This is a genomic window from Paracoccus sp. M683 (assembly GCF_007096355.1).
GTDB lineage: Bacteria > Pseudomonadota > Alphaproteobacteria > Rhodobacterales > Rhodobacteraceae > Paracoccus.
Window position 1 is genome coordinate 1 of record NZ_VKDF01000003.1, and the last position, 109,061, is coordinate 109,061.

Annotated in this window: 119 protein-coding genes, 2 tRNA genes and 1 riboswitch (1 of these 122 running past the window's edge); of the genes, 67 read left to right on the forward strand and 54 right to left on the reverse strand. The window is 64.6% G+C overall.

The window, feature by feature from the left end; translation table 11 throughout:
* Positions 1-200 precede the first annotated feature (200 nt).
* Positions 201-482, forward strand: a complete 282-nt coding sequence (locus FNJ84_RS04800; RefSeq protein WP_143791889.1) for a YnfA family protein — start codon at positions 201-203, stop codon at positions 480-482.
* Positions 483-1,287: 805 nt separating this feature from the next.
* Here FNJ84_RS04800 and FNJ84_RS04805 read toward each other — a convergent pair.
* Positions 1,288-1,363 (reverse strand) — tRNA-Ala (locus tag FNJ84_RS04805).
* Positions 1,364-1,987: 624 nt separating this feature from the next.
* Positions 1,988-2,311: a TIGR02300 family protein gene (locus tag FNJ84_RS04810; protein WP_143791890.1), complete on the reverse strand. Its 324-nt coding sequence runs from the start codon at positions 2,309-2,311 to the stop codon at positions 1,988-1,990.
* A 102-nt stretch (positions 2,312-2,413) separates the two neighbouring features.
* On the opposite strand from FNJ84_RS04810, the gene FNJ84_RS04815 reads away from it, so the two are divergent.
* Positions 2,414-3,100, forward strand: a complete 687-nt coding sequence (locus FNJ84_RS04815; RefSeq protein ID WP_370454579.1) for a M48 family metallopeptidase — start codon at positions 2,414-2,416, stop codon at positions 3,098-3,100.
* Between the two features lie 31 nt (positions 3,101-3,131).
* Entirely contained in the window at positions 3,132-3,797 is a 666-nt protein-coding gene (locus FNJ84_RS04820; RefSeq protein WP_143791891.1) for a GntR family transcriptional regulator, read from the forward strand.
* A 118-nt stretch (positions 3,798-3,915) separates the two neighbouring features.
* Here the strand turns inward: FNJ84_RS04820 and FNJ84_RS04825 are convergent, their stop codons facing one another.
* Entirely contained in the window at positions 3,916-4,620 is a 705-nt protein-coding gene (locus FNJ84_RS04825; protein WP_143791892.1) for a B12-binding domain-containing protein, read from the reverse strand.
* Positions 4,621-4,762: 142 nt separating this feature from the next.
* Here FNJ84_RS04825 and FNJ84_RS04830 point away from each other — a divergent pair, with 142 nt between their 5' ends.
* Positions 4,763-5,842: a PA0069 family radical SAM protein gene (locus tag FNJ84_RS04830; protein ID WP_143791893.1), complete on the forward strand. Its 1,080-nt coding sequence runs from the start codon at positions 4,763-4,765 to the stop codon at positions 5,840-5,842.
* 84 nt (positions 5,843-5,926) lie between these two features.
* On the forward strand, positions 5,927-6,289 hold the full coding sequence (locus tag FNJ84_RS04835) for a DUF3461 family protein (RefSeq protein ID WP_143791894.1): 363 nt from the start codon (positions 5,927-5,929) through the stop codon (positions 6,287-6,289).
* A gap of 53 nt (positions 6,290-6,342) precedes the next feature.
* On the opposite strand, the gene bmt is transcribed toward FNJ84_RS04835, so the two are convergent.
* The 4 genes from bmt to rpsF form a co-directional block, all read right to left on the reverse strand.
* Complete coding sequence (gene bmt, locus FNJ84_RS04840; protein ID WP_143791895.1) at positions 6,343-7,353, reverse strand: betaine--homocysteine S-methyltransferase; 1,011 nt, start codon at positions 7,351-7,353, stop codon at positions 6,343-6,345.
* Between the two features lie 173 nt (positions 7,354-7,526).
* Positions 7,527-8,111 carry a 50S ribosomal protein L9 gene (gene rplI, locus FNJ84_RS04845; RefSeq protein ID WP_143791896.1) on the reverse strand — a complete coding sequence of 195 codons (585 nt, stop codon included), beginning with the start codon at positions 8,109-8,111 and terminating at the stop codon, positions 7,527-7,529.
* Positions 8,112-8,123: 12 nt separating this feature from the next.
* Positions 8,124-8,351: a 30S ribosomal protein S18 gene (rpsR, locus tag FNJ84_RS04850; RefSeq protein ID WP_101751034.1), complete on the reverse strand. Its 228-nt coding sequence runs from the start codon at positions 8,349-8,351 to the stop codon at positions 8,124-8,126.
* 14 nt (positions 8,352-8,365) lie between these two features.
* Positions 8,366-8,776 carry a 30S ribosomal protein S6 gene (gene rpsF / locus FNJ84_RS04855; protein WP_143791897.1) on the reverse strand — a complete coding sequence of 137 codons (411 nt, stop codon included), beginning with the start codon at positions 8,774-8,776 and terminating at the stop codon, positions 8,366-8,368.
* A gap of 344 nt (positions 8,777-9,120) precedes the next feature.
* Here rpsF and speB point away from each other — a divergent pair, with 344 nt between their 5' ends.
* From speB to FNJ84_RS04875, 4 genes are all read left to right on the forward strand, one after another.
* Positions 9,121-10,086, forward strand: coding sequence for an agmatinase (gene speB / locus FNJ84_RS04860; protein ID WP_143791898.1), 966 nt, complete (start codon positions 9,121-9,123; stop codon positions 10,084-10,086).
* A 131-nt stretch (positions 10,087-10,217) separates the two neighbouring features.
* Positions 10,218-11,270: a peptide chain release factor 1 gene (gene prfA, locus FNJ84_RS04865; protein ID WP_143791899.1), complete on the forward strand. Its 1,053-nt coding sequence runs from the start codon at positions 10,218-10,220 to the stop codon at positions 11,268-11,270.
* A complete protein-coding gene (gene prmC, locus FNJ84_RS04870) occupies positions 11,267-12,091 on the forward strand; it encodes a peptide chain release factor N(5)-glutamine methyltransferase (RefSeq protein WP_143791900.1) in 825 nt (274 codons plus the stop codon). The genes prfA and prmC overlap by 4 nt, the downstream gene beginning before the upstream one ends.
* A gap of 237 nt (positions 12,092-12,328) precedes the next feature.
* Positions 12,329-13,084: a DUF4167 domain-containing protein gene (locus tag FNJ84_RS04875; RefSeq protein ID WP_143791901.1), complete on the forward strand. Its 756-nt coding sequence runs from the start codon at positions 12,329-12,331 to the stop codon at positions 13,082-13,084.
* Between the two features lie 245 nt (positions 13,085-13,329).
* Here the strand turns inward: FNJ84_RS04875 and rsmA are convergent, their stop codons facing one another.
* From rsmA to lptF, 6 genes are read right to left on the reverse strand one after another with little or no spacing between them, the layout of a single operon-like run.
* Complete coding sequence (gene rsmA / locus FNJ84_RS04880) at positions 13,330-14,181, reverse strand: 16S rRNA (adenine(1518)-N(6)/adenine(1519)-N(6))-dimethyltransferase RsmA (RefSeq protein ID WP_143791902.1); 852 nt, start codon at positions 14,179-14,181, stop codon at positions 13,330-13,332.
* A gap of 40 nt (positions 14,182-14,221) precedes the next feature.
* Positions 14,222-15,190 (reverse strand): 4-hydroxythreonine-4-phosphate dehydrogenase PdxA, encoded by a 969-nt coding sequence (gene pdxA, locus FNJ84_RS04885; RefSeq protein ID WP_143791903.1) that lies wholly within the window; start codon positions 15,188-15,190, stop codon positions 14,222-14,224.
* Positions 15,191-15,196: 6 nt separating this feature from the next.
* On the reverse strand, positions 15,197-16,450 hold the full coding sequence (locus tag FNJ84_RS04890) for a peptidylprolyl isomerase (protein ID WP_143791904.1): 1,254 nt from the start codon (positions 16,448-16,450) through the stop codon (positions 15,197-15,199).
* A gap of 34 nt (positions 16,451-16,484) precedes the next feature.
* Complete coding sequence (locus FNJ84_RS04895) at positions 16,485-18,845, reverse strand: LPS-assembly protein LptD (protein ID WP_143791905.1); 2,361 nt, start codon at positions 18,843-18,845, stop codon at positions 16,485-16,487.
* Positions 18,842-19,951, reverse strand: coding sequence for an LPS export ABC transporter permease LptG (lptG, locus tag FNJ84_RS04900; protein ID WP_143791906.1), 1,110 nt, complete (start codon positions 19,949-19,951; stop codon positions 18,842-18,844). Before lptG ends, FNJ84_RS04895 begins: the two co-directional genes overlap by 4 nt.
* On the reverse strand, positions 19,948-21,099 hold the full coding sequence (gene lptF / locus FNJ84_RS04905) for an LPS export ABC transporter permease LptF (RefSeq protein WP_143791907.1): 1,152 nt from the start codon (positions 21,097-21,099) through the stop codon (positions 19,948-19,950). The genes lptG and lptF overlap by 4 nt, the downstream gene beginning before the upstream one ends.
* Before the next feature lie 109 nt (positions 21,100-21,208).
* Between lptF and FNJ84_RS04910 the strand changes: the two genes are divergently transcribed.
* Together FNJ84_RS04910 and FNJ84_RS04915 are read left to right on the forward strand one after the other, a co-directional pair.
* On the forward strand, positions 21,209-22,702 hold the full coding sequence (locus tag FNJ84_RS04910) for a leucyl aminopeptidase (RefSeq protein ID WP_143791908.1): 1,494 nt from the start codon (positions 21,209-21,211) through the stop codon (positions 22,700-22,702).
* Between the two features lies 1 nt (position 22,703).
* Positions 22,704-23,153, forward strand: a complete 450-nt coding sequence (locus tag FNJ84_RS04915; RefSeq protein ID WP_143791909.1) for a DNA polymerase III subunit chi — start codon at positions 22,704-22,706, stop codon at positions 23,151-23,153.
* Between the two features lie 36 nt (positions 23,154-23,189).
* Here the strand turns inward: FNJ84_RS04915 and FNJ84_RS04920 are convergent, their stop codons facing one another.
* Both FNJ84_RS04920 and FNJ84_RS04925 read right to left on the reverse strand, forming a co-directional pair.
* Positions 23,190-23,771 (reverse strand): TIGR02281 family clan AA aspartic protease, encoded by a 582-nt coding sequence (locus FNJ84_RS04920; protein WP_143791910.1) that lies wholly within the window; start codon positions 23,769-23,771, stop codon positions 23,190-23,192.
* Entirely contained in the window at positions 23,771-24,382 is a 612-nt protein-coding gene (locus FNJ84_RS04925) for a MarC family protein (RefSeq protein WP_143791911.1), read from the reverse strand. The genes FNJ84_RS04920 and FNJ84_RS04925 overlap by 1 nt, the downstream gene beginning before the upstream one ends.
* A 153-nt stretch (positions 24,383-24,535) precedes the next feature.
* Here FNJ84_RS04925 and FNJ84_RS04930 point away from each other — a divergent pair, with 153 nt between their 5' ends.
* From FNJ84_RS04930 to FNJ84_RS04965, 8 genes are all read left to right on the forward strand, one after another.
* Positions 24,536-24,775: a twin-arginine translocase TatA/TatE family subunit gene (locus tag FNJ84_RS04930; RefSeq protein WP_143791912.1), complete on the forward strand. Its 240-nt coding sequence runs from the start codon at positions 24,536-24,538 to the stop codon at positions 24,773-24,775.
* A gap of 22 nt (positions 24,776-24,797) precedes the next feature.
* Complete coding sequence (gene tatB / locus FNJ84_RS04935; protein ID WP_143791913.1) at positions 24,798-25,295, forward strand: Sec-independent protein translocase protein TatB; 498 nt, start codon at positions 24,798-24,800, stop codon at positions 25,293-25,295.
* Between the two features lies 1 nt (position 25,296).
* Positions 25,297-26,169 carry a twin-arginine translocase subunit TatC gene (gene tatC, locus FNJ84_RS04940; protein ID WP_255471052.1) on the forward strand — a complete coding sequence of 291 codons (873 nt, stop codon included), beginning with the start codon at positions 25,297-25,299 and terminating at the stop codon, positions 26,167-26,169.
* Positions 26,166-27,023 carry an ATP-binding protein gene (locus tag FNJ84_RS04945; RefSeq protein WP_143791914.1) on the forward strand — a complete coding sequence of 286 codons (858 nt, stop codon included), beginning with the start codon at positions 26,166-26,168 and terminating at the stop codon, positions 27,021-27,023. The genes tatC and FNJ84_RS04945 overlap by 4 nt, the downstream gene beginning before the upstream one ends.
* Positions 27,024-27,151: 128 nt before the next feature.
* Positions 27,152-28,078 carry an ACP S-malonyltransferase gene (fabD, locus tag FNJ84_RS04950; protein ID WP_143791915.1) on the forward strand — a complete coding sequence of 309 codons (927 nt, stop codon included), beginning with the start codon at positions 27,152-27,154 and terminating at the stop codon, positions 28,076-28,078.
* Between the two features lie 105 nt (positions 28,079-28,183).
* A complete protein-coding gene (gene fabG, locus FNJ84_RS04955; protein WP_363323838.1) occupies positions 28,184-28,921 on the forward strand; it encodes a 3-oxoacyl-[acyl-carrier-protein] reductase in 738 nt (245 codons plus the stop codon).
* Between the two features lie 173 nt (positions 28,922-29,094).
* On the forward strand, positions 29,095-29,328 hold the full coding sequence (locus FNJ84_RS04960) for an acyl carrier protein (protein WP_090522829.1): 234 nt from the start codon (positions 29,095-29,097) through the stop codon (positions 29,326-29,328).
* Between the two features lie 146 nt (positions 29,329-29,474).
* A complete protein-coding gene (locus FNJ84_RS04965) occupies positions 29,475-31,040 on the forward strand; it encodes a matrixin family metalloprotease (RefSeq protein ID WP_221931934.1) in 1,566 nt (521 codons plus the stop codon).
* A gap of 101 nt (positions 31,041-31,141) precedes the next feature.
* On the opposite strand, the gene FNJ84_RS04970 is transcribed toward FNJ84_RS04965, so the two are convergent.
* Positions 31,142-31,960 carry a sulfotransferase family protein gene (locus FNJ84_RS04970; RefSeq protein ID WP_143791918.1) on the reverse strand — a complete coding sequence of 273 codons (819 nt, stop codon included), beginning with the start codon at positions 31,958-31,960 and terminating at the stop codon, positions 31,142-31,144.
* Positions 31,961-32,123: 163 nt separating this feature from the next.
* Here FNJ84_RS04970 and FNJ84_RS04975 point away from each other — a divergent pair, with 163 nt between their 5' ends.
* From FNJ84_RS04975 to FNJ84_RS04985, 3 genes are all read left to right on the forward strand, one after another.
* Positions 32,124-33,701, forward strand: a complete 1,578-nt coding sequence (locus FNJ84_RS04975) for a DUF5928 domain-containing protein (protein WP_143791919.1) — start codon at positions 32,124-32,126, stop codon at positions 33,699-33,701.
* Between the two features lie 19 nt (positions 33,702-33,720).
* A complete protein-coding gene (locus FNJ84_RS04980) occupies positions 33,721-34,101 on the forward strand; it encodes a histidine triad nucleotide-binding protein (protein ID WP_143791920.1) in 381 nt (126 codons plus the stop codon).
* 196 nt (positions 34,102-34,297) lie between these two features.
* Positions 34,298-35,008, forward strand: a complete 711-nt coding sequence (locus tag FNJ84_RS04985) for a metal-binding protein ZinT (RefSeq protein WP_143791921.1) — start codon at positions 34,298-34,300, stop codon at positions 35,006-35,008.
* 13 nt (positions 35,009-35,021) lie between these two features.
* Here FNJ84_RS04985 and FNJ84_RS04990 read toward each other — a convergent pair whose 3' ends face one another.
* On the reverse strand, positions 35,022-35,423 hold the full coding sequence (locus tag FNJ84_RS04990; RefSeq protein ID WP_255471053.1) for a GFA family protein: 402 nt from the start codon (positions 35,421-35,423) through the stop codon (positions 35,022-35,024).
* Between the two features lie 49 nt (positions 35,424-35,472).
* A complete protein-coding gene (locus FNJ84_RS04995; protein ID WP_143791923.1) occupies positions 35,473-36,423 on the reverse strand; it encodes an ABC transporter ATP-binding protein in 951 nt (316 codons plus the stop codon).
* Positions 36,424-36,491: 68 nt separating this feature from the next.
* Here FNJ84_RS04995 and FNJ84_RS05000 point away from each other — a divergent pair, with 68 nt between their 5' ends.
* The 3 genes from FNJ84_RS05000 (at position 36,492) to FNJ84_RS05010 (ending at position 40,636) form a co-directional block, all read left to right on the forward strand.
* A complete protein-coding gene (locus FNJ84_RS05000) occupies positions 36,492-36,692 on the forward strand; it encodes a zinc-finger domain-containing protein (RefSeq protein WP_143791924.1) in 201 nt (66 codons plus the stop codon).
* Between the two features lie 135 nt (positions 36,693-36,827).
* A complete protein-coding gene (gene polA / locus FNJ84_RS05005) occupies positions 36,828-39,644 on the forward strand; it encodes a DNA polymerase I (RefSeq protein WP_143791925.1) in 2,817 nt (938 codons plus the stop codon).
* A gap of 89 nt (positions 39,645-39,733) precedes the next feature.
* Positions 39,734-40,636, forward strand: a complete 903-nt coding sequence (locus tag FNJ84_RS05010) for a cation diffusion facilitator family transporter (RefSeq protein WP_255471074.1) — start codon at positions 39,734-39,736, stop codon at positions 40,634-40,636.
* Between the two features lie 21 nt (positions 40,637-40,657).
* On the opposite strand, the gene hemN is transcribed toward FNJ84_RS05010, so the two are convergent.
* The 3 genes from hemN to miaB form a co-directional block, all read right to left on the reverse strand.
* Positions 40,658-42,013, reverse strand: a complete 1,356-nt coding sequence (hemN, locus tag FNJ84_RS05015; RefSeq protein WP_143791927.1) for an oxygen-independent coproporphyrinogen III oxidase — start codon at positions 42,011-42,013, stop codon at positions 40,658-40,660.
* Between the two features lie 85 nt (positions 42,014-42,098).
* The gene (locus FNJ84_RS05020) at positions 42,099-42,938 is read right to left on the reverse strand and encodes a universal stress protein (RefSeq protein WP_143791928.1); all 840 of its coding nucleotides are present in this window, start codon (positions 42,936-42,938) and stop codon (positions 42,099-42,101) included.
* Positions 42,939-43,158: 220 nt separating this feature from the next.
* Positions 43,159-44,487: a tRNA (N6-isopentenyl adenosine(37)-C2)-methylthiotransferase MiaB gene (gene miaB / locus FNJ84_RS05025; protein WP_143791929.1), complete on the reverse strand. Its 1,329-nt coding sequence runs from the start codon at positions 44,485-44,487 to the stop codon at positions 43,159-43,161.
* 116 nt (positions 44,488-44,603) lie between these two features.
* Between miaB and FNJ84_RS05030 the strand changes: the two genes are divergently transcribed.
* Positions 44,604-44,936, forward strand: a complete 333-nt coding sequence (locus tag FNJ84_RS05030; protein WP_143791930.1) for a TfoX/Sxy family DNA transformation protein — start codon at positions 44,604-44,606, stop codon at positions 44,934-44,936.
* On the opposite strand, the gene FNJ84_RS05035 is transcribed toward FNJ84_RS05030, so the two are convergent.
* A complete protein-coding gene (locus FNJ84_RS05035; RefSeq protein WP_143791931.1) occupies positions 44,933-45,220 on the reverse strand; it encodes a GNAT family N-acetyltransferase in 288 nt (95 codons plus the stop codon). The two genes, FNJ84_RS05030 and FNJ84_RS05035, sit on opposite strands and share 4 nt — an antisense overlap.
* Positions 45,220-45,852 carry a CDGSH iron-sulfur domain-containing protein gene (locus FNJ84_RS05040; RefSeq protein WP_143791932.1) on the reverse strand — a complete coding sequence of 211 codons (633 nt, stop codon included), beginning with the start codon at positions 45,850-45,852 and terminating at the stop codon, positions 45,220-45,222. Before FNJ84_RS05040 ends, FNJ84_RS05035 begins: the two co-directional genes overlap by 1 nt.
* Positions 45,853-46,034: 182 nt before the next feature.
* Between FNJ84_RS05040 and FNJ84_RS05045 the strand changes: the two genes are divergently transcribed.
* From FNJ84_RS05045 to FNJ84_RS05060, 4 genes are read left to right on the forward strand one after another with little or no spacing between them, the layout of a single operon-like run.
* Positions 46,035-47,618, forward strand: coding sequence for a cytochrome ubiquinol oxidase subunit I (locus FNJ84_RS05045; protein ID WP_143791933.1), 1,584 nt, complete (start codon positions 46,035-46,037; stop codon positions 47,616-47,618).
* A gap of 4 nt (positions 47,619-47,622) precedes the next feature.
* Positions 47,623-48,789, forward strand: a complete 1,167-nt coding sequence (gene cydB / locus FNJ84_RS05050; protein ID WP_143791934.1) for a cytochrome d ubiquinol oxidase subunit II — start codon at positions 47,623-47,625, stop codon at positions 48,787-48,789.
* 15 nt (positions 48,790-48,804) lie between these two features.
* Positions 48,805-48,942, forward strand: a complete 138-nt coding sequence (gene cydX / locus FNJ84_RS05055; protein ID WP_143791935.1) for a cytochrome bd-I oxidase subunit CydX — start codon at positions 48,805-48,807, stop codon at positions 48,940-48,942.
* 39 nt (positions 48,943-48,981) lie between these two features.
* Entirely contained in the window at positions 48,982-50,082 is a 1,101-nt protein-coding gene (locus tag FNJ84_RS05060; RefSeq protein ID WP_143791936.1) for a pyridoxal phosphate-dependent aminotransferase, read from the forward strand.
* Between the two features lie 76 nt (positions 50,083-50,158).
* Here the strand turns inward: FNJ84_RS05060 and FNJ84_RS05065 are convergent, their stop codons facing one another.
* Complete coding sequence (locus FNJ84_RS05065) at positions 50,159-53,209, reverse strand: valine--tRNA ligase (protein WP_143791937.1); 3,051 nt, start codon at positions 53,207-53,209, stop codon at positions 50,159-50,161.
* A gap of 229 nt (positions 53,210-53,438) precedes the next feature.
* Here FNJ84_RS05065 and FNJ84_RS05070 point away from each other — a divergent pair, with 229 nt between their 5' ends.
* The 4 genes from FNJ84_RS05070 (at position 53,439) to FNJ84_RS05085 (ending at position 57,272) form a co-directional block, all read left to right on the forward strand.
* The gene (locus FNJ84_RS05070) at positions 53,439-54,443 is read left to right on the forward strand and encodes a DctP family TRAP transporter solute-binding subunit (RefSeq protein ID WP_143791938.1); all 1,005 of its coding nucleotides are present in this window, start codon (positions 53,439-53,441) and stop codon (positions 54,441-54,443) included.
* Between the two features lie 75 nt (positions 54,444-54,518).
* On the forward strand, positions 54,519-55,199 hold the full coding sequence (locus tag FNJ84_RS05075; RefSeq protein WP_143791939.1) for a TRAP transporter small permease: 681 nt from the start codon (positions 54,519-54,521) through the stop codon (positions 55,197-55,199).
* Between the two features lie 4 nt (positions 55,200-55,203).
* The gene (locus FNJ84_RS05080; protein ID WP_143791940.1) at positions 55,204-56,592 is read left to right on the forward strand and encodes a TRAP transporter large permease; all 1,389 of its coding nucleotides are present in this window, start codon (positions 55,204-55,206) and stop codon (positions 56,590-56,592) included.
* A gap of 188 nt (positions 56,593-56,780) precedes the next feature.
* A complete protein-coding gene (locus FNJ84_RS05085) occupies positions 56,781-57,272 on the forward strand; it encodes a DUF2087 domain-containing protein (protein ID WP_143791941.1) in 492 nt (163 codons plus the stop codon).
* Between the two features lie 3 nt (positions 57,273-57,275).
* On the opposite strand, the gene FNJ84_RS05090 is transcribed toward FNJ84_RS05085, so the two are convergent.
* Genes FNJ84_RS05090 through FNJ84_RS05115 form a run of 6 tightly spaced genes read right to left on the reverse strand, consistent with a single transcriptional unit; the run spans position 57,276 to position 61,156 of the window.
* Positions 57,276-57,581 carry a hypothetical protein gene (locus FNJ84_RS05090; protein ID WP_143791942.1) on the reverse strand — a complete coding sequence of 102 codons (306 nt, stop codon included), beginning with the start codon at positions 57,579-57,581 and terminating at the stop codon, positions 57,276-57,278.
* Positions 57,581-58,456: an alpha/beta fold hydrolase gene (locus FNJ84_RS05095; protein WP_143791943.1), complete on the reverse strand. Its 876-nt coding sequence runs from the start codon at positions 58,454-58,456 to the stop codon at positions 57,581-57,583. The genes FNJ84_RS05090 and FNJ84_RS05095 overlap by 1 nt, the downstream gene beginning before the upstream one ends.
* Positions 58,453-58,935: a VOC family protein gene (locus FNJ84_RS05100; protein ID WP_143791944.1), complete on the reverse strand. Its 483-nt coding sequence runs from the start codon at positions 58,933-58,935 to the stop codon at positions 58,453-58,455. Before FNJ84_RS05100 ends, FNJ84_RS05095 begins: the two co-directional genes overlap by 4 nt.
* Positions 58,932-59,615: a glutathione S-transferase family protein gene (locus FNJ84_RS05105; protein ID WP_143791945.1), complete on the reverse strand. Its 684-nt coding sequence runs from the start codon at positions 59,613-59,615 to the stop codon at positions 58,932-58,934. Before FNJ84_RS05105 ends, FNJ84_RS05100 begins: the two co-directional genes overlap by 4 nt.
* Positions 59,615-60,406, reverse strand: a complete 792-nt coding sequence (locus FNJ84_RS05110) for a VOC family protein (RefSeq protein WP_143792221.1) — start codon at positions 60,404-60,406, stop codon at positions 59,615-59,617. The genes FNJ84_RS05105 and FNJ84_RS05110 overlap by 1 nt, the downstream gene beginning before the upstream one ends.
* Before the next feature lie 27 nt (positions 60,407-60,433).
* Positions 60,434-61,156: a DUF1428 domain-containing protein gene (locus FNJ84_RS05115; protein ID WP_143791946.1), complete on the reverse strand. Its 723-nt coding sequence runs from the start codon at positions 61,154-61,156 to the stop codon at positions 60,434-60,436.
* Between the two features lie 89 nt (positions 61,157-61,245).
* Between FNJ84_RS05115 and FNJ84_RS05120 the strand changes: the two genes are divergently transcribed.
* Positions 61,246-61,905, forward strand: a complete 660-nt coding sequence (locus FNJ84_RS05120) for a helix-turn-helix domain-containing protein (protein WP_143791947.1) — start codon at positions 61,246-61,248, stop codon at positions 61,903-61,905.
* Between the two features lie 3 nt (positions 61,906-61,908).
* Here FNJ84_RS05120 and FNJ84_RS05125 read toward each other — a convergent pair whose 3' ends face one another.
* Entirely contained in the window at positions 61,909-62,373 is a 465-nt protein-coding gene (locus FNJ84_RS05125) for an Lrp/AsnC family transcriptional regulator (RefSeq protein WP_143791948.1), read from the reverse strand.
* Between the two features lie 127 nt (positions 62,374-62,500).
* Here FNJ84_RS05125 and hppD point away from each other — a divergent pair, with 127 nt between their 5' ends.
* From hppD to FNJ84_RS05145, 4 genes are all read left to right on the forward strand, one after another.
* Complete coding sequence (gene hppD, locus FNJ84_RS05130) at positions 62,501-63,613, forward strand: 4-hydroxyphenylpyruvate dioxygenase (protein WP_143791949.1); 1,113 nt, start codon at positions 62,501-62,503, stop codon at positions 63,611-63,613.
* Between the two features lie 63 nt (positions 63,614-63,676).
* On the forward strand, positions 63,677-64,036 hold the full coding sequence (locus FNJ84_RS05135) for a Rieske 2Fe-2S domain-containing protein (protein WP_143791950.1): 360 nt from the start codon (positions 63,677-63,679) through the stop codon (positions 64,034-64,036).
* 139 nt (positions 64,037-64,175) lie between these two features.
* Positions 64,176-64,949, forward strand: coding sequence for an SDR family oxidoreductase (locus FNJ84_RS05140; RefSeq protein WP_143791951.1), 774 nt, complete (start codon positions 64,176-64,178; stop codon positions 64,947-64,949).
* On the forward strand, positions 64,946-65,269 hold the full coding sequence (locus FNJ84_RS05145; protein WP_185968424.1) for a putative quinol monooxygenase: 324 nt from the start codon (positions 64,946-64,948) through the stop codon (positions 65,267-65,269). The genes FNJ84_RS05140 and FNJ84_RS05145 overlap by 4 nt, the downstream gene beginning before the upstream one ends.
* Here FNJ84_RS05145 and FNJ84_RS05150 read toward each other — a convergent pair.
* A tRNA-Thr gene (locus FNJ84_RS05150) sits at positions 65,248-65,322 on the reverse strand. The genes FNJ84_RS05145 and FNJ84_RS05150 overlap by 22 nt on opposite strands.
* A 149-nt stretch (positions 65,323-65,471) precedes the next feature.
* Between FNJ84_RS05150 and FNJ84_RS21920 the strand changes: the two genes are divergently transcribed.
* From FNJ84_RS21920 to FNJ84_RS05185, 8 genes are all read left to right on the forward strand, one after another.
* A complete protein-coding gene (locus tag FNJ84_RS21920) occupies positions 65,472-65,648 on the forward strand; it encodes a hypothetical protein (RefSeq protein WP_185968425.1) in 177 nt (58 codons plus the stop codon).
* A gap of 2 nt (positions 65,649-65,650) precedes the next feature.
* Entirely contained in the window at positions 65,651-66,931 is a 1,281-nt protein-coding gene (murA, locus tag FNJ84_RS05155) for a UDP-N-acetylglucosamine 1-carboxyvinyltransferase (protein WP_143791953.1), read from the forward strand.
* Positions 66,924-67,400, forward strand: coding sequence for a DUF2948 family protein (locus FNJ84_RS05160; protein ID WP_143791954.1), 477 nt, complete (start codon positions 66,924-66,926; stop codon positions 67,398-67,400). The genes murA and FNJ84_RS05160 overlap by 8 nt, the downstream gene beginning before the upstream one ends.
* Positions 67,397-67,882: a GNAT family N-acetyltransferase gene (locus tag FNJ84_RS05165; RefSeq protein WP_185968426.1), complete on the forward strand. Its 486-nt coding sequence runs from the start codon at positions 67,397-67,399 to the stop codon at positions 67,880-67,882. Before FNJ84_RS05160 ends, FNJ84_RS05165 begins: the two co-directional genes overlap by 4 nt.
* The gene (locus FNJ84_RS05170; protein WP_143791956.1) at positions 67,879-68,505 is read left to right on the forward strand and encodes an HAD-IA family hydrolase; all 627 of its coding nucleotides are present in this window, start codon (positions 67,879-67,881) and stop codon (positions 68,503-68,505) included. The genes FNJ84_RS05165 and FNJ84_RS05170 overlap by 4 nt, the downstream gene beginning before the upstream one ends.
* A 125-nt stretch (positions 68,506-68,630) precedes the next feature.
* The gene (gene hisD, locus FNJ84_RS05175; protein ID WP_143791957.1) at positions 68,631-69,944 is read left to right on the forward strand and encodes a histidinol dehydrogenase; all 1,314 of its coding nucleotides are present in this window, start codon (positions 68,631-68,633) and stop codon (positions 69,942-69,944) included.
* Positions 69,941-70,423 carry a UPF0262 family protein gene (locus FNJ84_RS05180; protein ID WP_143791958.1) on the forward strand — a complete coding sequence of 161 codons (483 nt, stop codon included), beginning with the start codon at positions 69,941-69,943 and terminating at the stop codon, positions 70,421-70,423. The genes hisD and FNJ84_RS05180 overlap by 4 nt, the downstream gene beginning before the upstream one ends.
* Positions 70,424-70,426: 3 nt before the next feature.
* Positions 70,427-70,885 carry a low molecular weight phosphatase family protein gene (locus FNJ84_RS05185; RefSeq protein ID WP_143791959.1) on the forward strand — a complete coding sequence of 153 codons (459 nt, stop codon included), beginning with the start codon at positions 70,427-70,429 and terminating at the stop codon, positions 70,883-70,885.
* Here FNJ84_RS05185 and FNJ84_RS05190 read toward each other — a convergent pair.
* Entirely contained in the window at positions 70,882-71,784 is a 903-nt protein-coding gene (locus tag FNJ84_RS05190; protein WP_143791960.1) for a DMT family transporter, read from the reverse strand. The two genes, FNJ84_RS05185 and FNJ84_RS05190, sit on opposite strands and share 4 nt — an antisense overlap.
* A 72-nt stretch (positions 71,785-71,856) precedes the next feature.
* A riboswitch (FMN riboswitch) is annotated at positions 71,857-72,009 on the reverse strand.
* 79 nt (positions 72,010-72,088) lie between these two features.
* The gene (locus FNJ84_RS05195; RefSeq protein ID WP_143791961.1) at positions 72,089-72,322 is read right to left on the reverse strand and encodes a DUF1127 domain-containing protein; all 234 of its coding nucleotides are present in this window, start codon (positions 72,320-72,322) and stop codon (positions 72,089-72,091) included.
* A 141-nt stretch (positions 72,323-72,463) separates the two neighbouring features.
* Between FNJ84_RS05195 and FNJ84_RS05200 the strand changes: the two genes are divergently transcribed.
* Positions 72,464-73,342, forward strand: a complete 879-nt coding sequence (locus FNJ84_RS05200) for a LysR family transcriptional regulator (protein ID WP_185968427.1) — start codon at positions 72,464-72,466, stop codon at positions 73,340-73,342.
* A gap of 51 nt (positions 73,343-73,393) precedes the next feature.
* Here the strand turns inward: FNJ84_RS05200 and FNJ84_RS05205 are convergent, their stop codons facing one another.
* From FNJ84_RS05205 to FNJ84_RS05245, 9 genes are all read right to left on the reverse strand, one after another.
* Positions 73,394-73,870 (reverse strand): hypothetical protein, encoded by a 477-nt coding sequence (locus FNJ84_RS05205; protein ID WP_143791963.1) that lies wholly within the window; start codon positions 73,868-73,870, stop codon positions 73,394-73,396.
* Positions 73,871-73,903: 33 nt separating this feature from the next.
* Positions 73,904-74,344, reverse strand: coding sequence for a hypothetical protein (locus FNJ84_RS05210; RefSeq protein WP_185968428.1), 441 nt, complete (start codon positions 74,342-74,344; stop codon positions 73,904-73,906).
* Positions 74,345-74,347: 3 nt separating this feature from the next.
* Positions 74,348-74,593, reverse strand: a complete 246-nt coding sequence (locus FNJ84_RS05215; protein ID WP_221931935.1) for a hypothetical protein — start codon at positions 74,591-74,593, stop codon at positions 74,348-74,350.
* Positions 74,594-74,627: 34 nt separating this feature from the next.
* Positions 74,628-75,083 carry a DUF4123 domain-containing protein gene (locus FNJ84_RS05220; protein WP_143791965.1) on the reverse strand — a complete coding sequence of 152 codons (456 nt, stop codon included), beginning with the start codon at positions 75,081-75,083 and terminating at the stop codon, positions 74,628-74,630.
* A gap of 66 nt (positions 75,084-75,149) precedes the next feature.
* Positions 75,150-75,650 (reverse strand): PAAR domain-containing protein, encoded by a 501-nt coding sequence (locus FNJ84_RS05225; RefSeq protein ID WP_255471054.1) that lies wholly within the window; start codon positions 75,648-75,650, stop codon positions 75,150-75,152.
* 54 nt (positions 75,651-75,704) lie between these two features.
* Positions 75,705-76,145: a D-aminoacyl-tRNA deacylase gene (gene dtd / locus FNJ84_RS05230; protein WP_143791966.1), complete on the reverse strand. Its 441-nt coding sequence runs from the start codon at positions 76,143-76,145 to the stop codon at positions 75,705-75,707.
* On the reverse strand, positions 76,142-76,558 hold the full coding sequence (locus FNJ84_RS05235) for a DUF6691 family protein (protein ID WP_143791967.1): 417 nt from the start codon (positions 76,556-76,558) through the stop codon (positions 76,142-76,144). The genes dtd and FNJ84_RS05235 overlap by 4 nt, the downstream gene beginning before the upstream one ends.
* Complete coding sequence (locus FNJ84_RS05240; protein ID WP_143791968.1) at positions 76,555-76,980, reverse strand: YeeE/YedE family protein; 426 nt, start codon at positions 76,978-76,980, stop codon at positions 76,555-76,557. The genes FNJ84_RS05235 and FNJ84_RS05240 overlap by 4 nt, the downstream gene beginning before the upstream one ends.
* Positions 76,981-77,035: 55 nt before the next feature.
* On the reverse strand, positions 77,036-77,263 hold the full coding sequence (locus FNJ84_RS05245) for a hypothetical protein (protein WP_143791969.1): 228 nt from the start codon (positions 77,261-77,263) through the stop codon (positions 77,036-77,038).
* 107 nt (positions 77,264-77,370) lie between these two features.
* On the opposite strand from FNJ84_RS05245, the gene FNJ84_RS05250 reads away from it, so the two are divergent.
* From FNJ84_RS05250 to FNJ84_RS05270, 5 genes are all read left to right on the forward strand, one after another.
* Positions 77,371-77,616, forward strand: a complete 246-nt coding sequence (locus FNJ84_RS05250) for a DUF2312 domain-containing protein (RefSeq protein ID WP_255471055.1) — start codon at positions 77,371-77,373, stop codon at positions 77,614-77,616.
* Between the two features lie 95 nt (positions 77,617-77,711).
* Entirely contained in the window at positions 77,712-78,989 is a 1,278-nt protein-coding gene (locus tag FNJ84_RS05255; protein WP_143791971.1) for an imelysin family protein, read from the forward strand.
* Between the two features lie 72 nt (positions 78,990-79,061).
* Positions 79,062-80,576: a di-heme oxidoredictase family protein gene (locus FNJ84_RS05260; protein WP_143792223.1), complete on the forward strand. Its 1,515-nt coding sequence runs from the start codon at positions 79,062-79,064 to the stop codon at positions 80,574-80,576.
* Positions 80,576-81,580, forward strand: coding sequence for an imelysin family protein (locus FNJ84_RS05265; RefSeq protein WP_143791972.1), 1,005 nt, complete (start codon positions 80,576-80,578; stop codon positions 81,578-81,580). The genes FNJ84_RS05260 and FNJ84_RS05265 overlap by 1 nt, the downstream gene beginning before the upstream one ends.
* Positions 81,581-81,584: 4 nt before the next feature.
* A complete protein-coding gene (locus tag FNJ84_RS05270) occupies positions 81,585-82,664 on the forward strand; it encodes a DUF1513 domain-containing protein (RefSeq protein ID WP_143791973.1) in 1,080 nt (359 codons plus the stop codon).
* 200 nt (positions 82,665-82,864) lie between these two features.
* Here FNJ84_RS05270 and FNJ84_RS05275 read toward each other — a convergent pair whose 3' ends face one another.
* Positions 82,865-83,395, reverse strand: a complete 531-nt coding sequence (locus tag FNJ84_RS05275; RefSeq protein ID WP_143791974.1) for a CAP domain-containing protein — start codon at positions 83,393-83,395, stop codon at positions 82,865-82,867.
* Positions 83,396-83,532: 137 nt separating this feature from the next.
* On the opposite strand from FNJ84_RS05275, the gene FNJ84_RS05280 reads away from it, so the two are divergent.
* From FNJ84_RS05280 to FNJ84_RS05295, 4 genes are all read left to right on the forward strand, one after another.
* Positions 83,533-84,354 (forward strand): TIGR00282 family metallophosphoesterase, encoded by an 822-nt coding sequence (locus tag FNJ84_RS05280; RefSeq protein WP_143791975.1) that lies wholly within the window; start codon positions 83,533-83,535, stop codon positions 84,352-84,354.
* On the forward strand, positions 84,351-85,283 hold the full coding sequence (locus FNJ84_RS05285; RefSeq protein ID WP_143791976.1) for a DMT family transporter: 933 nt from the start codon (positions 84,351-84,353) through the stop codon (positions 85,281-85,283). Before FNJ84_RS05280 ends, FNJ84_RS05285 begins: the two co-directional genes overlap by 4 nt.
* A gap of 7 nt (positions 85,284-85,290) precedes the next feature.
* Complete coding sequence (locus FNJ84_RS05290) at positions 85,291-87,069, forward strand: SLC13 family permease (protein WP_143791977.1); 1,779 nt, start codon at positions 85,291-85,293, stop codon at positions 87,067-87,069.
* Positions 87,070-87,211: 142 nt separating this feature from the next.
* Positions 87,212-87,442, forward strand: a complete 231-nt coding sequence (locus tag FNJ84_RS05295) for a DUF1127 domain-containing protein (RefSeq protein WP_143791978.1) — start codon at positions 87,212-87,214, stop codon at positions 87,440-87,442.
* A gap of 131 nt (positions 87,443-87,573) precedes the next feature.
* Here the strand turns inward: FNJ84_RS05295 and FNJ84_RS05300 are convergent, their stop codons facing one another.
* The gene (locus FNJ84_RS05300) at positions 87,574-89,358 is read right to left on the reverse strand and encodes an SLC13 family permease (RefSeq protein WP_143791979.1); all 1,785 of its coding nucleotides are present in this window, start codon (positions 89,356-89,358) and stop codon (positions 87,574-87,576) included.
* A 151-nt stretch (positions 89,359-89,509) separates the two neighbouring features.
* On the opposite strand from FNJ84_RS05300, the gene FNJ84_RS05305 reads away from it, so the two are divergent.
* On the forward strand, positions 89,510-90,253 hold the full coding sequence (locus FNJ84_RS05305) for a YebC/PmpR family DNA-binding transcriptional regulator (RefSeq protein WP_143791980.1): 744 nt from the start codon (positions 89,510-89,512) through the stop codon (positions 90,251-90,253).
* Between the two features lie 122 nt (positions 90,254-90,375).
* Positions 90,376-90,837 (forward strand): preQ(1) synthase, encoded by a 462-nt coding sequence (gene queF, locus FNJ84_RS05310; RefSeq protein WP_143791981.1) that lies wholly within the window; start codon positions 90,376-90,378, stop codon positions 90,835-90,837.
* A 66-nt stretch (positions 90,838-90,903) separates the two neighbouring features.
* Here queF and FNJ84_RS05315 read toward each other — a convergent pair whose 3' ends face one another.
* Positions 90,904-92,292 carry a dipeptidase gene (locus FNJ84_RS05315; RefSeq protein WP_143792224.1) on the reverse strand — a complete coding sequence of 463 codons (1,389 nt, stop codon included), beginning with the start codon at positions 92,290-92,292 and terminating at the stop codon, positions 90,904-90,906.
* Between the two features lie 166 nt (positions 92,293-92,458).
* Between FNJ84_RS05315 and hemA the strand changes: the two genes are divergently transcribed.
* On the forward strand, positions 92,459-93,688 hold the full coding sequence (hemA, locus tag FNJ84_RS05320) for a 5-aminolevulinate synthase (protein ID WP_143791982.1): 1,230 nt from the start codon (positions 92,459-92,461) through the stop codon (positions 93,686-93,688).
* A gap of 159 nt (positions 93,689-93,847) precedes the next feature.
* On the forward strand, positions 93,848-95,092 hold the full coding sequence (locus FNJ84_RS05325; protein WP_255471057.1) for a RodZ domain-containing protein: 1,245 nt from the start codon (positions 93,848-93,850) through the stop codon (positions 95,090-95,092).
* Between the two features lie 128 nt (positions 95,093-95,220).
* Here FNJ84_RS05325 and FNJ84_RS05330 read toward each other — a convergent pair whose 3' ends face one another.
* The gene (locus FNJ84_RS05330; protein ID WP_143791983.1) at positions 95,221-96,270 is read right to left on the reverse strand and encodes a dipeptidase; all 1,050 of its coding nucleotides are present in this window, start codon (positions 96,268-96,270) and stop codon (positions 95,221-95,223) included.
* 54 nt (positions 96,271-96,324) lie between these two features.
* Between FNJ84_RS05330 and FNJ84_RS05335 the strand changes: the two genes are divergently transcribed.
* From FNJ84_RS05335 to parA, 4 genes are all read left to right on the forward strand, one after another.
* Complete coding sequence (locus tag FNJ84_RS05335; RefSeq protein ID WP_143791984.1) at positions 96,325-97,035, forward strand: TRAP transporter small permease; 711 nt, start codon at positions 96,325-96,327, stop codon at positions 97,033-97,035.
* Positions 97,032-98,354 carry a TRAP transporter large permease gene (locus tag FNJ84_RS05340; RefSeq protein WP_143791985.1) on the forward strand — a complete coding sequence of 441 codons (1,323 nt, stop codon included), beginning with the start codon at positions 97,032-97,034 and terminating at the stop codon, positions 98,352-98,354. The genes FNJ84_RS05335 and FNJ84_RS05340 overlap by 4 nt, the downstream gene beginning before the upstream one ends.
* A gap of 36 nt (positions 98,355-98,390) precedes the next feature.
* Positions 98,391-98,714 (forward strand): antibiotic biosynthesis monooxygenase, encoded by a 324-nt coding sequence (locus FNJ84_RS05345; RefSeq protein WP_143791986.1) that lies wholly within the window; start codon positions 98,391-98,393, stop codon positions 98,712-98,714.
* A 63-nt stretch (positions 98,715-98,777) separates the two neighbouring features.
* Positions 98,778-99,413: a ParA family partition ATPase gene (gene parA, locus FNJ84_RS05350; RefSeq protein ID WP_143791987.1), complete on the forward strand. Its 636-nt coding sequence runs from the start codon at positions 98,778-98,780 to the stop codon at positions 99,411-99,413.
* 44 nt (positions 99,414-99,457) lie between these two features.
* Here the strand turns inward: parA and glyS are convergent, their stop codons facing one another.
* From glyS to FNJ84_RS05365, 3 genes are read right to left on the reverse strand one after another with little or no spacing between them, the layout of a single operon-like run.
* Positions 99,458-101,677 (reverse strand): glycine--tRNA ligase subunit beta, encoded by a 2,220-nt coding sequence (gene glyS / locus FNJ84_RS05355; protein WP_143791988.1) that lies wholly within the window; start codon positions 101,675-101,677, stop codon positions 99,458-99,460.
* Positions 101,677-102,165 (reverse strand): DUF6446 family protein, encoded by a 489-nt coding sequence (locus FNJ84_RS05360; RefSeq protein WP_143791989.1) that lies wholly within the window; start codon positions 102,163-102,165, stop codon positions 101,677-101,679. The genes glyS and FNJ84_RS05360 overlap by 1 nt, the downstream gene beginning before the upstream one ends.
* Entirely contained in the window at positions 102,162-103,088 is a 927-nt protein-coding gene (locus tag FNJ84_RS05365) for a glycine--tRNA ligase subunit alpha (protein ID WP_143791990.1), read from the reverse strand. The genes FNJ84_RS05360 and FNJ84_RS05365 overlap by 4 nt, the downstream gene beginning before the upstream one ends.
* Before the next feature lie 84 nt (positions 103,089-103,172).
* Here FNJ84_RS05365 and FNJ84_RS05370 point away from each other — a divergent pair, with 84 nt between their 5' ends.
* Complete coding sequence (locus FNJ84_RS05370) at positions 103,173-104,657, forward strand: peptidoglycan-binding protein (protein WP_185968429.1); 1,485 nt, start codon at positions 103,173-103,175, stop codon at positions 104,655-104,657.
* A 60-nt stretch (positions 104,658-104,717) separates the two neighbouring features.
* On the forward strand, positions 104,718-105,701 hold the full coding sequence (locus FNJ84_RS05375) for a quinone oxidoreductase (RefSeq protein ID WP_143791992.1): 984 nt from the start codon (positions 104,718-104,720) through the stop codon (positions 105,699-105,701).
* Here the strand turns inward: FNJ84_RS05375 and FNJ84_RS05380 are convergent.
* From FNJ84_RS05380 to tyrS, 4 genes are all read right to left on the reverse strand, one after another.
* A complete protein-coding gene (locus FNJ84_RS05380; protein WP_143791993.1) occupies positions 105,698-107,149 on the reverse strand; it encodes a TrkH family potassium uptake protein in 1,452 nt (483 codons plus the stop codon). The two genes, FNJ84_RS05375 and FNJ84_RS05380, sit on opposite strands and share 4 nt — an antisense overlap.
* A gap of 72 nt (positions 107,150-107,221) precedes the next feature.
* Positions 107,222-108,073 carry an urea carboxylase-associated family protein gene (locus tag FNJ84_RS05385; protein WP_370454580.1) on the reverse strand — a complete coding sequence of 284 codons (852 nt, stop codon included), beginning with the start codon at positions 108,071-108,073 and terminating at the stop codon, positions 107,222-107,224.
* A 104-nt stretch (positions 108,074-108,177) separates the two neighbouring features.
* On the reverse strand, positions 108,178-108,372 hold the full coding sequence (locus tag FNJ84_RS05390) for a hypothetical protein (protein ID WP_143791995.1): 195 nt from the start codon (positions 108,370-108,372) through the stop codon (positions 108,178-108,180).
* Between the two features lie 127 nt (positions 108,373-108,499).
* Positions 108,500-109,061, reverse strand: partial view of a tyrosine--tRNA ligase gene (gene tyrS, locus FNJ84_RS05395; protein ID WP_143791996.1) — the 3' end only. 686 nt of this gene lie beyond the right edge of the window; only the last 562 of its 1,248 coding nucleotides appear in the window; its start codon lies beyond the right edge, outside the window — the gene reads right to left on this strand; it ends in the stop codon at positions 108,500-108,502.

Consider the following 109,061-nt stretch of genomic DNA (forward strand, 5'->3'; position numbering starts at 1 on the left):
CTCAACTTCATGAAAAGTCTCATCTGATGATCGGTTACATGGCGCCCCGGCACAAAGGTGGGTCTCCCTTCCTGGAAACCACCAGTGTAGCGGGCCGACCGCGATCACAGACCCCGGAACAGGGCGAAGCGGCGGGTGTGTGCCTCCGGTCGGGCTACGCCCTCCCTCCGACACACACCCGCCGCAGAGTCTCATCCTGATTGACGCGGAATCTCATCCTGTTTGTCGCGCCGCAGTTGGGCGCCTCGGCGTTGTGGCTGTTGCCTGGACTTGCCAGTCTGACGGCCTTTGCCTGGTTGCTGACGCTGGCGCCTTCGGACCTCGCGGGGCGGGCCTATGCAGCCTATGGCGGGGTTTATGTCGCGGCCTCGCTGGTCTGGCTCTGGGCGGTCGAGGGCGCCCGGCCGGATCGTTGGGATCTGGGCGGGGCCGTTCTTGTGCTGGCCGGGGCGGGTGTGATCCTGTTCGCCCCGCGCGGCTAGGGTCACGGCGCGATCATCTGGGCATAGGCGCCGCCCGTCCGCAGAAGCAGCAGACCGGCGCATCGGTGCGGTTGTGCCTTCCCTCCATAATTGCCGGATGGGCATGAGGATGAGGCATGGCAGATCCGCGCCGTTCACCCTGTCCCGCGCGCGGCCGAGGTCTTGGTCCCTGGCGGGCCAGCGTCACGCCGGACCATCCTGTCGGGCAATGGTGCCGTCACGCTCTGCCTGTCTCTCGCCGCGTTTGCTGCGCGATCCCGCTTGCTGCATCCCTCTGGGGGGATATTGTTTTCTGAATGAAAGATCATGCCCAACACATGACGCATCCCAGATCGTCAAGCGGCTGAAGCGTGCCGAGGGATATCCGTCCGACGAGGGCCGCCTGATACTGCGGGTTGAAGTCGGCTAAGATGCTGACCTTATGGATAACCTTAAGTTCAGACCACAGGTTGAGTCTCTCTCAGTTGTCGACAAGTGTCGGCGGCGAGCATGGACGGGGGCATCTGTTTAGCCCCTCATGACGCATTTTATTGCCATATTGATTAGACGATGCCTTTTCAGACGTCAGCGGTGCCAGTTCCACATAATCAATCTTGACCTTGGCACGGTTCGCCAATGGGACGCCGGCGCAGGACCCGCCGGCCTCATAATCAGAGGCGATTCCGCTGGTGTTGTCACCGCTCCTATGGCGCGCGGATGCAGCACGTTTTGTAGCAAAAAATGTAGCAAAATGCTACGGCTTCATGGTCGATCAATTGGTAACATATTGAATTTTATATATTTATAAAATACTGTTTGGATAATTTGGTGGAGCCAAGGGGAGTCGAACCCCTGACCTCTTGAATGCCATTCAAGCGCTCTACCAACTGAGCTATGGCCCCACCGGAGGTCTCACGCAGGCATTTCTGCCCGGCGTGTGGAGGGTCGTATAGGGGGGGTGGACCTGGGGTGCAAGCGGAAAATTCGTGATGTGATGCAGAATATGTCAGTCCTCAAATCAAGCCGGGATCGACGCGAAAAAGCGGGCCGCGCTATCCGGGAAATTCCGATGCAAGGGATGGGTCGAAGTCCGGGCCTGCAAGCCGCCGCGCAAGGCGGCAGTGCCCGGTCGGCTAATAGACACGCCGCCATGACCGGGGTGACGAGGACGCAGACTGGCATTGTCGCGAAAGGGTGGGCTTGAGGTGCGACGAACCCTTTTCGCGTCGGGATCAGGCGTTGCGGATATGGGATGGGGCGGTCTGACGGTGCCGGTCTTTAAGGCACGGCCAATGCGGCTGGCCGGCTGATCGGGACGCTGCTGCCCGCCGGGTATCCAAGCCTTCCGATGCCGTGTGGTTCATCGGCTATCGTTGCCGATCCGCCCCTGCGGCGCTGCAAGAAACAAAGCCGCAACAATTTCTTGTTGCGGCTTCATCAGGTCCCGAAATCCGGTATGTGTCACCCTGGGGACCGGCGCTGTCTTTCCTTGGCAGCTTGCCGGCTCGGGCAGCGGACCGCGCGGATCAGTCCTCGTTCTCGTCCGAGACATCGGCGATGTCGTCCAGCGAGACGGCGTCATCGTCGTCGTCCTCATCCAGCAGATCATCATCCAGATCGCCGCTGTCATCGTCATCAAGATCGTCATCCGAATCGATGACATCATCCTGATCGTCAGTGATCTTTGACGACTTTTCAGCCGACAGATTGCGCGAGCGGCCATCTGTCAGGTTTTCGACCGTGAAGGTCGCACCGCAGGCCGGGCAGGTCATCGGGTCGTTCTTCAGATCATAGAAGCGCGTCGCGCAATGCGGACACAGGCGTTTCGTGCCCCATTCCTCTTTGGGCATGGTAATCTCCTTCAGCCGCGATTAGGGAATTCGCATAAATCGGCGTTCCCCTGCCACAGTGCAAGAGGGGTGTCAAAGGCTTTTCTGACAGGATTTTGGACTGTGAGTGCCAGCTTTACCACCAGCGACGGAATACCGGTGATGCTGCGCCGCTCGGCGCGGGCGCGGCGGATGACGTTGCGGGTGGCCCGGCACGGTGGCGAGGTGGTGCTGACGCTTCCCTCGCGCATCCCCGAGGCCGAGGGTCGGGCCTTTGCCGAATCAAAGGCCGACTGGCTGCGGCAGGCGCGGGCGCGAATGCCCGCGGCGCAGCTGGTCGCGCATGGTGCGGTGCTGCCGGTGATGGGGCAGGGGCTGGTGATCACGGCGGCGGCTGTTCGCGCGGTCCGGGTCGAGGACGGTGCCCTGCTGGTGCCGCAGGGCCGCGCTGCGGGGCCGGTTGTGCAAGCCTTTCTGAAGCACCGCGCGCAACAGGCATTGCTGCACAGCTGCACCCGCCATGCCGCCGCGGTCGGCCGGTCGTTCAGTGCGATCGCCCTGCGCGACACCCGCTCGCGGTGGGGCAGCTGCACCAGCGATGGCCGGCTGATGTTTTCCTGGCGGCTGGCCATGGCCCCGCATGAGGTGCTGGATTACGTCGCGGCGCATGAGGTCGCGCATCTGGCCCATATGGACCATTCGCCGCGTTTCTGGGCGGCGGTGGCCCGGCTGATGCCGGATTACGCCCCACGCCGGGCCTGGCTGCGTCAACATGGCGATGGGTTGCTGGCCTGGCGATTCCGCGATTGACCTGACAGGATTTTGTGATCACAAGCGATCCATGGATACGATCACGGATTCCCACCACCGCGCGCCGGGTGCCGAGACGGCCGCGCATGAGCGGCTGTATCGCCAGCTGCGCAGCCAGATCATGCTGGGTGAATTGCCGCCCGGCCAGTCGCTGACCCTGCGCGGTCTTGCGGCGGAACATCACATCTCGATGACCCCCGTGCGCGAGGCGGTGCGGCGTCTGGTGGCGGAAGGTGCGCTGACGCTGTCGGCCTCGGGGCGGATGTCGACCCCCGAGCTGACCGATGAGCGGATCGAGGAACTGGCCGCCCTGCGCGCCCTGATCGAGCCGGAACTGGCGGCCCGCGCCCTTCCGCGCGCGCATTTCGCCCTGATCGACCGGCTGGCGCGGATGAATGGGCAGATCGCCGATGCGGTCGAGCGGCATGACGCGATCGGCTATATCCGCAACAATCTGGATTTCCACCGCACGCTGTATCTGCGCGCGCAGGCGCCGCTGATGCTGGCCATGCTGGAAACCATCTGGTTGCAGCTGGGGCCGACGATGCGGGCGCTGTATGGGCGGGTAAAGCGCAACGAGCCACCGCGCCACCACCGCATGATCCTGGCCGCGCTGCGCGCCGGGGACGAACCGGCGCTGCGTCTGGCTGTCAGGGCCGATGTGACCCATGGGCTGCGACATCTGACCAGCGGCTAGGAAGGGCGGCCGGCTGCCGTTACAGGCGCTATCCGAACGAAAATCGACCGGCCCAACAGCAAACAGGCGGCACGCAGAAACTGCGGCCGCCCGAGCGGTTGCGGAACTGGATCGCTGATCAGGCGCCGCTGGCCAGCAGGTTATGCTTGCGCTTGATGAAATCCTTGGCGGTTTCGACGGCCACGGCAGCATCGCGGCAATAGGCGTCGGCGCCGATGGCGCGGCCGAATTCCTCGTTCAGGGGTGCGCCGCCGACCAGCACGATATAATCGTCGCGGATGCCCTGTTCCTTCATCGTGTCGATCACGACCTTCATATAGGGCATGGTCGTCGTCAGCAGGGCGGACATGCCGATGATGTCGGCCTCTTCCCGCGCGGCGGCTTCAAGGTATTTCTCGACGGCATTGTTGATGCCCAGATCGACGACCTCGAAGCCCGCGCCCTCCATCATCATCGAGACAAGGTTCTTGCCGATGTCGTGGATGTCGCCCTTGACCGTGCCGATCACCATCTTGCCCATGCGCGGCGCGCCGGTTTCAGCCAGAAGCGGCTTCAGGATGGCCATGCCGCCCTTCATCGCATTGGCGGCCAGCAGCACCTCGGGGACGAACAGGATGCCGTCGCGGAAATCGTGGCCAACGATGGTCATGCCGGCGACCAGTGCCTTGGTCAGCACGTCATAGGGCGTCCAGCCGCGTTCCAGCAGGATGTTGACGCCTTCCTCGATCTCTTCTTTCAGACCGTCATACAGGTCGTCCATCATCTGCTGGACGAGATCGTCGTCGTTCAGCTCGGACAGGATGATATCGTCTTCGTCAGCCATGATGCGGACTCCACTTGGTCTTTCCCGCCCTTTGGACGGGTTTTGTCATTTTGAATAGCCAGATTCCGACATTGCCACGCATTCGGGCGACGCATGTGGCAAATCTATGGTCAATGTTCCCTTAATGTTCTAGCATGCACCCATGCTGCCGCCCCGAAACCCCGATGAACGCCTGCGCGCCCGTGGCGCCGATACGCGCCCCGCGCCGCGGTTCGACCGGCTGCGGTCCGAGCGCGAGGCCGATGGCTGGGACATCCCCGAGGACGAGCAGCTGCTGCGCACCCAGATCACCACCGAACAGCCTCGCAGCATCATCACCCGTAACAACAGCCCCGATATTGCCTTTGACCGCTCGATCAATCCCTATCGGGGTTGCGAACATGGCTGCATCTATTGTTTCGCGCGGCCCAGCCACGCCTATCTTGGCCTGTCGCCGGGGCTGGATTTCGAGACGAAGATAACCGCCAAGCCCGATGCCGCCAGCCTGCTGGAACGGGAAATCGGGCGGCGCGGCTATCAGGTCGCGCCGATCGCCATGGGCACCAATACCGATCCCTATCAACCGGCCGAATCCAAGCTGTCGATCATGCCGGGCATCCTGCGGGTGCTGCGTGACTGGAACCACCCGGTCATGCTGGTGACGCGCGGTCAGACAGTGCTGCGGGATCTGGACCTGTGGGCGGAACTGGCGGCGAAATACATGGCGGCCGTTGGTGTGTCGCTGACGACGCTGGACCCTGCGTTGTCGCGCCAGATGGAACCGCGTGCCCCTGCGCCGCAAACCCGCCTGCGGATGATTCGTGAATTGTCGCGTGCGGGCGTTCCGGTCCGGGTCATGGTCGCACCCGTCATCCCGGTGCTGAACGAGCCGGAAATCGAGGCGATTCTGACCGCCGCCCGCGAGGCCGGCGCCACCACCGCCAGCATGATCCCCATCCGCCTGCCGAATGAGGTCGCGCCCCTGTTTCGCGACTGGCTGGACCGGCATCACCCCGGCAAGGCCGCCCATATCATGAACCGCATCCAGGCCATGCGTGGCGGCCGCGACAACGACCCTCGTTTTGGCCAGCGGATGCGCGGGCAGGGGATCGAGGCCGATCTGATGCGCCAGCGCTTTCATCTGGCCCGTGGCAAGCTGGGCTATGCCGACCGGCCGCCGATGCTGGATTGCAGCCGCTTTGCCCCACCGCCCCGGCAGGGCGATCAACTAAGCCTGTTCTGACGTCCTTGTGCCATCTTGATCGGTCTGTCTGCTACCGCTAACGTCAACGGGCGAAATGCGGCAGAATCGACAGGAGGATCGTCCATGTATCCGACTCTGACCCAGATGGGGATCACCAGCCCCGGCGAGATCAGTTCCTACGACTATTTCCAGGATGCCAATGACGAGGATATTCTGCGCATCAAATACCGGCGCAGGCCCGGCTCTTTCCTGCCGGAAACGCGGGTCTATCGTTTTCGCCGGATCGGTGTGGCCGAGGCCGGTGGCGGCACCGAAATCTCGCCCACGCTAAGCGATGCCATTGTCGAGCTGGATGAACTGCTGGCCACCAAGGGCGAGGTCCTGTCGCTGGCCGCGCAGATCGAAGACGCCGTTGCCGCAGCCGAGATGGAGCTGGCCCGCGTTCGCGCGCTGACCCGCAAGATCACCCAGACAACCAGCGGCTGAGGTCAGTCGCGAAGGGGCGCGCAGGCAGATGGCCCGATGCGCCCCGGCGCTGATCAGCCACGCCGGCGGTTGCGCCGCTCGCGGGCGGGACCGGAATCGTCGGTCCCGTCGCTGGCCGAGCTGAAGCCGCCCAGCTTCTCGGCAACCTGTTCCAGCGTCGGACGCTCGCCACGCGGGCGGGTTTCCAAGGCCTCGCGCATGGCGCGCAGGTGATCGGGCATGGTGCCACAGCAGCCGCCGATGATCTTGACGCCCAGGTCCCGCGCCAGCACGGCATATTCGCCCATCAATTCGGGCGTGCCGTCATAATGGATATGACCATGCTCGAACCGGGGGATGCCGGCATTGCCCTTGGCCACGATGGGGCGTTCACTGCCCGAGGCGACAAAGCCCATCACGGTGCGCAACAGATCCGAGGCGCCGACGCCGCAATTGGCGCCATAGGCCACGGGCGCATTGGGCAGCTTCTCGACCATCGCCGACATGGCGGCCGAGGTCAGGCCCATCATCGTTCGCCCGGCGGTGTCAAAGCTCATGGTGCCGACCCAGGGCATGCCGGCCAGATCGGCGGCTTCGGCGGCGGCGCGATATTCCTCAGGCGCACTGATTGTCTCGACCCACAGCACGTCCGCGCCGCCCTCCTTCAGCCCCTCGGCCTGTTCGTGGAACATCTCGACGGCGGCGTTATGGGTCAGGCTGCCCATCGGCGCCATGATCTCGCCGGTGGGGCCCATGCTGCCCGCCACAATGACCGCGCGACCCGAAGCATCGGCAATCTCGCGGCCCAGTTCGGCGGCGACGCGGTTCAGCTCGCGCACGCGATGCTGCGCGTTATGCAGCTTCAGCCGGCTGGCATTGCCGCCGAAACTGTTGGTCAGGAACAGATCCGAACCGGCATCGACTGCGCCCTTGTACAGCGCCCGGATCTTCTCGGGCTGATCCACGTTCCACAGCTCCGGCGGCTCGCCCGCCGACAGACCCATGTTGAACAGGTTGGTGCCCGTGGCCCCGTCGGCCAGCAGCCAATCGCGTTCCGCCAGCATCCGGCTCAGCGCGTCACTCATCATCGGTCCCCTCGATTGGCCTTTCCCATGCTGTTTCATGGGCAAGGCGGCAGGTCAAATTCATTGTCCTCGCCCTGAACATAAGACAGCTTCAAGTCATTTAAAGAAAACGCCGCGCCGATTTCTCGACGCGGCGAAAGATCAGTGGGCCGCCGGAAAGAGGCCCGGCAGAATCAGCGGTCGTCGCCGTCCTGATCGTCATTGGCCGCACCGATTTCGTCGAACAGCTCGGCGATCTCGAACTCTGCCTCGGCATCGGCTTCGGCGGCCAGTTCCTGAATCGACTTGCCTTGCGCCTGCAACTCGGCCTCTTCGGTCGAGCGGGCGATGTTCAGCGTAACCGTGGCCTCGACCTCGGGGTGCAGCACGACGGTGACGTCATGCAGGCCCAGTTCCTTGATCGGGCTGCCCAGCACGACCTGTTTGCGGTCGATCTGGTGGCCGGCATCAGCCGCGACGGTTTCAACATCGCGCGGCGTAACCGAACCATAAAGCGCCCCGGCATCGGAAGCCGAGCGGATCACGACGAATTTCAGGCCGTCCAGAGTGGCGGCGATCTTTTCGGCATCGGCGCGCGATTCGGCGTTGCGGGCCTGAAGATCGACCTTGCGGGCCTCGAAGGCGTCGATGTTCGCCTGGCTGGCGCGCAGCGCCTTGCCCTGCGGCAGAAGGTAGTTGCGGGCATAGCCCTCTTTCACCTTCACGACTTCGCCCATCTGGCCCAGCTTGGCCACACGTTCCAGCAGGATGACTTGCATCGGTCTTCCTCCTTACTTCACGGCGTAGGGCAGCAGCGCAAGGAACCGCGCGCGCTTGATGGCCTGGGCCAGCTTGCGCTGGTTCTTGGCCGAAACGGCGGTGATGCGCGACGGCACGATCTTGCCGCGTTCGCTGATGTAACGCTGCAGGGTCCGGGTGTCTTTATAGTCGATCTTGGGGGCATTCTCGCCACCGAACGGATCGACCTTGCGACGGCGGAAAAACGGTTTGTTCGCCATTGTCTCAGATCTCCTTAGCTGCGCTCGCGACGTTCGCGGCGTTCACCGCCACGGTCGCCGCGATCACCGCGGTCGCCACGATCACCGCGGTCGCCACGCTCGTCACGCTTCTGCATCTGCACCGAGGGGCCTTCCTCGTGCTCATCGACGCGCACGGTCATCACCCGCATCACATCGTCATGCAGACGGGCCAGACGCTCCATCTCCTGCACGGCGGCCGAGGGCGCGTCGGTGCGCAGATAGGCGTAATGCCCCTTGCGGTTCTTGTTGATCTTGTAGGCGAGGGTGCGGACACCCCAATATTCGTTCTCGATGACCTTGCCGCCATTATCGGCCAGCACGGTCGAGAAATGTTCGATCAGCCCTTCGGCCTGCGTATTCGACAGGTCCTGGCGGGCGATCAGCACATGCTCGTACAGCGGCATGGGCAGATCCTTTCTCGTCTCGGGCGCGCTTCAACGGCGGGTCAACCCTTCCGCGCCCCGCCACGAGAGGCTGCGCCGGTTTCGCAATATGCGGAAGGATGCGGACTTATAGCGGCGATCGCTGCGATTGCAAGGCGATTCGGGCGCTTGGTTGACCATGCCTGCCACGCAGCGGGATTTTAGTGTCCGCCCCCCCCATCAGCCGTGTCCAAATATCCGCGGGGGGACCGGCCTGAACAGGCCGGGCGGGGCGGCAGCCCCATCTTGCGGTGTTTCATTGCATAGGGACGCGCCGCGCGCCACAATCCGTCCTGCGCCGGTTTGCAGCCGGCAACGGAGGGAACATGTCGCTGGAAGATGCAAAAAATCAGGTCGATCAGGCCTTTACCCGCAACGATCCGCGCGGGCTGTCCTTCGAGAACGCCTTTGGCGGTGCTACCAGCTTTCTGCGGCGGCGATACAGCAAGGATCTGAAGGGGGTGGATCTGGCCGTGACCGGCATTCCCTTCGATCAGGCCGTGACCCACCGGCCCGGCACCCGCTTTGGCCCCCGCGCCATCCGCGAGGCATCGACCCTGCAACCCTATGATCCGCCCTATGGCTGGGGTTATGATCCACTGGCCCTGCTTAATATTGTCGATTATGGCGACATGGCCTTTGACTATGCCAATACCCGCGAAGTGCCGGCCCGGATCGAGGCGCATCTGGGCGCCATCCTCGATGCCGGCGCAGCACCGGTCACGCTTGGCGGCGATCATTTCATCACCCTGCCGATCCTGCGTGCGGTGGCGGCGCGGCGCGGGCCTGTGGCACTGATCCAGTTCGACGCCCATTCTGACACATGGGTGGATGACGACCCCGACCGGATCGACCATGGCACCTTTCTCTACAAGGCGATCCGTGAGGGAGTTGTCGATCCCGGGGCCAGCGTGTCGGTGGGCATTCGCACCGAAAATCCCGACACATTGGGCGTGACCATCCTTGACGCCCCTTCGGTTCACCAGGATGGCGTCGCCGCCACGCTGGCGCGTATCCGGCAGGTGGTGGGTGAACGCCCAGTCTATATCACCTTTGACATCGACGCGCTTGACCCGGCCTTCGCGCCGGGCACGGGCACGCCGGTCTGGGGCGGGCTGGCATCCTGGCATGCAGCGGCGCTGCTGCGCGGATTGGCGGGGCTGGACCTGATCGGCGGCGATGTGGTCGAGGTCTCTCCTCCTTATGACACGACCGGGGCGACGGCCATTGCGGCTGCCCATGTCGCGATGGAACTGATCGCGCTTTACGGCTGGACGCGGCGCGGCGGTTAGTCCCGGGCCGGGTTTGCGTCCCGCGATGGCCGGGGGGGCTGTCTGCCCCCCGGACCCCCCGAGGATATTTGCATCAAAGCGAGGGGCGCTTGCGTCTTGTCGCCCCGCATCGGCGAGGGTAAGGCCAAACCATGTTGCCAGAAGACCGCCTTGCCCAGATCACCCAGCGTTTCGAGTTTCTCGAAGCGCAGCTGAATGCCGGCGCCGCGCCGGACCGGATCGCCAGCATCAGCCGCGAATATGCCGAGTTGAAGCCGGTGGTCGATGAAATTGCCTTATGGCGCGGGGCGCGTGACGGGCTGGCCGAGGCCGAGGCCATGCGTGCCGATCCCGAGATGCGCGAGCTGGCCGAGGATGAGATCGCTCGCCTGACCGCCGAGCTTCCCGAATTGGAGCAGCGCCTGCGGATCGCGTTGTTGCCGAAGGACGCGGCTGACGCCCGCCCGGCCATCGTCGAGATCCGTCCCGGCACCGGCGGCGACGAGGCGGCGCTGTTTGCGGGTGATCTGCTGGCGATGTATCGCCGCTATGCCGAAGCGCAGGGCTGGAGTTTTCAGCTGCTGGATCTGACCGAGACCGAGTTGGGCGGGGTGAAAGAGGCCGTGGCCCGGATCGAAGGCGAGGGCGTCTTTGCCCGGCTGAAATATGAATCGGGCGTGCATCGGGTCCAACGGGTGCCGGAGACGGAAAGCGGCGGGCGTATCCATACCAGCGCTGCGACCGTGGCCGTGCTGCCAGAGGCCGAAGGGGTTGATATCGACATTCCTGCCAGCGACATCCGCATCGACACGATGCGCGCCAGCGGCGCTGGCGGTCAGCATGTGAACACCACCGATTCGGCGGTGCGGATCACCCATCTGCCGACCGGGATTGTCGTGACCAGCTCGGAAAAATCGCAGCATCAGAACCGGGCCAATGCCATGGCGGTCCTTCGTGCGCGGCTGTATGATGCCGAGCGGATGCGCGCGGATGCCGAACGCGCCGCCGATCGCAAAAGCCAGGTGGGCAGCGGCGATCGTAGTGAACGTATCCGCACCTATAATTTTCCCCAGGGCCGGATGACCGATCACCGCATCAACCTGACGCTTTATGCGTTGGACCGGATCATCCAGGGGGATCTGACCGAGATGATCGACGCATTGATCGCCCATGATCAGGCCGCGCGGCTGGCCCAGCAGGAATGACCTGGGCCGAGTTGCTGGGCCGGGCTGTGGCCGTTCTGCGCGAGGTTGGGATCGAGGGCGCCGAACGCGATGCGCAGCGGCTTGCCGATCATGTTCTGGGGGGGGCAGGCCGGTTCCGACTGTCGGCCGGGGACAGTCCCGATACCGGGCAGCAGGCCCGCTTTGGGGCCGCCATCGCTGCCCGTGCCGCGCGTCAGCCGGTCAGCCAGATCATCGGGCGTCGAGCCTTCTGGAAGCATGACTTCCACGTCACGCGCGATACGCTGGACCCGCGACCTGACACCGAAACACTGATCGAGGCGGCATTGGCGCTGCCCTGGAACAGCCTGCTGGATATGGGGACGGGAACCGGCGCGATCCTGATTTCGCTTTTGGCGGAACGGTCGGGCGCCGAAGGTCTGGGCACCGATATTTCGGCTGCCGCGCTGGAGGTGGCACGGGGCAACGCCCGGCGAATTGGCGTCGAGGCCAGGTTTCAGCAGGCGGACTGGTTTGATGGGGTCGAGGGGCGTTTCGACCTGATTCTGTCTAACCCGCCTTATATCGCGCTGGCCGAGATGGCCGGGCTGGCCCCCGAGGTGCGCGATTGGGAACCCCATCTGGCCCTGACCGACGGGGCTGACGGGCTGTCGGCCTATCGCGTGATTGCGGCAGGGGCCGCGGCCCATCTGACGCCGGGGGGGCATGTGCTGGTCGAGATTGGTGCGGCTCAGGCCGAGGATGTGGGCAGGATCTTCGTCGATGCGGGGGGCGAGGTGCGGGTTTTGACAGATCTTGATGGGCGAAATCGCGTCGTTCTGGTGCGATTTCCGGCGAAATAGCGCCAAAAACCGGGTGTTCGGCAAGAATTTGTGCACTTTGCCCTTGTATCAGGGGTGGCAGCATGTTTAGTCGGTTTTGTGACGGGGGCGCGGCGCGCCAACGCACGGGTCAGCCTGACATGACGCAATGCTGAAATGGGGAATTTCCCCCCGCCCGGTTCGGGCAAGCAGTGATACAGATGCGGTCGGACGACCCCCACCATTTCCAGACGGACAACTGGACTGACTGACAGACAGATGAGATCATCCAAATCCCGTTCGCGCAACAAGTCGAACCGCCAGCGTACGCTGGGTAACATCGTTAACCGGGTCTTTGATTCCTCGGGCCCCGAGGGCAAGGTGCGCGGCACCCCGCAGCAGATCATCGACAAATATCTGACGCTGGCGCGTGACGCGCAGCTGTCCAATGACCGGGTGGCCGAGCAGAGCTTTCTGCAACATGCCGAGCATTACACCCGCATGCTGGGCGAGGCTCAGCGTGAGCAGGCCGAGCGGCAGGCGCAGAACCAGCAAAATCAGCATCAGGGCAATTATCGTCAGAATGGCGATGACGACCGCGACGGCTTTGGCCGGGGTGGCCAGGATCAGGGCCAGCCTCAGCCTCAGCACCCGCCGCAAAATCAGCAGCAAAATCAGCCGCAGGCCGGGCAGATTCGCCATGATCAGCAGGCGCAGGTGCAGGACGGCGATACCGGGCAGCCGGCCGAGGCCGAACGTCATCAGGGTCGGCCGGCGCGCGCGCCTCGGGCCGAGGTGCCGCCCCAGCAGGGCGGATTGCCGGATGTGCTGGCCGATGATGCCGAAGGCACTGACAGCGAATTGGTTGAAACGCCCGAAAGCCAGCCCAAGCCGAAGCCCAAGCGTGCGCGGACCCCGCGCACCGAGGGGCAGGCGGCCGCGACCCCCCGCAGCAATGCCGGTCGCGGCCGGCGCAAGGCCGATCCGAAGCCTGATTCCGGCGCGGCTGCGGCCGATCCTGCCGAGCAATCCTGAGGGCCGGACAGGCTTTGGTCAGAAAACCGGGGACGGGCCGCGATGATGCGGCGCGTTTTTCTATGTGGATGTCCTGATTTTTCCCGGCAGGATCGGTACGTTGGGTCCGGCATGGCGACGCTAGGATGGGAATGCCGGCAATGGTGCCGAAAGCTGGACCCTAAAGCTGGACCCTGTCGATCATTCCACCAGTCTTGACCGGGGCGCCGGGTCGCCGGGTCGCCATAAAGCTGGGTTTTGCTGCGTCAGTCGCCCTGTGCCGTGGCCAGCAGGCGGGCCAGGGCGCAGAAACGTTCCAGGTCGATTTCCTCGGCGCGGGCTGTGGGCGGGATGCCGGCGCTTTCCAGCAGCGTTTCAATATCCGGGTGCAGGCCACGCAGCGACGCGCGCAGCATCTTGCGGCGCTGATTGAAGGCCGCGGCGGAGACCCGTGACAGGACCGCCGGATCAGCGGGAAAGCGGGGCTGGGGCAGGGCGGTCAGTTGCACCACTGCCGAATGGACTTTGGGCGCGGGCACGAAGGCCTCGGGCGGCAGGGTCATAACGATCCGCGCATCCGCGCGCCATTGCGCCAGCAGGGCCAGCCGGCCATAGGCCTTGCCGCCGGGTTTGGCGACGATACGCTCGGCCACCTCTTTCTGGAACATCAGCGTCAGCGATTGCCAGAAGGGCGGCCAGGCCGGCGGCGTCAGCCAGCGGATCAGCAGTTCCGTGCCCACGTTATAGGGCAGGTTGGCGGCGATGCGGATCGGCGGCGTCAAATGCGCCAGCGGGTCGATCTCAAGCGCGTCACCATGGATGACGGTCAGCCGGCCCGGATAGGCCTCGGCGATTTCGGCCAGCGCGGGAAGGGCGCGCGCGTCCTTTTCGATGGCCAGCACATGACGGGCGCCTTCGGCCAGCAGGCCACGGGTCAGGCCGCCAGGGCCGGGGCCGATTTCCAGCACATCGGTGCCGGACAGGTCACCGGCCTGACGGGCGATCTTGGCCGTCAGGTTCAGGTCCAGAAGAAAGTTCTGGCCCAGTTGCTTCTTCGCCCGAAGCTCGTGCCGGGTGATGACATCACGTAGCGGGGGCAGGCCGTCGATCGTGCTCATGGCCGCCGCGCCGGATGGGTATTTGGACGAGAAAGAAACATCATGCGCCGCGCTTTGATGCCATGTCGCGGGCCATGCGCAGGGCGGCGATGGTCGAGGCGGGGTCGGCGCGACCCTGGCCGGCAATGTCGAAGGCGGTGCCGTGGTCGGGTGAGGTGCGGATGAAGGGCAGGCCAAGCGTGACATTGACACCGCCGGCGAAATCCAGCGTCTTGATCGGGATCAGCGCCTGATCGTGATAGGCGCAGATGGCCGCGTCATAGGTCGCGCGGGCCGGGGCGTGGAACATCGTGTCGGCGGGCAGCGGGCCGGTCAGGGCCATCCCCTCGGCGCGCAGCCGGTCCAGCAGCGGGCGCATCCAGTCCCGTTCCTCGCGGCCCATGGTTCCGCCTTCGCCCGCATGGGGGTTCAGCCCGGCCACGGCGATGCGCGGGGTCGGGATGCCAAAATCGCGGATCAGTGCGGCATGGGTGATGCGGATGGCCTGTTCCAAAGCGTCAGGTGTCAGGGTGGTGGGGACCTGCGACAGCGGGATATGGATCGTTGCCGGCACCACCCGGCAGGGTGGCGTCACCGTGGTCGAGGCCAGCATCATCGCGACGGGCAGATTGCCGGCCAGATGGGCCAGATATTCGGTATGGCCGGGAAAAGCGAATCCCGCGCCTTCCTTCAGCGCCTGCTTGTTGATGGGCAGGGTGCAAATGGCGGCGGCCTTGCCTTGCATCACCAGATCGACGGCGCGCGCGATCACCTCGATCACGCCGGTCGCATTGGCGGGATCGGGGCGGCCGGGCAGCGTGGGGGCGGCGAAATCATGGCGCAGCACCGGCAGTTTACCCGGCGCAGCCCGCGTGTCGGCGGTCGCGATCTCTGCCCAGTCAGTGCCGGCTGGCAAATGGCGCGGATCGCCCATCCAGACGAAGTCGACGCCCGAATCCAGCGCCAGCGGGGCCAGTTCGGGTCCGATGCCGGCCGGCTCGCCGCAGGTCAGGATGACGCGCCCGCTCATCTGTAATCAGGGGCGCCGGATGACGGCGTCGGCGTAAAGCTCGGCCAGATAGGCATTGGCCATGGCGTTGATCTTCTGGTTCAACAGCGCCTCGCGCACGACCTGCCGGTCGGGCAGCGCGTTGGGATCGGGCACGGCGGCCTCGACCCCGTCGGGTTCCTCGGCGGTGACGGGGATATCGGCCTGCGCGGCGGCCAGCAGGGCCGGCTGGCGCGAGCACAGCATCAGGACATCGACCGCCCCGCCCATATTGATCATCGCCGTTTCATCGGCATCCAGCGAGGCAAGCTGCGTGGCCAGCAGCGCCGGAATCGCGTTTTGGGACTGGCTTTGACGCAGGGTGTTGCCGCGGCCCTGCGCTTCCAGATCGGCGCAGGTATCGACACGGGCCACGATATTGGCCGCGTCCTGCGCCGTAGGCACGCGCAGCGTGGCATAATCCAGCACCTGTTCGCTGGCACCTGGGCGCAGCGTGCCCTGGGTGTCGCGCAGGAAGAACAGCACGACCGCGCCGGGCACTGTCAGCGGCTGCGTCACCTGACCCGGCCGCAGGGCCAGCAGGATCGGCCGCAGCGAGGGCGGCATGTTCTCGACATTCATCCAGTCCAGACGCCCGCCACGCGGGGCCGAGGGCGTGGCCGACAGCCGCCGCGCGGCCGAGGCAAAGCTGGCCTCGTCGGTGACGCTGGCGATGACCTGCCGGGCGGCGGCCATGGCAGCCTCTTCCTGGCCTTCGGGGGCGGGGATGATCAGTTCCGAGACCAGCACGCGGGTCACGATCGGGGTTTCGATCTCGCGTTTCAGGGCCTGGTCGATTTCGGGATCGCGCACCTGAACGCCGGGCAGGATCTGCTGGCGGATCACGTCACGCCAGGCAACACCGGCCTCGACGAAATCGCGAAAGACCTGGCGTTCGACCCCGGCCTGACCAAGCGCGTCGATGAAGGACAGCGTATCCAGATTGGCGCGGCCTGCGAATTCGGACAGGCCGGCATCCAGCGCCTCTTCGCTGACGGTGATACCCAGATTGCGCGCCGCCTGCATCCGCAGCCGGTCCTCGATCAGCGCTTTTTCCGCGGCCTCGGGCGAGGCGCCGGGCGCGTTCAGCAGCTGCATGAAGCGGATGCGCTGGTCGATCTCGTATCGGGTGACGGCCGAGCCGTTGACATAGACGACCGCCTCGAAAGGGTTCTGCGCCATTGCGGGCGCGGCCGTCATCAGGATCGCCGCAAGGGTCAGGCCGGAAAGAAACTGCCGCATCATATGCCTCTAATTCGTCGTTCTTGCCCGGACACTAGCGCATGCAGGATCGCCGCGCCACCGTGCCGGGGCCGTCTTTCTGTCGGCCGAAACCACCAAGCCGCACTGACAGGTCGAAATCGGTCTGTGCGTTCTGGGTATCGGATGCCGAAAAACGCCGTTGCAGGCCCATGTCGATGGTTACGCATTCGTTGCGATAGGTCAGCCCCAACTCGGCATTCTGGGCGCGGTCGGCCACGAAATCATAGCGGGTTTCGGCCACGCCCCACAGGCCCGGCGCGATCTGCCAGCCAACGGTTCCGGTCAATTCAGAGGCGTCGATGCGGCGGCTTTCGCTGCGATCGCGGTCGATCCAAAGATAGCCGGCCGAAACCTGAAGATCGGGCCGCAGCCACCCAAGCCGCAATTCGTTTCGCGAAAAATTGAAGTCGTCGTCAAACAGCGCGCGATTGGCGACGGCCAGACCGTTGGGGGCGGAATAATGCGCCGCCACCAGCCAATCCGAGCGGCGCCCGGTCAGCGGCGAATCGGGGCCAAAGGCCTGCACCGCATCCTTGCGGAAGACCCGGCCTGCGGTCAGCCCCACAGACCAGCCGGTCGGGTCCAGCCGGGTCCAGCTGACGCCGACATTTGCCCGCAGCCCGGTTTCCTGCGCGTCCCAGCCCGGAAAGCGGTTGGCATCGAACAGATTGCCCTCGTCGAACTCGATCAGGCGGCTGTCCTCGTTCGGGATGATGTCGTCATCGTCGCCGTTTGGCGAATACAGCAGCTGCACCACCGGCTCGACGATATGGGTGGCGCCGGCCGAATGGGCCATCAGCGGCCAGCGAAGTTCCGCGCCGATGCTGGGGGTGATGCGGCTTTCGTAATCGTCATAGCCGCTGTCCTGCGCGATCCGGTAAAAATCGGCCTGAACCCCGACCAGCCCGGCGGCGACGAAACCGCCCGGCAGGATCTGGCTGCGGCGCCAGTCCAACCCGACCGAGGCACGCGCCATGTCGCGGCCAACGACATCCTGATCCGAAGGCCGGCGATGGGCATGCAGCGACCATTCCAGCAGCGCCTCGCCGCCGATCAGCCCCGGCGTGATCCGTCGCATCCAGATGGCATCGGCCACCTGCGCCGGCGAAAAGGCGTCATCCTCGTCCTCGCGCAGCGATTCGTAATTGCCGACGCGGGCGGCCACGAACTTGTCGCGCCGCACCCGTTCCAGGGTCACGCCGCTCCACAGTCGGTCGGCATCGGTGATGTCGTAATCCAGCAGATAGGCCCGGTCGGACGCGGTCTGCACCTGTATCCCCAGGCGATAGCCGCGCGGCAGCTCGAACCGCGCCGCCCCGAACAGATATCCGCGCGTGTCGCCCGGCACCAGATCGTCGCGGCTGATCGCGCCTTCCAGTTGCAGGGCGCCATTGCTGAAGGCCTGGCGATAGCGCGCCTCAAGCGTGGTGGTGCGGCTGGCCGACAGATAGGGCGTCAGCGTCAGGTCGGCGCTGCGGCCGAGGGTGATGAAATAGGGAACCTTGATGCCGAAACCCAGCCCCGAGGTCGTGCGCAGCTGCGGCCGCAGAAATCCGGAGCGGCGGTCCACGGTCGGATCGGGCGCGGTAATGGTAAAGGGCAGGCCGCCAACGGGCAGGCCAAAGGCGCGCAGCTGCGGGTTTTCCAGCGTCAGCTCGCGCTTTTCGGCATCATGGGTGATGCTGCGGGCGCGGATTTCCCACAGCGGCACCGGGTTTTCCGCGCAGACCTGGCAGGACGAGGCGACCACATGGGTCAGCCGCGTCATGCGCCCGCCGCCCGTGCGCTGCAATTCATTGGCGGCCAGCTGCAATTCACGGGCGATGACCAGCCGCGCGCCGCGGATGATGCCGTCCTGCAACTTGCGATCCAGCTGGGCGCTGTCGGCGATCAGCGTGGCCTCCTGTTCGGTGCCGGCCTTTCCCGGTTCCGTCAGGTGGATCGGCCCTTCGATGGTCAGATCGCCCGAGGCCCCGTCGACCACCAACCGCGAGGCAACCAGCCGCGACCCCTGATACCAGATCACGACCCCGCCCGCCGCAATCAGCGTCCGGTCGCCCTGCAACACGATATTGTCGGCCAGCACGGTCGCGGCATCCTCGGCTGTGGTGCCGGACGTCGTAGCCGCGTCATTCAGTGTGACATTGGCAACCGGATCAGCCGTTTCCGGTGCGGCCGAGGCCAGGGTGCCATCGCTCATGGCGTTGAAATCCAGCATGGTCGCGGTCGGCGCCAATGCCGGGCCGCCGGCCAGATTGCCGGTATCCTGGGCCTGCAAGGACAGCGGCAGTGCGGTGGCCAGCGCCATGCCCGCAGCACCGGCCAGCGCCGCGCGACGGGCCTTGACCGCCGCGAATGCGAACCCCGTTTTCATCCGTCCTCCCGTTGCAGGACCAGCGCCAGACCCAGCAGCGCCGCCACCGCCGGCGGCGCCCATGCCGCGATCCATGGCGCGACCTGCCCGTTATCGCCCAGAACCTGCGCCAGATTGCGCAAAAAGAACACCCCGATCCCTGCGGCGAAGGCCAGAAGAACCGCAACACCGGTATTTCGGCCACGCACATGGCGCATGGTGAAGCCCGCCGCGATCACCACCATCGCCGCCATCAGGAAAGGCCGGGCCAGTTCCATCTGGAACCAGGTCCGATGCCGGCTGGCCGAAAAACCGGCCCGCTCCAGCCCGGCGATAAAGGCAGGCAATTGCCAGACCGGCACCGCATCGGGCCGGCCGAACCCCTCGCGGATGCGCTGCGCGGTCAGATCCGAAGGCAGGTTCAGGCTGTCGGACAGGCGGGCGGCGGCCTCGGGGTTGGCCTCGGTCAGGGGATAGTCCTTGACCCCGCTCAGATGCCATTCGCCGGGGGCCAGAACAGCCTCGCGCGCCTCGATCCGGCGGGTCGGGCCGGCGCCGGGGGCGAAAATGGTGAAACTGGCATCGTAAAGCGTGGCGGCGTCCGGGCTGGCGCGGCTGGCGCGGATCATCAGCTGGCCACCATCCTCGCCATCGACGGTAAAGCCCTGCCGCAACCAGACGGCGCTGTCGCCAAGGCTGACGGTCTGGCTGCCTCCGCGTTCGATATTCGCCGCCGCCGTGTCGAAACGCTTGCCGGTCGCCGCCACGAAGGGGTTCAGCAGCCCCACCGCCAGCGCGCCGACCGCGATGGCCGTCAGCACCGGCGCGATCAGCGTCTTCAGCGCAGACCGGCCCGAGGCGCGGATGGCCACCATTTCCGAGGTGCGGGCAAGGCCCAGAAACAAAGCGATTCCGGCCAGCACCGTGATCAGCGGCAGGATGCCATAGAAGCTGCCAGCGATGTTCAGCCCCGCCAGACCGGCCGCGCCGGTCAGTCCGATGCCATTGTCGGAAAAGCGGCGGATCATCTCGATCATCTCGATCAGGAACAGGATCAGCGCGAAAACCCCGCCGATCAGCAGCAGGCCCCGCAGAAACCGGCGCGCGATATAGAAGGACAGGGTCATGGCCGGGCCTCTGCCGCAGGCGCGGGCGGTGTGCGCGCCGGTTTTGGACAACGTGGGCGGGCGGCCAGCCACAGCAGCAAAAGGCACAGCGCCGTTCCCGCCAGTGCCGGCACATACAGCAGCGGCCATCGCGACGGATCGGATGCCGCCTGGTTCGAGGCCGCGTTCGTCAGAAACTGCACCCCGATCAGCCCGACAATCGCCCAGACCACCTGCCGCCAGACGCCAAAGCGCGAATAGCCGCCGATCAGCAGCGTCGCAAAGCCGATCATGGCGGCGATGGGCGACAGCAACGGTTGGGCGATGCGTTCGTGCGCCTCGACGCGGGCGCGCTCGGGGGTGGCGCCGGTATCGGCCAGCAATGTGGCATCGGGGTTCAAAAGTCGCCGCGTGCTGTAATCGCGCAGATCGCGACCGCGCGCGCTGCGCACTGCGATCATCGCGCCGATGTCATAGCTGAGTTCCTGAAACCGGGTGACGTCCAGCTGCGGGGTCTCGGCCCCCGATCGCAGGGTCTGGACCATGCCTTGCAGCATCACCAGAACCGGCCCCGACTCGCCGCGCACGATCAGCGCCTCTTCCGCCGTGTAGGACACCCGGCGGGCCGGGTCGCGGGCATCTTCCAGAAAGACGTCCTGAAGCCGGCCGTCGCCGGCGATGGCGCCGATAAAGACGGTCAGCCCGTCCGACGGGTATTGGAAAACGCCGGGGCGCAGGAATTGGGCGGTGACGTTTTCGGCGATCTCGGCCTGACGGTCGGCCAGCTGGGTGCGCGCCGCGGGGACCAGCCCATGCACCAGCACCGCCACCATCGCGCCGATGAAAACCCCGAAGATCAGCACCGGTCGGGCCAGCCGCCAGGGCGACAGGCCGGCGGCCTGCATCGCCACCATCTCGGATTCGTTGGCCATGCGGTTCGTGCCATATGCGGTGGCCGCAAAGCCTGCCACCGGCAGCACGACCGAGATGACCAGCGGCAGAGTCAGCGCCGTGAATTCCAGCACGACCAGCGCGGTCTGGCCATCGCTCATCAGCTGTTCGAACAGGCTGACGGCGCGGTTGATCCAATAGACCGACACCAGAACCAGTGCGAAAAAACCGAACAGTGTCAGCATCTGCGACAGGATATAACGGTCGATACGGGGCATGGGATCCTTGCAGCGCCGAGGGTTGTTCATGATTAGCCGCAAGGGCGGCTCTGGCCAAGGGGCTGCGGTGGCGATAGGCTTTTGCGCAACCATAAAGTGAGGACCAGGCATGACCCACCCCGTCGAGATCCAGTTCACCCCGATTGCCACCGAACAGCTTGCCGCCCATCAGGGCCGGATCGCCGTTCTGGTCAGCCCCGGCGTCGCGCCCAAGCTGGGCCTGCCGAAATCGACCCGCGATGCCGTGCGCCGGGCCATGGAATCGGCCGAGGGGCAGAAGCTGAAGCCGGGGCAGGCGCTGGAATTGTCCTATCCCGCCGGCATCGAAGCCGAGGCGATCCAGCTGGTCGCGCTGCCTGCGCGCTCGACCGTTCAACAGGCCCGCAAGGCCGGCGCCGCCATCGGCGCCAGGCTGGGCAAGGTGCACACGCTGGTTGTCGCCGGCAATCACAAGCAGGCAGGCGATGTCGCGCTTGGGCTGGCGCTGCGGGGCTATGACTTCTCGATCTATCACACCGAGTCGTCCGATGATGGCGGTGAAACCGCCGCATCGGCGGCTGAAAAGCCGCGCGTGACCTTCATGGCCAAGGACCCAGAGGCACTGGCCAAGGCCGCCAAGGACGGCGCTGCCGTGGCCGAGGGCGTGTTCTTCACCCGCGATCTGGTCAATGAGCCCGCCAATATCCTGACCACCAGTGATTTCGCCGACCGGCTGAAGGCGATGGAGGAATTGGGCCTGACCGTCGAGGTTCTGGACGAGCCAGAGCTGGAAAAGCTGGGCATGCGCGCGCTGCTGGGCGTGGGGCAGGGCAGCGAGTCGCCCTCGAAAGTCGTGGTCATGCAGTGGAACGGCGGCAAGAAGGGCGATGCGCCGCTGGCGCTGGTCGGCAAGGGCGTCGTCTTTGACACCGGCGGCATCTCGATCAAACCGGCCGCGGGGATGGAGGAGATGACCATGGACATGGGCGGCGCGGGCGTGGTGGCGGGCGTGATGCGCACGCTGGCGCTGCGCCGGGCCAAGGCCAATGTCGTCGGTCTGGTCGGGCTGGTCGAGAACATGCCCGATGGCCGCGCGCAGCGTCCCGGCGATATCGTGAAATCCATGAAGGGCGACACGATCGAGGTGATCAACACCGATGCCGAGGGGCGTTTGGTGCTGGCCGATGTGCTGTGGTATGCACAGCAGCGGTTCGAACCGGCCGCCGTCATCGACCTTGCCACCCTGACCGGCGCGGTGATCATCGCGCTTGGTCACGACAATGCCGGCGTTTTCGCCAATGACGACGCGCTTGCGGGCGATGTGCTGAAAGCCGCCGGGGCCGAGGGCGAGGGCGCATGGCGGCTGCCCTTGGGGCCCGGCTATGACAAGCTGATCAAGTCGCGGCTGGCCGATATCAAGAATACTGGCGGGCGCCCGGCGGGCTCGATTACGGCGGCGCAGTTCCTGCAACGGTTCATTCGCAAGGATCAGCCTTGGGCGCATATCGACATTGCCGGTGTGGCGCTGCCGCCCTCCGCCACCGATCTGGCGCCGAAAGGGGCGACGGGCTGGGGCGTGATGACGCTGAACCGGCTGGTCCGCGACAAATTCGAGAAGGGCTGATTTGGGCAACGCGCTGTTCTATCACCTGACCCGCAGCCCGGCCGAGGCGCTTTTGCCGATTCTGATCGGCAAATCGTTGCAGGCGGGCTGGCGGGTCGAGTTGCGCGGCGTGGATCGCGACCGCCTGTCGCGGCTGGATGAACGGCTGTGGCAGGATGACGGTTTCCTGCCGCATGGCATGGCCGGTGGCCCCCATGATGCACGCCAGCCCGTGCTGCTGACAGTGGCCGGGCAGGCGGCGACCAATGCGCCCGCTTGTCTATTGGCGCTGGACGGTGCCGAGATCGCGCCGAGCGAATGCGAGGGGCTGCAACGCGCCTGTATCCTGTTCGATGGCAACGATCCCACGGCAACCGACCGCGCCCGCGATCAGTGGCGCAGCCTGACCTGCGCGGGCGTCACTGCGGAATACTGGTCGGAACAGGGCGGTGGATGGGAAAGAAAGCGTTGATTTTCGGTCTGTTGTCGAGGCTTCCTGGAGATCACATCAGCGTTCGAGAACCAGCAGATCGCCCTCGAATCCGACGCGGGCAAAGCGGCGCAGATAGGACATGCCCAGCAATGATCCCCGAATATCGGCGCGGATCACCACGGCAGGAACATTCTCGTCGACGAAATCGCCCAGCACAAAGCGGTTGATGGTGACGGGCGCGGTTTCGACCGTTCCATTGGCCGTCTCGGCCAGCCCGACATAGGCCAGATCATCGGGGTCGATCCCGATACGGCGGGCGTCGTCGGGCGACAGGGCGATGGAGCTGGCCCCGGTGTCAAAGACAAGGCGCAGGGTCTCGCCATTCGCCTCGGCGGTCAGCAGGAAGTGACCGCTGGAATCCATGGGCACCTCGATTCGCGTGCCATCCTCGCTGACCATCTGGCGCGGGGCATTCCAGTCCTGCCACATCCCGGCCAGAAAGATCGCACCGGCAAAGATGATCGCCCAAAGCGCGGCCATGCGCAGGGCCTGACCCGCCCGGCCGGAAAACTCCACCAGCAGGGCGCCACCGATGAACAGGATCAGCAGGCCGTAATAGATCAGGCTGGCCCAGTCATCCGGCAATAGATCACCCATCACACCAACCCCGATCCCTTCAGCCCGTCGATGATGAACTGTACCGACAAGGCCGCCAGCAGCATCCCGAACAGGCGCGTCAGCACCATGATGCCGGTTCGCCCCAGAACCCGCGCGATACTGCTGGCCAGTTCGAACAGCACCAGCGCGATGGCCAGCACGGCCGCCATCATCAGATGGATCGCCGCGACATGGCCCCAGCCATCGCCATCGCCCGCCAGCAGGATCATCGTCGCCAGCGCCCCCGGCCCGGCCAGCAGCGGCATGGCCAGCGGAAAGACCGACGGATCGTCGGCCTCGGGCGCGGTCTGGCCCTCGCGCCGTTCGGTCCGGCGTTCGAACAGCATGTCAAAGGCGGTCAGCAGCAGCAGAATGCCGCCAGCGATGCGAAAGGCGGGCAGCGAAATGCCGATGCCGGTCAGGATCTGCTCGCCCGCCAGCCCGAACAGCGTCAGCAGGGCAAAGGCCACGATCACCGCCCGCCAACCCACCTGCCGGCGCTGGTGATGGCTCATGTCGCGGGTCAGCGCGACGAACATCGGCGCCAGCCCGACCGGGTCGATGACCACGAACAGCGTCACGAAGGCCGAGATATACAGCGTCAGATCCATGGCCCCTTATGACGTGCCGCCGCAGGGCTGCCAAGCCGTGCCGGCGGCGCGCATCCTTGGGTCACAATCACGGATTCGGGCTTTGCAAATCCTGTCCCGAGCGCCTAGAACCTTGGCTCAGGCGGGCATAAGGCCCGCGTATGGGAGCAGACAATGCTGAACAATATCGGCCTTCCCGGCCTTCTTCTTATCGCTGTCGTTGTGCTGGTGCTGTTTGGTCGCGGCAAGATCAGCTCGCTGATGGGCGAGGTCGGCAAGGGAATCACCGCCTTCAAGAAGGGCGTCAAGGATGGCACCGAAGAGGTCGAGAAAGCCGCCGCCGACGAGACCAGGGACCTGCCCGGTGAAAAGGCCCGCGACGTGACGCCGGCCGAGACCAAGGACAAGGTCTGAGCCACAGGAGCGGCAGAGCAACATGGATCTCGGCTGGAGCGAGCTTCTGCTGATCGGCATCGTGGCGCTGATCGTTATCGGCCCCAAGGATCTGCCGCATCTGTTTCGACAGCTTGGGCGTTTCACCGCCAAGGCGCGGTCAATGGCGCGAGAATTCACCTCGGCCATGGAAGATGCGGCGAAATCGTCTGGCCTGGACGAGGCCAGCAACTCGATCCGCGAGGTCAGGTCGCTGACATCGAAGAAAAGCCTTGGGCTGGATGCGCTGGATCGCGCCGCCGACAAATTCGAGAAATGGGATCCGATGAAGCCAGCGGCAAAGCCGGGGCCGACGCGCGATCCGGGCGACAAGCCCGCGCCGACGCCCGGATCGGCCGCCAGCCCTGCCGCCGTGGCGCCTGCCGTCGCAGCGCCTGCCGCCGTGGAGGTCGCTGCCGCTGACCCAAACGCGGATGATCATCCTGCGGCCGGCAAGCGCCGGATCCATGCCGTTCGGCGCTCGGACATGAAAGACGACTGACTTGGCCACCGCGAAACGCCCCGAAGAAGAGATTGACGACAGTTCCGCCCCGCTGATCGAGCATCTGGCCGAACTGCGCAGCCGCCTGATCTGGTCGATGCTGGCCTTTGTCGGCGCCATGGTGCTGTCCTATACCGTCTGGCAGCCGATCTATAATTTCCTGACGCAGCCGATTTGCAGCGCGCTGGCCGATCGCGGCCAGGATTGCCAATTGCAGATCATCAAGCTGCAAGAAGGCTTCTTTACTGCCATCAATATCTCGTTCTTCGGCGGGTTCGTTCTGGCCTTTCCGATCATCGGCTATCAGCTGTGGCGCTTTGTGGCGCCGGGCCTGTATCGCAGCGAGAAACAGGCCTTTCTGCCGTTCCTGCTGGCCTCGCCCGCGATGTTTTTTCTGGGCGCGGCATTCGCCTATTATGTCATTCTGCCAATGGCTTATGACTTCTTCCTCGGTTTTCAGCAGGGGCCGGTCGTGGCCACAAGCGAGGAAATCACCGATACCAAACAGGTCGCCGGCATCGCCTTTCAGGGCTCGATGCAGGAATATCTGGGCCTGACGATGAAATTCCTGCTGGCCTTTGGCATGTCCTTCCAGCTGCCGGTGCTGCTGACGCTGATGGGCAAGGCCGGGCTGGCCTCGGCCGCCGGGTTGGCCAGCATGCGCAAATATGCCGTGCTGGGCATTCTGGTGCTGGCCGCGGTCGTCACGCCGCCCGATGTGATCAGCCAGGTGGTTCTGTTCACGGTCATCTATGGGCTTTACGAAATCTCGATCCAGCTGATCCGCCGCATCGAGAGAAAGCGCGAGGCCGAACTGCGCGCGCAGGGCCTGTGGGTCGATGATGTGGACGACGATGCCGAGGCCGAAAAGTGACTAATGTTCCAGCAGATGCCGCCAGCCTGACCCGCATCGCCGAGGCACTGGAGCGTCTGGCCCCGGCACCCGCGCCCGCGCCCAGTTTTTCGGAAGCGACGGCCTATATCTGGCATCCTGATCCCGATCGGCTGGAACCCGTCGATACGGTCAGCCGCGTCGATCTGGTGCAGCTGATCGGCATCGACCGGGCCAGGGACACGCTGCTGGCCAATACGCTGCAATTCGCGCGCGGATATGCCGCCAACAACGCGCTGCTCTGGGGCGCGCGGGGGATGGGGAAATCCTCGCTGGTCAAGGCCGCGCATGCGCAGGCCGTGGCCGAAGGGCTGCCATTGATCCTGGTCGAGATTGCGCGCGAGGATCTGGCCTCGGTCGGGCGGCTGCTGGCCATTCTGGGCGCGGCGGTGGGCCGGCGCTTTGTGCTGTTTTCCGATGATCTGTCGTTCAGCCATGACGACACGCAGTATAAATCGCTGAAGGCGGTGCTGGATGGCGGCATTGCCGGGCGGCCCGAGAATGTGATTCTTTATGCCACCTCGAACCGCCGCCACCTGATGCCGCGCGACATGATCGACAATGAACGATCCAGCGCCATCCATCCGGGCGAGGCGGTCGAGGAAAAGGTCTCGCTGTCGGATCGGTTCGGTCTGTGGCTGGGCTTTCATCCCTGCACGCAGGATGAATATCTGGCGATGGTGCGCGGCTATTGCGACACTTACGGCGTGAGCATCGGCGATGATCAACTGCGCGCCGAGGCGATCGAATGGCAGGCCACGCGTGGTGCGCGATCGGGCCGGGTGGCCTGGCAGTTCTTTACCGATCTGGCCGGACGCAACGGGATCCGGGTCTGACTGGCGCGTTTGACGGCCTGCCCAAACCGCTGTTTTGGCTGTGCTTCGCGGCGGCAAAGCCCTCGGCGCGGTTGCGGGACCGGGCAGGGCGGGCTATTCGGAACAGGAAATGGATATGAGGTGAGACCATGCGCGCATTCGTCTTTCCGGGCCAGGGTGCCCAGACCGTAGGCATGGGCCGGGAACTGGCCGAGGCCTATCCCGCGGCCCGCGATGTCTTTGACGAGGTGGACGAGGCACTGGGCGAGAAGTTGTCGGCGCTGATCTGGGATGGCGATATCGAGACGCTGACCCTGACGCAGAACGCGCAGCCGGCGCTGATGGCGACCTCGATGGCGGCGTTTCGGGCGCTGGAATCCGAAGGCATCAACATTCAGGACGCCAATTTCGTGGCCGGGCATTCGCTTGGCGAATATTCGGCGCTGTGTGCGGCCGGTGCACTGACATTGGCCGATACCGCGCGGCTGCTGCGCCTGCGCGGCGTCGCCATGCAAGAGGCGGTGCCGGTCGGGCAGGGCGCGATGGCCGCAATTCTGGGGCTGGATTTCGAGACGGTGGATGCCATCGCCCGCGAGGCCGCCGGTGACGAGGTTTGCCAGGCTGCCAATGACAACGACCCCGCTCAGGTGGTTATTTCGGGACACAAGGCGGCAGTCGAGCGCGCGGCGGCGCTGGCCAAGGAACGCGGCGCTAAGCGGGCGCTGATGCTGCCAGTCTCGGCGCCTTTCCATTCGGTGCTGATGCAGCCTGCGGCGGCGGTGATGGCCGATGCGCTGGCCGGGGTCGACATTCAGCCGCCCGCCGTGCCGCTGATTGCCAATGTGCGCGCCGAGGCAGTGATCGAGCCGGGCGCGATCCGTCGGCTGCTGGTCGAGCAGGTGACGGGTGCCGTGCGCTGGCGCGAGTCGGTGGCGAATATGGCCGAGGCCGGTGTGACCGATTTCTGGGAAATCGGTGCGGGCAAGGCCCTGTCGGGGATGATCAAGCGGATCGCCAAGGATGTTGCGGTGCGCAATATCGGCATGCCGGACGAGGTGCGGGCGGTGAAGGGCTGAGCTGCCGATCGGGGGCGCTTCGCCCCCCGTCGCCGGCTGGTTCTTGAACCAGTGGCGAACCAACCGGCGACCCCAGAGGATATTTGGATCAAAGCGAGGGCAGGGATGTTCGATTTGACGGGAAAGACAGCGCTGGTGACGGGCGCGTCGGGTGGTATCGGCGGCGCGGTGGCCGAGGCGCTGCATGCGGCGGGCGCCACGGTGGCGCTGTCGGGCACGCGCGAGGCGCCGCTGCGCGAGCTGGCTGACAAGCTGGGCCAGCGGGCGCATGTGGTGCCCGCGAACCTGTCCGATCCGGCGGCGGTGGATGCGTTGCCCAAGGCTGCGGCCGAGGCGATGGGCTCGGTCGATATTCTGGTCAACAATGCCGGGATCACCCGCGACAACCTGTTCATGCGCATGTCCGATGACGAATGGGCGCAGGTATTGGAGGTCAATCTGACCAGCGCCTTTCGGCTGTGCCGGGGCGTGTTGCGGGGCATGATGAAGGCCCGGTGGGGGCGGATCGTGAATATCACCAGCGTTGTCGGCGCGACCGGCAATCCGGGGCAGGGGAACTATGCCGCCGCCAAGGCCGGTCTGGTGGGCATGTCGAAATCGCTGGCCTATGAGGTGGCAAGCCGTGGCATCACCGTGAACTGTGTCGCGCCCGGCTTTATCGAGACGGCGATGACGGACAAGCTGAACGATCAGCAGAAATCCGCGATCCTGGGCCAGATACCCGCCGGTCGGATGGGCGGGGCGGGCGATATCGGCGCGGCTGTGCTGTATCTGTCCAGTGCCGAAGCCGGCTATGTCACCGGGGCCACCTTGCATGTGAATGGCGGCATGGCGATGATCTGAGACGCCGGGTGCGATCACGTCGTCGCGACGAATGCGGGTTGCATGAGGCCCATGCAGTGCTATATCCCGGCGGCAAGGCCGATGGGGAACCGCCCTCGGCTGTTGATGCGTCCTGTGGTCCTGACCTGGGCGTGACACATTTGGGCGGATGCCCGCGAAAATGAGGAAGTGACATGAGCGATATCGCTGATCGCGTGAAAAAGATCGTTGTCGAGCACCTGGGCGTCGACGAAGACAAGGTTGTCGAGTCGGCTTCGTTCATCGACGATCTGGGTGCCGACAGCCTCGACACCGTCGAGCTGGTGATGGCCTTTGAAGAAGAATTCGGGATCGAGATCCCCGATGACGCCGCCGAAACCATCCAGACCTTTGGCGATGCGGTCAATTTCATCAAGGGCGCCGTCTGATCGCAGACAGGCATCTTAAGCTAGAATGCGATTTGGCGTTTTTCGTTTTCGAAAGGCGCCATTTTTTCTTGCCGGCGGGCGATTTCTGCCTGCGGTAGTGCTAATGTTGATACAGGTTGCAGACAGGGAATGAGTGTATGCCTTATGTGAGCGATTTCACCGCGCTGACGACGGGCCAGTCGCGCTGGAACGCGACGGATAAATTGGGAACGGGAACGGTGGTGACATACACCTTCCTCGATTCCGGCGAGTTGCCCAGCCTTTGGGAACATCCCGCCGCCGTGCCCTATTACAGCAACCGCTATGTTTCGATGGACAGCAGCCAGCGGGCGGCCGTCAACAGGGCGCTGAACGAATATGGCTCGAAATCGGGGCTGCATTTCGTCGAGGTCGATGACCCGGCGAATGCCTCGGTTCAGATCCTGGCCAACCAGACTGGCGACCCGAACATGACGTCCTGGGCCTATTTCCCCGAGACATCCAGCTTCGACGGCGATGTCTATCTGAACAGCGTCTATGTCACGATGAGCTATAGCGCCTCGCAAAGCTGGTCGCAGGACTGGTCGCGGGGTAGTTCGATCTATACCGTTCTGGTGCATGAGATCGGCCATTCCATCGGCCTGGAACATCCCCATGACGGGATAGACAACAAGCTGCTGGATCCGCAGTTTGACAGTCATTACTATACCATCATGTCCTATAACTGGCAGTGGGCGGGTTGGGACAGCGGGCGGTCGCGCGATACGCTGGCGACGCTTGATCTTCAGGCCATCAGGTATCTTTACGGCGCGGATCAGGGCTTTGCCGCCTCCTGGCGGTCGGGCGGACAGTTCCTGGCGATCACGGGCGGGGCGGGCAATGATCAGATCGCCACGGGCCGCGCCCCCAGCCTGATGCAGGGTGGACTGGGCAATGACCGGCTGACCGGGGCGCAGTTCAACGACACCCTGGAAGGCGGCGATGGCGCCGACCAACTGGATGGCGGGGCCGGGAATGACCGGATCGTGGGCGGGAACGGGCGTGACGTTCTGCTGGGCGGCGGCGGCGATGATCTGCTGGCCGGCGGCGTCGGTGATGACCGGATGATGGGCGAGGTCGGGATGGACCGGTTGTTCGGTGCCAGCGGCAATGACCAGATGGACGGTGGCGCAGGTGGCGACCGGATGTTGGGCGAGGATGGCAATGACATCCTGAAGGGGCGGGCGGGGTTCGATTCGCTGTATGGCGGCAAGGGTGGTGACAAGCTGTCTGGTGATGGCGGCAGTGACCAGTTGTTCGGTGACTATGGCGGCGACAGGCTGGATGGCGGCGATGGCAATGACCAGTTGAATGGCGGGCTGGGCATCGACCGGCTGCTGGGCGGGCTGGGCAACGACCTGCTGTTCGGTGGTGGCGGCAATGACACGCTACAGGCCGGCGCCGGGCGGGATACGCTGAACGGCGGTACCGGCGAGGATCTGCTGACGGGCGGGGCAGGGGCGGATGTCTTTGTCTTCCGCGGCCCTGTCGGAACGGACCGCATCCTTGACTGGCAGGACGGCATCGACCGGATCTCGCTGGAAGGCCGGAACGGGTTCGACAGCTTTGCCGATGTTGCTGCGCTTGCGGTGCAGCGTGGTAATGACGTGGCCATCGTGCTGAACGCCAATTCGACGATCATCATCGAAGATACCTTGCTGGCCCAGCTGGATGCGGGTGACTTCATCCTGTGAAGGATGCTGACCGGCGGCAGGTTCGGCGGCGATCAGCCGCACGACCCGCCGCCGGTGTCAGCGATGGCAGGCGTCCGGCGCGCCTGCCCGGTGCCAGTTGATCAGCGGCCCAGCTTGGCGTGAACTTCGTCCATATCGACCTCGCCCAGGGGCATCTTGTTGTCGGGATCATCGAAGTCATAGCGGAACAGCCGGAAATCGGTGTGATAGATTTCCCAGACCAGATGCCGTGACAGATCGTCGAAATAGTCGCTGACCTTATGGGCGCGCTTGGGGCCGTGACCTTCGGATTCGTTAAAGCGCGGCACGTCCTTCACGTCCAGCTTGACGGGCGTTTTGCTGGCATTCAGCACCTTCTGCATGCCTTCGTCGAACTTCTCGGTGAAGAATATCTGGTCGTAATGGCCGCCATTGGCGATCAGGGTCGAGATATGGCCCGACATGGACGACCAGTGGATGTCCGGCTCCATCGGCCGGCGCCAGCGAATCGTGTCACGCGCGAACAGCAGAAAGCGGCGGAAGGACTTGATCTGGTCAAAGTCGAAACCGTCCTCGGGGCTGCCCACCTCGATCCCGTAGGTCTGGACCAGCTGTGGCACCAGCTTGCCGCGATAGCGTTTGCCATTGCGCTGGATGCCCGCGATCTTGTCGAAAAAGGATGACAGGATCCGGGTATAGGGGTTGCGCACGCAGGTGAAGGTCAGCGCCTGGCCGTCATGGACGGCCTGCTCGATCGGCTGCTGGCTGTAATCCTGCGCCCATTTGTGTAGCCCTTCGGTCGAATCATGTATGTCGCCATCGAAATAGCGGCCATGATCGGAATAGAACATGACCTGCCCGATGGACGAGCACGCGCATTTCGGCACGACCCGATAGATCATGCTTTCGCTTTCCGTCATCCAGACGCCGGGAAACCCCATTTGTAACCTCTTACCTGTCGATCCGGCGGCTGGCCGTCACGTGATCCGGCCTTCTTGCCCGTCGGTCAAATTTGTTACAGACAGAAAGCAAATCACCGCGTGGTTTTCAACGCCTTGCGGCAAATGAAGTCAATTAAACAGTTACAGGAAGGCGCAAGACCCCATGGCCCGGATTGCCTTCATCCTGCTGGCCCATAAGGAACCCGAAGCCGTCATCCAGCAGGCCCGCCGCCTGACGGCCACCGGGGACTATGTCGCGATCCATTTCGACGGACGGTCGAAAGCCGCTGATTTCGCCATGATTTCCACGGCTTTGGCCGATAACCCCTCGGTCGTGTTTGCCCGCCGCAGACATAAATGCGGCTGGGGTGAATGGTCGCTGGTCGCCGCCACGCTAGAGGCCCTGCGCGCCGCCAATGGCGCTTTTCCGCTGGCCACGCATTTCTACATGCTGTCGGGCGATTGCATGCCGATCAAATCGGCCGAGGAGGCGCATGAATTCCTGGACGGTCAGAATTGCGACTTCATCGAAAGTTTCGATTTCTTCGCAAGCGACTGGATCAAGACCGGAATCAAGGAAGAACGGCTGTCGCGCTATCACCTGTTCAACGAGCGCAAGCGCAAGCGGCTGTTTTATGCCAGCCTCGCCTTGCAACGGCGGTTGAACATCCATCGCAGCCCGCCAGCCGATATCCGTATGATGATCGGCTCGCAATGGTGGTGCCTGCGCCGGTTGACGATCGAGCAGGTGTTGAATTTCTGCGATACCCGGCCTGACGCGATGCGTTTTTTCTCGACCACCTGGATCCCGGACGAGACCTTCTTTCAGACCGTCGTGCGCCATGTCGTGCCGCGCAACCAGATCCGCAGCCGCACGCTGACCTTCCTGATGTTCACCGATTACGGCATGCCGGTGACCTTCTATAACGACCATTACGATCTGCTCGTCTCGCAGGATTATATGTTCGCCCGCAAGATCAGCCCCGAGGCGACCGGCCTGAAGGAACGGCTTGGTGCGCTGTGGCAGGCCAAGGGCAAGCGTTTCGCGCGCTCGACCGAGGGGCCGGGCCTGTTTCGTTTCCTGACCGGGCGTGGTCGGGTGGGGCGCCGCTTTGCCCCGCGTTTCTGGGAAGGCGATACCGGCCTGGGGCGCCGCAACGTGCTGCATGTGATCGTGGCAAAGAAATGGCATCTGGCGAAACGGCTGACCCAGGCCATACGCGACCGCACCGATATTCCGGCCGTGGACTACCTGTTCAACGAGGATCAGGCCAGTCTGCCCGATCTGGGCGGCGCCGAGACGACGCTGGCCAAGCGCCAGCGCCACCGCCGCGCCTTGCTGCGGCTGCTGTTCGACCAGTTCGAATCGCGCCGTATGGTGATCTGTCTCGATCCGTCGGCCCTGCCGCTGCTCAGCGATTTCACCGCCGACCGGGCGGCCACCCGGATCCTGCTGATCGACAGTGAATTTGACGACGACTATGTGCGCGGCCATATCGGCCGGGTCGGGCTGGCCGGGCAGCATACCTCGGCCGAGCTGATTGAACGTATCCTGCCGACCGTGCGCGCCGACCTGGAGGACGAGGTCGAACGGCTGCGCGACATGGATTTCGCGCATTTCCAGACCATTTCGCGCGCGCAGGGTCAGGCGGGTAATGCCGTGGCGCTGGCGGCCTTTCTGGACGTGCCGCCCGAGATCGCGCAGGAACTGGCCGAGACGCCGCATCTGCTTGACGACTGACCGACAGGGAACCCGAACCATGGCTTATGACTATGACGACCAGAACATCTTTGCCCGCATCCTGCGCGGCGAGATTCCGAACAGCACCGTGGCCGAGAACGATTACGCGCTGGCCTTCCGCGACATTTCACCCAAGGCACCCACGCATGTTCTGGTGATTCCCAAGGGCCGCTATGTCAGCTTTGACGATTTCGCCGCCAATGCCTCGCCCGAGGAAATCACCGGCTTCATGCGCCTGTGCGCCCAGGTCGCGCAGGCCGAGGGCGTGTCGCTGGATGGCGGCGCGGGTTTTCGCGCCATCACCAATGCCGGTCCCGATGGCGTGCAAGAGGTGCCGCATTTCCACCTGCATATCATGGGCGGGCGGATGATGGGGCCGATGGTGATGCTGCGCGATTAGGGCTGCGCATGCGCGAAGGGCAATAGGCCAGGGCTCACGGGGCGCAGGGCACGGCTCTGATGCCGCAGCCCGGCCGTCGCCGCTGGCTTTCTGCCTTCGCCGTCGATTCGGCGTGGTTGCACGGCATGGCCGTTTCGTCTAAGTCAAAAATGTTATGTAATAACATAGCATTTTGACGAACGAAAGGTCGAGGGACATGAAATCCGCATTCATCCGCAAGATTGGTGCAGCGACGGTTGCATCGCTGCTGGTTCTGGCAGTTCCGGCCATTGCTGGCGACAGCACGGCCAAGGCACAAACCGAACATGGTCATGACCACGCACATGACCACGACCATGGCAATATGCAGGGTCAGGTGGATGGCCGGGCGGCACAGCGGATCGGCAAGGGCTATTTCGCCGATGATCAGATTGCCGGACGCGACCTGTCGGATTGGGCGGGCGAATGGCAATCGGTCTACCCGCTTCTGCTGGCCGGACGCCTTGATCCGGTGATGGATCACAAGGCGGCTCATGGCGAAAAAAGCGCGCAGGAATACCGCAGCTATTACGAAACCGGATACCGGACCGATGTTGACCGCATCACCATCGCCGGCGATCGTGTGACCTTCCATCGCGCCTCAACCGCGGTCGAGGGGCAATATGCCGCCGACGGGCACGAGATCCTTACCTACAAGGCAGGCAATCGCGGCGTCCGGTTCATCTTTCAGAAGATTGGCGGCGATGCTCTGGCGCCGCGATTCATCCAGTTCAGCGATCACCGCATCGCGCCGGCCAGGGCCGATCACTATCACCTTTACTGGGGCGATGACCGGGCCGAGGTTCTGGCCGAACTGACCAATTGGCCGACCTTCTATCCTGCCGGGCTGACGGTGGACCAGATCGTCACCGAAATGACGGCACATTGAACAGGGCGCGGGTTCAGCGCTGCGGCCGCTGCGCCGCGAATTCGGCCATCAAGGCCGGGATCTGATCGGTCGGCGGGAATTGCGGATAGGCATGAACCGCCCCGATCGTGACCCAGGGCAGCTTTTCGTCCAGCCAGCATTCGATGAAAGGTTTCTCGACCGCGGCACCGTCCAGCATGGTGCTGCGGATATTGATCAGCGGGCCAAGGAAATCGGCGCGGGTAAAGGCCCAGCTCAGGCAGCTGGCGCAGCAATGATGCTGCAAATCGCCCTGCAAACCACCCAGCAACGTCTCGCCCTCGATGGTGACGACGTCCTGATGATAGAGACTGCTCAGCGAAAAGGCACTGGCGGTCATCCGCTGGCAGCCGGTGCAATGGCACGCCATGGTCAGCATCGGCCGACCCCGAACCATCAACCGCACCGCGCCACAACGGCATCCGCCCGTCAATTCCTCCATCACCTCACCCCCGCGTCAACTCAACGAACACATCCTCAAGGTCCGGCGCCTCGATCCCGACATCGACAATCGGCACGCCCGCACCGCGCAGCGCATCCAGCAACTGATCGGCCCTGATCTGCGAGGGTGGATAGCTGATCGCCAGCCGCCCATCCGTCCGCCATTCGGCCCGCGCGCCATGGGGCAGGGCAGGCAGGTCCACGCGGCCGCCCGCGTCGATGATCATGGTCTTGCCATCCATCCGCCCCAGCAAAGCCGAGGTCGGCGCCTGCACCACCACCTGCCCGTGATTGATGATGGCGATCTCGTCGCACATCTGTTCGGCTTCCTCCAGGTAATGCGTGGTCAGGATGATGGTCATGCCCGCCTCGTTCAACCGGCGCACATTGGCCCACAGCATCTCGCGCAAGCCGATATCCACGCCCGCCGTCGGCTCATCCAGCACCAGCACATTGGGACGATGGACCAGCGCCTTGGCCAGCAGCAGACGCCGCTTCATCCCGCCCGACAGGTTGCGGGTATAGCTTTCGGCCTGATCGGTCAGCCCGACCAGCGCCAGCAATTCATCGGTCCAGCGCTCGGCCTTTGGCACACCATACAGCCCGGCCTGAACCTCAAGACTGGCGCGGGGGGTAAAGAACGGGTCGATGTTCAACTCCTGTGGCATCACCCCGATGGCGGCACGCGACTGGCGCGGGTTCACATCCTGGTCAAAACCCCAGATGACAACCTGTCCGGCGCTCTTGTTCACCAGCCCCGCCAGAATGTTGATCATCGTCGACTTGCCGGCCCCGTTCGGCCCCAGCAGGCCAAAGATGCTGCCCTCGGCAATCGCCAGATCGACGCCCTTCAACGCCTCTTTCGGCGCCTGCCTGCCGGTCGCGGCATAGGTCTTGCGCAGCCCGCTGATTTCAATCGCATTGCGACCGGTTTTCTGGCCAACCCCGTCTGGCATCGCGCGCATTCCCCCGCTAATATCAGCGTCAGCTAACCCGGTTTGCAGCCAAAGCTCAAGGAACGGACATGAGTGCCACGCCCGCCCACAAGGCGCCCGAGACCGAAACCGTCACCCGCTGGAAAGTGTCCTGCGATGGCGACGAACTGGCCGGTCTGGGCCATCCCCGCGTCTGGCTGGCGATCCCGCGCGATACGGGCTGGGTCGAATGCGGCTATTGCGACAAGCGTTTCGTGATCGACCGCGACCACGCCCATGACGACCACTGATCACGGCTTCTTTCTTGGCTAAATACCCTGGGGGAGGTTCCGCAGGAACCGGGGGCAACGCCCCCAATGCCACCCCCTTTGCCTCTGCCCCCGCTTCATGCCAAAACGGACCCCGAACAGAAGGGGACCACCGACATGAGCTTTGGCAAAGGCCACCACCTGCATCTCATCGACGGCTCGGCCTTCATCTTTCGCGCCTATCACGCCTTGCCGCCGCTGACCCGCAAATCCGACGGCTTGCCGATCGGCGCGGTCGCCGGCTTCTGCAACATGCTGTGGAAATACGTCACCGATGAACGCGGCGCCGATGCACCCACCCACGCGGCGGTGATCTTCGATCATTCCGCCAAGACCTTCCGCAACGAGATCTACCCCGAATACAAGGCCAACCGCCCCGAACTGCCCGAGGATCTGCGCCCGCAATTCCCCCTCACGCGCGAGGCGACGCGCGCCTTCAATATCGCCAGCATCGAGACCGAAGGATATGAGGCCGATGACATCATCGCCGCCTTGTCCTGTCAGGCGCGCGACGCGGGGGGCAGCGTCACCATCATCAGTTCCGACAAGGACCTGATGCAGCTGGTGGGCAATGGCGTCGACATGCTGGACCCGATCAAGAATCAGATCATCGGCCCCGATCAGGTGTTCGAGAAATTCGGCGTCGCCCCCGACCGGGTCATCGACGTGCAGGCGCTGGCCGGCGATTCGGTCGATAATGTGCCGGGCGCGCCGGGCATCGGCATCAAGACCGCCGCCTTGCTGATCCAGGAATATGGCGATCTGGAAACGCTGCTGGAACGCGCCGAGGAAATCAAACAGCCCAAGCGCCGCCAAACCCTGATCGACAATGCCGAACTGATCCGCATCTCGAAACGCCTGGTGACGCTGGATTGCGACACGCCGCTGGATTTCACGCTTGAAAGCCTGGAGGTGAAGGAGCCCGATCCCCAGACCCTGCTGGGCTTTCTGGCCGAGATGGAGTTTCGCACCCTGACCAACCGCGTGGCCGAGCGCTTCAAGACCGAGGCGCCGGTCATCAGCGCCGTGCCCACCGCGCCGGCCGCCGATGGTGCGGCGCCTGCGCCGGCGGACGCACCCGATTTCCCTGCGATCCGGCGCGAGGATTACCAGACCATCACCGATCTGGCCGCGCTGGATGACTGGATCGCCGATATCCGCGCCACCGGCCATGTTGCCATTGACACCGAAACCACCAGCCTTGACGAGATGCAGGCCGAACTTGTGGGCATTTCGCTGGCCACCCTGCCGGGACGGGCAGCCTATATCCCGCTGGCCCATGTCGCGGGCGAAGCCGATCTCTTCGGCGGCGGGGCGCGGGCCGAGGGTCAGCTGGACCGCGAGGCGGCTCTGGCCGCGCTGAAGCCGGTTCTGGAAGATGACAGCATCCTGAAGATCCTGCACAACGCCAAATACGACTGGAAAATCCTGGCCCGCCACGGCGTCCGCATGACCCCGCTCGATGACACCATGCTGATGAGCTATGCGCTTTACGCAGGCGCGCATAATCACGGCATGGACGAGCTGTCTGAAACCTATCTGGGCCACGTGCCCCAGCCCATCAAGGACCTGATCGGATCAGGCAAATCGCAGATCAGCTTTGCGCAGGTTCCTGTCGACAAGGCGGCTGGCTATGCGGCCGAGGATGCCGATGTCACACTGCGCCTGTGGCAGATTTTCCGCCCGCAGCTTGGCCCCAATGCCGTCACCACCGCCTATCAGCGACTGGAGCGCCCGATGATCCCGGTTCTGGCCGGGATGGAGATGGCCGGTATCCGCATTGACCCTCAGCACCTTTCTCGCATGTCAGGTGCCTTTGCGCAGAAGATGGCCCAGTTCGAGGACGAGGCGCAGACGCTGGCCGGCACCAAGTTCAACCTTGGCAGCCCCAAGCAATTGGGTGAAATCCTGTTCGATCAGATGGGCCTGCAAGGCGGCAAACAGGGTAAATCGGGCGCTTATTCCACCAGCGCCGACGTGCTGGAGGATCTGGCCGCCGAGGGCCATGACCTGCCCGCCCGCGTTCTGGATTGGCGCGGGGTCGCCAAGCTGAAATCCACCTATACCGATGCGTTGCCGACCTATGTGAACCCGGAAACGGGGCGCATTCATACCAGCTATTCGATCACCGGGGCGCAGACCGGGCGATTGGCCTCGACCGATCCGAACCTGCAAAACATCCCCGTCCGCACCGAGGAAGGCCGCCGCATCCGCGAGGCTTTCATCGCCGAGAAGGGCAGAAAGCTGGTCAGCCTGGACTACAGCCAGATCGAGCTGCGGATTCTGGCCCATGTCGCCGATATTCCGGCGCTGAAACAGGCGTTTCGCGACGGGATCGACATTCACGCCATGACCGCGTCCCAGATGTTCGGCGTTCCGGTCGAGGGGATGGATCCGATGGTCCGCCGCCGCGCCAAGGCGATCAATTTCGGGGTGATCTATGGCATTTCGGGCTTTGGCCTGTCGCGCAACCTGCGCATCCCTCGGGCCGAGGCGCAGGCCTTTATCGACACCTATTTCGAACGTTTCCCCGGTATCCGCGAATATATGGACAAGACTGTTGCCGATGCCAAACGCGACGGCTTCGTGCGCACGCTGTTCGGGCGGCGGATCAACACGCCCAATATCAACGCCAATGGTCCGGCGGCGGGCGGGGCGAAGCGCGCGGCGATCAATGCGCCGATTCAGGGTGCCGCCGCCGATATCATCCGTCGCGCCATGATCCGCATGCCCGAGGCAATTGCGGACCTGCCCGCCACGATGCTGTTGCAGGTTCACGATGAACTTGTGTTCGAGGTGGATGAGGGCGCGACCGATGCGCTGATCGCCGCTGCCCGTCAGGTGATGGAATCGGCTGCTGAACCGGCAGTGAAACTTTCCGTGCCGCTGGTTGTCGACGCTGGTGTTGGCGATAACTGGGCCGAGGCACACTGATGGGTGTGGGCCATCATCACGGCCCCGCCTCGCATCACGGCCACGGCCACGGCCACAGCCACCCGCTGCCCTGAAATGACCGCGCGATCCTGTGGGCGGTCATCGTCAATCTGGCGCTGACCGGGGCGCAGATCGCCGGCGGGCTGGTTGCCGTTTCCACCGCGCTGATTGCGGATGGGGTGCACAACCTGTCCGACGCGATGGCGCTGGTTCTGGCCTTTGGCGCGCGGCGTCTGGCGCGCAGGCCGGCGACGTCCGATTTCAGCTATGGCTGGGGGCGGGCTGAAACGCTTGCGGCCTTTGTCAACTTCCTTGCGCTGATCGTCGTGTCACTTTGGCTGGCGATCGAGGCATTTGGCCGGCTGACCGATCCGCCGCCGGTTGCGGGCGGTCTGGTCATGGGGCTTGCGGCCTTTGCGTTGCTGGTTGATCTGGCCACGGCGGCGCTGGTCTATCGGTCCGCTCGCGAAAGCGTGAATATCCGCGCGGCCTTTCTGCATAATCTGGCCGATGCGGCTGCATCGCTTGCGGTGATTGTCGGCGGCGCGCTGATCTGGGCCTTTGGCTGGTATCTGGCTGACCCGGTGTTGACGCTGCTGATCTCGGCCGTGATCATCTGGCATGTCCTGGGCGAGATCGGCCCGGTGCTGCGCAGCCTGATGCTGGGTGCGCCGCCGGGGATCGCGGCCGATCAGGTGCTGGCCGCGCTGCGCAAGCTGCCCGGCGTCGCGGATGCCCATCACCTGCATCTGCGGCAGATCGACGAAACGCGCAACGCGGCCTCGGTTCATCTGGTCACCGAGACGGCAGATTTCAGCGGGCTGGTGCGCGATGCAAAGGTGATGCTGCGCGAAACATTCGCCATCCAGCACAGCACGATCGAGATCGAACTGCCCGGTGGGCATTGCGCGGACGAGATCGGCGAGGATGAGCCGGACGGTCATCACCACCACGACGATCACGACAATGCGCGGGATGACCACGCGCCTTGACCTTGCGGCCCGCGGCCCGCTTCAGATCGCCGATGAATGGCTGCCCGGCGCGATGGCATAGGCATCAATCGCATTGGCGATCATCCGGGCCAGCGGGCGGCCTTCGGTCGCAATGTCCAGCCCCGCAGGCCCACGATGCAGGACCCGACCGAATTGCGCCAGCGCCGGACCCACGATCCGGTCAAACTGGCCCGGCCCGATACCAAAGCGTTCCGCCATTTCCGTCGCGTCGATGCGGAAGTCGCACATCAGCGCCTCGATCATCCTGCCGCGCCAGATATCCTCGGGGGTGAAGGCATGGCCGCGTGTGACCGGCAGCCGCCCATCGCGAACAGCGGCGATATAGGCGCCCGTGGCTGGTGCGTTCTGCGCATAGCCCTGCGGATAGCGCGAGATGGACGAGGCCCCAAGCCCGATCAGCACCTGGGCCCGGTCATCGGTATAGCCTTGAAAATTCCGCCGCAGCCTGCCCGCCCGCACGGCACGCGCCAGCCCGTCATCGGGCCTTGAGAAATGGTCGATGCCAATCTCGCCAAAGCCTTCGGACAGAAACAGCGCGCGCGCCGTGTCGAACAGTGCCAGCCGGGCCTGCGCGTCGGGCAGGGCCTGTTCGGGGATCATCACCTGCCGCTTGGACATCCAGGGCACATGGGCATAGCCGTAAAGCGCCACCCGGTCGGGCGACAGCGCCAGCAGCTTCTGCACCGTATCCGAGATGCGGGCAGTTGTCTGATGGGGCAGGCCGTAAAGGATATCGGCATTCAGATTGGCGATGCCATGATCGCGGATCAGCCGCACGGCGGCGGCGGTCAGTTCATGGCTTTGCGGCCTGCCGATGGTTTCCTGAATCTGCGGATCGAAATCCTGCACCCCGATCGAGGCGCGGTTCACACCGGCACCAGCCAGCGCCGCCATGCGCGGGGCGTCGATTTCCGACGGGTCGATCTCGACCGAGAACTCGCCCGTGGGCGTCATGGGAAAGGCCGACAGAATGGCCTCGGCCAGCCGCGTGATCATCGCCGCAGGCAGCAAGGTGGGCGTTCCACCGCCCCAATGCAGGCGCGACAGGCGGATGCCGGGCGGCAGCAGGACCCGCAGCATCCGCAATTCGGCCAGCAGCATGCGGACATATGCCGCCACCGGTTCCAGTTTCTGCGTGCCCTGCGTGCGGCAAGCGCAAAACCAGCACAGCCGCCGGCAGAACGGGATATGGACGTAAAGCGAGATTTCGGTCTCCGCCGGGATGGCGGTGATCCAGTCGGTGACCATGCCCGTTCCCTGAAAGGGGGCGAAATGCGTGGCCGGGGGATAGCTGGTATAGCGCGGCACGCGGGCCTCGAACAAACCAAGCTGTTTCAGTTGCGATGTGCTGCTCATGCCGGTCGGTATGGCGCCGCGGCCGGGCATCGTCATTGATCAGGATCAAGCCGCGCCGCCGGGACAGGGTGACGCGGCCCGATGGTCAGCGTGCCATGAAGACCGGCAGCTTTGATTTTTCCAGCATGTTGCGGGTGGCGCCGCCCAGAATCGCCTGTCGGAACCGCGAATGGCCGTAAGCCCCCATGACGATCAGGTTGGCGTCGATGTCGATGGCGCGGCGGTTGATCTCGTCGCTGATCGTGGGCGCGGTGCGGGCGATCACGGCGACCTCGGCCTTGACGCCGTGGCGGGTCAGCATGGTGGCCAGGGCAGAGCCGGGATCAGAACCCTCGACGCCCGCGCGGCCGGGGTCGATGATGGCGATCTCGACGCTGTCGGCGGCACGCAGCAGTGGCAGGGCGCGGCGCACCGCCGTCATCGCCTCGCTGGACTGGTTCCAGGCGATCAGCACCCGCCTGAAGCCGGTATCTGCAAGGCCGGCGTCGGGGATGACCAGCACCGGGCATCCGCCCTCGAACATCGCGGCCTCGATCACTGTTTCGCCGCTGCCCGAGGCTTTTTCGCCATAGGGTTGGGACAGCACCGTCAGATCGGCATAGCGGGTGCGCATGCCGACAAGGCCGGTCACGCCGCCAAGCTGGGCCACGGCGGCCTCGCTGTGCCAGCGCAGATCGGTCGCGGTCGCCAGCCTTTCGGCTACGGCGTCGCGCAGGCTTGCTGCATCGTTCTCGGCCGCTTCCAGTCCTTCGTTATAGACATAGGGGGCACCGCCGGGGAAATAGTAGCCCGGCTGGCTGACGTCGATTCCCAGGCACAGGATATCCAGATGACCATCCTGCTGCCGGGTCACCAGCCGCGCGGCATCAAGCTGCGCAGCCTGGCGCTGGTCGGAAAGAATGGTCAGGATGTTCTTATAGGCCATGTCAGCCTCCTCTGGCTGTAGAGGGTCGCGCGGTGACTGGCCCATCGGGGCATGGCGTGGCCCTGCGCATAGAAAACCACGATTCGGGTCCGCGCAAAAGTGATTTGCATCACGGGCTTGGCCCGATGCCGGGCAGGATCACCAGCAATTGCGGGCAGCAGGCCCGCCATGCGATGGCTTGTCACAGCCGTGACGGCACGTGCCAGCCAGACCCTGCCGCCTAGGCCGCCAATTCCCCGCGCAGCGAGTTGGGCGCGCTTTCGACGATGCGGACCCGGACCAGATCACCCACCCGAGCCTTGGGCGCATCGACAAAGACGGAATGCAGATAGTCCGACTTGCCCACCATCTGCCCGGCCTCGCGCCCGGCCTTCTCGAACAGCACGCCGAGCGTGCGCCCGACCATGCCCAGTTGCGCGGCCTTCTGCTGACGGCTCAGCAGGGCCTGCAATTCCTGCAAGCGGGCATCGGCCGTGGCGCTGTCCACCTCGGCGCGATCGAAGGCCGGAGTGCCGGGGCGGGGCGAGTATTTGAAGCTGAAGGCGGTGCCGAAATTCACCTGCTCGACCAGGCGCAGCGTGTCCTGATGATCCTGATCGGTCTCGCCGGGGAAGCCCACGATGAAATCGCTGGTCAGCATGATGTCGGGGCGGGCGGCGCGGATGCGGTCGATCAGGCGCAGATACTGATCGGCCGTATGCTTGCGGTTCATCGCCTTCAGGATGCGGTCACTGCCCGATTGCACGGGAAGGTGCAGATAGGGCATCAGCTGCGGCACATCGCGATGCGCCTCGATCAGATCATCGGCCATGTCATTGGGGTGGCTGGTGGTATAGCGGATGCGGTCCAGCCCCTCGATTTCGCCAATGGCGCGGATCAGCCGGCCAAAGCCCCATTCGCGGGCGTCCGGGCCAAGCCCGTGCCAGCCATTCACGTTCTGGCCCAGCAGGGTGATTTCACGCACGCCGCGCGCCACCAGATCGCGGGCCTCGCGCAGAATGCGGTCGACGGGGCGGCTGACCTCGGCCCCGCGGGTATAGGGGACGACGCAGAAGGCGCAGAACTTGTCGCAGCCTTCCTGCACGGTCAGGAAGGCGGCGGGCGCGCGGCGGGTGGCGCGGCGTTCGGGCAGATGCTCGAACTTGTCCTCTTCGGGGAAGTCGGTGACGATATTCGGGGCCTCGCCGCGCACCATGGCGGGCAGGCGGTGATAGGCCTGCGGGCCGACGACCAGATCGACCAGCGGCATGCGCCGGGTGATTTCCTCGCCCTCGGCCTGGGCCACGCAGCCCGCGACGCCGATCTTCAGGTCGGGCTTTTCGGCCTTGAGCGGTTTCAGCCGGCCAAGGTCGCTGTACAGCTTTTCGGCGGCTTTCTCGCGGATATGGCAGGTGTTCAGCAGCACCATGTCGGCGTCGGCCTGATCCTCGGTCAGGACATAGCCTTCGGCGCCCATGGCTTCGGCCATGCGCTGACTGTCATAGACGTTCATCTGGCAGCCATAGGTCTTGATGAACAGCTTCTTGGGCGCTGCGGTCTGGTCGGTCATGGGCATTGTCCTTGGGATTGCCGCGCTGATACAGGAAAGCAGCAGATTTGGAAAGCCGGGGGCGTTGCCCCCGGACCCCCAGGATATTTGGATCAAAGCGAGGCCGGAACGGGCGGATGGTGAGCGATCTGACAGAGATGCAAAGCATCGGCCCGGCCACGGCGGCGGCGCTGATCGCGGCGGGCGTGCCGGATGCGGCGACCTTGCGGGCGATCGGGGCCCATGAGGCCTATCGCGCCTTGCTGGTTGCAGGCGGGCGGCCGCATTTCATCTGGTATTACGTCCTGCATATGAGCTTGCAGGGCCGGCCCTGGAATGACTGCCGGGGCGAGGAAAAGGCGGCGCTGCGACTGCGGTTCGATGCATTGGTGGCCGAGGTCCGGGGCAGGCCGCTGTCAGGGATCGAGGCGGCGCTGGACGAGATCGGCCTGCCGGCGCCGCGCGGCTAGCCCCGAAGGTCGGCCCATTCGGGATGGCGCTGGAACTGCGCGTTCACGAAAGGGCAGAGCGGGATGATCCTGACCCCTTCCGTCCGCGCATCCGCGATCAGCGCATTGACCAATGCGCGGCCCACGCCGCGCCCGGCCAGTGCTTCGGGCACGCCGGTATGGTCGGCGATCAGTCCTGCCGTGCCCGCCTTGCTGTAGGTCAGTTCCGCCTCGATCCCGTCGATGGTCACGACATAGCGGCCGCGGGTCTCGCCGTCTTCACGGGTGATTTTGATCTCGTTCATCAATCGGCCTCGAATCCTGCTTCCTTGTGGCTGCCATCGCAGAATGGCTTGTTTTTTGAATGGCCGCAGCGGCACAGGAAGAATTTCGTCCCCGTGGTGATGCGGCGGCCGCTGCCGGCGATGATTTCCAGATTTCCCTTGACCAGGTTGGGGCCGTTTTTCGTCGGCTTGACCTCGATCGGGCCATCGCGGACATCCAGCACCGGCGGATCCTCTTGCGAGGGAATGTCGGCCGTGGCGCGAAATTCGGCGGCAAGATGGCTGTTGTCGCAGAAGGGCTTGTTCTGCGACAGGCCGCAGCGGCACAACAGCGCGCGTTTGCGCGGATCCTGGCCCGCGATGTGGATGTCGCCGCGCAACTCGTTCGGGCCATCCTCCCAGGGGCGCAGCGTGTTGACGTGCGGCATCTGTTCCTCAAGCCCGCCATCCTTCCTGCGATAGGTCAGCGCCCCGGATGGGCAGGCGTCGATCACGCGGGCGATTTCCTCGGCCTGCGCCTGATCGGGAAAGATCCAGCCGCCCTTGGTGCCGGGGCGAAACACCTGGGGCAGGCCCAGAACGCAGCGGCGGGCATGGATGCATTTCCCGCTGTCATATTCCACAATGATCGTGTCGGATTCGGGTGGCGGCATGGCTGGCTCCGGGGGAAGGGGGGGCTGGCTGATCCGGAGGATGCCTGTTCAGCCGCGCGTGTCAACCGGCTGCGGCCGGCTGCGGCCCTTTCGCAGGGCGCGACCACTTGCCACGCGATCTACCCATTGGGAAGTGGCGCGGTTCGCGCTAAGCTTGTCGTTGAATATCAAGGAGCCCGCTGATGGAGATAGGTGTCGTCGAGCTGTCGCGCCTGCAATTCGCGCTGACCGCCATGTTCCACTTTCTGTTCGTGCCGCTGACCATCGGCCTGTCGGTTCTGGTTGCCATCATGGAGACGGTCTATGTCATGACCAACCGTCCCATCTGGCGGCAGATGACCAAATTCTGGGGGATGCTGTTCGGCATCAACTTCGCCATCGGCGTCGCAACCGGGATCACGATGGAATTCCAGTTCGGGATGAACTGGTCCTATTACAGCCATTATGTCGGCGACATCTTCGGAGCCCCTCTGGCGCTGGAGGGGCTGATGGCCTTCTTCATGGAGGCAACATTCGTCGGATTGTGGTTCTTTGGCTGGGAAAAACTGTCGAAACCGGCGCATCTGCTGGTCGGCTGGCTGGTCGCCATCGGTACCAATTTCTCGGCGCTGTGGATCCTGATCGCGAATGGCTGGATGCAGAACCCGGTGGGCGCCGCCTTCAATCCGATGACCATGCGGATGGAGCTGACCAACTTCTTTGACGTGGTGTTCAACAGCGTGGCACAGGCGAAATTCGTCCATACGGTCAGCGCGGGCTATGTCGCCGGCTCGATGTTCGTCCTTGGCGTGTCGGCCTGGTATCTGCTGCGCGGCCGGCATGTGGAACTGGCGCGCAGGTCGATCGCCGTGGCGGCCAGTTTCGGCCTGGCCGCGTCGCTATCGGTCGTCGTTCTGGGCGACGAATCGGGTTATGACACCGGCCTGAACCAGAAGATGAAGCTGGCCGCCATCGAAGCCATGTGGGAAACCGAACCGGCGCCCGCATCCTTCACGCTGTTCGGCATTCCTGACAAGGAAGCGCGGGAAACGAAATACGCGATCCACATCCCTTACGTCATGGGCATCATCGGCACACGTTCGCTGACCGAGGTGATCCCCGGAATCGAGGATCTGGAATCCGAGGCGCGCGCGCGGGTGCGATCCGGCCTGATTGCCTATGAGACGCTGCTGACGATTCGCCAGGACCGCGAGGCGACCCAGCCCGAGGTGATCCAGCGCTTCGAGCAGCATTCCGAAAATCTGGGCTATGCCTTCCTGCTGCTGCGCTATGTCGAGAACCCGCTGGACGCCACCGATGAACAGATCGCGCAGGCGGCAGAGGATACCATTCCGCCTGTCTGGCCGCTGTTCTTCGCCTTCCGCATCATGGTCGGCATCGGCATGCTGATGATCGCGACGACTGCGTTCTTCTTTGTCTTTTCGTCCTTCCGGGGTGCGCGCTATCCGCGCTGGTCGCTGCGGCTGGCAGTCTGGATGATTCCCCTGCCGTGGATCGCCATCGAAGCCGGCTGGATCGTGGCCGAGGTCGGACGCCAGCCATGGACGGTCGATGGCTTGTTGCCCACCGCGATGTCGGTCAGCAACCTGTCGATCACCGAGGTTCTGCTGACGCTGACCGGATTTACCGTCTTCTACTCGATCCTGTTCATCGTCGAAATGGGGCTGATGCTGAAATACATCCGCAAGGGCCCGCATGAAGACGTCGAGATGACCCAGGACTGGATGCGCGCCCATCGCGCCCGCCTGACCATGCCCGCGGAGTAAAGCCATGATCCTGCACGAATTTTTCAGCTATGAATTTCTGCGCGTTCTGTGGTGGCTGTTGATCGGTATCTTGCTGATCGCCTTTGCGCTGACCGACGGGTTCGACATGGGGGTGGGGGCGCTGCTGCCTTTCGTCGCCCGGACCGACATGGAGCGGCGCGTGGTCATCAACACGGTCGGCCCGGTCTGGGAAGGAAATCAGGTCTGGTTCATTCTGGGGGGCGGGGCGATATTTGCCGCCTGGCCACCGCTTTACGCGATCAGTTTCTCGGGCTTCTATCTGGCGATGTTCATTATCCTGTCGGCGCTGATCGCCCGGCCGGTCGCCTTCAAGTATCGCAGCAAGCGCGACGATGCGCGCTGGCGTGCGACCTGGGACCTGGCGCTGTTCATCAGTGGCGCAGTGCCGCCGCTGCTGTTCGGGATCGCCGTTGGCAATGTGCTGCTGGGCGTGCCCTTCCACCTGACCGAAGACCTTCACGCGGTCTATGATGCGGGGGCATTCGGCAAGCTGTTCGGCCTGCTGCGGCCCTTCGCACTGCTGTGCGGTGTGGTCTCGCTGGCCATGCTGGTCATGCACGGCGCCGGCTGGCTGGTGCTGAAGACCGAAGGCGTCGTGCAGGCGCGGGCGCGGGATTATGGGGCCAAGGCGGCGGCGGTGGCGATTGCGGGCTATGCGTTGGCAGGCCTATGGATGGCCATCGGCGTTACCGGCTTCCGCTTCGTGACCGAGCCGCCCCATGACGGGCCATCGAACCCGCTGGTTTCCGCCGTGGTGCAGGACGGATCGTGGCTGACCGCCTATCTGGACCGGCCCTGGATCATCATCGCGCCGATCATGGGCTTTGTCGGTGCCGGCATGGCGATGCGGGCGCTGCGCAGCAGTCGCAATGACCTGTCGCCGCTGATGTGGTCGCAGATGGCCATCGTGGGGATGATCTCGTCCGTGGGGCTGGTGATGTTCCCCTTCATTCTGCCCTCGAATACCAGCCCGGACAGCTCGCTGACGGTCTGGGACGCCTCGTCCTCGCATCTGACGCTGTTCGTGATGATGGTTGCCTCGGCAATCTTCCTTCCGCTGATCATGCTTTACACGGCCTGGGTCTATCGCGTCCTCTGGGGCAAGGTGACCGAGGACGGGGTCAAGGATCCCGACAACCACGCCTATTGAGGAAAGGACCAACAGATGTGGTATTTCGCCTGGCTTCTGGGCCTTCCGCTTGCGGCGCTGTTCGCCGTGGTCAATGCCATGTGGCTGGAGTTGCAGGCCGACCGGAAAATGATGGAGGAACCCAGCCCGCCGCGCTCCCGAGATGAGCTATAGGCTCTTGCCAGCGGGCGCGTTTCGTCCTTCTGTCGGGCCATGAAAACGCCCCGCTTTGCCCCGATCCCCGCCGGCCTTCCGGCCACCGTCCCCTTCATCGGCCCCGAGACGCTGGAACGCCAGCGCGGCGCGCCCTTCGCCGCGCGCCTTGGGGCCAATGAAAACGGCTTCGGCCCGTCGCCACGCGCGGTTCAGGCCATGGCCGCCGCCGCCTCGGAGATCTGGAAATACGGCGACAGCACCAATCACGATCTGATCGCGGCGCTGTCCGCGCATCTGGACCTGCCCGCGGATCATATCACGGTGGGCGAGGGGATCGACGGGCTTCTGGGCCTTGCCGTGCGGCTGATGGTGACACGGGGCGACGCGGTCGTGACCTCGGACGGTGCTTACCCGACCTTCAACTATCACGTCGCGGGCTTTGGGGGCGTGCTGCACAAGGTGCCGTATCGCGATGACGCCGAAGACCCCTCAGCCCTTACCGCCAAGGCCCGACAGGTCGGCGCCAGGCTGGTCTATCTCGCCAATCCCGACAATCCGATGGGCAGTTGGCAGGAGGGCGCAATGATTCAGGCGATGCTGGACGAGTTGCCCGCCGATTGCCTGCTGCTGCTGGACGAGGCCTATGTCGAATTCGCCCCCGCCAGCGCCGTTCCGCAGATTGCCGCCGATGACCCCCGCGTCATCCGGTTTCGCACCTTTTCCAAGGCTTACGGCATGGCAGGCGCTCGCATCGCCTATGCTTTCGGCAACCCGAACCTGATCGGCGGCTTCAACCGCATCCGCAACCATTTCGGGGTGAACCTGCTGGCACAGGCCGGCGCCTTGGCCGCGCTGCAAGACCGCGACTGGCTGGACCAGACCCGCACCAAGGTCGCCGCCGCCCGCGACCGCATTGCCCGGATCGCGCAGCAAAACGGCATGACGGCGCTCTGCTCTGCCACCAATTTCGTCGCCGTCGACACCGGCCGCGATGGCGCCTTTGCCCGCGCAATGGTTGCCGCGCTGGCTGCCGAAGGCGTCTTCATCCGCATGCCCGGTGTTCCGCCGCTTGACCGCTGTATCCGCATCTCCTGCGGGCCTGACGCCCAGCTGGATATTCTGGCCGAGGTCCTGCCAAAGGTTCTGGCGCGGCTTTGATGGCGCCGGTCGATGGGTATTTGAACGAGAAAGAAACCAGCTTCTCGCTTGTCCAAATACCCCCGCCAGAGGCGGCCTACATTGCCGCCAGCTGATCCAGCGCCGATTTCAACCGGGCAATATCTTCATCCAGTGCCGCCAGCTTCTCGCGCGTTTCCTCGATCACCTCGGCCTCGGCATTCTCGACGAATTTCGGATTGCCAAGCCGCTTGCGCAAACCATCGGCATCCTTGGCCGCCTTCTGCGCAGCCTTGTCGAGCCGCGCCGATTCCGCCGCCGCGTCGATGACATCGCCGATGGGCAGGGCAAAGGACGCGCCCTGCGCCGCGACCGCGATCATGCCCTTGGAAATGGTTCCGTGCTGCGGGGCGTTCACGCGGGCCAGACGCTCGATCAGGGGGGCGTTGGCGGCAAGGCCGGCGCGGGCCGGGGCATCGGCCTCGGTCACGATCAGGTCCAGCTTTGCGCCAGCGGGCACGCCCATCTGAGCGCGGGCCGAGCGGATGCTTTCGATGAGCTGGATCACCCAGTTCATCTGCCGGTCGGCATCGGCGTCGATCAGTTCCGTGCCATAGGTCGGCCAGTCGCCGTGGACCAGCATCTTGGAACGCTCGCCCGTCAGCGCCCAAAGCTCTTCGGTCAGGAAGGGCATGATCGGGTGCAGAAGCAGATAGCATTGATCCAGAACCCAACCCATCGTGGCGCGGGTTTCTTCGGCATATTCGCCGTCAAGCAGCGGCTTGGCAAATTCGACATACCAGTCGCAGACCTTGCCCCAGACAAAGGCATAAAGCCCCGTTGCCGCGTCGTTGAAGCGATAGGTGTCAAGCGCCTCGTCGGTGGATTGGCGGATGCGGGCGACCTCTCCGATGATCCAGCGATTGACGGTATGGCTTGGGTCGGGGCGCACGCCGCCGCCGCGGACGCCGTTCATCTGGGCAAAGCGGGTGGCGTTCCAGATTTTCGTGACGAAGTTGCGATAGCCCTCGACATGGCGCGGGCCAAGCTTGGGGTCGCGGCCCATGGCGGCCATGCTGGTCAGCGTCATGCGCAGCGCGTCGGCGCCGAATTCGTCGATCAGCAGCAGCGGGTCGATGACGTTGCCTTTCGACTTCGACATCTTCGCGCCCTTTTCGTCGCGCACAAGACCGTGGACATAGACCGTGTGGAAGGGGATGTCCTTGACCACCTCTTGCTGCATCATCATCATCCGGGCGACCCAGAAGAAGATGATGTCAAAGCCCGTGACCAGCACATCGGTCGGGAAATATTTCTGCATTTCCGGGGTGTTGTCGGGCCAGCCGAGCGTGCCGATGGGCCAGAGGCCAGAGGAGAACCAGGTATCCAGCACGTCCGGGTCGCGCCAGACGGGATAGACCAACCGGGTCGGGTCCTGGCTGAGGTTATAGTCGGCAAGCCCCTGGGCGAAAGCGTCGATGGCCTCGGCGCGGTTGGCCACCTCGATCACGCGGGCGATTTCCAGAGGCTGGGGCAGGGCGGCGATGCTGTCGCGGAAGGGCTCGATCACGCCGGCGAAATTCGGGGCGGCGTGGTGGATTTCGTCGCGATGGACCAGGCCTTCCTCCAGCAGGGCAAAGATTTCGACCTCGTCCAGCGCGCCGTCGTGATCGTCATCGACCAGGCCTTCCAGCGACAGATCGAGGCCATACCAGACCGGGATCTGATGGCCCCACCACAGTTGGCGGCTGATGGTCCAGGGCTCGATATTTTCCAGCCAGTTGAAATAGACCTTCTTGTGCTGCTCGGGCAGGATCTGGGTGCGGCCGTCGCGCACGGCGTCCAGCGCGGGGCCGACGATGCGCGCCGTGTCGACGAACCACTGGTCGGTCAGCATCGGCTCGATCACCACATTGCTGCGGTCGCCGAAGGGCTGCATGATCGGCTTGGCCTCGACCACCGGGTTGCCTTCGGCATCGGTGACGGCAAGACCTTCTTCGGTGATCTCGGACACGACCTGCTTGCGGGCGTCAAAGCGGTCCAGCCCGCGCAGATGTTCGGGGACGAGGTTCACGTTCGACACGTCGCCCACATCTTCGCCTTGCGCCGCGCGGGTGGCGGTGGCGGCGGCCTCGGCATAGGGCAGGCCATCGACGCGCATCGCGCCCTTGCTGTCCAGCAGCGCATAAAGCGGGATGTTGTTGCGGATCGCCACGCCGTAATCGTTGAAATCATGCGCGCCGGTGATTTTAACCGCGCCCGAGCCGAAGGTGGGATCGGGGTATTCATCGGTGATGATCGGGATCAGGCGGCGGTGTTCCTTGGGCCCTACCGGGATTTCGACCAGCTTGCCGACGATGGGGGCATAGCGCGCATCCGAGGGATGCACCGCGACCGCGCCATCGCCCAGCATGGTTTCGGGGCGCGTCGTGGCGATGCTGATATAGTCGCGGGTCTCGCGCAGGGTTACATTTCCGTCGGCGTCGCGCTCGACATATTCATAGGTCTCGCCGCCGGCCAGCGGGTATTTGAAATGCCACATATGGCCGGGGGTTTCGCGGTTCTCGACTTCGAGATCGGAAATCGCGGTCTCGAAATGCGGGTCCCAGTTCACCAGCCGCTTGCCGCGATAGATGATGCCCTTGTTGTAAAGGTCGACGAAAACCCGGATCACCGCGTCGTGGAAATTGCCTTCCTCGCCCGCAGGGGCGCCGGGCGCGCCGGACATGGTAAAGGCGTTGCGTGACCAGTCGCAACTGGCCCCGAGGCGCTTCAACTGGCTGATGATCGTGTCGCCGGATTCCTGCTTCCAGGCCCAGATCTTTTCGACAAAGGCCTCGCGCCCGATCTCGCGGCGGTTCGGTTCCTGACGCTCGGCCATGCGGCGCTCGACGACCATCTGGGTGGCGATGCCCGCGTGGTCCTGACCCGGCTGCCACAGCGTGTCAAAGCCGCGCATCCGGTGCCAGCGGACCAGAATGTCCTGAAGCGTGTTGTTGAAGGCGTGCCCGATATGCAGCGAACCCGTTACGTTGGGCGGAGGAATCATCACCGTGAAGGTTTCCTTGCGCGAGGCATTGGCCCCGGCGGCGAAGGCATTGGTCTGTTCCCATTCGGCGGCAATGCGCGCCTCGGCGGTGGCGGCGTCAAAGCTTTTGTCCATGCTCATGGTTCTGATCCCGTCTCGTGCTGCATCTGGACTTAGCGAAGCCTGGCGGAAAGGCCAAGAGACAGTGCGCGTCGCAGCAGCCGGTTTGGCCTTCCTCGGGGCGGTTGCGCGGATGCGCGGGCCCGTTGGGCAAAAAGATGTTGCCTTGTGTCAATCATCTGCCGAAAGTGATCTGCACCGAAGCCGGTCGCGCATGAGCCGGCAAAAAGACCTGTTGGGAGGAAACACGATGAAAGCACTTATGACCGCCGCCTGCGGTTTCGCAGTCATGGCGACGGGCGCTCTGGCTGATCCGGCGAAATGCGATGATGGCGAAACCGTCGTCAAGTTCAGCCATGTGACCAATTCGGACAAGCATCCCAAGGGCATTGCCGCGCAGCTGTTCGCGACCCGCGTGAACGCCGAGATGGATGGCAAGATGTGCGTCGAGGTCTATCCGAACTCGACCCTTTACGACGACGATGCCCTGCTGGAGGCGATGTTGCAGGGCGATGTCCAGATGGGCGCGCCCAGCCTGTCGAAGTTTGAGACCTTTACCAAGGTTTTCCAGATCTATGACCTGCCGTTCATGTTCAAGAACATCGCGGCGGTGGATGAATTCCAGGCATCCGAAGCCGGTGCCGCGATGAAGGCCAGCATGGAGCGGCGCGGCATCATGGGGCTGGAATTCTGGCATAACGGCATGAAGCAGCTGTCCGCCAACAAGCCGTTGATGCTGCCCGCCGATGCCAAGGGTCTGAAATTCCGCGTCCAGCCCAGTGACGTGATCATCGCCCAGTTCGAGGCGCTTGGTGCCTCGGCGCAGCCCATGGCCTTTGCCGAGGTTTACGGCGCGTTGCAGACCGGCGTTGTGGACGGGCAGGAAAATGCCTGGTCCAATATCTATGGCCAGAAATTCTATGAGGTGCAGGACGGCTCGACCGAGACCAATCACGGCGTTCTGGACTATCTGGTCGTGGCCTCGGTCGACTGGCTGGACAGTCTTGATCCGGCGGTCAAGGACCAGATGCTGACCATCCTGAACGAGGTCACGACCGAGCGGAATGGCGCGGTGAACGATGTCGACAGCGAGGCGCGTCAGGCCATTCTGGATGCCGGCGGCAAGATCGTCGAACTGGACGACACGCAGCGCCAGGCCTGGGTCGACGCGATGCGTCCGGTCTGGGACCAGTTCGCCGAAGGCGTGGGCCAGGATAACATCGACGCCGCGCAGGCGATCAACGAAAAGCACTGAACCAGGCCATTGGCCCCGCCCCGCAGGTGATGCGGGACGGGGCCGTTTCCCGCGCAAGTCGGGGGATGAGGGACCATGAGCCATCGCTACGAACCGAAGGGCCCGGTCGGCCACTTCGTCCATCGTCTTGAAGAGAACGTCATCGCGATCCTTCTGGGGGTGATGACGATTCTGACCTTTGTGAACGTCATCCTGCGCTACGTCTTTCAATCCTCGCTGATCTGGGGGTTGGAACTGACGCTGGCGCTGTTTGCCTGGCTGGTGCTGCTGGGCGTCAGCCATGCGGTCAAGATCAATGCCCATCTGGGTGTCGATGCGATCATCAACCTGCTGCCGCCGGCGGCGCGCAAGGTGCTGGCGCTGATTGCCGGCGCGCTGTGCATCTTTTATGCGGCACTGCTGATGAAGGGGGCCTGGGACTACTGGGCACCGTTCGCGGGGCTGAAGCAGACGGGCGGACGCTGGTTCCCCACCGGTTTCATCGAGACACGCGACCGCGCCTTTTACGTGACCGAACAGATCCCGATGCCGGGCTTCCTGTCCTGGATGGGCAATGTGTTCAACGAGGGCGAGCCCTACGAAAAGCTGCCCCGGATGATCCCCTATCTGGCGCTGCCGCTTGGTGTGGCGCTGCTGCTGTTTCGCCTGTTGCAGGCAGTCTGGATGATCTGGACCGGCCAGCGCGAAAGCCTGATCGTCAGCCACGAAGCCGAGGACGCCGTCGAGGATGTCCGCCACATGAACCGCGAGGGCTGATCCTATGGACGTCGTTCTGCTTTTCGTCCTGATCGTCGGGCTGATGCTGCTGGGCGTGCCCATTGCCATCTCTCTGGGTCTGGCCTCGACGCTGTTTCTGCTGTGGTTTTCAGATACCTCGTTGGCCTCGATCGCACAGACGCTGTATAACGCGATGGAGGGGCATGCGACGCTGCTGGCCATCCCGTTCTTCATCCTGGCATCCAGTTTCATGTCGACCGGCGGCGTGGCACAGCGGATCATCCGCTTTTCCATCGCCTGCGTCGGGCATCTGCCGGGCGGGCTGGCGATTGCCGGCGTGTTCGCCTGCATGATGTTCGCCGCGCTTTCTGGCAGTTCGCCCGCGACTGTCGTGGCCATCGGGTCCATCGTGATCGCGGCAATGCGGCAGGTGGGCTATTCCAAGGATTTCGCCGCCGGTGTCATCTGCAACGCGGGCACGCTTGGCATCCTGATCCCGCCCTCGATCGTCATGGTCGTCTATGCCAGCGCCACCGATGTCTCGGTCGGGCGGATGTTCCTTGCCGGCGTGATCCCCGGCCTGCTGGCGGGGTTCATGCTGATGGCCGCGATCCTGATCATCGCCATCTGGAAGAACATGCCGCGCGGCCAGTGGCAGGGCTGGGGCGAGATCTGGGCCAGCTTCCGCGAGGCGTTCTGGGGCCTGATGCTGATCGTCATCATCATGGTCGGGCTTTACGGCATTCCGGGCGTGACCAAGGCGATCTTCACCCCGACCGAGGCCGCCGCGGTCGCCTCGGTCTGGGCCTTTATCGTGGCGATCTTCATCTATCGCGACATGGGGCCGCTGAAGGATGGCGACCGGCGCATCCCGCTGTGGCAGAAGCCGCAGGCGCTGATCACCGGGTTTTTCCATCCCGGCACCCGCGACACGCTGCTGGAAGCGGGCAAGCTGACCATCACGCTGATGTTCATCATCGCCAATGCGCTGATCCTGAAACATGTGCTGACGGACGAACAGATTCCCCAGCATATCGCCGGCGCCATGCTGGATGCGGGTTTCGGCAAGATCATGTTCCTTGTCATCGTGAACGTCATCCTGCTGATCGGCGGGCAGTTCATGGAGCCCTCGGGCCTGATCCTGATCGTCGCCCCGCTGGTCTTTCCGATTGCCATCGAATTGGGCGTGGACCCGATCCATCTGGGCATCATCATGGTCGTGAACATGGAGATCGGGATGATCACGCCTCCGGTCGGGTTGAACCTGTTCGTGACCTCGGGCGTGGCGGGCATGTCGATGATGCGGGTGGTCAAGGCGGCGCTGCCCTTCCTGGTGGTGCTGTTCATCTTCCTGATCATGGTGACCTATATCCCCTGGCTGTCGACCTGGCTGCCGACGCTGATGATGGGGCCGGAAACCATCGTTCGTTAGGGGTTCTTGCGCAAACGGCCGTGGCGGCGCTATTCTTCCGCCACGGTCCGCAGTTCACCGAGGCGTCGCCGGCCATCTGGCCAAGCTGAACCTGCCAGACAAAGTGTTGTGCCGCATCTTTCCCGCGCGCCGACAAGGGCGACCATCGGCACCCGTTTTCGGGCCTGCGCGGCTGAAAGGATGCCGCCATGTCGCGTGATCTGAACGCGCTTTATATCCATGATCTGTCCGGTTTCGCCCGCGCCTTGCGGTCGGATCTTGCGGGGCAGGGAACCAGCCCGCCCGGCCATCAGGCGATGCTGGGCCTGATCGCCCGCGCGGCCGGTTTTCGCAATTATCAGCAGTTGCGGGCGGATGCGCCCCAGCCCGTCATCTCGAAACCCGTTGCGCGTGCCTTGCGCTATTTCGACGGGCAGGGGCGTCTGGTCAGCTGGCCCGCCGGCACCATGACGCAAGGCCTGTGCCTGTGGCGGTTCTGGGCCGGGCTGTCGCCGGGGCGCGACTATGCCGAGCGTGACCTGAACGCGGCGTTGAAGGACTGGCATCTGTTTGGCGATCATGTGCTGTTGCGCCGCTCGCTGATCGACCACCGGCTGATGGCGCGGGCAAGGGATGGCAGCTGGTATCGCCGGATCGAGCAGGCCCCGCCGCCCGACGCCCTGGCGATGATCCGGGGCTGAGGGTCAGCCGGGCCGCCGGAACAGCCGCACCGGCGGTTTCGGCGCGCGCGCGATCACGCCCTTGGCCTCAAGGTCAAGCTGCACGCATTTCAGCCACCAGCCGGCCTTGTCGCCGCCGGGAAACAGCCCCTGATCCAGATGCGGCAGCAGCGCGGCCTTGGCATCTGCCACAGCCAATCCTGGCGGCGCATCGGGCAGAACCGCCAGCAGGGCCTGCCGCATGGCGAAATATTTGGCTGCGTCCACACGGGTCTTGTGGCCGGGGCTGGTGATGTTCTCGACCTCGATCCTGTCGGGCTGGCTGGTCATTAGGGGGCCTCGGGGCTGGTGGTCGCGATACGGTGCAGGATCATGCCGGGCAGGGCCGGATGCTGCATTATGCGGTTATGGGTGGTGTCGGGCAGGATCGCCAGCCAGCTGCCAGGAATAGTGGCGGCCAGATGCAGGGCGTGATCGCGGCGGATGAAATCCGTATCGCCCTGCACGATCAGCACGGGTGCCGCAATGGCGGCCAGCTGGTCGTCGCGCCAGCCCCAATCGCCGCCGATAAAGGCGCTCATCTTGGCAAACATCTGATCCGCTGCCGCGACCCCGCCGGGGTTCAGATCGGCCACGTCCTGCCGCATCTGCGCAAATTCCTGCGTCGAGGGCATCAGCGCGGCCATCGGCGGCGACAGCTGGAACGAAGGATCGCGGTTCATCCGCGCGAATTCCGGCAGAAAGCCGCCAAGGTTCTGGCTGGCCGAGATCGCGGTCAGGCTGGCCACCCGCCGGGGCGCGTTGACGGCAAGTTCCAGTCCCAGCATCCCGCCCGCCGAGAATCCGACGACATGCGCCCGCTGAACCCCCAGAGCATCCAGAACGCCCAGAGTATCGGCGCGCATCGTCGCCAGCGTGATCGGCTGATCGTTGATGGGTGTGTGGCCGTGACCCTGCTGTTCAACCCCGATCACCACATGGTCGGCCGCCAGCGCGGGCAGCATTTGGCCAAAGGTCGAATCAAGATGCATCGCCCCGCCATGCAGCAGCAGGATCGGGATGCGATCCGGCGACAGCTGGCCCTGGACGCGATACCAGACCTCGTGACCCTCGATGGTGACGGTTTCGGCCAGGCTTGCGGCAGGCATGGTCAGGACGCCAGGGGTCAGCAAAGCGGCGGGGTTCATGCCGGATGCGCCGCTCATCCCGCGTTCTCGAAGGCTGTGCGCATCGTGGCGATGTCCAGCCGGGTCATCGTGTACATGGCCTGCCGGGCACGCTCGGATGCCTCGGGATCGTCCGAGAAGGTCATGTCCATGACCGCGCGCGGGGTGATCTGCCAGCTGAGGCCCCATGGATCGACCAGCCAGCCGCATTGACTTTCCTGCCCGCCATTCGCGATCAGGGCGTCCCACAGCCGGTCGGTTTCCGCCTGATCCTCGGTCAGGACGGAAATCGAGGCGGCGGGCGACAGGGTGAAATGCGGTCCGCCATTCAGGATCATGTAGGGCACGCCGCCCAGATGGAAATTTACCACCAGCGCGCGCACGTCGCCGCCCCTGAAGCCGTGGCTGTCCTGAATCGCGCTGCCCGGAATGAGGCTGGTGTAGAAGGTGGCGGCCGCCTCGCCATCCTTTTCCATCCAAAGGCAGGTGCGGATCGGGCTGGTCAAGGGGGTGGTCATGCCGGCACCGGCGGGTTCCGGGCCTCATCGGCCGCCGACCAATGCGCCATATGCGCGGCAAGGGCGCGCTGGAACGCGGGGCGTCCCGTTGCACGGGCCAGATAGGCTTTGAGGTCGGGGAAATCGGCCAGCGCGCCCTCGGCGTCGATCACGCGCAGCGTATCGGCCATCAGGATATCGGCGGCGCTGAAATCATCCAGCAGCCAGTCGCGGCCGGCCATTGCCTGTTGCAGCGCGGCAAGGCGCATGTCCACATATTTGCGGGCATTCGCAATCTGGTCGGCGCCGGGCGCAGGGCCGAACCAGTCTGGCATCCGGTCCTGCAACAGCAGTTGCATCCACATCCCCGAGGCGGCCTCGACCGTGTTCAGTGCCGAGATCGCCCATTGCGTCACCTCGGACCGTCGAGCCGGGGGCAGAAGCGCGGTTCCCTCGGCCAGATGCAGCACGATGGCGCCGCTTTCGAACAGGGTCAGGCCGTCATCCTTCAGCGCGGGCACCTGCTGATAGGGTTGCATTGCGCGATGGGCATCGGATTTCTGCATCGCGGGAACGGTCTCGATCCGGTAGGGGGTGCCGGTTTCCTCGGCCGCCCACCGGGCGCGGATGTCACGGACAAAGCCGCGCGCGAAATCGGGCACCCAGTCAAAGGTGACGATGGTGACGGGATTGCGGGCCATCAGCTTTCCTCCTTTGGGCCGACCACGGCGAACCAGGCGCCTTGCGGGTCCTGGGCGATGGCGATGAAGGCGCCGCCGGGCACCTCATGCGGGCCGTGATGAACCGTGCCACCCGCGGCGGTGATCCGGGCGATGGCGGCATCGACGCCATTGGCGCCGAAATAGGGAAGCCAGCAGGGCAGGGGCGCATTGCCCAGCCCCATCATCCCGCCAATATCGGCGCCTTTATGCGAGAACAGCTGATAGGTGCCCATTTCGCCCATATCGACGGCGGTGGATTTCTGCCAGCCGAAGATACCGGAATAGAAGGCAAAGCCTGCCTCTGGGTCGGTTGACATCAACTCGTTCCAGTTACCGTGGCCGGCCTTTTTCTGGTCGAAGGCACCGGTTTCTGCGGCCTTGGCGACCTGTTCGGGCGTCATCTGCGACATATCCGGTTGCAGGATGCCAAAGCGCGCGCCCTGCGGGTCGCCCACGATGGCATAGCGCCCGGTACCGGGAATATCCGCCGGGCCGACGAAATCCTTGCCGCCAGCCTTCAGGATCATCTGCACCGCCGCATCGCAATCATCGACCGCGAAATAGATCAGCCAATGCGGCGGCACGTCGCTGTCGGCATTGGCCATGCCCGCCACCATGTCGCCATCCGACAGCGCCAGCAGATATTCAAAGCCCGGCACGCCGGCATCGCGGCCCGTCCAGCCCAGCACCCTGCCATAGAACGTGGCCGCCGCAGGCGTATTGCCCGAGGTCAATTCGTACCAGCAGGGGTTTCCGTGAAATTGTCCCATCATGTCCTCCTTCAGGGGAAAGGGATTTCAGGCGTCCTTGGAATCGAAGATCGTCTCGAATCCGCCCCACATCATCCGCTTGCCGTCAAAGGGCATCTCGGGGAATTCCTGGCCCTCCATGTCGGCCTCCATCGACTTGGCGGCGGCATCACAGGTGGCGCGGTCGGGCCAGGCGATCCAGCTGAAGATCGGGGCCTCGCCCTCCTCGGCCAGCGTCGCGCGATAGAAATCGGTCTTTTTGCCATGAGGCACATCCACGCCCCAGCCCTCGACCGTGCCAAGCGCGCCATAGCCTTCGAACATCGACCAGGCATCGCCGGCCATTTTGGCATAGGCGGCCTTGTTCTTTTCAGGCGCCGCCAGCGCAAAGCCCTGATAATAGGGCGCGCCACTGGGTTGCCCGGCTTCCCAGACCGGCTGGAACCCGCCAAAGATCATCCGGCTGCCGTCAAAGGGCATATCGCCCATCGCGGCCATTGCGGGATCGTTCCGCATCTGTTCCCAACCCGCATCGGCGGTCGCCTTGTCCGGCCATTCCGTCCAGGAAAACACGACGGTTTCGTCATCCTTCGCCTCGACCGCGCCCAACAGGTCATTGACCTTGCCACTTGGGACGTCGACGCCCCAGGTCTCGATCATCCGGGTGGCGCCATATTTTCCGATCAGCCCCCAGGCCTCTTTCAGGTGATTGATATATTTCTGTTTATTCGCGGTCGGAACGGCGGCGATCATGCCGAAATAATAGCTCATCTGAACCTCCTGTTGCCGGGCCTGCACGGGCCGGGACGAATCGAAGTATCAATCTTGCGGTATGAAAAAACAACTTTTAGTATGGTAATATGACCAAGAACGGCGAAACACCGCGTATCCGCTATGACGAAGGCTGTTTGGCGGCCCATGCGCTGAATGTGATCGGCGACCGTTGGGCGCTGCTGGTCGCGCGCGAGCTGATGCTGACGCCGAAACGATTCCAGGCGATCCGGGCGGGGCTGCCGGGCATCACGGCGGCCGTGCTGACGCAGCGGTTGGGGCAATTGGCCGAGGCGGGGGTGGTGCAGCATGACGCGGCGCTTGGCATCTATGGGCTGACGGCATCGGGCAAGGCGCTGTATCCGGTGCTGATCGCGCTGTGCCACTGGGGAAACCAGCATCCGGGCCATGATCCGCGCCGGTTTATCAGTCCGACCGCGCTGATGATCTCGATGACGGCCAATGTCGATGCGCAGGCGGCGCAGGGGGCGGATCTGATCGCCGGGTTCCAGTCAGGGCGCGAGGGGTTCGAGATGCGCCTTGCGACCAGCGGCGCGGCCGAGGTGCAGGCGGTGGCCCAGCCAGCAGGCGATTTCCGGCTGCACGGCGATGGCAATGCGCTGGCCTATGCCGTCTATGGCCCGATGCCGCTGACCCATTGGCTTGATCGGGGCACCATCGGCCTGACCGGCGATTTGGACAAGGCGCAGCGTTTCATCGACCTGTTCAGCCTGCGCCGCGACGGCTGACCCTCAGGGCAGCAGCGCCAGCCCTTCCTCTTCCTTCAGGGTTTTCAGCACGATTTCCGATCGCACATGCGCCACCTGCGGATGGGGCAGCAGATGCTGGTGCAGAAATTCCGCAAAATCCTCCAGATCGCGGGCCCGAACATCCAGCACGTAATCGGCATCGCCCGCGACCGAAAAGGCCGCACGGATCTGTGGCTGCCGCTGGATGAACCGGGCGAAACTGTCATCAGTGCCTTGCCCGTGACTTTGCAGGTTCACCCGCGTGATGGCGCGAAAGCCAAAGCCCAGCTTGGCCGCGCTCAGCCGCGCCGCATAGCCCCGGATCAGCCCCGCCTCTTCCAGCGCGGCCCGCCTGCGCGAGCATTGCGAGGGTGACAGGTTCACCACCTCGGCCAACGCGGCATTGGTCATCGAACCGTCGCGCTGCAATGCAGAAAGAATTGCAATGTCAAAGCTGTCTACGCTCATATCGTGCGGATAATCTCATTTTTGTGCGATCTTTGTGCATATTGATCGTCGATCGGGCGCAGAATGCAAGCCTCATGCACGGGATTCATGGCATTTTTGTGGCAAGCCGAAACCAGAGGAGACTGCCATGGGCCCGTTCCCGCATAACGCCCCGAAAGCCACGATCACGGCCGCCAATCCGGCCGGCACTGACGGGTTCGAGTTTGTCGAGTTCGCCCATCCGCAACCCGAGGTGCTGGATACGATCTTCCGCCAGATGGGCTTTACGCCGGTGGCGAAGCACAAGACCAGAAACATCACGCTGTATCGGCAGGGCGACATCAACTATCTGCTGAACGCCGACCCGGACGGGCATGCGGCACAGTTCGTCCGCGATCACGGCCCCTGTGCGCCCGCGATGGCCTGGCGCGTCGTCGACGCCCAGCATGCGCTGAAACGCGCTGTGGAACTGGGCGCCGAGGAATATACCGGCCCCGGCAAATCGCTGAACGTGCCGGCGGTGATCGGCATCGGCGGATCGCTGCTGTATTTCGTCGATACCTATGGCGACAAGGGCAGCTGCTATGATGCCGATTTCGACTGGCTGGCCGAGGCAAATCCCCGCCCCGAAGGTTTCGGCTTCTTCTATCTCGACCACCTGACCCATAACGTCATTCGCGGCAATATGGACACCTGGTACAAGTTCTACCACGACGTGTTCAACTTCCGCGAAATCAAGTTCTTCGACATCAAGGGCAAGCAGACCGGCCTGACCAGCCGCGCCCTGACCAGCCCCGATGGCAAGATCCGCATCCCGATCAACGAAAGCGCGGACGAGAACAGCCAGATCGAGGAATATCTGAAGGAATACAAGGGCGAAGGCATCCAGCATATCGCCATTGCCAGCAATGACATCTATGCAGGCACCGACGCGATTTCGGATGCCGGGATGGAATTCATGCCCGGACCGCCCGCCGTCTATTACGAGATGTCGAAAAAGCGCGTGACCGGCCATGACGAACCGCTGGAGCGGATGAAGAAGCACGGCATCCTGATCGACGGCGAAGGCGTGGTTGGCGGCGGCGAAACCCGCATCCTGTTGCAGATCTTCTCGAAAACGGTGATCGGCCCGATCTTCTTCGAATTCATCCAGCGCAAGGGCGATGACGGCTTTGGCGAGGGCAATTTCCGCGCCCTCTTCGAATCGATCGAGGAAGACCAGATCCGCCGGGGCGTGCTCAAGGCCGAAGCCGCCGAATAACCCGGTCCCGACCAGACCCGCGCCCGGCCTCTGTGCCGGGCGTTTCCCATGCAAGGAACCCAGATGGCCTGGACCGACTACAGCACCGCGCCCGATCCCGGCACGCCCGTGACCCGGCTGGACGATCTGCAAGGCGCAATGACGCTGCTGCTCTCGACCGAAAAGGGCGAATTTCCGCTGCTGCTGGTGCGTGCGGGTGATGCGGTGCATGGTTATGTCAACGCCTGCCCGCATCAATACCTGCCGCTTGATTATCGCGGCCCTCAGATCCTGTCGGCTGATGGTGCACGGCTGATGTGCACCGGTCACGGCGCCCAGTTCGACGCGGCAACCGGCGACCCGATAGAGGGTGCCGATTGCGCTTTGGACCGTGTGCCCCTGACCCTATCGGGCGACATGATCCATATCGGGCACGAAAGCTGAACCGCTCCTCGCTTTGATCCAAATATCCTGCGGGGGTTGGGGGGCTGCAAAAGCCCCCCTGCGACGATGCCCCATTCGCATGGATCGACATTCGCGCCCCGTCATGCTGATCTGGCATTCGTGCATATGGGGGACAGTCATGACCAAAACAGTTCTGATCACAGGCGCAGGCTCGGGCTTTGGCCGGGGTGTGGCACTTGGGCTTGCGCGGGCGGGGCACAAGGTGATCGCCTCGTGCCAGATCTGGCCGCAAGTCACTGACCTGCGGGCCGAGGCCGCGCGCGAGGGGCTGGACCTCAAGGTCATCAAGCTGGACGTGCTGTCCGAGATCGACCGAAATCACGCGCTGGCGCTGGATTTCGACACGCTGTTCAACAATGCGGGGATCATGGAATCCGGTCCGGTCGCGGAACTGCCGCCGGAAATCACCCGCCGCATCTTCGATACCAATGTTTTCGCCGCGCTGGACATGGCACAGGGCGCCGCACGGAAATTCATCCGCGCCGGGGCGGGGCGCATCGTCTGGACATCCTCTGTTGCCGGGCTGGTCAAGGTGCCCTGGGACGGCGCCTATTCCGCCAGCAAATTCGCTGTCGAGGGCTTCTGCCTGGCCCTGCGCGAGGAACTGGCCCCCTATGGCGTCCAGGTCTGCACCATCAATCCCGGCGCCTATCGCACCGGTTTCAACGATACCGGGATGGAGGCGCAGGACCAATGGTGGGCGCAGGGCGAGCGGGTAATGGATCACTGGCCCGTGCGCGAACTGACCCGCCAGGCCGACCCCTCGGAAATGGTCGCCGCGATGATCCGCGTCCTGACCGAGGACAACCCACCCTATCGCACCGTGCTGCCCAAACCGGCCGAGGACATGGCCCGGCGTGAACAGATCGAGGAATGGGACCGCCGGGTATGAGCCTGTATGTCACGGCCCGGTTCCGCGCCCGTGCGGGGCAGGCCGATCAACTGATCCCGCTGCTGGTCGAACTGGCCGATCACAGTCGGACCGAACCCGGTTGTCTGTCCTATGACTATTTCCGCTCGGGCGACCGATTTACCTCATTCGAGCATTGGGCAACGCCTCAGGCCGAAACGGGCCATAACCAGACCGCTTATCTGGACGCGATTCTGACCCGGATTCTGCCCCTGCTGGACGGACGCCCCGAGGTGACGCGCTGGTCGCGCCTTTCACAAGATGATGATCGTGGAAGGACTGGTGCTGTGAGAGAGGATTGAACTCTCGACCTCTCCCTTACCAAGGGAGTGCTCTACCACTGAGCTACCACAGCATCGGTGAGCGGCGTTTAGACAAAGCCGCGTCAGGGCGCAAGGGGCCGTCGCGCAAAAAATCGGCGGAACTGCATCGGACCCAAGGTTACAGCCTTGCCGCATGCGGTGAAAACTGGACTGCGCCGCGCCGCGAGGGTAACAGGGGCCGATGAATGACAAACGCCCCAACGGCCCGACACGGGACAGCCGCGACGATCGGCTGCGCGCGGCGCTGCGTGCCAATCTTGCGCGGCGCAAGGCGCAGGCAAGGGCACGTGCGGCGCAGGGCGGCGAGTCGGATGACACCGACGCCGATCCGACGGACCAGACAAAGAAGGACGAGTAGAGATGGATCAGATCATCGTGCAGGGCAACGGGGCGCTTCACGGCGAAATCCCGATCGCCGGCGCCAAGAATGCCTGTCTGGCACTGATGCCGGCAACGCTTTTGTCGGACGAGCCGCTGACGCTGACCAATGCGCCACGCCTGTCGGATATCCGCACGATGACCGATCTGCTGGAATCGCTTGGCGCCGAGGTGACCTCGATGCAGGACGGGCGGGTTCTGGCCATGTCCTCGCATGATCTGACCAACCTGACCGCCGATTACGACATCGTGCGCAAGATGCGGGCCTCTAATCTGGTGCTGGGGCCGCTGCTGGCGCGGGCGGGGCAGGCGGTGGTGTCGCTGCCCGGCGGCTGTGCCATTGGCTCGCGGCCCATGGATCTGCATATTTCGGGGCTGGAGGCGCTTGGCGCCCAGATCGAACTGAAAGACGGCTATCTGCATGCCAAGGCGCCGGGCGGGCTGAAGGGTGCGGTGATCGACCAGCGTTTCGCCTCGGTCGGGGCCACCGAGAATATCGTCATGGCCGCCACCCTGGCCAAGGGCACGACGGTGTTGAAGAACGCCGCGCGCGAACCGGAAATCGTCGATCTGGTCCGCTGCCTGCGCGCCATGGGCGCCCAGATCGAGGGCGAGGGCACGGCGACCATCACCGTTCAGGGCGTCGATCGCCTGCATGGCGCGACGCACCCTGTCGTGGTCGACCGGATCGAGCTTGGCACCTATATGATCGCCCCCGCCATTGCCGGCGGCGAGGTGGAACTGCTGGGCGGGCGGATCGAGCTGATCGAGGCTTTCTGCGAGAAGCTGGATCAGGCCGGTGTCGCGGTCGAACAGACCAATCGCGGCCTCAAGGTGGCGCGCAAGAACGGCCGCATCCGTGCGGTCGACGTAAAGACCGAGGTTTTCCCCGGCTTTCCCACTGATCTACAGGCGCAGATGATGGCGCTGATGTGCACCGCCGAAGGCACCAGCATGCTGGAGGAAACCATCTTCGAGAATCGCTTCATGCATGCGCCGGAACTGATGCGCATGGGGGCCCGGATCGACGTGCATGGCGGCCATGCCACTGTGACCGGGGTGGAACGTCTGAAGGGCGCGCCGGTCATGGCGACCGATCTGCGCGCCTCGGTCAGCCTGATCCTTGCGGGGCTGGCTGCCGAAGGGGAAACCATCGTCAGCCGCGTCTATCATCTGGATCGCGGCTATGAACATGTCGTGCGCAAACTGCGCGGCGTTGGCGCAAAGATCGAGCGCGTGAAGGAAGGCCAGCACCATGACTGACGCAAGTTTTCTGGATGCCGGTCCCGACACGCCTCTGACCTTGAAGGCCGAGGACGAGGCCGATCTGAAGATCATCGCGGCGCTGGCGCAGGATGCGATCCTGCCCGCCAACGAAATATCTTACGATCCGCGCAAACGACAGCTGGCCCTGCTGATCAACCGCTTCCGTTGGGAAGATGTCGATGCCGCGCGCCGCGAGGGGCGCCCCTTTGAACGGGTTCGGGCGTTGCTGGTGCTGGGCGATGTGCTTCGGGTGCAAAGCGATGGCGTGGACCGCGATGCCGATACGGTGCTGGAACTGCTGACGATCGGATGGCAGGCCGGGCAGGACGGCACCGGCCGGCTGCTGCTGGAATTTGCCGGCGACGGCACGCTGGCGGCAGATGTCGAATGCATCAATATCGACCTGCGCGACGTGACCAAACCTTACATCGCCCCCTCGGGCAAGGCACCACATCACCCCGAATGATCATCTGGCGGCTGACCCCTGACCGCGCCGATGAATGGCGCGCGATCCGACTGGCGGCCCTGCGCGACGCGCCTGATGCCTTTGATGCAACGCTTGCCGAATGGCAGGACCGACCATTGGCCGATTTCGCCGAACGACTGGCCGAGGTCCCGACATTCGCCGCCGGTGACCATCCGGGCAGGCCGCTGGCGACGGCATCCTGGCTGCCAGGCCTTGATGATCGCGACCGCAAACGCGGTTGGCTGCTGGGTGTCTTTGCGCGACCCGAGGCGCGCGGGCAAGGCCATGCAACGGCGGTCATTCATGCTGTGCTGGCCGATGCTGCCCGGCAAGGCATGACCTCGATGGGTCTCAATGTCCGCGATACGGCCCCTCATGCGCAGGCGCTGTATCGCCGGCTTGGGTTTCGCGCCACCGCCCGGCAGGGCATCACCAATGCGCGCGGCCTGCCCGAAACCGAGATGTTGAAAGATCTGCCATGATGCTGACGGCCGATGCGCTTGCCTTCGATATGGATGGCACCCTGGTCGATTCTCACCCGGTCATCATCGCCTCATGGACCGAATGGGCCGAGCGCCGGGGACTGAACCCGCAAGATGTCATCGACTTCTGCCCCGGTCGACCGCTGCACCGCATCATCGGCCATTTCGCCCCCGATGCCGATCTGATGGCCGAGGCGCGATGGGTGCTGGACCGGCTGCCGCGGCTGGAACATCTGCTGCGTCCTGTGCCCGGCGCCAGCGACCTGCTGGCCAGCCTTGCACCGGGCGAATGGGCGCTGGTCACCTCGGCCCCTTCGGATCTGGCGCGGCGCTGGATGGGCATCTGCAACCTGCCGCTGCCGCCGCTGGTGATCACTGCCGATGACGTCGCCCATCCGAAACCGGACCCACAACCCTTTGCCCTGGCCGCCATGCAGCTTGGCCACGACCCCGCCCGCATGCTGGCATTCGAGGATTCCCACGCCGGTCTGGCCTCGGCCCGCGCCGCCGGAATGCCGACCATCGGCCTTGGCGGCGCCGAGGGCAGCGCGGCCAGCATTCGCGACTATATGATCGTGACGCGTCAGCCCGGCCCGGCCATCCAGCTGAAGATCGCCGGCTAAGTGCCTCGCTGGCCCTCTCACCCGTGCCCAAATATCCAAATTCCGCGCCTGCCATCCGCGCCAACGCCCCGGCTTGAGCCCCCCGTCCCAAGCCGTTAACAAGGCGCGAGCGCGGGGGAACAGACATGCCGATTTCGCTGAACACCACCGATCCCGATTTCGAGGCAGGCTTTGCCGCCATGCTGTCGATGAAACGCGAGGATTCGGCTGATGTGAATGATGTGGTCTCGGCGATCATCGCGGATGTCCGGGCGCGGGGCGATGCGGCCCTGTGCGACCTGACCGCCCGGTTCGACCGGCTGGACCTGACCCCCGGCATGCTGCGTTTTTCCCCGCAGGAAATCGCCGCCGAAACCGCCAGGGTCGCCCCCGAGGACCGCGCGGCCCTGCAAATGGCTGCTGAACGCATCCGTGCCTATCACGCCCGCCAGATGCCCGATGACGCGCAATGGACCGACCCCGAAGGCGCGACGCTTGGCTGGCGCTGGACACCGGTTTCCGCCGCTGGACTTTACGTGCCGGGCGGGCAGGCGGCCTATCCCTCGTCCGTGCTGATGAATGCCATCCCGGCGCGGGTCGCGGGGGTGGAACGGCTGGTTATCTGCGTCCCGACACCAGGGGGCGTGATCAATCCGCTGGTGCTGCTGGCCGCGCAACTGGCGGGCGTCGACGAGATCTATCGCATCGGCGGGGCGCAGGCGGTGGCCGCCATGGCCTATGGCACGCAGACGATTGCCGCAGTGGACAAGATCACCGGGCCCGGCAATGCCTATGTCGCGGCGGCCAAGCGGCAGGTCTTTGGCCGTGTCGGCATCGACATGATCGCCGGTCCGTCCGAAGTGCTGATCATCGCCCAGGGCGCGCAGAACCCCGACTGGATCGCGCTGGACCTGCTGGCACAGGCCGAACATGACGCCGATGCGCAGTCGATCCTGATCACCACCGATCAAGACCTGGCCCGCGCTGTCGCCAATGCGGTTGATCGCCTGCTGCCGACGCTGCCGCGCGCCGAAATTGCCGGTGCAAGCTGGCGCGATTATGGCACCATTATCATCGCCCGCGACCTGGCCGAAGCCGCCCGCCTGTCGGATCGCATCGCGCCCGAGCATCTGGAACTGCTGGTCGATGACCCCGAAGCGCTGGCCACCCAATGCAACCACGCCGGGGCGATCTTTCTTGGCGCCTTCACCCCCGAAGCCGTGGGCGATTACGTCAGCGGCCCGAATCACGTGCTGCCCACCGCGCGCTCGGCCCGGTTCTCGTCGGGCCTGTCGGTGATGGATTTTCTGAAACGCACCACGATTGCCCGTCTGACCCCCGGTGCGCTGGTCGCAATTGGCGGCGCCGCCGTGCGCCTTGCCGCATCAGAGGGCTTGCAGGCGCATGGCCAATCGGTTCAGGCTCGGCTGAACCAGTTGAATGAGAAGGGGGACGAATGAGCCGCCTCAGCAAGATCGAGATCGACGATTCCGCCCTGCCTCCGGCCACGCCCGAGATGGAACAGGAACGCCGCGTGGCCATCTTCGACCTGCTCGAAGACAACAGCTTTTCCGTGCCCGGCCGCGACGGCCAGCCCGTGCCCGATGGCCCCTATGTCCTGGATCTCGCTATTCGCGAGGGGCGGCTGGTCTTTGACCTGAACAACGAACAGGCCGAGAAAGTGGCCGAGTTCCACCTGTCGCTTGGCCCTTTCAGGCAGGTGACCAAGGATTATTTCCAGATCTGCGAAAGCTATTTCGACGCGGTCAAGAAGCTGCCCCCCGCCCAGATCGAAGCGATCGACATGGCGCGTCGCGGCATCCATAACGAGGGCGCCCGCACCCTTCAGGAACGGCTTGAGGGCAAGGCCTCGCTTGATATCGACACGGCGCGGCGGCTGTTCACGCTGATCTGCGCGCTGATCCCGCAGAAGGTCTGATAGATGGCGGCGGACATCCCCGGCTCGGTGCTGTTCTGCTGTGACCACAACGCCATCCGTTCGCCCATGGCGGAAGGGATGATGAAGAAATTTTATGGTCGCGCCGCCTATGTTCAATCCGCCGGGGTCAAGAACGACCTTGAGATTGACGGTTTCGCCGTCACCGTCTGCGACGAAATCGGCGTCACGCTGAACAATCACCGCACCCGCAGTTTCGAGGAAATGCAGGCTTGGGGCGACGATCTGGGCGGGTTCGATCTGGTGGTCGCGCTGTCGCCTGCCAGTCAGCGGCTGGCGCTGGAAATGACGCGGCTGTTCCATCTTGAGGTGGAATACTGGCCGATCATGGACCCGACCGGCATGGCCGAGGGGCGCGATGCCAAATTGGCCATGTATCGCCAGACCCGTGACCAGATCCGCAAGACCATGATCAACCGCTTCGGCCCCCCGGTCGAAGGCTAACCCGTCGCAACCACCGCGCCATCGCCGCCGCGTTCCCGCGACAAAAGCCACAGCGATGCGCCCACGATCAGCGCCGAGCCCAGCCACATGCTGCCTGGCGGCACAAAACCGAAAACCAACAGGCCCAGCCCGACATTGAAGGGCAGTTTCACATGGTCGAACGGTTGCAGAAAGGCGGCGTCGGCCACGGCATAGGCGCGAGCCAGCGCATATTGCGCCACCGCTGTCAGCAGCCCCACCGCGATCAGCGCGGCAATGGCCGAACCGCCCGGCAGGGCAAAGCCGCCGGCACCGGGCAGGACGGCCAGCCCGGCATTCAGCGGCGTCAGCAGCGCCAGAAGATACAGGGTCAGCGCGGCGGGCGTTTCGGTCGTGGTCATCCGCTTGGTCATCAGCGACGCGCCGGCCCACAGCGCCGCCGCGCCCACCGGCACCAGCGCCCAGGGGGTAAAGGCATCCGACCAGGGTTGAAGGATTACCGCGCCGCCCAGAAAGCCGATGCCAACCGCGATCCAGCGCGGCGAGGTCACCCGCTCGCCCAGCAGCAGTGCCGCGCCGGCAGTGACGAAAAAGGGTGACAGCATGATCAACGAGATCGCCTGCCAGATCGGCACATGCGCCAGGCCCAGCACCCAAAGCTGCACCCCGCCCACGGCCAGGCCCACGCGCAGCAGATGCGCGCCGATCCGGGTGGTGCGGAACCCCGAGGGGCGCGCGCCCAGCCACGGCAGCATGATCAGCAGGGCGATCGCATATTGCCAGAAGGTGATGGTGGGGGCGGCGATGCCCAGCACCATGGCGGCATATTGCACCAGCACATTGATCAGCGCGAAGACCGCGCCGGCGCCGATCATCAGCGCCGCGCCCATCGCATTCGACGAATTGAAGAACCCAGCCATGGCGCCACCCTTTCCCCTACGCACATAACCCAAGGCAAACAGGAACACGCGCCGCATGACTGGCGGCGTGTTTCCCGTTCTCTTGCATCCGGACTGTGACCGTCGGCCCCGGAATTGCACCGGATCTGCTGACCCCTTGACCCGATCGGATCAAGGGCGCTCGCGGGCTGTGCGGCCATGCCGCTTACCGCCGGTGGGGACTTTCACCCCGCCCCGAGAACGACGCGGCCAGCTTCGGCCGCCCGGTTCAGATAGGGCGGCGGAATGGCCCGCGCAAGGGGAAGGGTGGCAGGGGCGCTGGTGATCAGCGCTTGCTATAGAAATGCTCGGGCGCATCCCACATGCTGCGATTGACCTCGGCCTCGACCTGTTGGCGGGTCACGCCGATATCGCGCAGCAGATCATCGTCCAGCTTCGACAGGTCGATGCGGGTCTTGCGCAGGTCGAAAGCCGTCAGGATACGCTCCAGCCAGTTTGGCCGGGGGACGATGCCCTGACCGGTGACGACACGCAGCAAGGCGGTTGATTTGGTTGACATCGTTCAATCCTCCTGATGCGATTTATCATCAACAAAGGTGAATGGTTTCTTTGAATTCATCTTTGACAGTGATAATATGGATGGAACAGATGCATTAGTGAAATGAATGATTTTGATCGAATCAATCACGGAGATTGAATGATGCGAAATCTCGATATCGCGACCCTGCGCTCGCTTCAGGCGGTGGCGGAATATGGCGCGGTCACCCGCGCGGCTGAATCGCTGAACATGACGCAAAGCGCGCTGTCGATGCAGATCCGGCGGTTAGAGGATGTCTTTGGCCAGCCCTTGCTGGAAAAGCAGGGCAGGGGCATCGTTCTGACCGACTTCGCCCAGCTGCTGCTGACGGAAACGCGCAAGCTTGTGGGGCTGAACGATGCGATCATCGGGCGATTTACCGGCGTCCGGCCGGAATGCCGGCTGCGTGTCGGTCTGACGACCGATTGGCCGATGCTGCATTTCACCCTGGCCGTGCGCCAGTTCCGCGAGGCAAATCCCAATGTCGAGGTGGTGCTGTCGGATGGCATCAGCGTCGATCTGCGCCGGCAGTTCGAACGCGATGAGCTTGACGTGATCCTGACCACGGAACTGGAATGTGGCAAGGATGCGGTCCAGCTGTACGAGATCGACCTGATCTGGATGGGGGCCGAGGGCGGCACGGCCTGGCTGCAACGGCCCTTGCGGCTGACCAATGCGTTGAACTGTTCCTTCCTGCGGGCGGGGATCGCGGCCTTGGATGCGGCCGGCATCCCCTGGGAACATGCCTCGGGCGTGGGCAGCTGTGAACGCAACCAGATGCTGACGGCGGCCGATCAGGGGGTGAACACCTTCCTGCACAAGTCTCAGCGTCCGGGGATCGAACAGATCGACCATGGCGGAGCCTTGCCGCCGCTGCCGCGCAGCAGTCTGAACATGTATCTGACCCAGGGGTCGATCAGTGCGCTGGCCTCGGAATTTGGCCGCTATCTGCGCCGCGCGGTCCAGGACGAGGCTGAAGACCAGAGATCAGCTGCGGCCTGACCCGTTTGCCCCGGGGGCCAGCAGCGGCCCCCCCCCCCGGTCAGGCGTGGATCAGGCCTGGATCATGTATCGCGTCAGGCAGTCGCGCAGAAAGGCCTGGCCCTTTTCGGTCAGCCCGGATTCCTCGACATAGGCGATGAAATCGGCCTTCAGCGCCACGACATCCGCCAGGCCGGTCATCGCCGCCGCCGAGCCGAAGGCGACGTGGAAATGTTCGCCCGCCGGCAGCCACAGCAACAGCGGGGCGGGTGCGAAGCTGACAATGATATCTTCGTGGGAATGGTCGAACAGGCTTTCCCAGGCGGCTTCGGGATCCGCCGCCGTCTCGACCTGTTCCCCGGCGCCAAATTCGGCGTGGTGAATGGTGATGGCCGTGCTGCCTGCGGCACGCGCCTGCGCGGCAAGGCGCAGAAAATCGTCACGGTCGATGTAATCGGGAAAGATCAGAGACGAAAAACCCTGTTCCTGCACAAAGGCGGGCCGCAGCAGCCGCCGGTCATCCAGCGCCAGGGCGATCAGGTTCTGCATGGGGAAACTCCTGCTGTTCGGTCCGGCCATCGGTCACGGATCATAACGGATTTCGGTGCCGCGACCATTGCCGGGATTGCGCATTTCCAGCGTGGGCCGCCCGTCCGAGCTGCCGGGCCGGACGGTGACCTTGGTTCCGTCGCTTAGCGTTCCGGTCCGACCGGGGCCGTATTGGGTGTTGATCGGCTTGACGTTCTGGGGGCCAAGATCGTCGAAATCGCGATCGGCGCGGGACATGCCGCCGGGCTTGCTGCCATGGCGCGTCTTGCCCTTGGTGGTCTGCGAGACATTCGCCTCTTTTTCCAGTTCCTCGCGCGATTTCTTGCACGAACCGACGCAATTGCCGCGTTTGGGCGACCCGTTGCCGGATTGATCGGCCCGTTTCCCGGCACCCGAGGGTAGTGCGGGCGGTTTTCGCGCCCCGCCGCGCCCCTTTGTCAGCAGCTTCAACAGCAGTCTCAGCAGCGCGCCCATCGCCTATGCACCGCTTTTCCAGATCCGGTCCCAATTGGCGCCTGTGACGTCGTCCAGTTCCGACAGAACATCGTCGATGGCATCGTCGGGTTGGCGCGGGCTGTCACGGAAATGGCGCCGGGCCAGCCCGCCCCCGGCCGCCTTGCCGTCGGTGATCGACATCAGATAGGCCCATTTCATCTGCGCGCGCTCTGATCGCAGGCCCAGATCGTCGCCCGATTTTTCATAGTCCAGCACGCGCTGGTGCAACGCGTCATCGGGCAGGTGATCGGTGCCGCCCGGATCAACCTCGGGCAGATAGGTCGCGACCTTGCGGCGCGACCCGTCCAGCCGGCGCTGTTCGATGGCACGGATGGTCGCGGGCGTCAGCCGCAGAGCGCCGCTGGCGGGGGCGGGAGAGCCGGGCGATCACGGCGCGGCGGTCGGTGGTGTCGTCAACGGGCAGCATGCCGCCGCCCGACGGATGACCCGCCTCAAGCGCCGCGCGCATCCGTTCGGCCAGATCTTCGGCGGCGATCGTGCCGCTTTCCAGATCCGCCGCCCAATCCGGTGTGGATGCGGGACCGAATCCGTCGCGATACAGATTGATCAGCCATGGGCCGCCGCGGATCACGGCCTGATCTTCGACATGTCGATAGAGCGGCTGGCAGCTTGGCCCGAGGTTTTGGCAGGCCGCGCCCAGATCGTCGAAGAACGCCCCGTCCATGACGGCGAATATTCGCGTCTCGTCGTCCGGCACCAGCTGGGTCAGATGGGTCAGCAGCGCGACGCGGTTCCGGTCGGCCCAATTGGTGATGGCGAATGGTCAGCCCCTGACCATTGGCGAGGACTGGCTGGCCTGCTGGACCTGACACGCCGTTCCGCCGGCGCCTTGTGCCGGTGCCGGTGCCGCTGCCGCTGCCGCTGAACCGCCTGCCAGCTTGCCTGGGCCGTTATCGTCGATGAACACATCGCCCGATCCGGTTTGCGCTGTTCCGCCGCAGCTGATGCTGTCGCCTTTGCGGCCGGCCGGCTTGCCATTGATGAACACCGTCGGCGATCCGGCGGCCAATGCCCTGCCATGGGCCGGCGCGTGCCCGGACACGCAGGCATGAGCGGCGAAACTGTCACCTTCACGCATCACGGAACGGCCGTTGACGAAAACGTCCGGGCTGCCGTCGGTGGCCGGTGTAGGGGGAAAATGGCAGGCGTGGCCGGATCCGATGTCGCCCTTGCGATGCGCGGCTGGCATGACGAGACACTCTTCAACGGTTGAAACAAAATACCTGACTGACGCGAAAACAGGCGCTATATTCTTGCTCGGCAACCGCTGTGCGTTGCCATCGAGCCGCAGCGCATCTTCGATCGGGGTGGCCAGCCCTCAGGTCACATCCAGCCAGATGGTGACCGGACCGTCATTGACCAGTGCCACCTGCATATCGGCGCCGAACTCGCCCGTCTCGACTGGCAGCCCGTGGCCGCGCAGCGCCTGTGCCAGATGTTCATACAGCCGCTGCCCGTCCTGCGGCGCGGCGGCAGCCGAAAATCCGGGGCGGTTGCCACTGCTGGTATCGGCCGCCAGCGTGAACTGGCTGACCACCAGCACGCCCCCGCCCGTATCGCTGATCGAGAGGTTCATCTTGCCCGCCTCGTCACGGAAAATGCGCAGCCGGGCAATCCGGCCGGCAAGCTTTTCGGCCGTGGTCTCGTCATCGCCGCGCATGGCGCAGGCCAGCACCAGCAGCCCAGGGCCGGTGCGGCCGATGGTCCGGCCCTCGACCGTGACCGATGCCTCGGCCACCCGTTGCAGAAGCGCCATCATACCCGCCGGTTCCACATGGCGAACAATGCCATCCCCGCCACCATGGCGGCGAAAAAGACCCAGAAGGGCGGCCCGGCAAAGCCAAGCACCGCCATCGAAGGGCCGGGGCACAGGCCCGACAGCCCCCAGCCAAGGCCAAACAGGGCGGATCCGGCAATCAGTCGGGCGTCGGTCCGGTGCGACGGCGGCGGCGGGAAGGGCTGGCCGGTCATCGCCCGGTCACGCCTTGCAGCGATGCGCCAAGCGATCGCCATGGGGATGATTGCGCCAGCCAGTACGAAGCCCAATGTCGGATCCCACTGCCCGAACACGTCCAGCCAGCCACGCACCTTTTCAGGCTGGGTCATGCCCGATACCAGCAGTCCGGCCCCGAACAGCCCGCCCGACAGCGCCGCAAAGACCAGGCGCATCATGCCGACGACCCAAGCGCGCGGGCGATCAGCACCGCGACGCCTCCGGCGAGCAGAAAGGTCACGGTTGCTGCGATGCTGCGCCAGGACAACCGCGAGATCCCGCAGACACCATGGCCCGAGGTGCAGCCATTGGCCAGCCGCGTGCCAAATCCCACCAGCAGCCCCGCCAGCACCATGACGCCAATGCCCGCAACCGGCGTTGCAGGCCCGCCGATGCCCGCGCGCCACAGAAACGCCGGGACCAGGATCAGGGCGGCGGCAAAGGCCAGGCGCTCGGCCCGGTTGGCGTGGCCGCTGCCGTCGACCAGCCCGCCCAGCAACCCGCTGGCCCCCATGATCCGCCCGTTCAGCAGCAGGAAAGCCGCCGCCGCTGTGCCGATCATCAACCCGCCCGTCAGGCCGGAAATCCAGTCTGGATCCATCTGCGCCTCGCTTTGTCAGCTCTTGGCGTCAGATATATTCGCACTTCGGAATGCGTCAACCGGCCAGCACGATCCCCAGCACCACCGCCATCAATCCGATGGTCGAGGCCCCAAGCGCAGCCATGTTCACCGCCAGAACGCGGCGCATCTTGTTCTTCAGCGCCTGATCATTCAGACCGGCCTTGCGCGCCCGCGCCACCGTCATGATGCACCAGATCAGCAGGCCCACGCCGATCAGTGTCAGCGCCGCGCCGCCCCAGATGAGAAGATCGAATACCGTCATCGCATGTCCTTGTTGTCATGCGGCCCTAGCCCCGATTGCACCAGACGGCAAGAGCGCCTATGCCTCGGCCGCAATCAGGCAGGATCGAGACCGGAGATAAGAGCGACATGACCGACCCCTATAGCGTGACCGCCGACGAGCTGCGCCAGTTCATCGAGCGGATCGAGCATCTTGAAGCCGAGAAAAAGGACATCGCCGAACAGATCAAGGAAGTCTATGCCGAGCTGAAAGGCCGCGGCTATGACAGCAAGGCGATCCGCAAGCTGGTGACATTGCGCAAGAAAGACCCGCAGGAAGTGCAAGAGGAAGACGCGATCCTGGAACTGTACAAGACCGCACTTGGCATGGCCTGAACGGGGGGGGCGATCCGGAGCGGGCAATTGACAAAGCCTATAAATTCACTCAGGTTTCTGTCCGACCCATCAGCCCTGTTCGAAAAGGACGCCCCATGCCCCGAGTCTTGCTTACCCGTCCGCTTGTCCTGGCCACAGCGCCGGCCTTGGCACTGGCCTTGCCGGCATGGGCGGCCGACCCTGCGGCCGTCGTCGCCAATTACGCCGATCTTGCGCAGGCCGGCTATCACGACAGCCTGACCACGGCGCAGACGCTGCGTCAGGCGGTGGGGACGCTGGTTGAACAACCCTCGCAGCAGACGCTGGAGGCGGCGCGGCAGGCCTGGCTTGATGCCCGCGTGCCCTATCAGCAGACCGAGGCCTTCCGGTTCGGCAATCCGATCGTCGATGATTGGGAAGGCCGCGTGAATGCATGGCCGCTGGACGAGGGGCTGATCGACTATGTCGATCCGGCCTATGGCGGGGCCAGCGACGAAAACGACTATGCGGTGCTGAACGTTATCGCCAATCCGCAATTCCAGTTGTCGGGCGAGGAAATCGACGCCAGCACGATCACCCCGGCGCTGATCCAGGACAAGCTGCACGAGGCCGACGCGGTCGAGGCGAATGTCGCCTCGGGCTATCACGCGATCGAGTTCCTGCTGTGGGGGCAGGATCTGAACGGCACGGATGCCGGCGCTGGCCAGCGGCCCTTTACCGATTTCGCGGCGGGCGATGCCTGCACCGGCGGAAATTGCGACCGGCGGGGACAATACCTGATTGCCGCGACCGATCTTCTGATCAGCGATCTGGAATGGATCACGGCGCAATGGGCCAGCGACGGCGAGGCGCGCGCCGCCGTCACCGCCGATCCGCAAGCCGGCCTTTCGGCAATGCTGACCGGCATGGGCAGCCTGTCCTATGGCGAATTGGCGGGCGAGCGGATGCGCCTTGGCCTGATGCTGAACGACCCCGAGGAAGAACATGACTGCTTCTCGGACAACACGGTGAACAGCCATTACTATGACGGGCTGGGCATTCGGAACGTTTATCTGGGCAGCTACACCCGCCCCGATGGCAGCACGATCAGCGGCCCCTCGCTGGCCGATCTGGTTGCGGCTGCCGATCCCGCCATCGACACGCAACTGCGCGGCGAACTCGATGCCAGCGTCACCGCACTGGATGCGCTGCGTCAGGCGGCGCAGGGGGGCATGGCCTATGATCAGATGCTGGCGCCCGGCAATGCCGAGGGCGAGACGCTGATCATGGCGGCAGTGGACGGTCTGGTCACGCAGACCCGCTCGATCGAGCGCGCGGTGACGGTGCTCGGGCTGTCTGCGATCACGGTCGAGGGCTCGGACAGCCTGGATAATCCGGGCGCGGTCTTTCAATAGGGGACAGGGATCATGCAGGGGGGCAGGGTGCCCGCGACAGCGGGCTTGATCGCGGTGGTGGCCTGTCTGCTGATGGCGGCCACCAGCGCCGGCGCCGACCCTCTTGCCGATGATCCGCATCTGAACACGGTTCCGCGCAGCCCGGCAGAGGCCGCGCGGATCAGCACTGTCACCGCGCCCACGTCCGATTTCAGCGCGCCCGAGCCCTTCGAGGCCAATCCCGGCGGGGCAGCGACCGTGCGGGCGATGGCGACGGCGGATGCCTTTTCCCAGTTCTCGGCCAATCTGTCCTTCGAGGATGAACTGCGCTTCAAGCTGGGCAATGCGCTGTTTCGCAAGCTGTGGGTCTCGTCTCCTTCATCCACGCTGGCATCGGACGGGCTGGGGCCGCTGTATAACGCACGGGGATGTCAGTCCTGCCACCTGAAGGACGGGCGCGGCCAGCCGCCGATGGACCCGGAACAGACTGGCGCGCTGTCCATGCTGATGCGGCTGTCGGTGCCGGTTGCCCCGGATGCGCCGGTCAGCGCGCTTTCGGCCTATCTGGCAGGTCGTGACGGTGCGCCTGTCGCGGCCACGATGCCCGATCCCGTCTATGGCAACCAGTTGCAGCCGCTGGCGACGCCGGGTCAGACGCCCGAGGGACGGCTGGCTGTCACCTGGACCGAGGAACCCTTTGCCTTTCCCGATGGCGAACAGGCCAGCTTGCTGCGCCCCGACTGGCGCATCGACAGCCCGCATTACGGCCCCTTCGCTGACGGGATCATGATCAGCCCCCGGATCGCGCCCCAGATGATCGGGCTGGGGCTGATCGAGGCGATTCCGGCGGCCGATATTCTGGCAGGCGAGGACCCTGACGATACCGATCGCGACGGCATATCGGGCCGGGCGGCGGTGGTCATCAGCCCCGAATTTCAGCGCCCCGTGCTGGGACGTTTCGGGCTGAAGGCAGGGGCGGCGACGATCCGCGAACAATCGGCCGCGGCGTTTTCGGGCGATATCGGCATCTCGACCCCTCTGGTTCCGGCCCCATGGGGCGAATGCAGCGCAGCGCAGGCCGATTGCCGCAACGGGCCGCATGGCGATGGCGATGCGCGCGGCACCGAGATCGACGAAGAGGGGCTGGACCTTGTCACCTTCTATTCCCGCAATCTTGCGGTCCCGGCCCGCCGCGATCTGGACGATCCGCAGGTGCTGGCCGGCAAACAGCAATTCTATCAGGCTGGTTGCACCGCCTGCCACCGCCCGAAATTCGTGACCCATCGCCTGTCTGACCGGGCCGAGCAGAGCTTTCAGCTGATCTGGCCCTATTCCGATTTCCTGCTGCACGATATGGGCGAGGGGCTGGCCGACAACCGCCCCGATGGCCGCGCGACAGGTCAGGAATGGCGCACGCCGCCGCTTTGGGGGATCGGGCTGACAGGGCAGGTCAGCGGCCATACCCGCTTTCTTCACGATGGCCGGGCACGTAACCTGACCGAAGCAGTGCTGTGGCATGGTGGCGAGGCGCAGACCGCCCGTGACCATTTCGTCAGCCTGTCCCCACAGGATCGCGCTGCGCTGATCCGCTTTCTGGAAAGTCTGTGATGCGCCTGACCCGCCCGCTGTTTCTTGCGACTGTGCTGGCCCTCGGGTTGGCCCAGCCCGCCGCTGCCGATGTTCCCCGCGCCGTGCAGGACCAGATCCTGCCCGGATTTGCCGATTTTGCCGGCGCCGCGCGACAGTTGGCCGATGCCGCCGGGGCCGATTGCGATGCACAGGCGCTGCGCCCGGCCTATGACGCGGCATTCGATGCATGGATGCGGGTCGGCCACCTGCGCCTTGGGCCCGGTGAAACCGCGGTGCTGTCCATTGCCTTCTGGCCCGACACGCGGGGGGCGGGGTCGCGGGCGCTGGCGCGTCTGCTGGCCGATCGGGATCCGGTCGCGGATGACCCGGTGCGCTATGCACGGGAATCGGCGGCTGCCCGAGGCTTTTTCGCCTTCGAGGCGCTGGTGTTCGACGACGCATATGCCGCAGAGGAAGGTGCGGCGACCACTTATCGCTGCCAGTTGATCACCACTGTTGCGGCCGATCTGGCCGCGCAGGCAGAGGCACTGGATCGCGATTGGCGCGACGGCTTTGCACCGGTCCTGACCAGCGCCGGCCAGCCCGGAAATACGATCTATCTCGCTCCGCAAGAGGCGGTGCAGGCGCTGTATACGCAATTGATGGTGGGCCTGGAATTTACCGAAGATCAACGCCTTGCCCGCCCACTGGACAGTTTCGACAACCCCCATCCCAAGCGTGCCGAGGCATGGCGCTCGGCCCGGTCGCTGGCGAATCTGCGGGCCTCGCTGGCGGCACAGCGGGCCTTGGCGCTGGCGCTGGTCGACACGCCGATCCCGGTGACGCAGGCGGCGTTTGACGCGGCCGATCAGGCGGCCGAACGGATCGTCGATCCGGGTTTTCAGGACATTGGCGATCCGCAGGCATGGCTGCGTCTGGACGTGCTGCGTCAGCGGGTCCAGGCTGTCCGGCAGGCGGTCGAGGCCGAAATCGGCACGGCGCTTGGTGTTGCGGCCGGGTTCAACTCGGCGGATGGGGACTGAGGTAATGCGCAGCGATCGACGCCGGTTCATGGCGGCACTGCTGGCGGCTTCGACCGTGCCGCGCCTGTCCTGGGCCGATGCCGGCAACCCGGCCTTTCTGGCCTGCGCGCGCGAGGCCGATGACAGTTTCGCCCTTTATGGCATGACCGAGTCGGGGGCGGATAGCTTCCGCGTGGCTTTGCCGGCGCGCGGTCATGCCGGGGCTGGCCATCCGACACGGCCAGAAGCGGTGGTCTTTGCCCGCCGGCCCGGTGCCTATGCGCTTGTGATCGACTGCGTGGGCGGCGGCGTTTTGCACCGGCTGACCCCGCCCGAGGGCCGGCAGTTCAACGGTCACGGCGTCTTTATCGGGGGCGGCGAGATCCTGGTCACGACCGAACAGCGCGCCAGCGACAGTGCCGGGCTTCTGGGCCTGTGGGCCGCCCGTGACGGCTATCGCCGCATTGCCGAGTGTCAGACCGGCGGCATTGGTCCGCATGAGGTGGTGCGGCTTCCCGGTGACCTGCTGGTGGTCGGCAATGGCGGTATCGCCACTGACCCCACTGACCGGACCAAGCTGAACATCCCCGACATGCGCCCCAATCTGGCCTATCTTTCGCCGGAAGGGGCGCTGCTGGAAACGGTCGAGCTGGCGCAGGCGCTGCATTTCAACTCGATCCGCCATCTGGCGGTGGGACGCGACGGGTTGATCGGTTTCGCGATGCAATGGGAAGGCGATCCGATCGAGGCCGTCCCGCTGCTGGGCCTGCACCGGCGCGGCAAGGCGCCGATCCTTGCCACCGCGCCCGAGCCGGAGCAGCGCGTCTTGCAGGGCTATGCGGGCAGCATCGCCTTTGACAGGGCTGGGGATCAGGTCGCGATAACCTCGCCGCGTGGCGGGCGTCTGCATCGGTTTGACGCATCGGGGCGTTTTCTGGGCGCGGTGACGCGGGGCGATGTCTGCGGTCTGGCAGGGCTGGATGGCGGCTTTCTGTTGACCGATGGCGGCGGTGGTATTCTGGTTGCCGAAGATGCGGGGATCCGCGCACTTGGTTTGCGGGGGCGCAGCTGGGACAACCATGTCATTGCGCTGCCCCGGACGTGAGATCCCGCAGTTCGGCACATCATGTGCTGATCCTGTCACTTGTCCGGTATGGTGCGGAACGGTCGAGGTTGAAAACCCGCCGACCTGCGATGTCAGATAAGCTTGGCCAGCACTGACCCGGCCAGCAATGGTCTTGCCAGCACTGATCCTGCCAGCGCTGATCCGGCCAATGCCGGGCGCAGTCAAAGCGACAGGGGCGGTTACCAGCTGAAGGGGCGGATGCGGGCGTTCGACTGTTCCTGCACGCCCGCGACATTTCGGCAGTCGGTGGCATAGACCCCGACCCAATAAAGCTGCCCATTGCCATCACGTGCGACGCCAAAGCCCATGGCACGGGCACGAGGGTCGTGCTGGTTGCGCGCATGACTTGCCGATGATTGCCAGGCGCGCACCGTCAGATCCGCTGATTTCGTGCCCTGTGCGACGTTTTCGGCCGAGAAGCATGCGCGGAAGCCGGCATTCCTGATCCGCCCCATGGGACGGGCGCCATTGCCGCTGCGATGGCTGACCGCCTGCCGCCGGGCAAGGTCGCAGGCATGGCGTTGCGCCGCCGCGTTCAGCCGCCGGTCGATGCGCAGTTCCTGCTGCCCGCGCGCGGCCCTGGTCTGGTTGGTCTGCTGCCCAAGGGTGGCGACAACCGCGCCCAGATCCTTGACGTCACAATTGCTGGCCGCCGCCATGGCCGGCGCCCCGAACAAGGTGATCAGCAGGGAAATGGCGAATATCCGCATGGTTCCACATTGAACAGTTCATCTCGGATCCTTCTATCAGTGATTGTGTTGATGGAAAGTTGGCAACTCAAAATTTAGCGACATTCCGCTGATCGCGGTGACTTGCCGCCGATCGGCGCATGGCTTAGGCCACGGGCATGAAAATCCTGTTTCTGGGCGATGTGATGGGCCGCGCCGGGCGCCGCGCCATCATCGAAGAGCTGGCCGGCCTGCGCGCGCAACTGCGTGCCGATTTCGTCGTGGTCAATGCCGAGAATGCCAGTGGCGGCATGGGGCTGACGGGCGCGCATGCCCAGCAATTGCTGGATGCAGGCGCCGATTGTCTGACCCTGGGTGACCACGCCTTCGATCAAAAGGACATGCTGGCCTTTATCGAGAAAGAGCCGCGTGTCATCCGGCCGCTGAACTTTGCGCGCGAGGCGCCCGGCAAGGGCGCGCGGGTGTTTCAGGATGGGCGCGGGCGCAAGATCCTGGTGGCGCAGGCATTGGGCCAGGTGTTCATGAAGCGCCCCTTTGACGATCCGTTCTCGGCGGTCGATGCGGTGCTGCGTGCGCATCCGCCGGGCGGGCTGGTCCAGGCGGCGCTGATCGACTTTCACGCCGAGGCGACCAGCGAAAAAATGGCGATGGGCCATTTCTGCGATGGCCGCGCCAGCGTGGTCGTGGGCACTCATACCCATGTGCCGACCGCCGATGCCCAGATCCTGAACCGAGGCACCGCCTATCAAAGCGATGCCGGCATGTGCGGCGATTATGACAGCGTCATCGGCATGGACAAGGCCGAGCCGATGCGCCGCTTTCTGACCGGGATGACCCGCGAACGGTTTACGCCGGCGAATGACACCGCGACCCTGTGCGGGCTGTTCGTGGAAACCGATGATCGCAGCGGGCTTGCCACCTCGGTCCGGGCGATCCGCAAGGGGCCGAGGCTGCTGCCCGCCATCGAGACCCCGACGTGAGACTGCTGGCCATCCTGATCGCACTCGGGTTGGTCTGGGGATTGCAGGTCAGTTTGACGAAATTCGCCACGCTGGCGGGGTTTCGTGATTTCGGAATCACCTTCTGGGTGTCGATCATCGACGCCGCGCTGTTGCTGCCGATGGTCGGGCGGCTGCCGCTGCATGCGGGGGCGCTGCGGGTTTATGCCTTTGTCGGGCTGGTCGGGACGACCTTGCCCTCGACCGCATCGGTCATCGCCGCGCAGCATCTGCCGGCTGGCCTTGTCGCCGTCGGGCTCAGCTTTGCGCCGCTGATCGCGCTGCCCGTTGCGGTGCTGATGGGGACGGATCGCTTTTCAGTGCAACGGGTGCTGGGCCTGCTGGCGGGCCTGATCGGCGTGGTGCTGATCGTCGCGCCGGGGACCGGGCTGGCAGGCGGCGCAATTTCGCCGCTGTTCCTGTTGGCGCTGATCGCGCCGTTCTTTTACGCATTAGAGGGCAACGTGCTGGCCCGTCACGGCACGGCCGGGCTGGCGCCGATGCAGATGGTGGCGGGCGCGGCCATCGTGTCGATGGTCATCACCGGACCGGCAGCGGTGATCCGGGGCAGTTTCATTCCGCCTGGCGACCTGCTTGGCCCGGCGGGCGCAGCGGTTTTGGGGGGCGCGATCCTCAGCGTGTTTGCCTATGTCGGATATCTGTGGCTGATCGGGCGGGCAGGGGCGGTCTTTGCGGTGCAGGTGTCCTATCTGGTGACCGGATTTGGCGTGATGTGGTCGATGCTGATCCTGTCGGAACGCTTTCCACCGGGGTTCTGGATCGCGCTTGCGGTGGTGATGCTGGGCGTGTTTCTGGTGCAGCCGCGTCCACCATCCTTGCAGGCGGCGCTGGAATCGGGAAAGAATGCCCCGGATGGGGCGATGGGCGACGATAATGGACGCCCGCAATGAGGGTTGAATGTTCGGAATAGAGCTGACCGGAACCGCCTCGGCGATCGCTACGCTGTTCATCATTGCCGGCATGCTGACGCTGTTCGTGCGCGAGACCTATCCGCCCGAGGTCACGGCCATTCTTGGCGCAACCGTGCTGCTGGTGGTGGGTATCCTTGATCCGGGGCATGTCGCAGGCGTGCTTTCCAACCCCGCGCCCTGGACCATCGCCTTCATGTTCATCATCGTCGGCGGTCTGGTGCGCACTGGCGCGCTGGACTGGATCGGCCAGAAGGCCGCGCGCCATGCCGGCGATCATCCGATGATGACCCTGGGGTTGGTTTCGGTCGTGGTCTGCACCATGTCGGCCTTTGTCAACAACACGCCGCTGGTCGTGGTGATGATGCCGATCTTCATGCAGTTGGGCAAAGAGATGGGGAAATCCCCGTCCAAGCTGCTGATTCCGCTTAGCTATCTGTCGATCCTTGGCGGCACGGTCACGATGATCGGGACCTCGACCAACCTGCTGGTTGACGGCGTTGCGCGGCAGTCGGGGATGGAACCCTTCAGCATTTTCGAGATTTCGCCCGTGGGTATCCCCATGGCCATTGTCGGGATCCTGTATCTGCTGTTCGTGGCCCCCAGCCTGCTGCCCGACCGCGATTCCATGTCGCAGCTGATGTCGGGCCGCACCAAGATGAAATTCTTCACCGAGGTCGCCATCCCCGAGGATTCGGCCCTTGTCGGCAAGGCGCTGGACGAGATCGACATCTTTACCCGCGACACCGCCCGCGTCATCGACGTGCTGCGCGGCGATGCCTCGCTGCGGCGCGATCTGTCAGCGGTGCGGCTTGAACCGGGCGACCGCGTGGTTTTGCGAACCCCCATGTCCGAGGTGCTTGGCCTGCAAGGCAACAAGGATCTGCGGATGGTCGACAAGCTGAGTTCGGTGCAGACCTCGACTGTCGAGGTGCTGATCACGCCGGGCTGTCACATGGTCGGGCGGTCGCTTGGCTCGATGCGACTTCGCCGCCGCTATGGCGTCTATGTGCTGGCCGCGCATCGCAAGAACCAGAATATCGGCCGGCAGCTGGATGACCTGGTCGTCCGCGTCGGCGATACGCTGCTGCTGGAGGGCGCGCCAGCCGATATTCAGCGACTGGCCACCGATATGGAGATGGTCGAGGTCAGCGCCCCGTCCGAGCGCGCCTTCCGCCGCAGCCATGCGCCGATTGTCGTGGCCACGCTGATGGGTGTGGTGGGGCTGTCGGCGCTTGAGGTGGCGCCGATCCTGCTGCTGGCCTTTATCGGGGTTTGCGTGGTGCTGGTCACCCGCTGCATCGACGCGGACGAGGCGCTGAGCTTTGTCGACGGCCGCCTGCTGGCGCTGATCTTTGCCATGCTGGCCGTGGGGGCGGGGCTGGAAAATTCGGGCGCGGTGGAACTGGTGGTGGCGCAGGTGGCGCCCTGGCTGGCGACCCTGCCGCCTTGGGCGATTGTCGCGGCGGTCTATCTGCTGGCCATGGCCTTGACAGAAACCGTCACCAACAATGCCGTGGCCGTCATCGTCACGCCGGTGGCGATTTCGCTTGGCAATCATCTGGGCGTCGATCCGCGCCCCCTGGTGATTGCGGTGATGATGGGGGCCTCGGCCAGTTTCGCCACGCCCATCGGTTACCAGACCAATACGCTGGTCTATGGTCCGGGCGGTTATCGCTTTGTCGATTTTATTCGCGTCGGCCTGCCGCTGAATTTCATGATGGCGGTGGTCGCCTCGACAGTGATCCCGATCGTCTGGCCGCTGTAGCGGCGATGACCTAGCGTCAAGCATTCTCTGCCATGTGTCTGATGCAAACCGGCTTTGCGGCATCGGCGGTTGTCCGGGGCGACGCGGTCGTCCATCTTTGCCGTCAGGGGGGACGACGTAGACGACTGCAAGGAGTCCTGAAATGGCCGATATCACCAGCCACGCCCCGAAATCTTCCGCCGCCAATCTGGGCAGCCTGCTGATCGCGCCTTTCCGTGCCATTGGCAACGGGCTGATCGCCCTGGCCGAAGCCGGCCCCCGGATGGCGCAGGTGCGCAAGCTGAACGCGATGAGCGACGAAGAGCTGGCAGCCCGTGGCACCACCCGCGCCGAAGAAGTGCGCCGCATCTTCTCGAACAGCCTCTATATCTGATCCATATCGACGGCCGCCCCGGCGGCATGATCGGACAAGGCCGCGCCGCCCGTCACAGATCGGGCGCGCGGCTTTGTTGTTCGCGCCGCCGGGAAACGGCACAGCAGAGGGCAGCGCGGTAAATGCGATGCTCAGGTCAGCGGCCAGACGATCAGCAGCATGGGCACGGCCACGATCATCACGATCACCTCAAGCGGCAGGCCCATCCGCCAATAATCGCTGAAGTGATAATCCCCCGGACCCATGATCAGGGTGTTGTTCTGATGCCCGATCGGCGTCAGAAAGGCGCAGGCCGCCGATACGGCGACACCCATCAGGAAGGCGTCGGGATTGACGCCCAGCTGTTCGGCCAGGCGGATGGCCACGGGGGCGGCCAGGATCGTGGTGGCATTGTTGTTCAGCACATCGGACAGAAACATCGTCACCACCATCAGCAGCACCAGCGCCACCCAGGCCGGATAGCCCTGCGTCATCGTCGCGATCAGCCCGGCGATCAGCGCCGTGCCGCCGGTGGAATCCAGCGCCAGGCCAAGCGGGATCATCGACCCCAGCAGCACTACCACCGGCCAGTCGATATGGTCATAGACCTCGCTGATCGACAGCACGCCGAACAGCACATAGGCGACCAGCACACATCCAAGCGCGATCGGCATCGTCACCAGACCGAAACTGGTCGCGATGATCGCGATGACAAACAGGCCAAGCGTCACCGCCATCTGCGTCTCGCGCATGACCGAGCGCGATGCCCCGTCCAGACGCAACCCCCCGATCGCATCCAGAACCTCATCCACCCGACTTTCGGGCATCAGCAACAACAGCAGGTCACCGGGCTGGATCCGCTCTCGCTGAAGGTGGGTGCTGATGATCGCCCCCCGCCGCCTGAGGCCGATCAGCACGGCGTCATGGCGGTTGACCAATCCGATCCCCTGCGCGGTGCGCCCGGCGATCCTGGACCGGACGGGAACCAGGCATTCGACCAGCTCCTGCCCTTCGTCGCTGCGTCTTGCGCGGGGCTCCTGCCGGCCATCGGGAAAGGCCAGCTTGTGACCGGAACGGAAATCGTCCAGTTCGTCCATGCCGCCGCGTATCGCCAGCACGTCGCCCGACTCCAGCACGATCTGGTCGAGCGGCCCCTCGACCGGATGACCGTGGCGCGACACGCTGCGAATGCGGACCTCGGCCTTGGCGGCATCTTCGGACAGGTCACCGACAGTCTTTTCCAGAACCGTGCTGCTGTCAGTCACGATCAGCTGCGCCTGATACGCGCGCGTCGGGGCATGATCCGCCCCGGCATGCGCGCCATCGTTGCGGATCGGGATCAGCCGCCAGCCGATCAGCGCGACAAAGGCGATGCCTGCCGCCGCGACGGCGCCGCCCACGGGCAGGAAATCGAACATCCGATAGGGCTCGCCCAGCACATCCTGACGAAAGCCCGAAACGATCAGGTTCGGCGGCGTGCCGATCAGCGTCAGCATGCCGCCCAGAATGGTCGCAAAGGCCAGTGGCATCAGCGTCAGCCCGGCGGCGCGGCCAGCCTTGCGCGCCATCTGCATGTCGATGGGCATCAGGATCGCCAGCGCCGCGATATTGTTCATGAAGCCCGACAGAATCCCGCCAATGCCGCCCATGACCGCGATATGGCCCGTCACCGACCGGCCCTCGGATACCAGCAGTCGGGTCAGTGCGGCAACGGCACCCGACCGGCGCAGCCCTGCCGTCACCACCAGGATCAGGGCAACCACCATGGTGGCCGGATGGCCAAAGCCCACGAAGGCCTGGTCACTGGGGACGACCCCGGCCAGAACCGCCGCCATCAGCCCCGCGAAGGCCACCAGATCATGTCGCCACCGACCCGAGAACATCAGCACCATCACGGCGCCGAAAATGGCAAACAGCACCAACTGATCGAAACTCATCCCGCCCTACCTCGTACCGGTCTTGCCTCCGAAGATAACCCCGTGAGGCGATTGCGCAATGCGGGACTGCGCTGGTGGCTTGCGATTCCCCGCCGGGCTGGACTAAAAGCGCCGCAAATCCGATTGACGATGACCGCAAGGACGAAGTGACATGGCAGGCCATTCCAAATGGGCGAACATCCAACACCGCAAAGGGCGGCAGGATGGGATCCGCGCGAAACTGTTTTCCAAGCTGTCGAAGGAAATCACCGTCGCGGCCAAGATGGGCGACCCCGATCCCGACAAGAACCCACGCCTGCGCCTGGCGGTGAAAGAGGCCAAGTCGAACTCCGTCCCAAAGGACGTGATCGACCGCGCCATCAAGAAATCGCAGGTCGGCGAGGGCGAGAATTACGAAGAGATCCGCTATGAAGGCTATGGCCCCAACGGCATCGCGCTGGTCGTCGAGGCGATGACCGACAACCGCAACCGCACCGCGTCCAACGTGCGCAGCTATTTCACCAAATCGGGCGGCGACATGGGCCAGACCGGCTCGGTCAGTTTCATGTTCGATCGCATGGGCGAGATCATGTATCCGCTGTCGGTAGGCGATGCCGACACGGTGATGATGGCCGCCATCGAAGCCGGTGCCAGCGATGTCGACACCGATGACGAGGGCCACTGGATCTATTGCGCCGATACGGATCTGAACGAGGTCTCGACCGCACTGGAGGCCACCCTGGGCGAATCCGAGACGGCCAAGCTGATCTGGAAGCCGCAGGCCCCGACCGAGATCACCGATCTGGAAACCGCCCAGAAGCTGATGAAGCTGATCGACAATCTGGAAGATGACGATGACGTGCAGAACGTCACCGGCAATTTCGACCTGTCCGAAGAGGTCGCGGCGCAATTGTGACGCCGCGAAGCCGGGGGGCGTCGCCCCCCGGACCCCCCGAGGATATTTTCATGAAGAAGAATGGCGCAGCGCGATCCGCGCCATCCCGGTCGCAGCCCACCCGGTCAAAACAGGACAATGAGATGAGCCATTACACCGATTCCCTGACCCAGCTGGGTCAGTCGACGCCTCTGCCAAACAACCCCGAACAGGCGGTGTTGGAGCGGGTTCCGAACCCTCAGCCCGGCCAGCTGTATCTTGTACGCTTTACCCAGCCCGAATTTACCAGCCTCTGCCCACTGACCGGCCAGCCCGATTTCGCCCATCTGGTGATCGACTATGCACCGGGCGACTGGCTGGTCGAATCGAAATCGCTGAAGCTGTTTCTGGGCAGTTTCCGCAATCACGGCGCATTTCACGAGGATTGCACCGTCGGCATCGGTCGCCGGCTGGTTGATCTTCTGGCGCCGCAATGGCTGCGCATTGGTGGCTATTGGTATCCGCGCGGGGGCATGCCGATCGACGTGTTCTGGCAGACCGGCCCGGTGCCGCAGGACCTTTGGCTACCGGATCAGGGCGTTCCCGGTTATCGCGGGCGCGGCTGATCCGGCTTTCTTCTTCATTCAAATATCCTGGGGTGAGGCGCGGCCCGCGCCGAGGGGCAACGCCCCTCAGCCCCGCAATTCCGCCAGAATACGTGCCCAGGACCGTGCGCCCTTGGCGAAGCTTTCAACATTATATTTCTCATTCGGGGAATGGATTCGGTCATCCTCACGGCCAAAGCCGATCAGCATCGAATCCATTCCAAGCATGCGCTTGAAATCCCCGGCAATGGGGATCGAGCCACCGGCCCCGATATAGGCCGCCTCGCGCCCCCATTCCTCGGTCAGCGCCTGCTTCGCCGCCGCGAATGCCGGATCAGAGGTATCCATCACGCTGGCCGGGCTGCCACCGTGTTCATGGAACTCGATCTGGCAATCCGCCGGAAGATGCGCCTGCATATGCGCGCGAAATGCGGCGCGTACCTTGGCCGGATCCTGCTGGCCGGTCAGGCGGAAGCTGACCTTGGCGCGAGCCTCGGCTGGCAGGACGGTCTTGAACCCGTCGCCGGTATAGCCGCCGCTGATGCCGTTTATCTCGGCCGTCGGCTGGTTCCACATCATTTCCAGCGGGTCGCGCCCCTTTTCGCCAATCGGGTATTTCAAACCCACCTCGGCCAGAAATGCGCCGACATCGAAGCCAAGCGCCTGCCAGTTGCGGCGCATTTCGTCCGTCAACTCTTCGACCCCGTCATAGAAACCCGGCAGGGTGATGCGACCGTTTTCATCCTTCAGCGCGGCCAGCGCCGTGGCCAGCACCATGATCGGGTTGGCCGCCAGCCCGCCGAAATGGCCCGAATGCAGGTCACGATCCGCCGCGCGTACGACGATTTCCTCGCCCACCAGCCCGCGCAATTGGGTGGTGATCGCCGGTCGGCCATCGGCGTAAAGCCCGGTATCGCAGATCAGCGCCAGCGAGGCCCGCAATTCGTCCGCATTCGCGTCAAGGAACGGCAGAAGCGAGGGCGAACCCGATTCCTCTTCGCCCTCGAACAGCAGCACCAGGCCCGAGGGCAGGGCGCCATGCACCGCCTTCCAGGCGCGGCAGGCTTCGACAAAAGTCATAAGCTGTCCCTTGTCATCCGATGCGCCCCGCGCACGGATGATCCGGCCCGCGGCTGTATCCTGGATGGCGGCATCAAAGGGCGGCCGGTCCCACAAACTCAGCGGATCGACCGGCTGCACGTCGTAATGGCCATAAAACAGCAGCGTTCGCCCCTCGCCTGGCTGCGAATGCGCCACGACCATGGGGTGCCCGTCCGTGTCGCGAAGGGATGCCTGAAAACCCAGTATTTCCAGTTCGTTACGCAACCATTCCGCGGCCGCGCAGACATCGCCATTATGCGCCGGGTCGGTCGAGATCGAGGGGATGCGCAGGAAATCCAGCAACCGCTGCAACGCCGTGTCCAATCCCTTGTCCAGTTGGGTCAGGACCAGGTCCAGCTTTTCCGTCTGCGCCATATCAGCCTCGCTTTCCTTACTGATTTTCATCGTTTTCGGCATACGCCTTTCGCCGCATTGCGACAATTTGACCCTGTCATTTCCGATCATTGGAAGGTAACAAGACAAGACGCGCGTGATCAGGACCATGATCGCACCCAGCCAGCTATGCAAGGGACACGCCGGGATGAATTACGACGCCGCTTTGGATCAGGCTATCGGCAAGCTTCACGAGGAAGGGCGCTATCGCACCTTCGTTGATATCGAGCGTGCCAAGGGCCGGTTTCCTCGGGCCGTCTGGAATCGCCCCGATGGCGAGAAACAGGACATCACCGTCTGGTGCGGCAATGACTATCTGGGCATGGGGCAGCATCCGGTCGTCCTTGGTGCCATGCATGAGGCGCTGGACGCGACCGGCGCGGGTTCTGGCGGCACGCGCAACATCTCGGGCACGACGGCCTATCACAAGCGGCTTGAGGCTGAACTGGCCGATCTGCATGGCAAGGATGCCGCGTTGGTCTTTACCAGCGCCTATATTGCCAATGATGCCACGCTTTCGACCCTGCCGAAGCTGTTTCCGGGGCTGATCATCTATTCCGACGCGCTGAACCATGCCTCGATGATCGAGGGGATCAAGCGCAATGGTGGCGCCAAGCGCATCTTCCGCCACAATGACGTGGCCCATCTGCGCGAATTGCTGGAGGCCGACGATCCGGCGGCGCCCAAGCTGATCGCCTTTGAATCCATCTATTCGATGGATGGCGATTTCGGTCCGATCAAGGCGATCTGTGATCTGGCCGACGAATTCAACGCCCTGACCTATCTGGACGAGGTTCACGCGGTCGGCATGTATGGCCCGCGCGGTGGCGGTGTGGCTGAACGCGATGGGCTGGCCGGTCGAATCGACATCTTCAACGGCACGCTTGGCAAGGCTTTTGGCGTCTTTGGCGGCTATATCGCGGCCAGCGCCCGGATGGTGGATGCCATCCGGTCCTATGCGCCGGGCTTCATCTTCACCACCTCGCTGCCGCCTGCGGTCGCGGCGGGGGCGGCGGCCTCGATTGCCTTTCTGAAGGGGGCAGGCGGGCAGGAATTGCGCGAGAAGCAGCAATTGCACGCGCGCATCCTGAAAATGCGGCTGAAAGGCCTCGGAATGCCGATCATCGACCATGGCAGCCATATCGTGCCCGTCCATGTCGGCCATCCCGTGCATTGCAAGGCGCTTTCCGACATGCTGCTGGCCGATTTCGGCATCTATGTGCAGCCGATCAACTTCCCCACCGTGCCGCGCGGCACGGAACGGCTGCGCTTCACCCCCTCGCCGGTCCACGATAGCGGGCAGATCGAACATCTGGTTCGTGCGATGGATGCACTGTGGTCACGCTGCGCGTTGAATCGCGCCGAAATCGTGGCGTAAAATGCCTTGGGGGGTGTGAGGCTCTCACATCCGTGATAATCTTTCCTTAGTTAAAGGGCGTTATCTTCGTGATTCGCGAAGGTGGCTGATAATCGCGCTGTGAGGCAGTTCGGAATGAGCGGTATTCGGGCGACTGGCCCGGAAGAGGAGGTGTATCCGATGACGGACACCACCGGAATTTATGACGATGACACCAGGCTTGGTGACATCATGCGTGGCGAAAGGGCGACCAAGGGCAAGTCGCTGCTGGATGTTCAGCGCGAGCTGCGGATTCGTGCGTCCTATGTGGCGGCGATCGAGAATTGCGACATCACCGCCTTTGACGCGCCCAGCTTCATTTCAGGCTATGTCCGATCCTATGCGCGCTATCTGGGCATGGACCCGGATTGGACCTTTCGCCGTTTTTGCACCGAATCGGGCTTCCAGCCGACGCATGGCATGGCCCCCGCCGCAGCAGGTCCAAAACCCGTTCGCCGGCCTTCGGACCCGGCCGAGGCGCTGGCCAATCCGCGCGCGCTGTTCATCCCGCAGCCCGAAAGTTTCTGGTCCTCGGTCGAACCGCGGGCCATCGGCTCTCTGGTGGTGCTGATCGCGCTGATCGCGGGTCTGGGCTATGGCGGCTGGTCGGTGCTGCAAGAGGTGCAGCGCGTGAATCTGACGCCGGGCGATGATGCGCCTGCCGTGGTCGCCGATCTGGACCCGGTTCAGGGTGGCGGTCTGCCGCAGCCCGAGCTTGATCCGGCCGAGGGGGTCGATCTGGCCGCTCGACTGCCGCAGCCCGAATCGCTGGATCGCGCCTATCGCCCGCAGATTCTGGAAGCGCCGGTGCTGACGGCGCGTGACGGGCCGATCTCGGCCATTGATCCGGGCCTGATGCAGCCGCCGGCACCTGCCGAGGCGGTTGTGGCTTCTGCTGATGGTCAGGTGGTGACACCCGTTCCGGTCCAGTCGGGGACTGCGGCGGCGCAGGCCATGGGCTTTGGCCCGCAGCTGCCGGTCGAGCAATTGGCGGTGCGGACGGTTGCGCCCGATGCACCGGAATTGCAGCTGCTCGCCGCGCGTCCGGCCTGGGTTCGGGTGACCGCATCCGATGGCACGGTTTTGCTGGAAAAGATCATGGATCAGGGGGAACGGTTCACGCTGCCCAATCTGGAAGAACCGCCCTTGCTGCGCACCGGCAATTCGGGCGCGGTCTATTTCGCGGTCAATGGGCGCACCTATGGTCCGGCCGCCCCCGGCCCCCAGGTCGTCAAGAATGTCGAGCTGTCGCCGGCCAGCCTGACGGCCAAATATGCCTTTGCTGATCTGACGGCCGATCCCGAACTGGCGCAGATGGTAGCCGTCGCTCAGGCCGATCCGGCCACGGTTGGCAACCCAGAAGGCGAATCCGCGCGCACTGAATAACCCGTCGCACCGCATTGCACGGCCCGGCGAAACAGGTGCCGGCTTGGCCGGTCGGATGCTCTCAATCAGTGCGCTGTGGCCGGGGGAACCGGCCGCAGCCCTTTGCGCCGGGTGTCGTCGGCGCGCCGTTACTGGCCCCAGGTCCGCTGCAACAGGTTGATCCAGTTCTCGCTGGCGATCTTGCGGATCAGCGCTGCGTCATAACCGTGATCGGACATGGCCTGGATCAGGGCCGGCAGTGCCGCCGCATCGGCCAGATCGGCCGGCATCAGCGCCCCGTCGAAATCGGACCCAAGCGCCACGCCATCCTCGCCCAGGATGCCAAGCAGGTGATCCAGATGGCGCAGGATCGGTGCGAAACCCGTGAAGGGGATGCGCCGGCCATCCTCGCGCAGGAAGCTGACGCCATAGTTCAGACCGACCAGACCGCCGCTGTCGGCGATGGCGTGCAGCTGTCGGTCGGTCAGGTTGCGCGGCGTGGCGCATAGGGCATGAACGCAGCTGTGGCTGGCAACCAGAGGCGCATCTGACAGGCGCGCCACGTCGTTGAACCCGGCCTCGTTCAGATGCGACAGATCGACCATGATCCGCAGCTTGTTGCATTCGCGGATCAGATCCTGGCCGGCCGCGCTCAGCCCCGGTCCCTGATCGGGGCCCCCGGGATAGGCGAAGGGAACGCCGTGGCCAAAGATCGTCGGCCGCGACCAGACCGGCCCAAGCGAACGCAGCCCCGCCGCATGCCACAGATGCAGCGCGTCCATGTCGCGGATCGCCTCGGCGCCTTCGATATGCATGATCGCGGCGATCCGGCCGTCCGTGATGCTGTTGCGAATATCGGCGGCGCTTGTGACCACGTCCAGCGTGCCGGTCCGTTCCATCCGGCGCAGCGCAGCTGCCTGTCGGAACGCATGGGGCAGGGCAGGATCGTGCGGTATCTCGGCCGCCAGCGGCACGGCATAGGGCGGATTTTCCATCATCCGCGCGATGTCGGCGCCGTTCGGGTTTTCCTCGGCCGGAACCCAGATCGCGAAAAAGCCGCCGACCATACCGCCCTGTTTCAGGCGCGGCAGATCCATATGCCCGGTGCCATCGCCATCCTGCCACAGACTGTCAGCCTGATCCCCCGCAGCAACGGCGCGTTGCAGATAGTCGTTATGCCCGTCAAATACAGGGATCATCGTCGTCTCCAATTCGTTTTGGCCCCCTAATGCACTGTTCCGGGCACATGGACAATGGCGCCCCTCCGCATCATAACCACCCCGACCGGAACCGGAGGTCTTGATGCCAACCCATTGGTGGATCGGCGCTTTGCCGCTGGTCTTTTCGCCTGCGTCCTTGCCTGCCTCGGCGCCGGGACAAGCCGTCACAGCCGGCATTTCGCCGCGAATACGGGCCGCGACCGGATGAGGGGCTGCATCGAAAACATGGCCCGCGTCAGTGCGCTGGCCGGCGGTGCGGTGCTGCTGGCGCTGATCGCCATGACCTGTCTGTCGGTCATCGGGCGGGCCGGGTTGACGCTGTCGGCGCTGTTCGACCTGCCGGGGGTTCTCGGACGCCTGCGCCCGGTTCGCGGCGATTACGAATTGATCGAGATGGGCAGCGCCATCGCCGTTTTCGCCTTCCTGCCATGGTGTCATCTGACCCGCGCCCATGCGCGTGTCGATCTGTTGCAGGGCCGGCTGCCGCACTGGCTGGATCACGGACTGTCGGTGCTGTGGGATTGGGTGATGCTGATCGCCACGCTGATCATCGCCTGGCGTCTGTGGCTTGGAATGCTGGGCAAGATCGCATCGGGCGAGACAAGCTTTCTGCTAGAGTTGCCGGTCTGGTGGGCCTATGCGGTCGCCATGATCTTTGCCGTGATCGGCGTGATCGTGGCACTGTCGGTTGCCATCACGCCATCCCGGCCCGGCGGTGCAGCCCCGGCGGAGGACGCAATGTGACCAATCTTGAGCTGGGCTTCTGGTCCTTTCCGGTCCTGTTGCTGCTGATTCTTGCGCGCGCGCCGATTGGCCTGGCGATGCTGCTTTGCGGGGGCGGTGGGCTGTGGCTGGCTACGGGCAGCCCGAACATGATCCTGGCCAAGCTGAAAACCGAACCCTTCTCGGCCTTTTCGACCTATTCGCTGTCGATCATCCCGATGTTCCTGCTGATGGGGCAATTCGCGACGCTTGGCGGGATGAGCACGGCACTGTTCCGCGCCGCCGAGTCCCTGCTGGGGCATCGCCGGGGCGGGCTGGGCATGGCGGCCGTCGGTGCCTGTGCCGGCTTTGGCGCGATCTGCGGCAGTTCGCTGGCCACCGCCGCGACCATGGGGCAGGTGGCATTGCCTGAACTGCGGCGCGCCGGCTGGTCGGGCGGGCTGGCCACGGCGACGCTGGCCGCAGGTGGCACATTGGGCATCCTGATTCCGCCCTCGGTGGTGCTGGTGCTCTATGCCGTGCTGACCGAACAGAATGTCGCCAAGCTGTTCATGGCGGCCTTTGTGCCGGGGGTGCTGGCCACGCTTGGCTATATGCTGGTCATCCGGCTGTATCTGGCCTGTCATCCGGCCGAGGCGGGAACCATCCCGCGCATCGGCTGGCGGCTGCGGCTGCGGGCCTTGCTGGCGGTCTGGCCGGTGCTGGCGATCTTTCTGCTGGTGGTTTTCGGTATCTATGACGGCTGGTTCACCCCCACCGAGGGCGCGGCGATCGGCGCCGCCGGCACCGGGCTGGTCGCGCTGGCCTCGGGGCGATTGGGGTGGTCAGGGTTGAAAGCGGCCATCATGGCCACGGCCTCGGGGACGGCGATGGTGTTTTTCATCGTGCTGGGTGCGGCGATTTTCAATTCCTTCCTGGCGCTGACACAGGTGCCTCAGACCCTGTCGGCCTGGGTCATCGCTGCCGGGTTGCCGCCCTATGGCGTTCTGGCGTTGATCTTGCTGGTCTATCTGCTGCTGGGCATGGTGATGGACAGCCTGTCGATGATCCTGCTGACGATCCCGATCTTCTTTCCGGTGATGGCCAGTCTGGATTTCGGGCTTGCCCCCGAGGAGATGGCGATCTGGTTCGGCGTGCTGGTGCTGATCGTGGTCGAGATCGGCCTGATCACCCCGCCGGTGGGAATGAACCTGTTCGTGCTGGCGGGGCTGGATCCCGACACCCCGGTGACAGCGACCTATCGGCGGGTGATCTGGTTCGTCGCGGCCGATCTTGCGCGGGTCTGCCTGTTGGCGGCCTTTCCCGCGATCGTGCTTTTCGCGATCCGAGAATCGGCCTAGGCTTGGGACAGCCAAGCCCAGCAGAAAGGCCACGCCATGCCCGATATTCGCCCCGATTTCGACGGCCAGACGGTCATCACGACCTTCGAGGTCACCCCCGGCAGCGCCGAGGACGTGCTGGAGATGTTGCAGGCCGCATGGGATCAGGTCATCAGCAAACAGCCCGGTTTCATCGCCGGGGCGATCCATCTGAATGACGCCCATACGCGCATCGCGACCTATTCCCAATGGGGCGACCGCAAGGATTATCAGGCCATGCTGCGCAGCGCCGAGATGCGCCGCCGCAACCGCGAAATCCATGCCATGTGCAAAAGCTTCGAGCCGGTGATGTATGAGGTCCAGAACGTCTTTCGGCGGTGATGCTGCGGTTGCAAAGCGCCGGGGCGCGATCCATCATCGCCCAGTGATTGCAGGGGGATTCGCATGGCCGGACAGATCATCACCGTGGCCCAGCAAAAGGGTGGCTCGGGCAAGACGACCATCGCCGTAAATCTGGCCGTGGCGCTGCGTTCGCGGGGGCATTCTGTGGCGCTGATTGATACCGATCCTCAGGGCAGCATGGGCCGCTGGTTCATCGAACGGATGCAGGTATTCGAGGAAGACGAGGCGCTGGAATTTTCGACCTCGTCGGCCTGGGGCGCGTCATACGAATCCGAAAAGCTGAAGAAGCGCTTTGATTTCGTGATCATCGACACGCCACCCAAGATCGACAGCGACCTGCGCCCGGCCTTGCGCGTGGCCGATCTGGTGCTCGTGCCGGTGGCGTCAAGCCATGTCGATCTGTGGGCGACCGAGGGCGTGCTGGACCTTGCCCGCCGCGAAAAGGCGCCGGTGCTGATCGTGCTGAACCGCACCAAATCGGGCACCCGCCTGGGGGCCGAGATCGCCGAAAAGGTGGCCGAACTTGGGGCCGAGATCGCCGACACGCAGCTGGCCAACCGCGTCGCCTATGCCGAGACCCTGGGGCAGGGCCTTAGCGCGGCGGAAAAAACCCGCGCCACCCCGGCCCGTATCGAGATTGAGGCCCTGGCGGATGAAATTCTGGCCAAGACCAACTGATTGCGGCCTGGTCCGGCCCGGCGAACCGGGCCGGTGACGATGGCTCAGCCCTCGATCTTCGTGAAATCGGCGATCTGCCGCCCGGCCTCGCGGATGCGGCTGAGCAGGTTCAGCCGGTTGCGGCGCAGGATCTGGTTGTCGCTGTTGACCTGAACCGCCTCGAAAAAGGCGTCGATGGGGGCGCGAAGGGCGGCGATGGCCTGCATGGCGGCGGGGAAATCCTCCGCCTTGGTCGCCTGACGGATGGCCGGTTCGGCGGTGTCGAGCGCCTTGAACAACGCGCGTTCGGCCTCGGTCTCGGCGAATTTCTCATCCGCGCCGAAGGAATATTCGACGCCGTCCTTTTCCTCGGCCTGCGTCAGGATATTGCCCGCGCGCTTGAGACCCTGGGTCAGGTTCTTGCCGTCCTCGGTTTTCAGCATGTCGTTCAGCGCGACGCTGCGATTCACCACCAGCACGAGGTCGTCATTGCCGGGCTGCGCCAGCACGGCGTCGATGATGTCGTGGCGGATGCCCTGGTCGCGGAGATAGACCTTGAGGCGGTCGTGGAGGAAGGCGAGGAGGTCGGTGGCCGCCTGAGCGGCCTCGTCAGCCCAGAACGCAGCCTTTTGATCATCACCACCTCCGAAGCCACCTCCTGAAGCCATGACAAAAAACTCAATGCTATAGTCAGGCTGTGGACCAAAACCATATCCATCACCACGGCCAGTTCCATGCGGGTTGGTGTCAATGAGGCATTTGCTCATCAAATGGTTGATGAAGCATTGGGTCGAATGAACGCGCAGATTGTTCCCCAACACCAACCGAATAACCCCCAACGCCGCTCTCCGCAGCGCAAACGGGTCCTTCGAACCCGTGGGCTTTTCGTCAATCGCCCAGAAGCCCGTCAACGTGTCGATCTTGTCGGACAGCGCCACGGCCACCGAGACCGGCGCGGTCGGCACGTCGTCGCTCGGCCCAAGCGGCGAGTAGTGGTCGCGGGCGGCGTCGGCGATGGCCTGGGGTTTGCCAGCGGCCAGCGCATAATAGCGGCCCATCGTGCCCTGCAACTCGGGGAACTCGCCCACCATCGACGAGCGCAGGTCGAGCTTCGCCAGCTGCGCGGCTTCCTCGGCATGATCCGGGTCGGCACCGACCAGCGGCGCGATTTCGCGCGCCAGTGCCGCAATGCGGGCGATGCGGTCGGCTTGGGAACCCAGCTTGTTATGGAAGGTCACCGATTGCAGGCCCTCGGCCCAATGGGTCATGCCGGCGCGGGCCTCTCGCAGGTCGTTTTCATAGAAGAAGGCCGCATCCGACAGCCGCGCGGCCAGCACGCGCTGGTTGCCCGCAAGGATGGTCGTGCCGTCATCGGGGGTTTCGATATTGGCGACGGTCACGAACCCCTCGATCCGGCCCGTCTTGGGATTGCGCGCCGAGAAGAATTTCTGGTGCTCTTTCATCGAAGTTTGCAGCACCTCGGGCGGCAGGTCGAGAAAGCGGTCCTCGATCACCCCCATCAGTGGCACGGGCCATTCGACCAGACCCGCAACCTCGGCCAGAAGCCCGTCATCGGGGACGATCTGCCAGCCACGCGCGAAGGCCAGGTTTTCGGCTTGGCTGCGGATCTCGGCCTCGCGTTCGGCGCTGTCCAGCATGACGCGGGCGCGGCGCAGTTTGGCGGCGTAATCGTCAAAGCCCGTGACCGCGAAGGCGTCGGGGGCCATGAAGCGGTGGCCGCGCGTGGTGTCGCCCGCGGTGATGCCCTCGACCGTCAGGGGGACGACCTGCGCGCCCGCCTCATCGGTCAGAATGCACATGATGGAATGCAGCGGGCGGACCCAACGCATATTGCCCGACCCCCACCGCATGGATTTGGGCCATGGAAAGTTGCGGATCGCGGCTTCCAACACCTCGGCTACGATCTCGGCGGCGGGGCGGCCGGGGCGGGTGATGGTGGCGAACCAGACCTGGCCCTTCTTGTCGTCGCGCGCCTCAAGCTGGTCGCGCGTCAATCCGGTCGAGCGCAGAAAACCCTCCAACGCGGCATCGGGCGCATCGGTGCGGGGGCCTTTGCGTTCCTCGCGCGTGGTGGGGCTGTTGGCCGACAGGCCCTCAATGGCAAGGGTCAGGCGGCGCGGGGTGGAAAAAGCGCCAGCGCTGGCATAGGTCAGCCCGGCCTCGACCAGCCCGTCGGTCAGCAGTTTCCTCAGGTCCTCGCGGGCGCGCGCCTGCATCCGGGCGGGGATTTCCTCGGAAAACAGTTCGATCAGAAGGTCGGGCATCAGTCCATCACTCCGCGTTCGGGTGTCTTGTCGTTATATTGGTGCCAGCCATAGGCGCGGCCATCGGGATAAATCGCCAGCACCCTGTCCACATCGGGGCGAATCTCTGGCGTTCCCAGCACCGCCACTGCCGCGCCCGATGCAAGGTCATGGCCGATCTGGTCGGCATCATAGCAATCGAACCAGCCGGGGCCGTTCAGCGGCGTGGCGCCGTCATAGGGGATCAGGCTTTCGGGCAGGGGTTCGCTGGTCAGCCGAAAGCAGGCCCGCCAGCGCAGCGGCGATGAACTGGCGTCGATACCCTGAAAATCGGTCAGCGACAGGGGCATCATCGTGCCGTCGGCCGCCGATTGGGTGTTGATCTGCGCGCCGGGGCCGTCTGCCTCGATCCGGTCGTAAAAGCCATAGACCTGCGCATACCAGACCCCCGCACCGGCGGCGGCTGTGCTGAGCGCCAATGCGGCGACGGCGACCTTGCCCCAGTTCATGCCGCATCCTCGCGCGCGGCATCGGTGGTCAGGAACAGGTCGGCACAGGCCTTGGCCAGCGCCCGCACCCGGCCGATATAGGCCTGACGCTCGGTCACGCTGATCACGCCGCGCGCATCCAGCAGGTTGAAGATATGGCTGGCCTTGATCGCCTGGTCATAGGCGGGGTGGGCCATCGGGATGCGGCGGCCGGCGCTGTCCTCGGGGTCGGCGGCAAGGATGCGCGCGCATTCGTCCTCGGCATCCTTGAAGTGCTGGAACAGCATCGCGGTATCGACCTGATCGAAGTTCCAGCGCGAATATTCGCGTTCGGTCTGGCGGAAGATGTCGCCATAGGTCAGGGGGATCGGGCTGTCAGGGTCGTTAAAGGGCATGTCCATCACATGTTCGACGCCCAGCACATACATGGCCAGACGTTCCAGCCCATAGGTCAGCTCGCCCGAGACGGGGCGGCAGTCATGGCCGCCGACCTGCTGGAAATAGGTGAACTGGCTGACCTCCATGCCGTCGCACCAGACCTCCCAGCCCAGACCCCAGGCGCCAAGCGTGGGCGATTCCCAGTCATCCTCGACAAAGCGGACATCGTGGATCATCGGGTCCAGGCCGATGGCGCGCAGGCTGCCCAGATACAGATCCTGCAAATCGGGGGGCGAGGGTTTGATGATCACCTGATATTGATAATAGTGCTGCAACCGGTTCGGGTTTTCGCCGTAACGCCCGTCCGTCGGGCGACGTGAAGGCTGGACATAGGCCGCAGCCCAGGGCCTGCTGCCAAGGCTGCGCAGCGTGGTCGCGGGGTGGAAAGTGCCGGCGCCGACCTCCATGTCATAGGGTTGCAGCACCGCGCAGCCGGTCGCGGCCCAGTAATTTTGCAGGCGCAGGATGATTTCCTGAAAGCTGCGGGGTCGGTTGGGGCTGGTCATCTGGGCCATCCTTTTGCATAGATCATGCGAAGCTTGGCGCCTTCTAGGCGCGGCTTGGGACAGGGTCAATTGCGGGGTCGGCGGATGCGGCGCTTTCATTGGATGCTTATGGCGGCGTGGCTGCCCGGTGCGGCATTGGCGCAGGCGCAGGACGCGCAGGTTGTGATCCGTATCGAGGCCAAGCGCGGCGAGGCTGCAACGGCCCAGGCCGCCGAGGGCTGGCGCAACCAGTTCGAGGATGTTGTGACATTCCCGCTGGCGCGCGGCTGGACCGGGATCGGGCTTGGGCCGATGCCGGCAGATCAGGCTGCGGCGCGGCTGGAACAGCTGAAGGCCGAGGGCAAGGTTCCCGCCGACAGTTTCGTGGCACCGCAGGAAGCCGATATGGTGCTGACCACCGTGGCCGCGCCCGATCCGGCCGCCGCGACTGCCGCCGCAGCCACTGATGCCGCCGAAATACCGGCCGATGCGGCAGGGCAGGCGGTCACCGACACCCCTGAACCATCGGCGGAATCCGCGACGGATACGGATCAGACCCCGGCCGTTACGCCGCCGCCCGCCGCGGCGGTGCCCGGGTCTTACATGCGTTTCGAGTCATTTCAGGACCGTGCAGCGGCGGATGCGGCGCTAGAGACCTTGCGCCAGAACATTCCCGATGCGGGGATGTGGGAATTGCCGAGCGGTCGCTTTGCCATCGGGCTTGGGCCCTTGGCCGAGGATGTGGCGGCGGCCTGGCTGGTGGCCTTCAAGGCCGCCGAGCTTGTGCCCGGCGATGCCTTCCTGGCGAGCGACGCGGAAATCGGCATCCCGGTCGGCGACGGTGCTGCTGCTGCTGCCGCACCCGATCTGCCCGCCCCGCCGGCCGAGCCGGCCGAGCTGCCGCCGCTGGATCAGGTGCAGCGCGCCTTGCGGTGGGCGGGATATTACGATGGCACGATCGACGGTAAAAGCGGCCCCCAGACCCGCGCCGCCATCAATGCCGAGATCGCCGCCGAACGCTTGTCGCCGGATGCCGGGACGGCCATGGCCAGGCTGATCGAGCGTCGTGCGGCCTGGCGCGACGAGATGGGGCTGTCGCAGCTGGACGACGCCTATACCGGCCTGTCGGCGGTGGTGCCGATGGACCGGCTGGCCTTTGACCGCAATGAACGGGTGCTGTCGATCTATGGGCCCAGGGATGGTTCGGGTGCGGCGCTGATCCTGTTCTCGCAGCCAGGCGGGCAGCAGGAACTGATCGACCTGTCGGGGCTGGTCATCGCGCTTGGCTGGGTGCCTCAGCCGCGCCGCGAGGTGCAGCCCGGCGCGATCACCCTGCACGGCCGGAACGCCACGCATATCGGCCATGCCGAGGGGCGGGTGCGCGACGGCCGGGCCGAGGGCTTCGTGCTGATCTGGCCGATTGGCGACGAGGCCAATCAGGGCCGTGTCGCGGCCGAGCTGTCCGACAGCTTTACCCGTTTTGCGCCGGCGGAAAACGATCCCCGGCCCGCCTCCACCTCGACCGGCGCAGGCTCTGCGATCGGCGCCCCGCAGGTGGTTACGGACCCGGTGCAGCCGCCGGCCGATTGATCCGCCTTGCGGTCGCTGCGGGCCGCGTCCAGACTGGTCCCGATTTCAGGAGGGACCGAGATGAGCGACAGCGACTATGTCATGGTCATGCCCCGGCCGGGCACCGCAGCCGATTTCCAGCGGCGCGAGATCGCCACACCGCAGCCGGGCGAGGGCCAGGTGCTGCTGCGCCAGCAGGCCGTGGGGCTGAACTTTCTCGATGTCTATCACCGCAACGGCACCTATCCCTGGCCGGTTGAACGTGACCTGGTGCCCGGTTCCGAAGGCGCGGGCGTGGTCGAGGCCGTCGGGCCGGACGTCACCGGGCTGCGGGTGGGCGACCGGGTCGCCTATACGCTGCCGCTGAACGCCTATGCCTCGGCGCGGCTGATCGCGGCTGACCGTCTGGTGCGCGTGCCCGATGGGATCACCGCGCAGCAGGCCGCAACGCTGATGCTGAAGGGGCTGACGGCGCATTACCTGATCACCTCGACCTTTCCGATCAGGCCGGGGATGATCGCGCTGGTGCAGGCGGCCGCCGGCGGCGTGGGCCAGATCATCGGCCCGTGGATCCGGGCCCAGGGCGGCACGGTGATCGGCACGGCGGGCGGGGCCGAAAAGACGGCACTGGCGCGCGATCTGGGCTATGACCACGTCATCGACTATGGCGCCCAGGATGTGGCCGCCCGCGTGGCCGAAATCACCGGCGGCAAGGGCGTGAACGTGGTTTATGACGGGGTTGGGCAGGCGACCTGGAAGGGCTCGCTTGCGTCGCTGGCGGTGCGCGGGATGATGGTCAGCTTTGGCCAGTCTTCGGGGGCTGTCGCGCCTGTGCCGATGGCCGAGCTGGGGGCGAAATCGCTGTTTCTGACCCGGCCGACGCTGTTTCAGCACATTGCCGACCCGGCCGAGCTGCAATCGCGCGCGGCCGAGATGTTCGCGGCGCTGGCCGATGGCAAGATCAGCGCGCAGGTCTCTCATCAGTTCCCGCTGGCCGAGGTGGCGCGCGCCCATGATGCGCTGGAGGCGCGCCAGACCACCGGCGCGACGGTGCTGATCCCCTAGTTCCGCCAGAAGCGCGGCAACAGCAGCACCAACACGGCGATCAGTTCCAGCCGGCCCAGATACATGCCAAGGATCATCAGCCATTTGGCGCTGGTGGGAAATTCCGCGACGGACCCGTTGGCGGTGATCTCTGGCCCCCAGGCGGGGCCGACATTGGCGATCGCCGTCCAGGCGGCGGTCAGCGCCGTCCGGGTGTGCAGCCCGGTCAGCGCCAGCCCCACGATCAACAGGCCAAAGGTCAGCACGAACAGCGTGAAGAACGCCATGACCGAATTGATGACGTCCTGGTCCAGCGGCCGGCCTTCCAGTTGCAGCGGATAGACACGGTGCGGGCTGTGCATGCGCTTGATCTGGGCGCGGACCGCCTGGAACAGCACCAGATAGCGGAAGATCTTGACCGAACAGCCGGTCGACCCGGTGCAGCCGCCGATCAGGCCCACGACAATCAGCACGGCAAAGGGCAGATGCCCCCAGGCCAGCATGTCGGTCGAGGCATAGCCGGTGCCCGAAAAGGTCGAGATGGTGTTGAACACCGTTTCGCGCACCACCTCCAGCGGGTGCATGTCCTGTTGCATGTACAGCAGCCGGTACAGGATGATCACCCCGCAGCTATAGCCGATCCAGCGCAGATAGGCGCGGATCTGCACGTCCTGCCACAGCGGCGTGAAATTGCCGCGCATGACCTGCACCATGCGGATGAAGGGGATCGAGGCCAGCACCATGAAGATCGAGGCCGCCCATTCCGGCCCGCCCAGATAGGTGCCGAAACTGGCATCGTAATTGGAAAAGCCACCGGTCGATATGGTGGTCAGCGCATGCATGACGGCATCGAAGCCGTTCATGCCCAGCAGGATATAGGTGATGATGCAGGCGCCGGTCAGGATGAAATAGATGCGCGTCATCTCGGATGCGATCTCGCCGGCGCGGGGCAGGATCTTGCCCAGGGTGTCGAACCCTTCCGAGCGGAAGAACTGCATGCCGCCGACCTTCATCACCGGCAGGAACACCATGGCGACGACGACGATGCCCAGACCGCCCGACCATTGCAGGATGCCGCGCCACAGATGTGTGCCCATGGGCAGGCCGTCCAGTTCGGGAAAGGCGGTGGTCCCGGTGGTGCTGACGCCTGACATCGCCTCGAAATAGGCATCGGTGAAGCTGGCATAGGGCGCGCCGATAACAAAGGGCAATGCGCCAAAAACCGGCAGAACCGCCCAAAGACCCGCCGTCAGCAGAAAGGCCTGCTGGATGGTCAGGTGTTGATGCACGCTATGCGTCGCGACGACCGACATGATGCCGATCAGCACGGTCAGCAGCCCGACCTGCAGGAACACCGTCCAATGCGGATCACCGTGCCACCAGTCGACCAGCATCGGCAAGGTCATGCCAACACCCAGCACGACGACGATTTTGCCGATGGTATGGATGACGGGGCGCAAGTCGATCATCCGCCCTGATTGCCGTGCGTGGGGCAGACCGTCAAGATGCCGGCTGCCGCCGGGCCGCTGCCATGGCGTCGCCTAGTCCCAGCTGTGGCCGTTTGGCACGGGCGATGACCAGCCCGAAGGGGCGGAATTGGGGGCAAAGATCTCGACCAGAAGCGGATGGCATCTGGCCTTGTCCGATGAATGCTGATCGCCGCAATCGCCACCGGGGCAGGCCGACAGCCCGCCGATCAGGTCGATCTCGGCAAAGAACTCGATGAAATCGCCGGGGCGGACGGGGCTGGCCTTCATGAAATACTGGCCGGTATCGCGGGTAAAGCCGGTCAGCATGAAAACGTTCAGCACGTCATGGACCAGCGGTTCGGCCTGCTGGCGCGGCAGGTCCAGATGCGCCATCAGCGCGCGGGTCAGGTTGGTATGGCAGCAATGATGGTAATCCTTGCCGCCCGACAGCAGGTGATGGGTATAGGGATCGCAGCGCGTCCCGATCACGTCATGCACGCCCCCACCATCCGCGTCGATGCCATACCATTCCAGCGTGTCGCGGATGACCGTGGCCATGGGGCGCAGGGCAGGGAGGCTTGACCACATCCGGTCGCCCGCCGTCAGATGAGTGCCATGCAGCGCGCGGGTCTTGCCGGAAAAGAACCGCTCGTTTGGATCGGCGGCGGACCACAGGTTCAGATCACCGACCTGTGGCCCCTCGATGCTGGTGATGCGAAAGAAATGGCCCCGAGGCACGTCAAAACAACGCCCCTCGCGCGGGGGCACGGTGATTTCCGCCGTCTTGCGCGCGTCGGCGCGGGCGGCGCGCAGCGCCACCAGCCCGGGATCGGGAAGCGTGGCGGGATCGTAGCAGATCACCGGCTTCAGGGCGCGGCGCCGGTCGGCATCGGGTGGGGCGTGGGTGTCGCTCATGCCGGTCATGATCATCACGGATGGCCCGGCTTTGAAAGTGCGATGGCCCCCGAAGCCAACAAAAAAGGGGCCGGCTGGCCCCTTTGGATAACTGGTGACGACGCGTCTGCTTTCTAGGCGACGCGCTTGGCCGCAAGGATCGCGCCGGCTGCGTCCAACTCGCTGATGACGCGGGCGCCGCTGTCATTGGCAGCGCGCACGGCCGAACGAGTGTCGCGGCTGTAGTAACCGAACATCTGCTCGATCGCATCCTCTGCGGGCGTCGTGGGATTTGCCGTTTTCCGCGGCGATTTCAGGTCGTTCGCCATGATCTTTCTCCGGTCGTTAGGAGGTTTGCTCTCCCGTGCCCGAAAAATAGTCACTGCCCGGAACAGGTGCAATGCCGCGACGCAGCGTCACCGCTGCGGCGCATATCGGCCTTGCGTCAGGGGCATGTCAGCCGATCTGCACCATACGGTGCTTTTTCTTCCCGACCGAGACCTTCAGCCCGTCCCCGATCAGCGCCGCATCAACGGTCAGCTGCGGGTCGGTCACGGCATCGTTGTTCAGCCGCAATCCGCCCTCGGCGATCAGGCGCTTGGCTTCCTTGCCAGACGCGGTGATCCCGGTCTGAACCAGCATCTGCGCAACCGACAACCCGCCATCCAGCGCCGATGCCGGCAGCAAGGCCACCTGAAGATCGCCGCCGGCGCCGCCCTGTTCGAACACCTCGCGCGCGGTTGCCTCGGCACTGGCTGCGGCCTCGGCGCCATGCAGCAGGGTGGTGACCTCATTGGCCAGGCGGATCTTGGCGTCGTTGATTTCCGAGCCGTGCAGGCTGCCAAGCCGGTCGCATTCCTCGACAGGAAGTTCGGTATAAAGTTTCAGGAAGCGGCCGACATCCGCATCGGTGGTGTTGCGCCAGAACTGCCAGAACTCATAAGGCGACAGCATCGCCGCGTTCAGCCAGACCGCGCCGCCCTGTGACTTGCCCATCTTGCGCCCGTCGCTGGTGGTC

Coding starts and splice junctions, on each gene's coding strand:
- queF (WP_143791981.1), top strand. CDS start 90,376: ATGAGCCATTACACCGATTCCCTGACCCAGCTGGGTCAGTCGACGCCT.
- FNJ84_RS04875 (WP_143791901.1), top strand. CDS start 12,329: ATGAGATCATCCAAATCCCGTTCGCGCAACAAGTCGAACCGCCAGCGT.
- FNJ84_RS05250 (WP_255471055.1), top strand. CDS start 77,371: ATGACCGACCCCTATAGCGTGACCGCCGACGAGCTGCGCCAGTTCATC.
- FNJ84_RS05180 (WP_143791958.1), top strand. CDS start 69,941: ATGAGCCGCCTCAGCAAGATCGAGATCGACGATTCCGCCCTGCCTCCG.
- FNJ84_RS05135 (WP_143791950.1), top strand. CDS start 63,677: ATGGCCTGGACCGACTACAGCACCGCGCCCGATCCCGGCACGCCCGTG.
- FNJ84_RS05075 (WP_143791939.1), top strand. CDS start 54,519: ATGAGCCATCGCTACGAACCGAAGGGCCCGGTCGGCCACTTCGTCCAT.
- FNJ84_RS04925 (WP_143791911.1), bottom strand. CDS start 24,382: ATGGATCTGACGCTGTATATCTCGGCCTTCGTGACGCTGTTCGTGGTC.
- FNJ84_RS04825 (WP_143791892.1), bottom strand. CDS start 4,620: ATGGCTGACGAAGACGATATCATCCTGTCCGAGCTGAACGACGACGAT.
- FNJ84_RS05125 (WP_143791948.1), bottom strand. CDS start 62,373: ATGAGCGTAGACAGCTTTGACATTGCAATTCTTTCTGCATTGCAGCGC.
- prfA (WP_143791899.1), top strand. CDS start 10,218: ATGTTGCCAGAAGACCGCCTTGCCCAGATCACCCAGCGTTTCGAGTTT.
- FNJ84_RS04980 (WP_143791920.1), top strand. CDS start 33,721: ATGGCTTATGACTATGACGACCAGAACATCTTTGCCCGCATCCTGCGC.
- FNJ84_RS04975 (WP_143791919.1), top strand. CDS start 32,124: ATGGCCCGGATTGCCTTCATCCTGCTGGCCCATAAGGAACCCGAAGCC.
- FNJ84_RS05325 (WP_255471057.1), top strand. CDS start 93,848: ATGACGGACACCACCGGAATTTATGACGATGACACCAGGCTTGGTGAC.
- rpsR (WP_101751034.1), bottom strand. CDS start 8,351: ATGGCGAACAAACCGTTTTTCCGCCGTCGCAAGGTCGATCCGTTCGGT.
- FNJ84_RS05275 (WP_143791974.1), bottom strand. CDS start 83,395: ATGCGGATATTCGCCATTTCCCTGCTGATCACCTTGTTCGGGGCGCCG.
- FNJ84_RS05115 (WP_143791946.1), bottom strand. CDS start 61,156: ATGAGCTATTATTTCGGCATGATCGCCGCCGTTCCGACCGCGAATAAA.
- FNJ84_RS04835 (WP_143791894.1), top strand. CDS start 5,927: ATGTATCCGACTCTGACCCAGATGGGGATCACCAGCCCCGGCGAGATC.
- FNJ84_RS04960 (WP_090522829.1), top strand. CDS start 29,095: ATGAGCGATATCGCTGATCGCGTGAAAAAGATCGTTGTCGAGCACCTG.
- FNJ84_RS05060 (WP_143791936.1), top strand. CDS start 48,982: ATGAAAACGCCCCGCTTTGCCCCGATCCCCGCCGGCCTTCCGGCCACC.
- FNJ84_RS05020 (WP_143791928.1), bottom strand. CDS start 42,938: ATGGCCTATAAGAACATCCTGACCATTCTTTCCGACCAGCGCCAGGCT.
- fabG (WP_363323838.1), top strand. CDS start 28,184: ATGTTCGATTTGACGGGAAAGACAGCGCTGGTGACGGGCGCGTCGGGT.
- FNJ84_RS04820 (WP_143791891.1), top strand. CDS start 3,132: ATGGATACGATCACGGATTCCCACCACCGCGCGCCGGGTGCCGAGACG.
- polA (WP_143791925.1), top strand. CDS start 36,828: ATGAGCTTTGGCAAAGGCCACCACCTGCATCTCATCGACGGCTCGGCC.
- prmC (WP_143791900.1), top strand. CDS start 11,267: ATGACCTGGGCCGAGTTGCTGGGCCGGGCTGTGGCCGTTCTGCGCGAG.
- rsmA (WP_143791902.1), bottom strand. CDS start 14,181: ATGAGCACGATCGACGGCCTGCCCCCGCTACGTGATGTCATCACCCGG.
- dtd (WP_143791966.1), bottom strand. CDS start 76,145: ATGATGGCGCTTCTGCAACGGGTGGCCGAGGCATCGGTCACGGTCGAG.
- rpsF (WP_143791897.1), bottom strand. CDS start 8,776: ATGCCGCTGTACGAGCATGTGCTGATCGCCCGCCAGGACCTGTCGAAT.
- FNJ84_RS05365 (WP_143791990.1), bottom strand. CDS start 103,088: ATGACCAGCCCCAACCGACCCCGCAGCTTTCAGGAAATCATCCTGCGC.
- FNJ84_RS05185 (WP_143791959.1), top strand. CDS start 70,427: ATGGCGGCGGACATCCCCGGCTCGGTGCTGTTCTGCTGTGACCACAAC.
- FNJ84_RS05065 (WP_143791937.1), bottom strand. CDS start 53,209: ATGAGCATGGACAAAAGCTTTGACGCCGCCACCGCCGAGGCGCGCATT.
- FNJ84_RS05360 (WP_143791989.1), bottom strand. CDS start 102,165: ATGAACTGGGGCAAGGTCGCCGTCGCCGCATTGGCGCTCAGCACAGCC.
- cydX (WP_143791935.1), top strand. CDS start 48,805: ATGTGGTATTTCGCCTGGCTTCTGGGCCTTCCGCTTGCGGCGCTGTTC.
- FNJ84_RS05090 (WP_143791942.1), bottom strand. CDS start 57,581: ATGACCAGCCAGCCCGACAGGATCGAGGTCGAGAACATCACCAGCCCC.
- FNJ84_RS05080 (WP_143791940.1), top strand. CDS start 55,204: ATGGACGTCGTTCTGCTTTTCGTCCTGATCGTCGGGCTGATGCTGCTG.
- FNJ84_RS05235 (WP_143791967.1), bottom strand. CDS start 76,558: ATGATGCGCCTGGTCTTTGCGGCGCTGTCGGGCGGGCTGTTCGGGGCC.
- fabD (WP_143791915.1), top strand. CDS start 27,152: ATGCGCGCATTCGTCTTTCCGGGCCAGGGTGCCCAGACCGTAGGCATG.
- FNJ84_RS05000 (WP_143791924.1), top strand. CDS start 36,492: ATGAGTGCCACGCCCGCCCACAAGGCGCCCGAGACCGAAACCGTCACC.
- FNJ84_RS05165 (WP_185968426.1), top strand. CDS start 67,397: ATGATCATCTGGCGGCTGACCCCTGACCGCGCCGATGAATGGCGCGCG.
- FNJ84_RS04830 (WP_143791893.1), top strand. CDS start 4,763: ATGCTGCCGCCCCGAAACCCCGATGAACGCCTGCGCGCCCGTGGCGCC.
- FNJ84_RS04910 (WP_143791908.1), top strand. CDS start 21,209: ATGACCCACCCCGTCGAGATCCAGTTCACCCCGATTGCCACCGAACAG.
- parA (WP_143791987.1), top strand. CDS start 98,778: ATGGCCGGACAGATCATCACCGTGGCCCAGCAAAAGGGTGGCTCGGGC.
- FNJ84_RS05280 (WP_143791975.1), top strand. CDS start 83,533: ATGAAAATCCTGTTTCTGGGCGATGTGATGGGCCGCGCCGGGCGCCGC.
- FNJ84_RS05140 (WP_143791951.1), top strand. CDS start 64,176: ATGACCAAAACAGTTCTGATCACAGGCGCAGGCTCGGGCTTTGGCCGG.
- FNJ84_RS05105 (WP_143791945.1), bottom strand. CDS start 59,615: ATGGCCCGCAATCCCGTCACCATCGTCACCTTTGACTGGGTGCCCGAT.
- FNJ84_RS05390 (WP_143791995.1), bottom strand. CDS start 108,372: ATGGCGAACGACCTGAAATCGCCGCGGAAAACGGCAAATCCCACGACG.
- FNJ84_RS04920 (WP_143791910.1), bottom strand. CDS start 23,771: ATGGGTGATCTATTGCCGGATGACTGGGCCAGCCTGATCTATTACGGC.
- FNJ84_RS05145 (WP_185968424.1), top strand. CDS start 64,946: ATGAGCCTGTATGTCACGGCCCGGTTCCGCGCCCGTGCGGGGCAGGCC.
- FNJ84_RS05305 (WP_143791980.1), top strand. CDS start 89,510: ATGGCAGGCCATTCCAAATGGGCGAACATCCAACACCGCAAAGGGCGG.
- FNJ84_RS05290 (WP_143791977.1), top strand. CDS start 85,291: ATGTTCGGAATAGAGCTGACCGGAACCGCCTCGGCGATCGCTACGCTG.
- FNJ84_RS05200 (WP_185968427.1), top strand. CDS start 72,464: ATGCGAAATCTCGATATCGCGACCCTGCGCTCGCTTCAGGCGGTGGCG.
- FNJ84_RS04895 (WP_143791905.1), bottom strand. CDS start 18,845: ATGAAAACGGGGTTCGCATTCGCGGCGGTCAAGGCCCGTCGCGCGGCG.
- FNJ84_RS04890 (WP_143791904.1), bottom strand. CDS start 16,450: ATGCGGCAGTTTCTTTCCGGCCTGACCCTTGCGGCGATCCTGATGACG.
- FNJ84_RS05110 (WP_143792221.1), bottom strand. CDS start 60,406: ATGGGACAATTTCACGGAAACCCCTGCTGGTACGAATTGACCTCGGGC.
- FNJ84_RS05120 (WP_143791947.1), top strand. CDS start 61,246: ATGACCAAGAACGGCGAAACACCGCGTATCCGCTATGACGAAGGCTGT.
- FNJ84_RS05040 (WP_143791932.1), bottom strand. CDS start 45,852: ATGCCGCCACCCGAATCCGACACGATCATTGTGGAATATGACAGCGGG.
- FNJ84_RS05160 (WP_143791954.1), top strand. CDS start 66,924: ATGACTGACGCAAGTTTTCTGGATGCCGGTCCCGACACGCCTCTGACC.
- FNJ84_RS05315 (WP_143792224.1), bottom strand. CDS start 92,292: ATGGCGCAGACGGAAAAGCTGGACCTGGTCCTGACCCAACTGGACAAG.
- FNJ84_RS05265 (WP_143791972.1), top strand. CDS start 80,576: ATGCGCCTGACCCGCCCGCTGTTTCTTGCGACTGTGCTGGCCCTCGGG.
- FNJ84_RS05330 (WP_143791983.1), bottom strand. CDS start 96,270: ATGATCCCTGTATTTGACGGGCATAACGACTATCTGCAACGCGCCGTT.
- FNJ84_RS05300 (WP_143791979.1), bottom strand. CDS start 89,358: ATGAGTTTCGATCAGTTGGTGCTGTTTGCCATTTTCGGCGCCGTGATG.
- FNJ84_RS05195 (WP_143791961.1), bottom strand. CDS start 72,322: ATGTCAACCAAATCAACCGCCTTGCTGCGTGTCGTCACCGGTCAGGGC.
- FNJ84_RS05370 (WP_185968429.1), top strand. CDS start 103,173: ATGCGGCGCTTTCATTGGATGCTTATGGCGGCGTGGCTGCCCGGTGCG.
- FNJ84_RS04990 (WP_255471053.1), bottom strand. CDS start 35,423: ATGGTTCGGGGTCGGCCGATGCTGACCATGGCGTGCCATTGCACCGGC.
- FNJ84_RS21920 (WP_185968425.1), top strand. CDS start 65,472: ATGAATGACAAACGCCCCAACGGCCCGACACGGGACAGCCGCGACGAT.
- FNJ84_RS05260 (WP_143792223.1), top strand. CDS start 79,062: ATGGCGGCCACCAGCGCCGGCGCCGACCCTCTTGCCGATGATCCGCAT.
- FNJ84_RS05095 (WP_143791943.1), bottom strand. CDS start 58,456: ATGAGCGGCGCATCCGGCATGAACCCCGCCGCTTTGCTGACCCCTGGC.
- FNJ84_RS05190 (WP_143791960.1), bottom strand. CDS start 71,784: ATGGCTGGGTTCTTCAATTCGTCGAATGCGATGGGCGCGGCGCTGATG.
- FNJ84_RS05380 (WP_143791993.1), bottom strand. CDS start 107,149: ATGATCGACTTGCGCCCCGTCATCCATACCATCGGCAAAATCGTCGTC.
- FNJ84_RS05030 (WP_143791930.1), top strand. CDS start 44,604: ATGGTGAGCGATCTGACAGAGATGCAAAGCATCGGCCCGGCCACGGCG.
- FNJ84_RS05375 (WP_143791992.1), top strand. CDS start 104,718: ATGAGCGACAGCGACTATGTCATGGTCATGCCCCGGCCGGGCACCGCA.
- miaB (WP_143791929.1), bottom strand. CDS start 44,487: ATGACCGACCAGACCGCAGCGCCCAAGAAGCTGTTCATCAAGACCTAT.
- FNJ84_RS05070 (WP_143791938.1), top strand. CDS start 53,439: ATGAAAGCACTTATGACCGCCGCCTGCGGTTTCGCAGTCATGGCGACG.
- FNJ84_RS05100 (WP_143791944.1), bottom strand. CDS start 58,935: ATGACCACCCCCTTGACCAGCCCGATCCGCACCTGCCTTTGGATGGAA.
- FNJ84_RS05205 (WP_143791963.1), bottom strand. CDS start 73,870: ATGCAGAACCTGATCGCCCTGGCGCTGGATGACCGGCGGCTGCTGCGG.
- speB (WP_143791898.1), top strand. CDS start 9,121: ATGTCGCTGGAAGATGCAAAAAATCAGGTCGATCAGGCCTTTACCCGC.
- hemN (WP_143791927.1), bottom strand. CDS start 42,013: ATGAGCAGCACATCGCAACTGAAACAGCTTGGTTTGTTCGAGGCCCGC.
- pdxA (WP_143791903.1), bottom strand. CDS start 15,190: ATGAGCGGGCGCGTCATCCTGACCTGCGGCGAGCCGGCCGGCATCGGA.
- FNJ84_RS05335 (WP_143791984.1), top strand. CDS start 96,325: ATGGCGCCCCTCCGCATCATAACCACCCCGACCGGAACCGGAGGTCTT.
- FNJ84_RS05255 (WP_143791971.1), top strand. CDS start 77,712: ATGCCCCGAGTCTTGCTTACCCGTCCGCTTGTCCTGGCCACAGCGCCG.
- bmt (WP_143791895.1), bottom strand. CDS start 7,353: ATGAGTGACGCGCTGAGCCGGATGCTGGCGGAACGCGATTGGCTGCTG.
- FNJ84_RS05035 (WP_143791931.1), bottom strand. CDS start 45,220: ATGAACGAGATCAAAATCACCCGTGAAGACGGCGAGACCCGCGGCCGC.
- FNJ84_RS05045 (WP_143791933.1), top strand. CDS start 46,035: ATGGAGATAGGTGTCGTCGAGCTGTCGCGCCTGCAATTCGCGCTGACC.
- hisD (WP_143791957.1), top strand. CDS start 68,631: ATGCCGATTTCGCTGAACACCACCGATCCCGATTTCGAGGCAGGCTTT.
- FNJ84_RS05240 (WP_143791968.1), bottom strand. CDS start 76,980: ATGGATCCAGACTGGATTTCCGGCCTGACGGGCGGGTTGATGATCGGC.
- FNJ84_RS04930 (WP_143791912.1), top strand. CDS start 24,536: ATGCTGAACAATATCGGCCTTCCCGGCCTTCTTCTTATCGCTGTCGTT.
- glyS (WP_143791988.1), bottom strand. CDS start 101,677: ATGCCCGACCTTCTGATCGAACTGTTTTCCGAGGAAATCCCCGCCCGG.
- murA (WP_143791953.1), top strand. CDS start 65,651: ATGGATCAGATCATCGTGCAGGGCAACGGGGCGCTTCACGGCGAAATC.
- FNJ84_RS05295 (WP_143791978.1), top strand. CDS start 87,212: ATGGCCGATATCACCAGCCACGCCCCGAAATCTTCCGCCGCCAATCTG.
- FNJ84_RS05245 (WP_143791969.1), bottom strand. CDS start 77,263: ATGACGGTATTCGATCTTCTCATCTGGGGCGGCGCGGCGCTGACACTG.
- FNJ84_RS04985 (WP_143791921.1), top strand. CDS start 34,298: ATGAAATCCGCATTCATCCGCAAGATTGGTGCAGCGACGGTTGCATCG.
- FNJ84_RS05085 (WP_143791941.1), top strand. CDS start 56,781: ATGTCGCGTGATCTGAACGCGCTTTATATCCATGATCTGTCCGGTTTC.
- FNJ84_RS05270 (WP_143791973.1), top strand. CDS start 81,585: ATGCGCAGCGATCGACGCCGGTTCATGGCGGCACTGCTGGCGGCTTCG.
- lptG (WP_143791906.1), bottom strand. CDS start 19,951: ATGACCCTGTCCTTCTATATCGCGCGCCGGTTTCTGCGGGGCCTGCTG.
- tatB (WP_143791913.1), top strand. CDS start 24,798: ATGGATCTCGGCTGGAGCGAGCTTCTGCTGATCGGCATCGTGGCGCTG.
- FNJ84_RS05345 (WP_143791986.1), top strand. CDS start 98,391: ATGCCCGATATTCGCCCCGATTTCGACGGCCAGACGGTCATCACGACC.
- hemA (WP_143791982.1), top strand. CDS start 92,459: ATGAATTACGACGCCGCTTTGGATCAGGCTATCGGCAAGCTTCACGAG.
- rplI (WP_143791896.1), bottom strand. CDS start 8,111: ATGCAAGTCATCCTGCTGGAACGTGTGGCCAAGCTGGGCCAGATGGGC.
- hppD (WP_143791949.1), top strand. CDS start 62,501: ATGGGCCCGTTCCCGCATAACGCCCCGAAAGCCACGATCACGGCCGCC.
- FNJ84_RS05170 (WP_143791956.1), top strand. CDS start 67,879: ATGATGCTGACGGCCGATGCGCTTGCCTTCGATATGGATGGCACCCTG.
- FNJ84_RS05210 (WP_185968428.1), bottom strand. CDS start 74,344: ATGGGCGCGCTGCTGAGACTGCTGTTGAAGCTGCTGACAAAGGGGCGC.
- FNJ84_RS04970 (WP_143791918.1), bottom strand. CDS start 31,960: ATGGGGTTTCCCGGCGTCTGGATGACGGAAAGCGAAAGCATGATCTAT.
- cydB (WP_143791934.1), top strand. CDS start 47,623: ATGATCCTGCACGAATTTTTCAGCTATGAATTTCTGCGCGTTCTGTGG.
- FNJ84_RS04810 (WP_143791890.1), bottom strand. CDS start 2,311: ATGCCCAAAGAGGAATGGGGCACGAAACGCCTGTGTCCGCATTGCGCG.
- FNJ84_RS05385 (WP_370454580.1), bottom strand. CDS start 108,073: ATGACCGGCATGAGCGACACCCACGCCCCACCCGATGCCGACCGGCGC.
- FNJ84_RS04995 (WP_143791923.1), bottom strand. CDS start 36,423: ATGCCAGACGGGGTTGGCCAGAAAACCGGTCGCAATGCGATTGAAATC.
- lptF (WP_143791907.1), bottom strand. CDS start 21,099: ATGCCCCGTATCGACCGTTATATCCTGTCGCAGATGCTGACACTGTTC.